The organism is Acidovorax sp. GW823-FHT02H02, assembly GCF_058797075.1.
This window is the reverse complement of record NZ_JBXAJH010000001.1, coordinates 221469-335167: the sequence shown is the minus strand read 5'-3', so window position 1 is coordinate 335167 and position 113699 is coordinate 221469. Positions and strand designations below refer to the sequence as shown.

Annotated in this window: 97 protein-coding genes (2 of these 97 cut by a window edge); 27 read left to right on the top strand and 70 right to left on the bottom strand. The window is 65.9% G+C overall.

From position 1 onward, the window contains the following. The 4 genes from AC1RDS_RS01550 to AC1RDS_RS01535 all read left to right on the top strand — a co-directional run. Positions 1-542, top strand: partial view of an AAA family ATPase gene (locus AC1RDS_RS01550; protein ID WP_092698336.1) — the 3' portion only. 385 nt of this gene lie to the left of the window's left edge; the window shows 542 of its 927 coding nt (coding positions 386-927); the start codon falls outside the window, past its left edge; it ends in the stop codon at positions 540-542. After that, the gene (locus tag AC1RDS_RS01545; RefSeq protein WP_244273672.1) at positions 529-1767 is read left to right on the top strand and encodes a vWA domain-containing protein; all 1239 of its coding nucleotides are present in this window, start codon (positions 529-531) and stop codon (positions 1765-1767) included. Before AC1RDS_RS01550 ends, AC1RDS_RS01545 begins: the two co-directional genes overlap by 14 nt. A gap of 39 nt (positions 1768-1806) precedes the next feature. Next, positions 1807-2430 (top strand): SRPBCC family protein, encoded by a 624-nt coding sequence (locus AC1RDS_RS01540; RefSeq protein ID WP_092698334.1) that lies wholly within the window; start codon positions 1807-1809, stop codon positions 2428-2430. A gap of 168 nt (positions 2431-2598) precedes the next feature. Beyond that, the gene (locus AC1RDS_RS01535; RefSeq protein ID WP_287877478.1) at positions 2599-3681 is read left to right on the top strand and encodes an XdhC family protein; all 1083 of its coding nucleotides are present in this window, start codon (positions 2599-2601) and stop codon (positions 3679-3681) included. Between the two features lie 112 nt (positions 3682-3793). Here AC1RDS_RS01535 and AC1RDS_RS01530 read toward each other — a convergent pair whose 3' ends face one another. The 3 genes from AC1RDS_RS01530 to AC1RDS_RS01520 form a co-directional block, all read right to left on the bottom strand. Continuing rightward, positions 3794-3964: a hypothetical protein gene (locus AC1RDS_RS01530; protein ID WP_167544072.1), complete on the bottom strand. Its 171-nt coding sequence runs from the start codon at positions 3962-3964 to the stop codon at positions 3794-3796. A 123-nt stretch (positions 3965-4087) separates the two neighbouring features. Further along, complete coding sequence (locus AC1RDS_RS01525; RefSeq protein ID WP_287877476.1) at positions 4088-5056, bottom strand: MBL fold metallo-hydrolase; 969 nt, start codon at positions 5054-5056, stop codon at positions 4088-4090. A 150-nt stretch (positions 5057-5206) separates the two neighbouring features. Further along, a complete protein-coding gene (locus AC1RDS_RS01520; RefSeq protein ID WP_092698329.1) occupies positions 5207-5575 on the bottom strand; it encodes a hypothetical protein in 369 nt (122 codons plus the stop codon). A gap of 115 nt (positions 5576-5690) precedes the next feature. On the opposite strand from AC1RDS_RS01520, the gene AC1RDS_RS01515 reads away from it, so the two are divergent. The 7 genes from AC1RDS_RS01515 (at position 5691) to AC1RDS_RS01485 (ending at position 18339) form a co-directional block, all read left to right on the top strand. Continuing rightward, positions 5691-6323 carry an ABC transporter ATP-binding protein gene (locus AC1RDS_RS01515; RefSeq protein ID WP_492226632.1) on the top strand — a complete coding sequence of 211 codons (633 nt, stop codon included), beginning with the start codon at positions 5691-5693 and terminating at the stop codon, positions 6321-6323. Between the two features lie 58 nt (positions 6324-6381). After that, positions 6382-7014, top strand: a complete 633-nt coding sequence (locus AC1RDS_RS01510) for a LysE family translocator (RefSeq protein WP_492226631.1) — start codon at positions 6382-6384, stop codon at positions 7012-7014. A 225-nt stretch (positions 7015-7239) separates the two neighbouring features. After that, positions 7240-8568, top strand: coding sequence for an efflux RND transporter periplasmic adaptor subunit (locus AC1RDS_RS01505; protein WP_492226644.1), 1329 nt, complete (start codon positions 7240-7242; stop codon positions 8566-8568). 33 nt (positions 8569-8601) lie between these two features. Beyond that, positions 8602-11805 (top strand): efflux RND transporter permease subunit, encoded by a 3204-nt coding sequence (locus tag AC1RDS_RS01500; protein WP_287877466.1) that lies wholly within the window; start codon positions 8602-8604, stop codon positions 11803-11805. A gap of 828 nt (positions 11806-12633) precedes the next feature. Next, a complete protein-coding gene (locus tag AC1RDS_RS01495; protein ID WP_287877464.1) occupies positions 12634-15768 on the top strand; it encodes an efflux RND transporter permease subunit in 3135 nt (1044 codons plus the stop codon). 38 nt (positions 15769-15806) lie between these two features. Beyond that, entirely contained in the window at positions 15807-17246 is a 1440-nt protein-coding gene (locus AC1RDS_RS01490; protein WP_492226630.1) for an efflux transporter outer membrane subunit, read from the top strand. Between the two features lie 199 nt (positions 17247-17445). Continuing rightward, positions 17446-18339 (top strand): DMT family transporter, encoded by an 894-nt coding sequence (locus AC1RDS_RS01485; RefSeq protein ID WP_492226629.1) that lies wholly within the window; start codon positions 17446-17448, stop codon positions 18337-18339. Between the two features lie 108 nt (positions 18340-18447). Here the strand turns inward: AC1RDS_RS01485 and garD are convergent, their stop codons facing one another. From garD to kdgD, 7 genes are all read right to left on the bottom strand, one after another. After that, positions 18448-20025, bottom strand: a complete 1578-nt coding sequence (gene garD / locus AC1RDS_RS01480) for a galactarate dehydratase (RefSeq protein ID WP_287877462.1) — start codon at positions 20023-20025, stop codon at positions 18448-18450. Positions 20026-20050: 25 nt separating this feature from the next. Continuing rightward, positions 20051-20995 carry a 2-hydroxyacid dehydrogenase gene (locus AC1RDS_RS01475; RefSeq protein ID WP_287877460.1) on the bottom strand — a complete coding sequence of 315 codons (945 nt, stop codon included), beginning with the start codon at positions 20993-20995 and terminating at the stop codon, positions 20051-20053. Positions 20996-21008: 13 nt separating this feature from the next. Beyond that, complete coding sequence (locus AC1RDS_RS01470) at positions 21009-21989, bottom strand: Bug family tripartite tricarboxylate transporter substrate binding protein (RefSeq protein ID WP_092698312.1); 981 nt, start codon at positions 21987-21989, stop codon at positions 21009-21011. Positions 21990-22043: 54 nt separating this feature from the next. Next, complete coding sequence (locus AC1RDS_RS01465; RefSeq protein WP_287877458.1) at positions 22044-23015, bottom strand: Bug family tripartite tricarboxylate transporter substrate binding protein; 972 nt, start codon at positions 23013-23015, stop codon at positions 22044-22046. Positions 23016-23079: 64 nt separating this feature from the next. Next, the gene (locus tag AC1RDS_RS01460) at positions 23080-24510 is read right to left on the bottom strand and encodes an aldehyde dehydrogenase (NADP(+)) (RefSeq protein ID WP_287877456.1); all 1431 of its coding nucleotides are present in this window, start codon (positions 24508-24510) and stop codon (positions 23080-23082) included. A gap of 107 nt (positions 24511-24617) precedes the next feature. Then, positions 24618-25574 carry a Bug family tripartite tricarboxylate transporter substrate binding protein gene (locus tag AC1RDS_RS01455; protein WP_287877454.1) on the bottom strand — a complete coding sequence of 319 codons (957 nt, stop codon included), beginning with the start codon at positions 25572-25574 and terminating at the stop codon, positions 24618-24620. A 30-nt stretch (positions 25575-25604) separates the two neighbouring features. After that, on the bottom strand, positions 25605-26516 hold the full coding sequence (kdgD, locus tag AC1RDS_RS01450) for a 5-dehydro-4-deoxyglucarate dehydratase (protein WP_092698304.1): 912 nt from the start codon (positions 26514-26516) through the stop codon (positions 25605-25607). Between the two features lie 192 nt (positions 26517-26708). Here kdgD and AC1RDS_RS01445 point away from each other — a divergent pair, with 192 nt between their 5' ends. Both AC1RDS_RS01445 and gudD read left to right on the top strand, forming a co-directional pair. Further along, positions 26709-27437 carry a FadR/GntR family transcriptional regulator gene (locus AC1RDS_RS01445; RefSeq protein ID WP_287877451.1) on the top strand — a complete coding sequence of 243 codons (729 nt, stop codon included), beginning with the start codon at positions 26709-26711 and terminating at the stop codon, positions 27435-27437. Between the two features lie 98 nt (positions 27438-27535). Beyond that, positions 27536-28873 carry a glucarate dehydratase gene (gene gudD, locus AC1RDS_RS01440; protein WP_492226628.1) on the top strand — a complete coding sequence of 446 codons (1338 nt, stop codon included), beginning with the start codon at positions 27536-27538 and terminating at the stop codon, positions 28871-28873. 56 nt (positions 28874-28929) lie between these two features. Here gudD and AC1RDS_RS01435 read toward each other — a convergent pair whose 3' ends face one another. After that, entirely contained in the window at positions 28930-30192 is a 1263-nt protein-coding gene (locus AC1RDS_RS01435; protein ID WP_092698299.1) for a putative Na+/H+ antiporter, read from the bottom strand. Between the two features lie 319 nt (positions 30193-30511). Between AC1RDS_RS01435 and AC1RDS_RS01430 the strand changes: the two genes are divergently transcribed. Together AC1RDS_RS01430 and AC1RDS_RS01425 are read left to right on the top strand one after the other, a co-directional pair. After that, positions 30512-31336: an undecaprenyl-diphosphate phosphatase gene (locus tag AC1RDS_RS01430; RefSeq protein ID WP_092698394.1), complete on the top strand. Its 825-nt coding sequence runs from the start codon at positions 30512-30514 to the stop codon at positions 31334-31336. A 10-nt stretch (positions 31337-31346) separates the two neighbouring features. Continuing rightward, complete coding sequence (locus tag AC1RDS_RS01425; RefSeq protein ID WP_092698297.1) at positions 31347-32207, top strand: MipA/OmpV family protein; 861 nt, start codon at positions 31347-31349, stop codon at positions 32205-32207. Positions 32208-32246: 39 nt separating this feature from the next. Here AC1RDS_RS01425 and AC1RDS_RS01420 read toward each other — a convergent pair whose 3' ends face one another. The 14 genes from AC1RDS_RS01420 to AC1RDS_RS01355 form a co-directional block, all read right to left on the bottom strand. Then, positions 32247-33986 (bottom strand): diguanylate cyclase domain-containing protein, encoded by a 1740-nt coding sequence (locus AC1RDS_RS01420; RefSeq protein ID WP_492226627.1) that lies wholly within the window; start codon positions 33984-33986, stop codon positions 32247-32249. A gap of 208 nt (positions 33987-34194) precedes the next feature. Then, complete coding sequence (locus AC1RDS_RS01415) at positions 34195-35016, bottom strand: alpha/beta fold hydrolase (protein ID WP_092698293.1); 822 nt, start codon at positions 35014-35016, stop codon at positions 34195-34197. Between the two features lie 18 nt (positions 35017-35034). Then, entirely contained in the window at positions 35035-35862 is an 828-nt protein-coding gene (locus tag AC1RDS_RS01410) for a proteasome-type protease (RefSeq protein ID WP_092698291.1), read from the bottom strand. Between the two features lie 190 nt (positions 35863-36052). Then, positions 36053-38638: a DNA mismatch repair protein MutS gene (gene mutS, locus AC1RDS_RS01405; RefSeq protein WP_492226626.1), complete on the bottom strand. Its 2586-nt coding sequence runs from the start codon at positions 38636-38638 to the stop codon at positions 36053-36055. Positions 38639-39447: 809 nt separating this feature from the next. Next, entirely contained in the window at positions 39448-39675 is a 228-nt protein-coding gene (locus tag AC1RDS_RS01400; RefSeq protein ID WP_092698750.1) for a GDCCVxC domain-containing (seleno)protein, read from the bottom strand. Positions 39676-39684: 9 nt separating this feature from the next. Continuing rightward, entirely contained in the window at positions 39685-40098 is a 414-nt protein-coding gene (locus AC1RDS_RS01395; protein ID WP_492226625.1) for a hypothetical protein, read from the bottom strand. After that, positions 40095-40664: an RNA polymerase sigma factor gene (locus AC1RDS_RS01390; protein WP_287876865.1), complete on the bottom strand. Its 570-nt coding sequence runs from the start codon at positions 40662-40664 to the stop codon at positions 40095-40097. Before AC1RDS_RS01390 ends, AC1RDS_RS01395 begins: the two co-directional genes overlap by 4 nt. A gap of 2 nt (positions 40665-40666) precedes the next feature. Further along, positions 40667-40873 (bottom strand): YgaP family membrane protein, encoded by a 207-nt coding sequence (locus tag AC1RDS_RS01385; RefSeq protein WP_287876867.1) that lies wholly within the window; start codon positions 40871-40873, stop codon positions 40667-40669. Positions 40874-41027: 154 nt separating this feature from the next. Next, positions 41028-41588, bottom strand: a complete 561-nt coding sequence (locus AC1RDS_RS01380; RefSeq protein ID WP_492226624.1) for a carboxymuconolactone decarboxylase family protein — start codon at positions 41586-41588, stop codon at positions 41028-41030. 142 nt (positions 41589-41730) lie between these two features. Further along, complete coding sequence (locus AC1RDS_RS01375) at positions 41731-42564, bottom strand: helix-turn-helix transcriptional regulator (protein ID WP_244273681.1); 834 nt, start codon at positions 42562-42564, stop codon at positions 41731-41733. Positions 42565-42616: 52 nt separating this feature from the next. After that, the gene (locus AC1RDS_RS01370) at positions 42617-43132 is read right to left on the bottom strand and encodes a hypothetical protein (RefSeq protein WP_244273682.1); all 516 of its coding nucleotides are present in this window, start codon (positions 43130-43132) and stop codon (positions 42617-42619) included. Positions 43133-43185: 53 nt separating this feature from the next. Continuing rightward, entirely contained in the window at positions 43186-43914 is a 729-nt protein-coding gene (locus tag AC1RDS_RS01365; RefSeq protein WP_492226623.1) for an HAD-IA family hydrolase, read from the bottom strand. A gap of 125 nt (positions 43915-44039) precedes the next feature. Beyond that, positions 44040-44264: a hypothetical protein gene (locus AC1RDS_RS01360; RefSeq protein ID WP_092698764.1), complete on the bottom strand. Its 225-nt coding sequence runs from the start codon at positions 44262-44264 to the stop codon at positions 44040-44042. 17 nt (positions 44265-44281) lie between these two features. Next, positions 44282-44707 (bottom strand): c-type cytochrome, encoded by a 426-nt coding sequence (locus tag AC1RDS_RS01355; RefSeq protein WP_092698766.1) that lies wholly within the window; start codon positions 44705-44707, stop codon positions 44282-44284. 373 nt (positions 44708-45080) lie between these two features. Between AC1RDS_RS01355 and AC1RDS_RS01350 the strand changes: the two genes are divergently transcribed. Continuing rightward, positions 45081-45929, top strand: a complete 849-nt coding sequence (locus AC1RDS_RS01350; protein ID WP_348705201.1) for a DUF6969 family protein — start codon at positions 45081-45083, stop codon at positions 45927-45929. Positions 45930-46166: 237 nt separating this feature from the next. Here AC1RDS_RS01350 and AC1RDS_RS01345 read toward each other — a convergent pair whose 3' ends face one another. Next, positions 46167-47105: an inositol monophosphatase family protein gene (locus tag AC1RDS_RS01345; protein WP_287876880.1), complete on the bottom strand. Its 939-nt coding sequence runs from the start codon at positions 47103-47105 to the stop codon at positions 46167-46169. A 165-nt stretch (positions 47106-47270) separates the two neighbouring features. Further along, positions 47271-48236, bottom strand: a complete 966-nt coding sequence (locus AC1RDS_RS01340) for a DnaJ-like protein C-terminal domain-containing protein (protein ID WP_287876881.1) — start codon at positions 48234-48236, stop codon at positions 47271-47273. A gap of 258 nt (positions 48237-48494) precedes the next feature. Between AC1RDS_RS01340 and AC1RDS_RS01335 the strand changes: the two genes are divergently transcribed. Together AC1RDS_RS01335 and cysE are read left to right on the top strand one after the other, a co-directional pair. Further along, complete coding sequence (locus tag AC1RDS_RS01335) at positions 48495-49286, top strand: RNA methyltransferase (protein WP_287876883.1); 792 nt, start codon at positions 48495-48497, stop codon at positions 49284-49286. A gap of 36 nt (positions 49287-49322) precedes the next feature. Further along, complete coding sequence (gene cysE, locus AC1RDS_RS01330) at positions 49323-50105, top strand: serine O-acetyltransferase (protein ID WP_287876884.1); 783 nt, start codon at positions 49323-49325, stop codon at positions 50103-50105. Positions 50106-50120: 15 nt separating this feature from the next. Here cysE and AC1RDS_RS01325 read toward each other — a convergent pair whose 3' ends face one another. The 3 genes from AC1RDS_RS01325 to yjgA form a co-directional block, all read right to left on the bottom strand. Next, the gene (locus tag AC1RDS_RS01325; protein ID WP_287876885.1) at positions 50121-51134 is read right to left on the bottom strand and encodes a PDDEXK family nuclease; all 1014 of its coding nucleotides are present in this window, start codon (positions 51132-51134) and stop codon (positions 50121-50123) included. A 93-nt stretch (positions 51135-51227) separates the two neighbouring features. Beyond that, complete coding sequence (mog, locus tag AC1RDS_RS01320; protein WP_287876887.1) at positions 51228-51833, bottom strand: molybdopterin adenylyltransferase; 606 nt, start codon at positions 51831-51833, stop codon at positions 51228-51230. Then, positions 51826-52497, bottom strand: a complete 672-nt coding sequence (gene yjgA, locus AC1RDS_RS01315; protein ID WP_287876888.1) for a ribosome biogenesis factor YjgA — start codon at positions 52495-52497, stop codon at positions 51826-51828. Before yjgA ends, mog begins: the two co-directional genes overlap by 8 nt. A 64-nt stretch (positions 52498-52561) precedes the next feature. Here yjgA and pmbA point away from each other — a divergent pair, with 64 nt between their 5' ends. Beyond that, positions 52562-54004, top strand: coding sequence for a metalloprotease PmbA (pmbA, locus tag AC1RDS_RS01310; RefSeq protein ID WP_287876889.1), 1443 nt, complete (start codon positions 52562-52564; stop codon positions 54002-54004). A 114-nt stretch (positions 54005-54118) separates the two neighbouring features. Here pmbA and AC1RDS_RS01305 read toward each other — a convergent pair whose 3' ends face one another. The 7 genes from AC1RDS_RS01305 to AC1RDS_RS01275 form a co-directional block, all read right to left on the bottom strand. Then, positions 54119-54925 (bottom strand): HpcH/HpaI aldolase/citrate lyase family protein, encoded by an 807-nt coding sequence (locus AC1RDS_RS01305; RefSeq protein WP_287876890.1) that lies wholly within the window; start codon positions 54923-54925, stop codon positions 54119-54121. An 88-nt stretch (positions 54926-55013) separates the two neighbouring features. Beyond that, the gene (locus tag AC1RDS_RS01300; RefSeq protein WP_092698788.1) at positions 55014-55973 is read right to left on the bottom strand and encodes an NAD(P)-dependent oxidoreductase; all 960 of its coding nucleotides are present in this window, start codon (positions 55971-55973) and stop codon (positions 55014-55016) included. Between the two features lie 7 nt (positions 55974-55980). Continuing rightward, complete coding sequence (locus tag AC1RDS_RS01295; protein ID WP_287876892.1) at positions 55981-57147, bottom strand: sialidase family protein; 1167 nt, start codon at positions 57145-57147, stop codon at positions 55981-55983. A gap of 84 nt (positions 57148-57231) precedes the next feature. After that, positions 57232-58224, bottom strand: a complete 993-nt coding sequence (locus AC1RDS_RS01290) for a Bug family tripartite tricarboxylate transporter substrate binding protein (protein WP_092698792.1) — start codon at positions 58222-58224, stop codon at positions 57232-57234. Positions 58225-58319: 95 nt separating this feature from the next. Continuing rightward, entirely contained in the window at positions 58320-59795 is a 1476-nt protein-coding gene (locus AC1RDS_RS01285; RefSeq protein WP_287876893.1) for an NAD-dependent succinate-semialdehyde dehydrogenase, read from the bottom strand. A 116-nt stretch (positions 59796-59911) separates the two neighbouring features. Beyond that, on the bottom strand, positions 59912-61441 hold the full coding sequence (locus AC1RDS_RS01280; protein ID WP_287876895.1) for a UxaA family hydrolase: 1530 nt from the start codon (positions 61439-61441) through the stop codon (positions 59912-59914). A gap of 77 nt (positions 61442-61518) precedes the next feature. Then, the gene (locus tag AC1RDS_RS01275; RefSeq protein ID WP_287876896.1) at positions 61519-62508 is read right to left on the bottom strand and encodes a Bug family tripartite tricarboxylate transporter substrate binding protein; all 990 of its coding nucleotides are present in this window, start codon (positions 62506-62508) and stop codon (positions 61519-61521) included. 147 nt (positions 62509-62655) lie between these two features. Between AC1RDS_RS01275 and AC1RDS_RS01270 the strand changes: the two genes are divergently transcribed. After that, on the top strand, positions 62656-63606 hold the full coding sequence (locus tag AC1RDS_RS01270; protein WP_287876897.1) for a LysR substrate-binding domain-containing protein: 951 nt from the start codon (positions 62656-62658) through the stop codon (positions 63604-63606). A 164-nt stretch (positions 63607-63770) separates the two neighbouring features. On the opposite strand, the gene AC1RDS_RS01265 is transcribed toward AC1RDS_RS01270, so the two are convergent. Beyond that, positions 63771-64868, bottom strand: a complete 1098-nt coding sequence (locus tag AC1RDS_RS01265; protein WP_287876899.1) for a tartrate dehydrogenase — start codon at positions 64866-64868, stop codon at positions 63771-63773. 70 nt (positions 64869-64938) lie between these two features. Here AC1RDS_RS01265 and AC1RDS_RS01260 point away from each other — a divergent pair, with 70 nt between their 5' ends. Beyond that, positions 64939-65928 (top strand): LysR substrate-binding domain-containing protein, encoded by a 990-nt coding sequence (locus tag AC1RDS_RS01260; RefSeq protein WP_492226622.1) that lies wholly within the window; start codon positions 64939-64941, stop codon positions 65926-65928. Positions 65929-66008: 80 nt separating this feature from the next. On the opposite strand, the gene AC1RDS_RS01255 is transcribed toward AC1RDS_RS01260, so the two are convergent. Continuing rightward, the gene (locus AC1RDS_RS01255) at positions 66009-66455 is read right to left on the bottom strand and encodes a GatB/YqeY domain-containing protein (RefSeq protein WP_287876903.1); all 447 of its coding nucleotides are present in this window, start codon (positions 66453-66455) and stop codon (positions 66009-66011) included. A 214-nt stretch (positions 66456-66669) separates the two neighbouring features. Beyond that, positions 66670-66882 carry a 30S ribosomal protein S21 gene (gene rpsU / locus AC1RDS_RS01250; protein WP_007833691.1) on the bottom strand — a complete coding sequence of 71 codons (213 nt, stop codon included), beginning with the start codon at positions 66880-66882 and terminating at the stop codon, positions 66670-66672. 312 nt (positions 66883-67194) lie between these two features. Between rpsU and AC1RDS_RS01245 the strand changes: the two genes are divergently transcribed. Continuing rightward, a complete protein-coding gene (locus tag AC1RDS_RS01245) occupies positions 67195-70458 on the top strand; it encodes an EAL domain-containing protein (protein WP_092698806.1) in 3264 nt (1087 codons plus the stop codon). 77 nt (positions 70459-70535) lie between these two features. Here the strand turns inward: AC1RDS_RS01245 and AC1RDS_RS01240 are convergent, their stop codons facing one another. Further along, positions 70536-71777: a BaiN/RdsA family NAD(P)/FAD-dependent oxidoreductase gene (locus AC1RDS_RS01240; RefSeq protein WP_348682738.1), complete on the bottom strand. Its 1242-nt coding sequence runs from the start codon at positions 71775-71777 to the stop codon at positions 70536-70538. Between the two features lie 64 nt (positions 71778-71841). On the opposite strand from AC1RDS_RS01240, the gene AC1RDS_RS01235 reads away from it, so the two are divergent. Next, the gene (locus AC1RDS_RS01235; RefSeq protein ID WP_092698808.1) at positions 71842-72330 is read left to right on the top strand and encodes an acyl-CoA thioesterase; all 489 of its coding nucleotides are present in this window, start codon (positions 71842-71844) and stop codon (positions 72328-72330) included. Positions 72331-72342: 12 nt separating this feature from the next. Here AC1RDS_RS01235 and AC1RDS_RS01230 read toward each other — a convergent pair whose 3' ends face one another. The 14 genes from AC1RDS_RS01230 to AC1RDS_RS01165 all read right to left on the bottom strand — a co-directional run bounded on the left by AC1RDS_RS01230 (position 72343) and on the right by AC1RDS_RS01165 (position 92923). Further along, positions 72343-72477, bottom strand: coding sequence for a hypothetical protein (locus tag AC1RDS_RS01230; protein ID WP_492226621.1), 135 nt, complete (start codon positions 72475-72477; stop codon positions 72343-72345). Positions 72478-72496: 19 nt separating this feature from the next. Further along, the gene (locus tag AC1RDS_RS01225; protein WP_092698810.1) at positions 72497-73171 is read right to left on the bottom strand and encodes a potassium channel family protein; all 675 of its coding nucleotides are present in this window, start codon (positions 73169-73171) and stop codon (positions 72497-72499) included. Further along, positions 73161-74498, bottom strand: coding sequence for a TrkH family potassium uptake protein (locus tag AC1RDS_RS01220; protein ID WP_492226620.1), 1338 nt, complete (start codon positions 74496-74498; stop codon positions 73161-73163). The genes AC1RDS_RS01225 and AC1RDS_RS01220 overlap by 11 nt, the downstream gene beginning before the upstream one ends. A 115-nt stretch (positions 74499-74613) precedes the next feature. Continuing rightward, the gene (gene cobA, locus AC1RDS_RS01215; protein WP_492226619.1) at positions 74614-75447 is read right to left on the bottom strand and encodes a uroporphyrinogen-III C-methyltransferase; all 834 of its coding nucleotides are present in this window, start codon (positions 75445-75447) and stop codon (positions 74614-74616) included. Further along, complete coding sequence (gene ybiB, locus AC1RDS_RS01210; RefSeq protein WP_287876911.1) at positions 75444-76364, bottom strand: DNA-binding protein YbiB; 921 nt, start codon at positions 76362-76364, stop codon at positions 75444-75446. Before ybiB ends, cobA begins: the two co-directional genes overlap by 4 nt. 169 nt (positions 76365-76533) lie before the next feature. Then, entirely contained in the window at positions 76534-79398 is a 2865-nt protein-coding gene (locus tag AC1RDS_RS01205) for a nitrate reductase (protein ID WP_348682742.1), read from the bottom strand. A gap of 399 nt (positions 79399-79797) precedes the next feature. Beyond that, on the bottom strand, positions 79798-81534 hold the full coding sequence (locus AC1RDS_RS01200) for a bifunctional protein-serine/threonine kinase/phosphatase (protein WP_348682743.1): 1737 nt from the start codon (positions 81532-81534) through the stop codon (positions 79798-79800). 79 nt (positions 81535-81613) lie between these two features. Continuing rightward, the gene (locus tag AC1RDS_RS01195; RefSeq protein ID WP_092698820.1) at positions 81614-82426 is read right to left on the bottom strand and encodes a formate/nitrite transporter family protein; all 813 of its coding nucleotides are present in this window, start codon (positions 82424-82426) and stop codon (positions 81614-81616) included. Between the two features lie 106 nt (positions 82427-82532). Beyond that, a complete protein-coding gene (gene nirD, locus AC1RDS_RS01190; RefSeq protein ID WP_092698822.1) occupies positions 82533-82916 on the bottom strand; it encodes a nitrite reductase small subunit NirD in 384 nt (127 codons plus the stop codon). A 68-nt stretch (positions 82917-82984) separates the two neighbouring features. Then, positions 82985-85432 carry a nitrite reductase large subunit NirB gene (gene nirB / locus AC1RDS_RS01185; protein ID WP_092698824.1) on the bottom strand — a complete coding sequence of 816 codons (2448 nt, stop codon included), beginning with the start codon at positions 85430-85432 and terminating at the stop codon, positions 82985-82987. Between the two features lie 369 nt (positions 85433-85801). Continuing rightward, positions 85802-87316: an efflux transporter outer membrane subunit gene (locus tag AC1RDS_RS01180; protein ID WP_492226618.1), complete on the bottom strand. Its 1515-nt coding sequence runs from the start codon at positions 87314-87316 to the stop codon at positions 85802-85804. Next, positions 87313-90471 carry an efflux RND transporter permease subunit gene (locus tag AC1RDS_RS01175; protein WP_348682745.1) on the bottom strand — a complete coding sequence of 1053 codons (3159 nt, stop codon included), beginning with the start codon at positions 90469-90471 and terminating at the stop codon, positions 87313-87315. Before AC1RDS_RS01175 ends, AC1RDS_RS01180 begins: the two co-directional genes overlap by 4 nt. Before the next feature lie 13 nt (positions 90472-90484). Further along, complete coding sequence (locus tag AC1RDS_RS01170) at positions 90485-91765, bottom strand: efflux RND transporter periplasmic adaptor subunit (protein WP_348682746.1); 1281 nt, start codon at positions 91763-91765, stop codon at positions 90485-90487. A gap of 198 nt (positions 91766-91963) precedes the next feature. Further along, positions 91964-92923, bottom strand: coding sequence for a bile acid:sodium symporter family protein (locus tag AC1RDS_RS01165; RefSeq protein WP_348682747.1), 960 nt, complete (start codon positions 92921-92923; stop codon positions 91964-91966). A 360-nt stretch (positions 92924-93283) separates the two neighbouring features. On the opposite strand from AC1RDS_RS01165, the gene AC1RDS_RS01160 reads away from it, so the two are divergent. Next, positions 93284-93904, top strand: a complete 621-nt coding sequence (locus AC1RDS_RS01160) for a DUF937 domain-containing protein (RefSeq protein ID WP_287876927.1) — start codon at positions 93284-93286, stop codon at positions 93902-93904. A 41-nt stretch (positions 93905-93945) separates the two neighbouring features. On the opposite strand, the gene AC1RDS_RS01155 is transcribed toward AC1RDS_RS01160, so the two are convergent. Then, the gene (locus tag AC1RDS_RS01155) at positions 93946-94122 is read right to left on the bottom strand and encodes a hypothetical protein (RefSeq protein WP_287876929.1); all 177 of its coding nucleotides are present in this window, start codon (positions 94120-94122) and stop codon (positions 93946-93948) included. Between AC1RDS_RS01155 and AC1RDS_RS01150 the strand changes: the two genes are divergently transcribed. Next, positions 94121-94561 (top strand): CBS domain-containing protein, encoded by a 441-nt coding sequence (locus AC1RDS_RS01150; protein ID WP_287876931.1) that lies wholly within the window; start codon positions 94121-94123, stop codon positions 94559-94561. The two genes, AC1RDS_RS01155 and AC1RDS_RS01150, sit on opposite strands and share 2 nt — an antisense overlap. Before the next feature lie 53 nt (positions 94562-94614). Here AC1RDS_RS01150 and AC1RDS_RS01145 read toward each other — a convergent pair whose 3' ends face one another. From AC1RDS_RS01145 to msuE, 6 genes are all read right to left on the bottom strand, one after another. Then, positions 94615-95427 carry an ABC transporter ATP-binding protein gene (locus AC1RDS_RS01145; RefSeq protein WP_092698837.1) on the bottom strand — a complete coding sequence of 271 codons (813 nt, stop codon included), beginning with the start codon at positions 95425-95427 and terminating at the stop codon, positions 94615-94617. Continuing rightward, positions 95424-96359 carry a nitrate ABC transporter permease gene (ntrB, locus tag AC1RDS_RS01140; protein WP_092698839.1) on the bottom strand — a complete coding sequence of 312 codons (936 nt, stop codon included), beginning with the start codon at positions 96357-96359 and terminating at the stop codon, positions 95424-95426. The genes AC1RDS_RS01145 and ntrB overlap by 4 nt, the downstream gene beginning before the upstream one ends. Before the next feature lie 26 nt (positions 96360-96385). Continuing rightward, positions 96386-97642: a CmpA/NrtA family ABC transporter substrate-binding protein gene (locus AC1RDS_RS01135; protein ID WP_348682748.1), complete on the bottom strand. Its 1257-nt coding sequence runs from the start codon at positions 97640-97642 to the stop codon at positions 96386-96388. Between the two features lie 674 nt (positions 97643-98316). Further along, positions 98317-99342 carry a methionine synthase gene (locus AC1RDS_RS01130; protein WP_348682749.1) on the bottom strand — a complete coding sequence of 342 codons (1026 nt, stop codon included), beginning with the start codon at positions 99340-99342 and terminating at the stop codon, positions 98317-98319. A gap of 119 nt (positions 99343-99461) precedes the next feature. Further along, the gene (locus tag AC1RDS_RS01125; protein ID WP_287876937.1) at positions 99462-100445 is read right to left on the bottom strand and encodes a DUF1852 domain-containing protein; all 984 of its coding nucleotides are present in this window, start codon (positions 100443-100445) and stop codon (positions 99462-99464) included. A gap of 42 nt (positions 100446-100487) precedes the next feature. Further along, positions 100488-101069 carry an FMN reductase gene (gene msuE, locus AC1RDS_RS01120; RefSeq protein WP_092699810.1) on the bottom strand — a complete coding sequence of 194 codons (582 nt, stop codon included), beginning with the start codon at positions 101067-101069 and terminating at the stop codon, positions 100488-100490. A 233-nt stretch (positions 101070-101302) separates the two neighbouring features. On the opposite strand from msuE, the gene AC1RDS_RS01115 reads away from it, so the two are divergent. After that, the gene (locus AC1RDS_RS01115; RefSeq protein ID WP_092699812.1) at positions 101303-102199 is read left to right on the top strand and encodes a LysR family transcriptional regulator; all 897 of its coding nucleotides are present in this window, start codon (positions 101303-101305) and stop codon (positions 102197-102199) included. Here AC1RDS_RS01115 and AC1RDS_RS01110 read toward each other — a convergent pair. Genes AC1RDS_RS01110 through AC1RDS_RS01090 form a run of 5 tightly spaced genes read right to left on the bottom strand, consistent with a single transcriptional unit; the run spans position 102190 to position 108456 of the window. Further along, positions 102190-103050 carry an isocitrate lyase/PEP mutase family protein gene (locus AC1RDS_RS01110; protein ID WP_092699814.1) on the bottom strand — a complete coding sequence of 287 codons (861 nt, stop codon included), beginning with the start codon at positions 103048-103050 and terminating at the stop codon, positions 102190-102192. The two genes, AC1RDS_RS01115 and AC1RDS_RS01110, sit on opposite strands and share 10 nt — an antisense overlap. 20 nt (positions 103051-103070) lie before the next feature. Then, complete coding sequence (prpF, locus tag AC1RDS_RS01105; protein ID WP_287876970.1) at positions 103071-104252, bottom strand: 2-methylaconitate cis-trans isomerase PrpF; 1182 nt, start codon at positions 104250-104252, stop codon at positions 103071-103073. Then, positions 104252-106879, bottom strand: a complete 2628-nt coding sequence (acnD, locus tag AC1RDS_RS01100; protein ID WP_092699816.1) for a Fe/S-dependent 2-methylisocitrate dehydratase AcnD — start codon at positions 106877-106879, stop codon at positions 104252-104254. Before acnD ends, prpF begins: the two co-directional genes overlap by 1 nt. Positions 106880-106909: 30 nt before the next feature. Continuing rightward, positions 106910-108064 carry a bifunctional 2-methylcitrate synthase/citrate synthase gene (gene prpC / locus AC1RDS_RS01095; RefSeq protein WP_092699818.1) on the bottom strand — a complete coding sequence of 385 codons (1155 nt, stop codon included), beginning with the start codon at positions 108062-108064 and terminating at the stop codon, positions 106910-106912. Next, entirely contained in the window at positions 108061-108456 is a 396-nt protein-coding gene (locus AC1RDS_RS01090) for an acyl-CoA thioesterase (protein WP_092699820.1), read from the bottom strand. The genes prpC and AC1RDS_RS01090 overlap by 4 nt, the downstream gene beginning before the upstream one ends. 114 nt (positions 108457-108570) lie before the next feature. On the opposite strand from AC1RDS_RS01090, the gene AC1RDS_RS01085 reads away from it, so the two are divergent. Continuing rightward, entirely contained in the window at positions 108571-110001 is a 1431-nt protein-coding gene (locus AC1RDS_RS01085; protein WP_092699822.1) for a short-chain fatty acyl-CoA regulator family protein, read from the top strand. A 290-nt stretch (positions 110002-110291) separates the two neighbouring features. Here the strand turns inward: AC1RDS_RS01085 and AC1RDS_RS01080 are convergent, their stop codons facing one another. The 3 genes in view from AC1RDS_RS01080 to AC1RDS_RS01070 are tightly spaced (at most 34 nt apart) and all read right to left on the bottom strand, a layout consistent with a single transcriptional unit that may run on beyond the window. Then, positions 110292-111344 carry a zinc-binding dehydrogenase gene (locus tag AC1RDS_RS01080; RefSeq protein WP_348682750.1) on the bottom strand — a complete coding sequence of 351 codons (1053 nt, stop codon included), beginning with the start codon at positions 111342-111344 and terminating at the stop codon, positions 110292-110294. Positions 111345-111378: 34 nt separating this feature from the next. Beyond that, positions 111379-113376: an acetoacetate--CoA ligase gene (locus AC1RDS_RS01075; RefSeq protein WP_348682751.1), complete on the bottom strand. Its 1998-nt coding sequence runs from the start codon at positions 113374-113376 to the stop codon at positions 111379-111381. Between the two features lie 25 nt (positions 113377-113401). After that, on the bottom strand, positions 113402-113699 hold the 3' portion of the coding sequence (locus AC1RDS_RS01070) for an FAS1-like dehydratase domain-containing protein (RefSeq protein ID WP_348682752.1). 593 nt of this gene lie beyond the right edge of the window; 298 of the gene's 891 nt are visible here — the last part of the coding sequence; the start codon falls outside the window, past its right edge — the gene reads right to left on this strand; it ends in the stop codon at positions 113402-113404.

Genomic DNA, 113699 nt, shown 5'->3' with positions numbered 1-113699 from the left:
CGCTGCAGGCCCCGGCGCCCGGTGCCGTGCTGCTGATCGACGAAGTGGACCGCGCCGACGAGCCCTTCGAGGCCTTTTTGCTCGAATACCTGGGCGAGTACCAGGTGAGCATCCCCGAGATCGGCACCGTGCGCGCCACGGCCACGCCGGTCACCATCTTGACCAGCAACCGCACGCGCGACCTGCACGACGCCGTCAAGCGCCGCTGCCTGTACCACTGGCTGGACTACCCCGAGCGCGAGCGCGAGCTGGCCATCGTGCGTGCGCAGGTGCCTGGCGCCAGCGAAGCGCTGGCCACCCAGGTGGCCGAGTTTGTGGGCCGCCTGCGCAGCCAGCCCTTTGCCAACGCTTTTCAGCGCGCCCCCGGCATTGCCGAGAGCGTGGAATGGGCCAAGGCGCTGGTGGCGCTGGACACCATCGTGGTGGACCCGGAGGTGGTGTCGGACACCGCCGGCATCCTGTTCAAGCAGCGCGAGGACGTGGCGGCGCTCACGCGCGACATGGCGGTGCAGTTGCTGCAGCCCGCCGATGCCGATGCATGAAGGCCGGGCCATGGCGCAGGGCGCAACGATCTCGCAGCTGGGCGATGCCCGCACCGGCAAGCTGGCCGACAACCTGAGTGGCTTTGGCCGCACGCTGCGCCGCGCTGGCGTGCGCGTGGACGCCGCGCGCATGGCCTTGGCCCAGCAGGCGGTGATGCTGGTGGGTCTTCTGCGCGAGGATTTCAGCGCCGCGCTGGAGGCCGTGCTGGTCAGCCGCGAGCAGGACCGCATGGTGTTCCGCGAACTGTTCGACGCGTACTTCCGCAACCCCAATGTGGCGCAAAAGCTGCTCGCGCAGATGCTGCCCAGTGCCGAATCCAGGGCCGAGCCCGCCAAGCGCCGCCCCCGCGTGAGCGAGGCGCTGGCACCCGTGCGCGCCGCCCGCAGCGCGCCACCGCCGCGCGAGGACGACAAGGTGGATTTCGATGCGGCCATGACGGCCAGCGACCTGCAGCGCTTGCGCCAGGCCGATTTCAACCAGCTCTCGGCCAGCGAGTACCTGCTGGTCGAGCGCCTGGCGCGCGACATCCCTTTGCCTTTGCCGCACTACGCTGCCCGCCGCACCCGGCCGGGCCTGCGCGGCAGCCGCCCGCACTGGCCCGGCGCCATGCACCTGGCCGCCCGCAGCGGTGGCGAGGTGCTGCGTGTGCCCTTGCTGCAGCGGCGCCAGCAACCCCTGCCGCTGCTGGTGCTGGTGGATGTGTCCGGCTCCATGGAGCGCTATGCGCGCCTGCTGTTGGCCTTCTTGCACGCCGCCACCGCGCCGCACCACACGGGGGCTGTCGTGCGCCGCGATGTGTTTGCTTTTGGCACGGGCCTGACCGACCTCACGCCCGCCTTTCGCCTGGCCGACACCGATGCCATGCTGCAGGCGGCCAGCCATGCCATCCACGACTTTGCCGGCGGCACCCGCATGGGCGAGAGCCTGGCCCAGCTGCGCGCGCAGCATGCCCGGCGGCTGGTGGGGCGGCGCACGCTGGTGCTGCTCATCAGCGACGGGCTGGACACCGGCGCGCCCGAGGTGCTGGCTCAGGAGCTGGGCTGGCTGCGCCGCCACGCAGGCCGGCTGCTATGGCTCAACCCTTTGCTGCGCTTTGAGGGCTACGCGCCCACGGCGCGGGGTGCGGCCGAGCTGCACCGCCAGGCCCATGGCATGCTGGCCGTGCACAACCTCGGCCGCTTGCAGGACCTGGCGGCCAGCCTGGCCACCTTGCTCCGGCAATGACCGATTTCAGAGAAACGAAAAACACGAGAGGAATCCGCCATGGAAATGCAAGCGACCCGCACCCTTGCCGTCAGCCAGCAACAGGCCTGGGATGCGCTCAACGACCCCGAGGTGCTCAAGCTGTGCATCCCCGGTTGTGACAAGGTCGAGCCCACGGGCGAGCACCAGTACGCCGTGGCCATGGCCGTCAAGATCGGCCCCGTGTCGGCCAGATTCACGGGCAAGATCACGCTGGCCGACATCGTGCCGCCCGAGAGCTACACCATCGCCTTTGATGGTTCGGGCGGCGTGGCCGGCTTTGGCAAGGGCCATGCGCGGGTCTTGCTGGTGCCGTTGCCAGCCGATGGCGCAGGGCAGGAGAGTTGCGAGCTGAACTACACCGTGCAAGCCAGCGTGGGCGGCAAGATTGCCCAGCTGGGCCAGCGCCTGATCGACGGCGCCGCCAAGGGCATGGCCGAAGACTTCTTCAAGCGCTTTGACGACGAGATGCAGCGGCGCTACCCGCGTGACGATGCGGTGGACACGGTGCCGTCGGAATACGATCAATTGCGCGATGTGCCGGATGCAAGGGCGGGTGATGGCCATCCCCACGCTGGCATCCCGGTATGGGTGTGGGTGGCTGGCGCGGTGGCGCTGGTGCTGTTAGCGTGGTGGCTGACTTGAGCTCCTCCTGTGCCGCTTCGCGCCGGTCCCCAGAGGGGACTTCACCTGTGGCCCGGCACAGCCGGTTCCACGGTGGCACTGGCAAGGGGCGCGCCAGTTTCATATGGAGTGAGTGCAGCAGCGCAGGGCGATGTTGAAAACGGTGCAAATAGATGGGGTGATGAAGCCATGGAAAACCTGGATGTGATGGTGCTGCGCACGCTGCAGGGCTGGCGTGCGGCGGGGCGGCGTGCGCTCCTGGCCACGGTGGTGCGCACCTGGGGCTCGTCGCCCCGGCCGGTGGGTTCCATCATGGCGCTGTGCGAGGACGGCGCGGTGGTGGGCTCGGTGTCGGGCGGCTGCATCGAGGACGACCTGATTGACCGGCACACCCGGGCCTATGTGCAGGGCGCGCCGTCAGCCGATGCAACCGCCGGTGCGGACCACCGCATGCCCAGCGGCCCGCCATCCTTCGTCAAATATGGCGTGTCTGCGGACGAGGCGCACCGCTTCGGCCTGCCCTGCGGCGGCACGCTGGAGTTGTTGCTGGAGTACGACCCCGATCCCGCCAGCCTGGGCGCGCTGATCGCGGCGCTCGACGCGGGCCGGCTGATGCGGCGCAGCGTGCGCCTGGCCGATGGCGGCGTCACCCTGTCGTTGGCCGATACCCCCGGCGACCTGGTGGTGGATGCGGTGCAGCTCACCAACACCTTCGGGCCCGAGTACCGCATGCTGCTGATCGGCGCGGGCCAGCTGGCCGAGTACCTGGCGACCATGGCCCTGTTCAACGGCTTTGCGGTGACGGTGTGTGATCCGCGCGAGGAGTACCGGGGCAGCTGGGGTGTGCCCGGCGCCACCGTGCTGAGCGACATGCCCGACGATGTGGTGCTGGCCTTCAAGCCCGATCGCCGCAGCTGCGTGGTGGCACTCACGCATGATCCCAAGCTCGACGACCTGGCGCTACTGGAGGCATTGAACACCGATGCGTTCTACGTGGGCGGCATCGGCTCGCGCCGCAACAACGAGGCGCGCCGGGCCCGCATGATCGAACACTTTGACCAGACGCCGCAGAGCCTTGCGCGCTTGCGTGGCCCCATCGGTATCTACATTGGCAGCAAGACCCCTCCCGAGATCGCCGTGAGCGTGATGGCGGAAATCCTGGCGGTCAAGAACGGCGTGACCCTGCCGCGCGACATGGCGGTGGCCCAGGCCAAGCAGGCCCGCGAGGTGCAGCCCAACGACCCTGGTGCGTTGAGCTGCGGTGTGCGCTAGGCATTGCGGGTGTGCCAGGGGCCATGCGCAGAGCTGCACTGCGTGGCGCCCAGAAAAAAGCCCTCCGAAGAGGGCTTGTTTTCGCAGTGGCCCTGTGGGGCCATTGGGCCGATCAGCCGCCCTTCTTGGAGCGCTTGCCGGGGTTCTTCTTGCTGCGCGTAGCCACGCCACGCTCCAGGCTGACGCGCTGACCACGGCCAGACGTGGGCAGGCTCACGCCGGGCATGGGCTTGGGTTGGGGGGTGTGCTTGCGGTCTGCTTCGGTGACGATCTTGTTGCCCATGGTAGGTCTCTGAGGGAGTGGAAAAAGGGGGATATTAGGCCACAGCCGAAATAGGGGCTCTTCGGCGGACCTGCGTTGGACCACCACAGGAGCAGGGCGATGCCGGGACGGGTGGGCTGCGCGTCAGGCCGCAGGCTGGAAGGCATAGCCATTGCCCGAGGCCGCCATGCGGCCCAACGCCGGGAACGGGAAATGGAAGCCGCCCAGCATGGCATTGCGGTCCGTGATGCGCTGGAACATCTCGCGGCGCACCTTGCGTGCGGCTTCGGCATCCATGTCAAAGGCCACGGCCCAGTCGGGGTTGCGGGCGAACAGGGCCGGCACATTGGTCAGGTCCGCCACATAAAAGAAACTCTGGCCGGCCGAGTTCAGTTCGAACAAGGTGTGTCCGGGCGTGTGGCCATAGGCCGCCACCGATTGGATGCCGGGTGCCACCTCGGCCCCCGCAGCAAACTGCACCAGCGTGTCGGCGGGCATGGTGGCAAAGGTGCGGCGCACGTTCTCGAACGCGCCCTTCAGGCCTGCGGGAGCTGCGGCCATGCGGGCATCGTCCATCCAGAAGGCGTGCTCGGCGGCAGGCACCAGCACCTTGGCCTTGGGAAAGGTCCATGCACCCGCCTTGTTGCGCAGGCCGTTGATGTGGTCGCCATGGAAATGGCTGATCAGCACCGTGTCAATGTCGGCCGCCTGCAGGCCTGCTGCCCGCAGGTTCGCCAGCAGCTTGCCCGTGGTGGGGCCGCCAAACTCGCCCAGGCCGGTGTCGATAAGGATCTTGCGCGCACCCGCTACCACGAGGAAGGGTGTGTAGGGTACGTCGATGTGGTCCGTGGGCAGGCCCTGGGAGGCCAGCAGGGAGCGCACTCCGGCCAGGGGCGCGTTCTTGACAAACTCTTCGCCCAGCGGGCGCCGCGTGACGCCGTCGTTCAGCGCAATCACCTCCACATCGCCCACCTTCATGCGACGAAAGCCGGGGCCGGGCAGGGTGGGCGTGCCGAAATCGGGCGCGTTCTGGGCCCAGACAGGGACAAAAGAGCCCGCTGCGTAAACGGTGGTGGCCAGGCTTGCACCCAGGAAGTGGCGGCGTGACAGCATGAAACTCTCCAGTATTGGGTTGAACCAGTGAGTCGAATGTAGCGCCGCCGGCACGATCGAAGGCGTTCCGTGCGCGAACCTGTTGGCAAGCCGGGGTCTTTGGTCGGCAACAGGGGTTAACCCTGTGTTTCCTGGTGCTTCGTCCGCTGGCTAACCGATTTCGAAGGCTTCACGAAAAGCGGCACAGAAATCGGCATGCCCGCTGATGGTCAGGGTGATAGCGGTTCGCGGTGGTGCCGGGTGGCCCGCCACCGTGCGCAGCTGGCCGCAGGCCACATCAAACTCCAGCACCAGCGGCGTGCTGACCTCCTGTGCACCTTGCAGGTCGTATTGCCATGCACCCCCGTCTTCCGCGGGGCCGCAGGCATCGGGCCAGTGCCGATGCGCCCATGCCAGCACGGCGCTGATCTCGGCCTGCAAAGCGGGCACCTGTGCGGGCAAAACACTGGCCATGGCATCGAAGCTGCCGGTGCCTTCCGCGTCTTCACTGAAATCGAAATCGAGGTAGCGCAGGGGCATGGCGATGAAAGGGCAGGGAACGTTGCCGGATTGTCGTGCACCGCGGCAAGATGCCCGGCATGGCAACTTTCCGATGGCACGCTGGTACCCTGCCGGGATGTCCTCGCCCCTTTCCATGACCCACTCACCGCTTGTCTTGCAGGTCCAGGGCCTGTCTTTTGGCTACCCACACCGCGCCTTGCTGGCCAATGTTCACGCCACCCTGTCCCCAGGGCTCACGCTGGTGCGCGGGGACGAAAGCTGCGGCAAGACCACGCTGCTGCGGCTGCTGGCCGGCGAGCTTGCGCCGCAGGCGGGCCGGCTGGTGCTGGCGGGGCTGGACCGGCAGACCGCCCCTGACGCCTATCGGGCGCAGGTGTTCTGGGCCGATCCGCGCTCGGATGCGCTCAATGAACTGACGGCGCGCGGGTGGTACGCCCGTTTGCTGCAGCAGCATGCGGCCTGGGATGCTGCCGCGCTGGAGGCGCATATCGCCGGTTTTTTGCTGCAACCCCACCTGGACAAACCGTTGTATGCGCTCTCCGCCGGCAGCCGGCGCAAGGTGCTCATGGCGGGGGCGTTCGCTTCGGGCGCGCTGCTCACGCTCATCGACGAGCCCGTCGCCGGTCTGGACAAGCCCTCGGTGGCTTACCTCACGCAGGTGCTGGCCCGGTTGGCTGCACAGACAACCCGCATCGTCGTGGTGGCCCACCACGACGCGCTGGCGGGCGTGCCGTGGGGGCTGGTGGTGGATCTGCCCGCTGCGTGATGTCCTGGCGCGACAGGGATAGACTTGCGCTTTTTCGTCTTCATCTCCCGGATCCGCTATGGACGCTCTTCTCTTTGTGCCGGTGGCCGTGGCCATTTCACTGACGCCCGGGCCCAACAATTTCTGCGGGTTGAACAACGGCATTCGTGCGGGCGTGGGCGCGGCACTGGTCGCCACCCTGGGGCGGGTCGCGGCTTTCGCCATTTTTCTTGCGGTGTCTGCGGTGGGGCTGGGCGCCATGCTGCTGGCCTCCGAGGCCGCCTTCACGGCGGTCAAGTGGGTGGGGGCCTGCTATCTTTTCTGGCTGGGCTGGCGGGCCTGGCACAGCCGCGAGTTCAGCGGACTGGCCGTGGTCGAGGGAGAAGGGGCGGTGGCGTCCGGTGCGCCCGTGAAGGTGCGCAGCCTGATCGCGCAGGAGTTCCTGCTGGGCATCACCAACCCCAAGGCCATCATTTTGTTTGCGGCCATCTTTCCGCAGTTCATCGACCCGGCGCAGCCCGCTGCGCGGCAGTTTTTCGTGTTGGGCTCGATCTACCTGGCCAGCGAGTTTGTCGCGACCACCGTGTATGCGACGGGCGGGCGGCAGATTCGCCGGTTCATTCGCAGCTCGCGCGGGGTGGTGCGCCTGAACAAGGCCACGGGCGGGTTCTTCATGGGGGCGGGCGGCCTGTTGCTGGCCACCAACCGCTAACCTGGCGCGCCAGCGCCTGGTGGCCTGGCCAGCGACGGCCGGTAATACCAAGGTAAAGCCACCGTAAATTTCCGGGCAGAGAGGGCAGGGCGTGGCGGGGCGTGGCTACCATAGCCCGACTTCACTCTGCGCCGTCCCATGCTGCCCCACCGTTCCCACTGCCTTCCCCTGCGGTCTCCCCTGCACCAGAGAGGCCGCGCACTGTGGTGGGGACTGCTGTTGATCGTGATCGCCCTGGCTGCGGGCGGGGGCTGGTGGTGGAAGCAGCGCAACACGGCCGCCGATGGGGCCTCGGCTGCGGCGGGAGCGCCTGCTGCGCGTGCGCCGGGGCGCTTCAGCGCCGGCGGGCAGGTGCAGCCGGTGTCGGTGGGCGTGGTGCGGCGCCAGGATGTGCGCGTGATGGTCCAGGCCATCGGCACCATGAGCGCGCGCGCCACGGCGGTGGTGCGGGCCAAGGTCGGTGGCGAACTGATGGCGTTGCACTTCAGGGAAGGCCAGCAGGTCAAGGCGGGCCAGTTGCTGGCCGAGATCGACCCGCGCAGCTACCAGGCCGCGCTGGGCCAGGTGCAAGGCAGCCTGCAGCGCGACCAGGCCCTGCTGCGCAACGCGCTGCTCGATCTGCAGCGCTACCAGGACCTGCTGGCCCAGGATTCGATTGCCACCCAGCAGGTGGACACGCAGGCGGCCCTGGTGCGCCAGCTCGAAGGCACCGTCGCCGCAGGCCAGGCGCAGGTGGATGCCGCGCGCCTGCAGCTGGGCTACACGCGCATTACCGCGCCCATTGCCGGGCGCCTGGGCCTGCGCCAGGCCGACCGGGGCAACGTGGTCGGCCCGTCGGATGCCAATGGCATCGTCACCATCAACCTCGTGCAGCCCATCGATGCGGCCTTTGCGGTGCCCGAGGCGCACCTGGCGTCCATCACCCGGCGCCTGGCCGAAGGTGCCGATCTGCCCGTGGAGCTGTGGGACCGCGAACAAAAGCGGCGCCTGGCACGCGGGCGCATGAGCGCGCTCGACAACGCCATCGACCCCACCACCGGCACCATCAAGGTGAAGGCGTCTTTCGCCAACGAGGACGGCGGGCTGTTCCCCAACCAGTTCGTCAATGTACGCCTGCAGCTTGATGTGCTGCCGAACGCGCTCACCGTGCCCGGCACGGCGGTGCAGAACAACTACGTCTATCTGGTGCAGCCAGACGGCACGGTGACGCAGCGGCGCATCCGCGTGGGCGTGGCCGATGGTGACCGGGTCAGCGTCGAGGGCGAGCTGAACGACGGCGACCAGGTCGTGACCGATGGCATCGATCGCCTGCGCGAAGGCGCCAAGGTGGCCGTGATCGATGCCGGTGTGGCCGCCCGCGCCGACGAGGCCGCGCAGGACGCTGGCGCGCGCCGTGCAGCGCTGTTGCGCAGCCTCACGCAGGCCGAGCGCGACAAGCTGGCCACCATGTCGCCCGACGAGCGCCGCGCCTTCCTGCGTGCCCGCCGCCAGCAGGCTGGCGGGGCTGCGCCGCCGGCAGCCGCTGCTTCGGCTGCATCAGCCACCGTGCGTTGAGTTCATGGATCGCGCCTTGCGGGCACTGCTGCCATGAATCTCTCGCGCATCTTCATCCTGCGCCCCATCGCCACCTCGCTGCTGATGGTGGCGCTGCTGATCGCCGGCCTGCTGGCTTACCGGCAGTTGCCCATCTCGGCCCTGCCCGAGGTGGACTACCCCACCATCCAGGTCACCACGCTGTACCCTGGCGCCAGCCCCGATGTGATGACATCGAATGTCACGGCGCCGCTGGAGCGCCAGCTGGGCCAGATGCCGGGTTTGGCCCAGATGTCGTCCACCAGCTCGGGCGGGGCCTCGGTCATCACGCTGCGCTTTGCGCTCGACGTGTCCATGGATGTGGCCGAGCAGCAGGTGCAGGCCGCCATCAACGCAGGCAGCAACCTGTTGCCGAATGACCTGCCCATGCCGCCGCTTTACAGCAAGGTCAATCCGGCCGATGCGCCCGTGCTCACGCTGGCCATCACCTCGCCATCGCTGCCCGTCATCCGCCTCAATGACCTGGTGGAAAACCGCCTGGCGCCCAAGCTCTCGCAGGTCAAGGGCGTGGGGCTGGTGGCGATTGCGGGCGGTCGCCGGCCGGCCGTGCGCATCCAGGCCAACCCCACGGCGCTGGCCGGCCTGGGTCTCACGCTGGAAGACGTGCGCGCCGTGATTGCGGCGGCCAACGTCAAGCAGGCCAAGGGCGGCTTTGATGGCCCGGCGCGGGCCTCGACCATTGACGCCAACGACCAGCTGCAGTCGGCGCAGGAGTACCGCGACCTGATCCTGGCCTTCAAGAACGGCAACCCCATCCGCCTGCGCGATGTGGCGCAGACGGTGGACGATGCCGAAAACACCCGCCTGGCCGCCTGGGCGGGCACGCCCGCCACCGGATCGCGCGCGGGCGTGATCCTCAACATCCGCCGCCAGCCCGGCGCCAACGTCATCGAGACGGTGGACCGCCTCAAGGCGCTGCTGCCGCAACTGCAGGGCACGCTGCCGGCATCGCTGGATGTGCAGGTGCTGACCGACCGCACCACCACCATCCGCGCTTCGGTGAAAGACATGCAGGCCGAGCTGGCCCTGGCCATCGGCCTGGTGGTTGCGGTGATCTTTGTCTTCTTGCGCAGCGCCTCGGCCACGCTCATCCCCAGCCTGGCGGTGCCGCTGTCGCTGGTAGGCACGTTTGGCGTGATGTACCTGGCGGGCTTTTCCATCAACAACCTCACGCTGATGGCGCTGACGATCTCCACCGGCTTCGTGGTGGACGACGCCATCGTGATGATCGAAAACATTGCCCGGCATCTGGAGATGCCGGGCAATGTTTCGGCGCAGGCTCATGGGGCCGAAGGCTCCGTGAAGGACGCGGTAGCGTCCGGCCGAAGCCAGAACACCCCTGCGCCCCGCATCACCCCCTTGGAGGCCGCACTCCAGGGCGCCAGGCAGATCGGCTTCACCATCATCTCGCTCACCATCTCGCTGATTGCGGTGCTGATTCCGCTCTTGTTCATGGGCGACGTGGTGGGACGGCTGTTCCATGAATTCGCCATCACCATGGCCGTGGCCATCCTGCTGTCGGCCGTGGTGTCGCTCACCCTCACGCCCATGCTGTGCGCGCGCCTGCTGCGGCACACGCCCGAAGAAAGCCATGGCCGCATTTACCAGGCCACGGGCCGGTTCTTTGACCGCACCATTGCCCTGTATGGCCGTGCGCTCCAGTGGGTGCTGAACCACCGCGGGCTGACCTGGCTGGTGTTTGCGGCCACGCTCGCTCTCACCGTGGCGCTGTATGTGCTGGTGCCCAAGGGCTTCTTTCCAGTGCAGGACACCGGCACCCTGCAGGCCACCACCGAGGCCGACCAGTCCGTCTCGTTCGCCGCCATGGCCGAGCGCCAGCAGCAACTGGCCGGGCGCATCCTTCAAGACCCGGCCGTGAGAAGCGTGTCGTCCTTCATCGGCGTGGATGGCACCAACGCCACGCTGAACACGGGCCGCCTGCTCATCGACCTGAAACCCCACGCCGAGCGCGACCGCGCCCCCGTGGTGCTGCGCCGCCTGGCCGATGCCACGCGCGACCTGCCCGGCATCCGCCTGTATGCCCAGCCCGTGCAGGACCTCACCATCGAAGACCGCGTGGCGCGCACGCAATACCAGTTGCTGGTCTCGTCGCCCGACCGGGCGCAGCTGCAGACCAGCACCGCCGACCTGGTGCAGCGCCTGCGCGCGCTGCCGCAACTGGCCGATGTGGCCAGCGACCTGCAAAACCAGGGCCTGCAGGCCTTTGTGCAGATCGACCGCGCCCAGGCCAGCCGCCTGGGGGTGACGGTGGCGGGCATCGACACGGCGCTCTACAACGCCTTTGGCCAGCGCCTCATTTCCACCATCTTCACGCAGTCCAACCAGTACCGCGTGGTGCTGGAGGTGGCGCCGCAGTTCAAGCTGGGGCCCGAGGCGCTGGACAGCATCTATGTCACATCGAGCGCCGGCAAGCCGGTGGCGTTGTCGTCGGTGGCGCGCGTCGAAGAGCGCCCCATGCCACTGGCCGTGAACCATGTGGGGCAGCTGCCTGCGGCCACCCTCTCGTTCAACACTGCGCCCGGCGTTGCGCTGGGCGATGCCGTCAAGGCCATCCAGGCCGAGCAGGCGGCGGCGCGCGCTGCGGGCTTGCTGCCGCTGTCGGTGGAAACGGCCTTCCAGGGCGCGGCGCTGGCGTTCCAGGCGTCGCTCTCGAACACGCTGCTGCTGATCCTGGCGGCGGTGGTGACGATGTACATCGTGCTGGGCGTGCTGTACGAGAGCACCATCCACCCGGTCACCATTTTGTCCACCCTGCCGTCGGCCGGGGTGGGGGCGCTGCTGGCGCTGTGGATGGCAGGGCTGGATGTGGACATCGTGGCGGTGATCGGCATCGTGCTGCTGATCGGCATCGTCAAGAAGAACGCCATCATGATGATCGACTTTGCACTGGAGGCGCAGCGCGAGCAGGGGCTGCCTGCGCGCGAGGCGATCTACCAGGCCTGCCTGCTGCGGTTCCGGCCGATTTTGATGACGACGCTGGCGGCGTTGCTGGGGGCTTTGCCGTTGATGCTGGGCGGCGGGGTGGGCAGCGAGTTGCGGCATCCGCTGGGGGTGACGATGGTGGGGGGGCTGGTCGTGAGCCAGTTGCTCACTTTGTTTACTACGCCGGTGATTTATTTGACGTTTGAGGGGTGGGCGGGGCGGTGGCGTAATCGGGTTGGGGTGAAAAGTGCCTGAAGCGTTTGTTTTATCTGCGCTGGCAGTTATTACTTTGGAAGCGGGTTGTGTGCTTGTGCTGAGGGAGGGGGCCGGGGTGTGCGCCCGGCGGCGCAGTAACTTTCTTTTGCTTCGCCAAAAGAAAGTCACCAAAGAAAAGGCGACCCTGCTGTGCGTGACCCCTTCGCTTTGCTGCGGGGCAACCTGTGGTGCTCGGTCATGGGGCGTGCCGCAGAACTCACTGCGCGCCTGCGGCGCTCCGTTCAAACAACTGCGGCAAGTCAGTTCACGAAGGCGTGTGTCCTGCGGCACACGCCCGCCCCACGCCCTGCGCTCCTCGGCACGCACAGAAGGGAACCCGGGGGGCGGACATCCATACGGGCCATCGCTGCGCTCGGCGCCATCTCGCGGGCGCAAGCGCCTCGCGCTGCGCAGACTGGGCCGAGCGCAGCGATGGCCCGTGTGGCTGTTGGGATGTTCTTTCCCCACCCCCATCTGGCTGCGCCTGCGGCGGGGCGGTTGCGGGGTGGCGGGTGTCCCGCAGGACACACCCGCTTCGTTAACTGACTCGTCGTGGTTGTTCGAGCGGCGCGCCGCAGGCGCAAAGCGAGTTCCACGGCGCACCCCGCAACCGCCCCGCCGCAGGTTTGCCCCGAAGGGGTCGCAGACTGTGGGTCGCCTTTCTTTTGGGTACGTTTCTTTGGCGAAGCAAAGAAAAGTACCTCGCCCGCCGGGGCGAAACCCGGCCTCCGCCCCATGCAGAAGCACGCTTAATGCTTCCAAAAAAATAGCTGCCAGCGCAATCACAGCAAGCGTCAGAGCCAAAAAACACACCAAGAGAGGCACAACATGAGCCTCTCCACCACCTTCATCCACCGCCCCATCGCCACCACGCTCCTCACCCTGGGCCTGGCCCTGGTGGGCGCGGTGTCCTACTTCCTGCTGCCCGTCGCCCCGCTGCCGCAGGTGGACTACCCCACCATCTCGGTCAGCGCCAGCCTGCCCGGCGCGAGCCCCGACACCATGGCCGCCACGGTGGCCACGCCGCTGGAGCGCTCGCTGGGCGCCATCGCGGGGGTCAACGAGATCACCTCGCGCTCCATCCTGGGCAGCACCAGCATCACGCTGCAGTTCGACCTGAGCCGCGACGTGGACAGCGCCGCGCGCGACGTGCAGGCCGCCATCAACGCCGCGCGCACGCTGCTGCCCACGGGCATGCCCAGCAACCCCAGCTACCGCAAGGTGAACCCGGCCGATGCGCCCATCATGATCCTGGCGCTCACGTCCAGCGCGCACACGCGCGGGCAGATGTACGACGCGGCCTCCACCGTGCTGGCGCAAAAGCTCTCGCAGGTCGAGGGCGTGGGCCAGGCCACCGTGAGCGGCGGGGCGCTGCCCGCCGTGCGCGTGTCGCTCGATCCGGTGCGGCTGGCGGCCAATGGCGTGTCGCTGGAGCAGGTGCGTGGCGCCATCAGCAGCACCAACGCCAACCGCCCGCTGGGTGCGGTGGAGCGCGAAGACCATTACTGGCAGATCGCCGCCAACGACCAGGCCCGCGTGGCCGCCGACTATGCGCCGCTGGTGCTGCGCTGGCAGAACGGCAATGCGATCCGCCTGGCCGACGTGGCCGAGGTGACCGACTCGGTGCAGGACGTGCGCAACTTCGGCGTGGCCAACGGCAAGCCGGCGGTGCTGCTGCAGGTGTACAAGCAGCCGGGCGCCAACATCCTGGAGGCGGTGGACCGCGTGCGTGCGCTGCTGCCGCAGCTCAAGGCGTCGATCCCGGCCGCGATTGACGTGCAGATCGTTTCCGACCGCACGCCCACGCTGCGTGCCTCGGTCAAGGAAGTGGAGCGCGCCCTGCTGATTGCCGTGGCGCTGGTGGTCCTGGTGGTGTTCCTGTTCCTGCGCAACGGGCGCGCCACGCTCATCCCCGCCGTGGCCGTGCCGGTGTCGCTGGCGGGCACGTTCGGCGTGATGTACCTGGCGGGCTACACGCTCGACAACCTCTCGCTCATGGCGCTGACCATTGCCACCGGCTTCGTGGTGGACGACGCCATCGTGGTGCTGGAAAACATCATGCGCCACATGGAGCGCGGCAAGACGGCGCTGCAGGCCGCGCTCGACGGCGCGCGCGAGATCGGTTTCACCGTGGTGTCCATGAGCCTGTCGCTGATCGCCGTGTTCGTGCCCATCGTGTTCATGGGCGGCATCGTGGGGCGGTTTTTCCGCGAGTTTTCCATTGTCATGGCGGCGGCCATCCTGGTGTCGCTGCTGGTGTCGCTCACCACCACGCCCATGATGTGCGCGGCGCTGCTCAGGCCGCACAGCGCGGTGGCTCGCACACCCGTTGCGTCCCGTTGGGCGCGGTTCTCGCGCTGGCTGGACGGCCTGCAGGCCCGGGGCCTGCGCGGCTACCGGCGCAGCCTGGCCTGGTGCCTGCGCCACCAGCCGCTGGTGCTGCTGGTGCTGGCGGGGGTGGTGGGGCTCAACGTGACTCTCTACACCGCCATCGACAAGGGCTTCATGCCCGAGCAGGACACGGGCCGCATCTCGGGCTTCATCCGGGCCGACCAGGCCACTTCGTACCAGGCCATGGAGCAGCGGCTGCAGCGCTTTCTGGCCATCGTGCAGGCCGACCCGGCGGTGGAGCATGTCACCGGCTTCACCGGTGGCTGGCAGCGCAATGCCGCGCAGATGTTCATGACGCTCCGGCGCGGGCCGGGGCAGGAAACCTCCGAGGCTGTCATCACCCGCCTGCGCGCCCAGCTCAAGGACGAGCCCGGCGCGCGCCTGTTCATGGTGCCGCAGCGCGACATCCGCATCGGCGGGCGGCAAAGCAGCGCCTCGTACGACTACACCCTGCAGGCCGACGACATTGCCGAGCTGCGCACCTGGGAGCCACGCATCCGCCAGGCCCTGTCGCAGCTGCCCGAGCTGGAAGACGTGAACAGCGATGTCTCCGACTACGGCCTGCAGACCACGCTGGTGATTGACCGCGACGCCGCCACGCGCGCGGGGCTGACCATGGCGCAGATCGACGCTACCCTGAACGACGCTTTTGGCCAGCGCCAGGTGGGCGTGATCTACAACCCGCTCAACCAGTACCGCGTGGTGATGGAAGCGGCGCCCCGGTATCTGCAAAGCCCCGAAACGCTGCGTGGCTTCTTCTTGGTGAACAGTGCGGGCCAGCAGGTGCCTTTGAGCGCGTTTGCGCGCATCACCACCACCAACACGCCGCTGTCGGTCAGCCACGAGCGCGGCACGCCGGCCAGCACCGTGAGCTTCAGCCTGGCGCCGGGCGTGTCGCTGTCGCAGGCCACCGATGCGGTGCACAACGCGGTGGCCGAGCTGGGCGTGCCGGTAGGAATACGCGGCACCTTTGGCGGCACGGCGGGGGCGTTCCAGGACGCGCTGGCGGGCCAGCCGCTGCTGATCCTGGCGGCCATCATCACCATCTACCTGGTGCTGGGCATGCTGTATGAAGACCTGGTGCACCCGCTCACCATCCTTTCCACGCTGCCCTCGGCCGGGGTGGGGGCGCTGCTGGCGCTGATGCTGTTCAAGACCGAGTTCTCGCTGATCGCGCTGATCGGCGTGATCCTGCTGATCGGCATCGTCAAGAAGAACGCCATCATGATGATCGACTTCGCCCTGGTGCGGCAGCGCACCGGACACCGCACGGCCGCGCAGTCCATCTACCGCGCTTGCAGCCTGCGCCTGCGCCCCATCCTCATGACCACGCTGGCCGCCATTTTTGGCGCACTGCCGCTGGCATTGAACCGTGCCGATGGCGCCGAACTGCGCCAGCCCCTGGGCATTGCCGTGGTGGGCGGGCTGCTGCTGAGCCAGCTGCTCACGCTGTACACCACGCCCGTGGTCTATGTGGCGCTGGACCGGCTGCGCGGCCGCGTGCAGCGCGGGGCGCGATGGCGCCGCCACCCGGCCGCCGGTCCGGCGCCCGCGCTGCAAGGAGATTCCTGATGTCCCCTGATAACTACTGTTTTGATAGCTGCTTGCGCATGTCCAGAAAGCGCTGGAAGGCATTGTTGCTGGTAAGCGCTGCACTGCTCACGGCCTGCAGCATCCAGCCGCCCTACGAACGCCCCACGCTGCCGGTGCCCGCCGCCTACAAGCAGGCCGCCAGCGCCAGTGATGGCGGTGTCTGGCAGCCCGCGCAGCCCGGTGGCGCCGTGCCCGATGCGTGGTGGACGCTGTATGGCGACAGCACCCTCAATGCCTTGCAGCAACAGGCCGCCGCCGGCAACCAGAACATTGCCTTGTCCGTGGCCCGCCTGCGCGCCGCCCAGGCCGCACTGGCCGGCAGCAGCGCCGGCCAGTGGCCCACGCTGGGCGCCAGTGCCAGCAGCGGGCGCGCCCGCAGCGGCGGCACTGCGGCAGACGGCAGCAGCAGCGCCCGCGTCAGCACCAGCCATGCACTGGGCCTGAACGCCAGCTGGGAGCTGGACCTGTGGGGCCGCGTGGCTGCCAGCGTGGATGCTGCGCGCGCCAGCGCCCAGGCCAGTGCCGACGACCTGGCCGCCATGCGCCTGTCGGTGCAGGCCACCGTGGCGCAGACCTACTTCGCGCTGCGCGCCGCCGAGCTGCAGACGCAACTGCTGGGCGAAACACTGGCCGCCTACCAGCGCAGCTGGGCGCTGACGCGCAACCGCCAGAAGGCCGGCGTGGCCTCGACCGCCGATGTGGCCCAGGCCGAGGCGCAATACAAATCCACCCAGGTGCAGCGGCTCGAAGCAGAAACCAGCCGCGCCCAGCTGGAGCACGCCCTGGCCGCGCTGGTGGGGCAGGCGCCGGCGGCATTCAACCTGCCCGTCACGGCCACGTTGCCGGCGCCCCCGGTGGTACCCGCACAGCTGCCGTCACAGCTGTTGGAACGCCGCCCCGACATTGCCGCGGCCGAGCGCCGCGTGGCCGCAGCCAATGCGCAGATCGGCGTGGCGCGCGCGGCGTTCTTTCCGGCGCTCACGCTGTCGGGCACGGCGGGCTACCGCGGCGCGGAGCTGTCCGGCCTGCTCAGCGCCCCCAGCCTGTTCTGGTCGCTCGGTCCGGCCCTGGCCGTTTCACTGTTCGACGGCGGCGCCCGCAGCGCGGCGGTGGAGGCGGCCCGTGCCGCCAACGAGCAGGCCGCTGCCAGCTACCGCCAGACCGTGCTCACGGCCCTGCAGGAGGTGGAAGACAACCTGGCCGCGGCGGCGGCGCTGGCGCAGGAACAGCAATGGCAGACCGAGGCCGTGGCGGCGGCCCAGCGCGCGCTCGATGTGGTGGGCAACCAGTACCGCACGGGCACCGTGGGCTATCTGAACGTGCTGAGCGCCCAGACCACCGTGCTGGCGGCCCAGCGCAGCCTGATCGATGTGCGCAACCGGCGGCTCGCAGCGGTGAACGCGCTGCTCAAGAATGTGGCGGGGGACTGGGGGCTGGCAGGAACGGGTGCGGGCTGAATGGGGCAATGTGTGAAAAAACCTAGAAATGGCAGTGACCCGCCGCGTCCTCACGCCCTGCACACCGATCACCGCACTGGCAAGCGCGTTCAACGGCCGTTGCCAGGTTGAAGGCGTTACGCGCGCTGCACCATGGCTGAGTAAAGTTGCCAGCCCCGCCCATGGGACTGCAGCCCTGAGCCCCTGAAAATCCCACTTTATGAACACCACGTCCTCTGCCACCACCGCCCGTTGGTTCACCCCGCTGTATCCCCTGTTTTTTGTCGTGCTGTGGAGCACGGGCTTCATCGGTGCCAAATTTGGCTTGCCCGATGCCGAGCCGCTCACCTTTCTCTCCCTGCGCTATGGGGCGGTGCTGGTGCTCATGGGGGCCCTGGCCCTGCTGACCCGTGCCCCCTGGCCCCGCTCTCCCCGCCAATGGCTGCACATTGGCATGTCGGGCCTGCTGGTCCACGCGGTGTATCTGGGGGGCGTTTTTATCGCCATCGGCCACGGCTTGCCTGCAGGGGTCACGGCGCTGGTGGTAGGTTTGCAGCCAGTGCTGACCGCTTTGGGCGCCGGGGCATTTTTGGGCGAGCGGGTGCGCACGACCCAGTGGGCTGGTCTGGCAACCGGGTTTGCGGGCGTGGGGCTCGTGGTGGCACACAAGGTCATTTCGGTCACCACCGGCGGTGCGCTGTGGGCCATGCTGGTGCCCGCCGTATTGGCGCTGCTGGGCATCACGGCGGGCACGCTGTACCAGAAGCGGTTCTGTCCAACGTTTGACTTGCGCACCGGCTCGGTCATTCAGTTCGTGCCCAGCCTGGCAGCCACCTGGCTGCTGGCCAGCCAGACCGAAACCATGCAGGTGCACTGGACGGGTGCCTTTGTCTTTGCGCTGGCCTGGCTGGTGCTGGTGCTGTCGCTGGGGGCCGTCAGTTTGCTGAATGTGCTGATTCGGCAAGGTAGCGCGGTGAACGTGGCCAGCCTGTTCTACCTCACGCCCCCCACCACGGCGCTGATTGCCTGGGCGTTGTTTGGTGAGACGCTCACGGGCCTGGCGCTGGTGGGCATGGGACTGGCGGTGTTTGGGGTGTGGCTGGCGCGCAAGTAGGGTAGCGGCAGGCCTGTCCAACGGTTTTTTTCCGGAATTGCCGGGGATCAGTTCGTGGCGAACATGCTGCCTTATCGGGGAATGCGCCGGGAGGCGCCAATTCGATGGTCAGGTGACCGGGGCCGGGTTGAACAGCACCAGCGCGTTCTGCAGCTTCCAGTGCTCGGCCCAGGTGCGGCGGCCGCTGGCCACGTCGAGCAGCAGGTGCAGCAGCTCCCAGCCGGCTTCCTCGATGGTGATTTCGCCGTCGGCGATGCGCCCTGCGTTCAGGTCCATCAGGTCGTGCCAGCGGCGCGCCAGATCGGTGCGCGTGGCCACCTTCACCACCGGGCAGGCCGCCAGGCCATACGGCGTGCCGCGCCCCGTGGTGAACACATGCAGGTTCATGCCCGCGGCCAGCTGCAGCGTGCCGCAGATGAAGTCACTGGCGGGTGTGGCCGCGAAGACCAGGCCCTTCTGGTCCGGCCGCAGCTTGTCGCCGGGCGCCAGCACGCTGGCAATGGCCGCGGTGCCGCTCTTGATGATCGAGCCCATGGCCTTCTCGGCGATGTTGGACAAGCCCCCGGCCTTGTTGCCCGGCGTGGTGTTGGCGATGCGATCCACGCGGCCGCGGTCGAGGTAGGCGTCGTACCAGGCCAGTTCGCGCACGATGTCCTCGGCCACCTGGGGTGAGGCCGCCCGGGCGGTGAGCTGCTCGACGGCATCGCGCACCTCGGTGTTCTCGGAGAACATCACCGTGGCGCCCGCGCGCACCAGCAGGTCTGCCATGTGGCCCACCGCCGGATTGGCCGTGACGCCCGAGAACGCATCGCTGCCGCCGCACTGCACGCCCACCACCAGCGCGCTGGCGGGCACGGTCTGGCGCTTGCGGGCATTCAGGCGTTCCAGGTGGGGGCGGGCGCGGGCCACGATGTCGTCGATCATCGACATGAAGCCCACATGCGCATCGTGCTGCAGGCAGACCACATCGGGGCCGGCCTCGCGTCCGTCGCGCACGGGGATGCTGCCCGGCGGCAGCAGGCGCTCGGGCTGCAGCTTCTCGCAGCCCAGGCTCACCACCAGCACCTCGCCTCCGAAATTGGGGTTCAGGCTGATGTGGCGCAGCGTGCGGATCGGGATCTCGGCGCCGGGCGCGTCGATGGCCACGCCGCAGCCATAGGTGTGCTCCAGCGCCACCACGCCATCGACGTTGGGGTAAAGCGGCAGCAATTCGTCGCGGATGCGCTGGGTGGCCACGCCCACCACGCCGGCCACGCACTGCACCGTGGTGGTGATGGCCAGCAGGTTGCGCGTGCCCACCGAGCCATCGGCATTCACATAGCCCTCGAAGGTGAGGTTCGCGAGCGGCTCCCATGCCGGGGCCGGCAGGGTGGCCATGGGCAGGCCTTGCAGCGCGCGGGCTTCGGGAATATCGAGCAGCCGCTCGTGCACCCAGCTGCCGGCGGGGATGGCCTGCCGGGCGTAGCCGACGGGCACGTTGTAGCGGACCACCGCCTCGCCTGCGGCCAGATCACGCAGTGCGACCTTGTGGCCCTGGGGAACCTTGTCGCGCAGTACCAGGCCTTCGGGCAAGGCGGTGCCGGCAGGCAGGCCGCCGTCGGTGGCGACGATGGCCACGTTGTCCGCCGCGTGCATGCGGATCAGCACCGGCTGGGGTGCCGATGGATGGGAGTTTGGTGTGTTCATGGGGTGGTGGGAAAGGGTGCCTTGCTCAGGCCGCTGCCGAGATCAGCTGCCCCGTGGCATAAAAGCGGGCCAGGTTGTCCAGCACGCGCCGGGCCATCGCCTGGCGGGTCTCTTCGGTGGCGCTGGCGATGTGCGGCAGCAGCACCACGTTGTCCAGCGCCAGCAGCGCGGCCGGCACCTGCGGTTCGTGCTCGAAGACGTCCAGGCCAGCACCCGCGATGCGCCGCTCGGCCAGGGCGCGCACCAGCGCCGCCTCGTCGATCACCGAGCCGCGCGCCACGTTGATGAGGTAGCCGCGCGGCCCCAGCGCGTCGAGCACGGCCGCATCGATCAGGTGCCGGGTCTCGGGGCCACCGGCGGTGATGACGACCAGGTAGTCAGCCCAGCGTGCCAGTTCCACCAGTGCCGGCTCGTGCGCCCAGGGCACGCCGGCCACCGCGCGGCGGCTGTGGTAGCGCACGTCCATGTCGAACCCGCTGGCGCGGCGCGCGATGGTCTGGCCGATGCGCCCCAGGCCGACGATGCCCAGGCGCGCTCCGCTGACCTTGCGGCCCAGGCCGAAGGTGGCGCCGGCGGCCCAGCGTCCGGCGCGCACGAAGCGGTCCGCCTCGGCGGTGCGGCGCGCCACGTCGAGCATCAGCGCGAAAGCGGTGTCGGCCACGCAGTCGTTGAGCACGTCGGGTGTGTAGCCGACGGCGATGGCGCGCGCACGCGCCGCCGCCAGATCGATCTTGTCCAGGCCGACGCCGAAGCTGGAGATCACGCGCAGCTGCGGCAGCGCGGCGATCAGCGCGGTCGGGGCGCCGGCGCCGCCGGCCGAGGTCACCAGGCCGGTGAATTCGGCGCCGTGGCGCGCCAGGAAGGCGTCGGGATCGGCCTCGTCGGCGAGGCGGTGCAGGTCATGGTCGGCGGCCAGCTGCGCTTCGAGCGCTGGCAGCAGACGTCCGGCCTGGAGGATGCGGTGTTTCATGGAGCAGGGTCTGTCAGTCGGTAGTGATGCCACGTTCACGGATGATGCGGGCGTAGCGTTGGCGATCGTTTTCGATCAGGCTGGTGAACTGCGCCGGCGTGCTGCCGGCGGGCACGCCACCGAGTTCGCTGATGCGCGTCTTCACGTCCGGCTGCGCGAGCACCTCGCGCACGTCGGTCGATATCTTGTCGATCAGGGGCGCTGGTGTGCCGGCCGGCGCGAGCACGCCAATCCAGCTAATCGAGTTGAAACCGGGCACCGCACTTTCCGCCAGCGTCGGAACGTCGGAAAGAGCATCCACGCGCCGCTCGCTGGTCACGGCCAGGGCGCGCAGCTTGCCGGCCTTGATCTGGCCGCTGGCCTCCATCACGGTCATGAAGGACAGCTGCACATGGCCGGCCAGCAGGTCGGCGATGGCTGGCCCGCCACCACGGTAGGGTACGTGCAGCAGGTAGGTGCCGGTGGCCTGCTTGAACATCTCGGCCGCCAGGTGTGGACCGCCGCCAGCGCCCGAACTGCTGTAGCTGAGCTTGCCGGGCTGGCTGCGCGCCAGCTCGATGAAGGCCTTGGCCGTCTGTGCCGGCACCGACGGGTTGACCATCATCGCCAGCGGCAGTTCGGCCACCAGCGAGATGGGCGCGAAGGCCTTGTCCGGGTCGTAGGGCAGCTTCCGGTAGAGCACCGGGTTGATCGCCTGGGTGCCGATGTTGCCCATCAGCAGGGTGTAGCCGTCTGGGCGGGCCTTGGCCACGGCCTCGGCGCCGATCTGGCCGGCGGCGCCGCCCTTGTTGTCCACGATGACCTGCTGGCCCCATTTGACAGACAGCTTCTGCGCCAACAGGCGCGCGCCGGTGTCGGTGCCGCCGCCGGGCGGGAACGGCACGACCAGGGTCACCGGCTTGGTGGGGTACGGTACCTGGGCCAGGGCCGGCGCCGGCGCCAGCGCACCCCCCAGCAGGAGGATGGCGCCCAGTGCTACACAGCGTTTTTTCATGGTTTGTCTCCTTTTTTTAGATGGATCATGGGATCCCGGCTCCCCCGGAGCCTCTCACTCCAGCGTCACCTTGCCGTCCTTGACCACCTTGGCCATGGATTTGACCTCGGACCCCAGCCAGGTCTTGAACCGGGAAGGCGGCATGTCGTAGGGATCGGCGCCCAGCACTTGCAGACGGCCCCGGACCTCGGGAATGGCCAGGATGCGCTGGACCTCTTGATGGAGCCTGTCCACCACGGGCTGCGGCGTTCCGGCGGGCGCCAGAAGGCCTTGCCAGCTGCCCGTGAGGAAGCCCGGCAGCGTTTCACCGACGGTGGGCACTTCGCCCAGTACCGTGTTGCGCTTGGCGCTCGATACGGCGATCAGCTTGATCTTGCCGGACTTCACATGCGGATAGGTGGCCACCATGCCGTTGAAGGTCACGTCCACCTGTCCGCCGATCAGGTCGGTCATGGCCTGGGCGCCGCCCTTGTAGGGCACATAGCCCCAGTCCAGGCCGGCACGCTGCGCAAACACAACGCCGGCCAGGTGCGTGGCCGAGCCCATGCCCGCCGCCGCGGCAAAGTTCACCTTGCCCTTCTGGGACTTGGCCCATTCGATGAGCTCCTTGGTGGTGTTGGCAGGCACCTGGCTGCTGGTCACCAGCAGGTGGGGGGAGTAGGCGACCATGGTCACCGGCGCGAAGTCGGTTTCGAGATTGAACGGCAGCTTGTACAGCGATGGGGCGATGGAGAGGTTGCCTACGTCCGTCAGCAGCAGGGTGTAGCCATCGGGGGCCGCCTTGGCCACCGCGTCGGCGCCCAGGTTGCCGCTCGATCCGGGCTTGTTGTCCACCACCACGGGCTGCCCCAGGGATTCCGACAGCTTCAGCCCGATCAGGCGGGCCAGCACGTCCGAGGTGCCGCCGGCGGGAAACGGCACCACGATCTTGAGGGGCTTGGCTGGCCAGGTCTGGGCCTGGGTGAATGTGGCCGTGGCGGCCAGCGCAAGGACGCACAGGGTGCGCAGCGGGTGCTTGTTGAACATTGTTGTCTCCTGAGGGGTCTCAAAAAAAGGACGGCGCGCTCCCAGACCGCGCCGTGGCGCCAGGTCAGCAGGGCTGGCCCTGCCGCGCGGCCAGCCAGCCCGGCGCATCCTGCAGCGCCACCGGGCGCAGGAAACGGTCCATCGCGGCCCAGCCCACCGATGTGCTGCCCGGCTGGGTGGAGGAGGGGAAGGGGCCGCCATGCTGCTGGCCGGCCGAGACGGCCACGCCCGTGGGGTAGCCCGAGAACAGAACCCGCCCGGCCACCTGCGAGGCGGCACGTACCAGTGCAAGCACTTCGTCGGAGGGTTCGTCGGCACCCCAGACCGTCACCGTGAGCGAGCCGCCAATGGCCTGCAGCACCTCGATCGCCTGCGCCGTGCCGGCCACGCGCACGACCAGGGCAGCAGGGCCAAACACTTCTTCATGCAAGGCCGGGTTGGCGAGGAAACCGGAGGCGTCGATCTGCGCCAGGAAGGGGCGCGGCGGCAGGCCTTCGGCGGCCGTCTCGCCCAGTACGATGGCCAGACCGGGCTGCGCGGCCCAGGCGGCGCGGCCGGCGTCGAAACCCGCGCGCATCTGCGCCGTGAGCATGTGGTGCGGGGTGCTGGTTTTCAGTGCAGCGGCCAGCTGCGCGACGAAGGCATCGCCTTGCGCGCCCTGCGGCACGACGATGACGCCGGGGCTGGTGCAAAACTGGCCGCAGCCCATGGTGATGGAACCGGCCAGGCCCTGGGCCAGTTCGGTACCCTTGGCGGCCAGGGCCGACGGCAGGGCAATGAGCGGGTTGACCGAGCCCAGCTCGCCGAAGAACGGAATGGGCCGCGGACGCGACTGCGCCGCTTTCTCCAGCGCCAGGCCACCGCGCACCGAGCCGGTGAAGGCGGCGGCCGCGATCAGCGGATGCTGCACGAGCGCTACGCCGATTTCCGCGCCGCGGCCGTCCACCATGTCCAGCACACCGGATGGCAGGCCCTGCGCCGCGACCACGCCGCGCGCCAGGTCGGCCACGGCATGCGACAGGGCGCGATGCCCGCGGTGTGCCTTGACCACGACCGGGCAACCGGCCGCCAGTGCCGCAGCGGTATCACCGCCCAGCACCGAAAAGGCAAAGGGGAAGTTGCTCGCGCTGAACATGGCCACCGGACCCAGCGGCACGCGCACGCGCATCAGGTGCGGGTGGCCCACCGGCGGCGCACCCGCCACGGCCGGATCATCGGTAAAGGCAAATGCCGCCCCTTGTTGGACCTGGGTAGCGAAGCCGCGCAGCTGGAATGCCGTGCGATCGAGCTCGCCATTGAGCCGGGCCGTGCCGAGGTGGGTCTCCTGGTCGGCCAGTGCCACCAGCGTTTCGCGCTGGGATTCCAGTGCGTCGGCCAGGCCGCGCAGCAAGGTGGCGCGGGTGGCTGCCGGCGAGGCGCCGAACGTGGCGAACGCATGGCTGGCAGCGCTGACGATGGCGTCCAGCTGGCTGGCGGAGGTGTCCTGGAAGGTCATGGGGTCGAATGAGTGAGGGTGAAAATTCTGTGCGGACAAGCCGCTGGCGGACCGCCGAACCGCTGGCACCCAGGCGATGGGTACCGCGATCCGGGCGGTCGAGGTCGTCAGTCCGCAGTGATCTTGCGGGCCACGATGAGCTTTGCCCAGCGGGCGTATTCCGCCGCCTGGAAGCTGGCGAACTGCTCGGGCGTGTTCAGCACCATCTCGAAGCCCAGTTCCAGCAGCCTGGCCTTGGTTTGCGGTTCGTTCAGGATCGAGGCGATGGCGGTGTTGAGCTTCGTCTTGACGTCGGCAGGCAGGCCTTTGGGGCCGGCGATGGCCTGCCATGAATACACGTTCGCGTCCTTGATGCCGCTTTCTTCCAGCGTGGGCACGTTGGGCAGCAAGGTGGACCGCTTGGCGCTGGTGATGGCCAGTGCCTTGAGCTTGCCCGCCTGGATCTGCGGCATGGCGGTATTGATGTTCATGAACGAAGCATCCACCTGGTTGCCCAGCAGATCGGTCATCACGGGACCGCCGCCGCGGTAGGGCACATGGATGCCGCTGGTGCCGGTCTGCTGCCAGAACAGTTCGGCCGTCAGGTGGTCGCTGCTGCCATTGCCCGAGGACGCAAAGGTCATCTTGCCCGGATTGGCCTTGATGAAGGCAATCACATCGCTCAGCGTGTTGTGCCTGGATGCTGCCGGCACCACCAGCACATTCGGGGCCTGCACCGCCACGGTGATGGGGTCCAGGTCCTTCAGTGCGTCATAGGGCACCTTGATCAGGTGCGGTGCAATCACGAAGGGGCCGAGCGATGCCACCAGCAAGGTGTGGCCGTCGGCCGGGCTGCGTGCCACCTGCGCTGCGCCGATGGTTCCGGTGGCCCCGGGCTTGTTCTCGACGATCACCGTGCCGCCCAGTTTGTCGGGCAGCTTGCTCGACAGGGTGCGGGCGATCATGTCGGTGGAGCCTCCCGGCGGGAAGGGCACCAGCAGCGTGATCGGCTTGGTCGGCCATGCGAGGGCGCTCGTGGATGCGAGCGCGCCCAATGCGAACGTGCAAAGAATTTTCCTGATCATCGTGTGTCTCCTCTGGATGGAAAGGGTGCTTTACTGGGAGCCCAGCTTGGCGATGAGTGCCGCGAGTTCTTCACACTCGGATGGCGTCAGTTCCGACAGCGGCGCGCGCACCGGCCCGGCATCGTGGCCGACGATGCGGGCGCCTGCCTTGATCATCGAGACGGCGTAGCCCTGCTTGCGGTTGCGGATATTGAGCAGCGGATGGAAGAATTCGCGCAGCAGGTGGTGCTGGGTGGCCATGTCGTCGGTGCGCACTGCTTCGTAGAACTGCATGGCGGTGCGGGGGATGAAGTTGAAGACCGCCGACGAGTACACCGGCGTGCCCAGCGCCTTGTAGGCAGCGGCATACACCTCCGCCGTCGGCAATCCGCCCAGGTACGAGAAGCGGTTGCCCATCTTCATGAAGATGGAGCTCATCAGTTCGATGTTGCCCACGCCATCCTTGAAACCGACCAGATTGGGGCAGCGGTCGGCCAGAATGGCCAGGGACTCGGGGGTCAGCTTGCTGACGCTGCGGTTGTAGACAATCACGCCGAACTTCACGCTCTTGCAGACCTGCTCGACATGGTTGATCAGGCCTTCCTGGCTGGCTTCGGTCAGGTAGTGGGGCAGCAGCAGGATGCCATGCGCGCCCTGGCGCTCGGCTTCCTGCGCGCACGCAATCGCAAAGCGCGTGGGGCCGCCCGCGCCTGCAATGATGGGCACCTTGCCACGGCAGGTCTGTACCGCGGTCTTGATGATTTCTGCATATTCGCTGCCCGTCAGGGAAAAGAATTCGCCCGTGCCGCCCGCGGCAAAGAGGGCGGATGCGCCATAGGGTGCCAGCCATTCAAGCCGTGCGGCATAGCCCTTGGGGTTGAAGTCGCCGTTGGCGTCGAAGTCCGTCAGCGGGAACGACAGCAGGCCGCTGGACATGATTTGCTTGAGGTCTTGGGGATTCATCGGGGCGGTTCCTGTGGAAGGGGCTCAATAACGGGGGAAAGCGGCTTGGGTGGGCGGTCTGTTGCAGGAGTGCCATTTCGATGGGCCTGCGTGTTACAGTCAAACCTGACGTTGATATACGTTATCAGTTGTCGTACAAGTTGGATTGAATTATTACGTGATCACGGCATCCATGAAGCTAGGGAATACCCTATGAATCTTCCCCTCCTGCCCCGCCGCAAGCCGCGCAGTCTCGCCATCGAAGTGGTGGAAAAGCTCACCCAGGACATTCGGGGCGGGCTGCTGCCTGCAGGCAGCAAGCTCCCTACCGAGGCTTCCTTCATGGAAGCCTTCGGTGTGAGCCGCACCGTGGTGCGCGAGGCCATCTCGCGCCTGCAGGCGGCCGGGCTGGTCGAAACCCGCCACGGCATTGGCACTTTCGTGCTGGCCCAGGACAGCGGGCCGTCATTTCGTGTCAGCCCCGATCAGCTGGGAACCTTGCGCGACGTCATTGCCCTGCTGGAATTTCGCATCAGCGTCGAGACCGAAGCCGCGGCCCTGGCCGCCATACGGCGCAGCGACGACAACCTGCGCGAGATGCGCGGTGCGCTCTCGGCTTTCACGGCGGCCATGGAAGAGGGCCGCGATGCGGCCAGCGCCGACCTGCAGTTCCACCAGGAAATCGCTCGCGCCACCCAGAACCACCATTTTCTGGACCTGATGAAGTCCCTCGGGCTGGGTGTGATACCGCGCACCCGACTGGAAGCGCCCGCCATGGCGCCGCCTGAGCGCGTGGCTTATCTGCGCGGCGTCAACCAGGAGCATGAGAGCATTTACAACGCGATTGCAGCGCAGGATTTTGAGGCAGCACGCGCAGCGATGCGCACCCATCTGTCCAACAGCCGGGATCGGCACCGGCGCAGCGAGGCCGGGAGCCGCTGAACGGGTCTTGAAGGAATTCCAAGGGTTTTCCCTTGGGGTGTATTTCGAATCTAGTTGTACGATGTCTGTTGACATTTGGCTCTGTTTTGTTTTATCCCATGCCCACACCCCACCCAACCCCCATCGTGACCCGCATGCAGGTGGTCCCTGTCGCGGGCCGCGACAGCATGCTGCTCAACCTCAGCGGCGCCCATGGCCCCTTCTTCACGCGCAACCTGGTGATCCTGACGGACTCCAGTGGCCACACCGGCGTGGGGGAGGTGCCCGGTGGCGAAAAGATCCGGCAAACCCTGGAAGATGCCCGCGCCCTGATCGAAGGGCAGCCCGTCGGTGACTACAACCGGCTGCTCAACGCCATGCGCAAGCGCTTTGCCGACCGCGACAGCGGCGGGCGTGGCCTGCAGACCTTTGACCTGCGGATCACCATCCACGCGGTCACGGCCGTCGAGAGTGCCTTGCTGGACCTGCTGGGCCAGCACCTGAATGTGCCAGTGGCGGCGCTCCTGGGCGAAGGACAGCAGCGCGAGCGCGTGCAGATGCTGGGCTACCTGTTTTACATCGGCGACCGCCGCAAGACCGGTCTGGACTATCGCAGCGAGCCCGACGCCGCTGACGACTGGCTGCGCCTGCGCCACGAAGAGGCCATGACGCCGGAGGCCGTGGTGCGGCTGGCCGAGGCGGCCCAGGCGCGCTACGGGTTCCAGGATTTCAAGCTCAAGGGCGGCGTGCTGCGCGGCGAAGACGAGATCGAGGCCGTCACGGCCCTGCACGAGCGGTTTCCGCAGGCCCGCATCACCCTCGACCCCAATGGTGGCTGGCTGCTCAAGGATGCGGTGCGCCTGATGCGCAACATGCACAACGTGGTCGCCTATGCCGAAGACCCCTGCGGCGGCGAGGGTGTGTTTTCAGGCCGTGAGGTGATGGCCGAGTTTCGCCGTGCCACCGGCCTGCCCACCGCCACCAACATGGTCGCTACCGACTGGCGCGAGATGGCCCACAGCATCCAGCTGCAGTCGGTCGACATTCCGCTGGCCGACCCGCATTTCTGGACGCTGCAGGGCTCGGTGCGCGTGGCGCAGCTGTGCCAGATGTATGACTTGACCTGGGGCTCGCACTCCAACAACCATTTCGACGTGTCGCTGGCGATGTTCACCCATTGCGCCGCCGCCGCGCCGGGCAAGGTCACCGCCATCGATACCCACTGGATCTGGCAGGACGGCCAGTTCCTGACCAAGGAGCCACTGCAGATCCGGGACGGCTATGTGGACGTGCCCGCCAAACCTGGCCTGGGCATCGCGCTGGACATGGATGCCGTGCAGCAGGCCCACCAACTGTACCTGCAGCACGGCCTGGGTGCCCGGGACGACGCCGCAGCCATGCAGCACCTGATCCCGGGCTGGAAGTTCAATAACAAAATGCCTTGCATGGTGCGTTGAACCACGCGCGCAGAGGGCCCGCCACGTCTCCTGAGCGGGGCGGCCCCCTGGCAAGCTCAGAGCACCAGAAAGGCCAGCGCCGCCACGGCCGTGGGCCCCAGCGCTCCCAGCAGCAGTCCGCCCGCGCCAATGGTTTCATCGGCAAAGCCGCGCTTGAGCAGGGCGATGCCGGCCGGATTGGGTGCGTTGGCAATCACCGTCAGGCCGCCACCGGCCACGGCCCCCGCCACCAGCATGTATTTGGCGGGGTCGGAAATGCCCTCGATCAGCGAGCCCAGGTAGGTCAGCGCTGCGTTGTCGGTGATGGCTGTCAGGCCGAGGGCGCCTGCGAACAGGGCCAGCGGCTGCAGGCTGGAGACGATGGGTTGCAGCCACCACTGCTGCATGCCGCCCAGCACCACCAGACCCGCCAGGAAGAAGCCCACCAGCAGTGCTTCTTTCAGGATGAGCGGGCTCTGGTGGCGTTCATAGGCCTGCGTGAAGGCCAGGAACAGCAGAAAAAGCGCCAGAAAAACCACCGGGTGGTGCGCGAACAGCACCACGCCGGCCAGCAATGCCAGGTGCACGGCCGCCACCGTGGCGGAAACGGGTGCGCGGGCCTGCTGGCCGGCTGCCAGAGTACTGGGGTGGGGCAGGTGCTTGCGCAGCAAGAAGGTGCAGACCGTGGCGTTGACCAGCACCGCCAGCGCTGCCTTCCAGCCGAAGGTGGCCAGCATGAAGGCGCTGTCCCATTGCCAGGTGGCGGCCACCATCAGCACCGGCGGTGCGGCATACGAGGTGAGCGTGCCGCCGATGGACACATTCACGAACAGCACCCCCAGCGCCAGGTATTTGCGGCCTTCGGGCACCGAGTTGCGAAAAATCTGCGGCGCCAGCATGAGGGCGGCAATGGTCATGGCGGCCGGTTCAGTGATGAGCGAGCCCAGCAGCGGCACGGCGGAGAGCCCCAGCCAGGCGGTGGCCATGGGGGTGGGCAGGGGCATGACGCGGGCCATGGCATCCACCAGGGCCACCACGGTGCGCAGCACCGGGCGCGAGGCGGCAATCACCATCACCACGAAGACGAACAGGGGTTCGGTGTAGTTGCGCGACTCGGCATATTGCAGCGCCTGCCCGCCACCATCCACCAGCGCCATGGCGACGATCAGCACCATGGCCCAGAAGCCGAACACCACCTCCACCTCGCCCAGCAGATGGAACAGGCCTGCGTGGCGCGGAAAGCGGTGCGATAGCCGTTCGAAATGCTTGACGCTAAAGGTGTGGAGCAGGGCAATGCCGAACAGGGCGGCGGCAATCCATTGAAGGATGGTGGGTGTCATGTGTTTGCGGGCGCAAAAAAACCGCGTGGCGGCCCGACCAGCGCATGAACCTGTCGCGCCTGCTGGCGCGTACACCCGCCACCATCTTACCAGCGGCGCCTGGGGCCAACGGGTGTCAAGCGGGATGCCATGATTGCTTCAAAAAAATAGCTATCAGCATATTTGGAAAAAGCGCTGCAGGCCATTCTGGCAAGTTCATTCTGGAAGTTCGCAGGCAGCGCTGTGGGACGAGGAAACTCCTCTGCGGTGCACGGAATGCCGCTTCACCCGGAGGATAATTCGCTCTTTTGCCAGCCCCAAGGGCTTGAAGGACGCACGCGTGGACATTGTTTTGCTGGTCAAGGCCGCCATCATGGGCGTGGTCGAAGGACTGACCGAGTTTCTTCCCATCTCCTCCACCGGCCACCTGATTCTTGCGGGGTCGCTGCTGGGCTTTGACGACGCCAAGGCCAAGGTGTTCGACATTGCCATCCAGACGGGCGCCATCTTCGCGGTCATCCTGGTGTACTGGCAAAAGATCCGCGCCACGCTGGCGGCTCTGCCCACGCAGCGGCAGGCGCAACGGTTTGCGCTCAATGTGCTGATTGCCTTTGTGCCGGCGGTGGTGCTGGGGCTGCTGTTCGGCAAGGCCATCAAGGCCCATCTGTTCACCCCTGTGGTGGTGGCCAGCGCCTTCATCATTGGCGGCTTCATCATCCTGTGGGCCGAACGCCGCCCCGCCGCGGCCACCCGCATCCACGAGGTGGAGGACATGACGGCGTGGGACGCCGTGAAAGTGGGCCTGGTGCAGTGCCTGGCCATGGTGCCTGGCACCAGCCGCAGCGGCGCCACCATCATCGGCGGCATGCTGCTGGGACTGTCGCGCAAGGCCGCCACGGATTTCTCGTTTTTTCTGGCCATTCCCACGCTGATCGGCGCGGGGGCGTACAGCCTGTACAAGGAACGCGCCCTGCTGTCGGTGGCCGACGTTCCGATGTTTGCCGTGGGCCTGGTGTTTTCCTTCTTCAGCGCCTGGCTGTGCGTGCGCTGGCTGCTGCGCTACATCAGCACCCACAGTTTTGTGCCGTTTGCGTATTACCGCATCGCGTTTGGCGTGGTGGTGCTGATTTCGGCATGGACTGGCTTAGTGCAGTGGGCCGGCTGATAATGGCGCCATGACTTACCTGCCGCGCATTCTTCGGGGCTTTTGGGGCTGCACTGTGTTGTGGGGCCTGGGCGCCGGTCTGCCCGCCCTTGCCGAGGAAGCGCCACCCTCCGTCAATGCGGATGGATCCCCCAAGCTCAACTACGTGCTGGGCGCCATCGTGAGCAACAGCCCGGACTATGCCGGCAGCAGTGATCGCTCCACCCATCTGCGCCCGGCCTGGGCGCTGGAATACGGGCGGTTTCGCCTGAGCACCTCGCGCGGCAGCACGCTCATGGGCCATGGGCTGGAGCAGCGCGAATCGGGTGCCACCGCCGTCCTGGCCGAAAGCGACCGGTTCAACCTGAGCGCATCGCTGCGCTATGACAGTGGTCGCAAGGGCAGCAATTCGCCGCTGCTGGACGGCTTGCCCGAGGTGCGCTCCACCGTGCGCGCCCGTCTCAGCGCAGGCTATGCCATCACACCCCGGTGGTCGGTGGGAGCCGGGTTGTCGCAAGACATCCTGGGGCGCTCCGGCGGGGCGCAACTGAACACCAGCGTCTCCTACACCCTGCCCGTCACGCAACAGACCCGGGTGGTTTTTGGTGCTGGCGCCAGTTTTGGCGACCGCACCTACCTGCGCTCCCGGTTTGGTGTGCCTGCCGTGGCGGGTGGCGCCGGGGCCGCCCGGCTGCCCGCGTATGAGCCCGGCGGCGGCCTCTACGGCGTGGATCTGGGCGTGGATGTCATGACGGCGCTCAATCGCCATTGGGTGCTGTGGGGTGGCGTGGGTGTCTCGCAAGTGCAGTCCGACGCCCGCCGCAGCCCCCTCACCGTGCGGCCCACCGGCTACAGCGCTTCGGTGGGGCTGGCCTACCGCTGCTGCCGCTGATCGAAGCCTGGCGGCGCGGGAGGCACGCTGGTTCTTGCCTTAGGCGCAAGCCGGCGCGAGATCATCCCTGTTGCGCCGCAGACAGAACTTGCCCGCCTGCTTTCCTCTGTACATGGCGGCGTCGGCCCGCTTGAGCAGGGTGCTGGCGTCCTGGGCGTCGAGAGGCGCGATGGCATAGCCGATCGTCAGGCCCACGCTCAGCTGGAGGTCGCCCAGCGCAAACGGGGTGCGAAACGCCTTCAGCAGCTCAAGACCCAGGTCCTGGGCCTGCCCTGGCGTGGCCAGGCCACTGGTCATCACCACGAACTCATCGCCCCCCACGCGCGCCACCACATCGTTGTGCCGCACCTGGGCCAGCAGGCGGCGCGTAGCGGCCACCAGCAAGGCATCTCCCACGTCGTGGCCATGCTGGTCATTGACGGGCTTGAATCCATCCAGGTCCATCACATACACCGCCAGCAAGGACTGCGGATCGCAGCGCGCAAGGGCCGATGACAGCGCCGCGTGCAACCCCCGGCGGTTGACCAGGCCGGTGAGCGGATCGGTATGCGCCAGCGAGCGCATGGCATCGCGCTCCTGGCTGGCAACCTGCGCCGCCTTGCGCAGCCGGCGCGCCTGCTCGCCCAGCACCCGCATGAACAGCAGCATGTCGATGGTGGCCCCGAACTGGAACGAGTGCAGCGTCCAGAAGTTCACCGGCAGCCAGCCGCGTATCACCCCGACGACCACGGCCGTGGCCCCAAAGTACACCAGCCAGGCCAGCAAGAAGGTGGTGCCGATGCTGTCGCCACTGCGCGCGCGCTGCACAGCACCGGGAATCCCCATCAGGGCGGGCACCAGCCCCAGAATGCTGACAATGCGTGCGATGGTGTGCGTGGAGACCCCATCGAGCGCGTAAACCAGCGCCAGCACCACGCACAGCACCGCACCGGAGCGCATCGCCCACAGCAGACGGCTGCGCGGCAAATGGCCGACCAGGGACTGGCTGATGAACAGGAACGAGCCACAGGTGGCCATGAGCGCGGCCAGCGAGGCGCCATGCACTTCAAACCAGGGGTTGTCGGTCCACAGGTACTGCTGGCCCACCCCGAAGAAGTGCAGCGAAAACAGCAGGCTGCCCGTCAGCAGCAGCGCATATTGCACAAACAGCGGGTCCCGCAGGCTGGCCCATTGCGCCAGGCTGTACACCAGCAGGCACAGCGCCAGCCCGGTCAGCACGCCCTGCAGCATCTGCTCATGCACGGCGCGGCTCAGTTGTGCGGCCGGCTTGTTGAGGGTGATGGGCAAGACCATGGCCCCGGTGGTTTCCACGCGCAGCCACAGTTCATACGGTTGCCCCGGCACCAGGTTCATCGCCACGGTGTGCGAGCGCGTGCGCAAGGGGCGCTGGGAGTAAGGCTGCAGATTGCCCAGGGTGGCGTGCTGCACGACTTGCCCGCCCAGGGTAAGGAACATGTCAATGCGGTTCAGTGGCGGGTAGTCGATGTCCAGCGCCCAGCGGCCATCGGACAGATGCTCGGCCATCAGTTCCATGCGCAGCCACATGGCTTCGGGCCGTACACCGAGCGTGCCGCCAGCGCCGGCTGGGGCTTCGAAGCGCGACACCTGCGCCTGCATGTCCGCCAGCGTGTGCTGCCGGGTGGCATCGGCCAGCACCGTCACGGCGGGCCAGGCCTGCACCGTGGCGGCCGCTTCCCGCAGCACGAGCACGGCGGGCGCGGGCGCGGCGTTCGCCCAGGTGCCAACACACAGCCACAACAGGAACAGGGCCCAGCGCAAGATGGACCCTGGTGGTTGGGGGGCGGGGCAGGGCGGCATGGCGAACAAGGCTGGGGCAAGATAGCCATTGTTTTGTATCGCAGTGTAACTTGCTCGCCCCGGAGCTGCTGGTAAAAAGCTGCCTGCGCCTGCATTGGCGGCGCGCAGATTGTTCCCGCGTTACGCCTGGCCCGCATTCATGGCTCTTGGCCCGCCGGGCGCAAGGCTCTCAGCGCCCTGCAGCCGGCAGCGCCGCCAGGTTCAGCAAGGCCGCCTCCATGGCGGCGGCGGTGGCCAGCGGCTGCTCCATCGGAAACAGGTGGCTGCCGTCCAGCATCATGATGCGCCCGTGCGTCACGCGCTGCGTCAGCGCCATGCCCACCTGGCGCATCTCCACCGATGCGCGCCCGCCGATGAAGGCGGCCGGGCAGCCCAGCGGGTGGCGGCGCAGCAGGCGATCCAGGTTGTGCGGCAAGGTGTTGTAGATGGCGGTTTCCACTGCGCGGTCAAAGCCTAGCACCCGGCGTCCGTCTTCGTCGTGCAGGCCGTGGGTGACATAGTCTTGCAGCACCTGCGGGTTCCACTGCGCAAACACCTTTTTCTTGCGAAAGTGCTCCAGCGCCTCTTCGGTGCTGGCCCAGCTCATGCGGCGCTGTCGGCTCACGCGGCCGGGCGACACGGCGCCCACGACCTGGGTGCGCTTGGCCACGCCCACGGTGGTGGCACGCCAGCCGCTGATCAGCGGGGAGTCGAGCATCAGCACGCCGCGCGCCAATGCGGGGTGCTGCGCCGCCGCCATCACGCTCAGGATGCCGCCCAGCGAATGCCCCACCAGATACACCGGCTCGCCCGCGGCCCCCACCTGCTGCGCGGCAAAGTCGGCCAGCTGCTGCACCAGGTGTGGCCAGTTGCTGGTGACCGGGTATTTCTCATCGTGGCCGAAGCGGTCGATGGCGGCCACCTCGAAACCGCGCTGGCGCAGGTGTTCGAAAAGTACGTTGTAGGTGCCCGCCGGAAAACTGTTGCCGTGCGAAAAAACGATCTTGGTCATCGATGAATCTGCAGGGGTTCAGATCAGCTTTTCGCGGAAGTTGGTGATCTTCTTGAGCGGCCTGCTGCGCGCCGGGTTCACCAGAATGGGCGTATCGGTCGAGCGGCCGTCCCAGGCCGGGTCCTCGATGCTGTCGAACACCGCGCGCAGCTTCTGCCCCCAGCTGTCATGCAGCATGCGAAAGTAGGGGTTGTGCTCGTCAATGCACACGATCTTGTCGGTGGTGAGCCGGTCGGCCTCGTACACCACCAGGTCCATGGGCAGGCCCACCGAAAGGTTGGACTTGAGCGTGCTGTCCATCGACACCAGCGCGCACTTGGCGGCCTCATCCAGCGGCGTTTCGGGTGTCAGCACACGGTCGAGCACCGGCTTGCCGTATTTCGACTCGCCCACCTGGAAATACGGCGTCTCGGCGGTCGATTCAATGAAATTGCCCGCCGAATACACCTGGAACAGGCGCATGCCCTCACCCTGGATCTGGCCGCCAAACACCATCGACACGTTGAAATCCACCCCCGAGCGCTTGAGCGCCGCGCCATCGCGCTCATGCACATGGCGCACGGCGGCGCCCAGCACGCGGGCGGCGTCGAACATGCTCTTGGCGTTCCAGATGGTAACGGGCTCGCCGTCTGCCTCATCCTTGATCTGCGTGGTCTGCAAGATCTCGCGCACCGACTGCGAAATGCTCAGGTTGCCCGCCGACAGCAGCACCATGAAGCGCTCCCCCGCCTTTTCATAGACCATCATCTTGCGAAAAGAGCTGATCTGGTCCAGCCCGGCGTTGGTGCGCGAATCGGACAGGAACACCAGCCCGGCATTGAGTTTGATGGCGACGCAATACGTCATGGGAGTGCGAAAAAGAGGAAAGGCACCGAGTGTAGTGCCGCACGGCAATGCGCCCGAACCACTGCTGCCGCCCAAGGAAAGAGGACGAACGAATACTATTGAATATGTAGCTAATGGTGTATATGACGTAATAGCTGCACGGTGATTTTGATCCGTCTTTGCAGGCGACTCCGATCGCTTGCGCCCAGCATCACGACCCCGCCAGCTTTTTAAGCTGGTACAGCGCATCCAGTGCCTCGCGCGGGCTGAGCTGGTCGGGATGGATGGCGGCCAAGGCGGCTTCTACCGGGCTGGCGCCAGCGCTCTCGGGCACTTCGGGCGTGGCGAACAGGTCCACCTGCAATTCATCTTCGCCCGCGCGCTCTTCCAGCGCGGCCAGGGCGTGGCGCGCATGGTGCAGCACGGGGGCGGGCACCCCGGCCAGTTTGGCCACCTGGATGCCGTAGCTGCGGCTGGCGGGGCCGGGTTGCAGTTCGTGCAGAAACACGATGTCGGTGCTGGCCTCGGCGGCGGCCACATGCATGTTGACGGCGTGGCGCGCCTTGGCGGGCAGCTCGGTCAGCTCGAAGTAGTGCGTGGCGAACAGCGTGAAGGCGCGGGTCTTGTCGTGCAGGTGCGTGGCAATGCCGCTGGCCAGGGCCAGGCCGTCAAACGTGCTGGTCCCGCGGCCGATCTCGTCCATCAGCACCAGGCTGTGGGGCGTGGCGGCGTGCAGTATCTGCGCGGCCTCGGTCATCTCCAGCATGAAGGTGGACTGCGCGTTGGCCAGGTCGTCCGCCGCGCCAATGCGCGTGTGGATGGCGTCAATCGGCCCCAGGCGGCAGCTCGCGGCGGGCACATGGCTGCCCATGCTGGCCAGCAGCACGATGAGCGCCACCTGGCGCATGTAGGTCGATTTGCCGCCCATGTTGGGGCCGGTGATGACCTGCATGCGCGTATTGGCATTCAGGCGTGTGTGGTTGGCGATGAAGGCGCCGCTCGATGTCTCGGCCAGGCGTGCCTCGACCACGGGGTGGCGGCCGGCCTCGATCTCGATGCAGGGCTCGGGTACGAACTGCGGGGCGCACCAGTTCAGCGTGAGCGAGCGCTCGGCCAGCGCACACAGCACATCGAGCGTGGCCAGCGCATGCGCCAGGCGGGTGAGCTGCGGGATGTGGGGCTGGAGCTGGTCCAGCACCTGTTCGTACAGCCATTTTTCGCGCGCCAGCGCGCGCTCGTTGGCCGACAGGGCCTTGTCTTCAAACGCCTTGAGCTCGGGCGTGATGAAGCGCTCGGCGTTCTTCAGCGTCTGGCGGCGGCGGTAGTCGTCGGGCACCTTGTCGAGGTGGCTGCCCGTCACCTCAATATAGAAGCCGTGCACCTTGTTGAACTGCACGCGCAAATTGGGAATGCCGGTGCGCGCCTTCTCGCGCGTTTCCAGGTCGAGCAGGAAGGTGTCGCAGTTGCTCTGAATGGCGCGCAGTTCGTCCAGCTCGGCATCGAAGCCGCTGGCGATCACGCCGCCGTCGCGCACCAGCGCGGCGGGTTCCTCGTCGATGGCGCGGTGCAGCAGCTCCGTGCAGCCTGGTGGCGGTTGCAGGTGGCTGAAAATTTGAACCAGATACGGCTCAGGTGCCCGCCCATTCTGCGCCAGAAGCTCTGCTTTCTGTAGCGTTTTGCCCAGACCCACCAGTTCGCGCGGACGTACCTGGCGCAGGGCGGTGCGGGCGGTGATGCGTTCCACGTCGCTCACGCCCTTGAGCTGTTCGCGCAGGGCCTGCCAGGGTGCCTGGGTGGCGCTGCCGTTGCCGCGCAGCGCGGTGGTGGCGGCCAGGCGCTGGCGGGCCTCGGCGCGGTCGCGCTGCGGCTCCAGCAGCCAGGTCTTGAGCAGGCGGCTGCCCATGCCGGTCATGCAGGTGTCGAGCAGCGAGAACAGCGTGGGCGCGTCCTCACCGCGCAGGGTCTTGACGAGTTCGAGGTTGCGGCGCGTGCTGGCGGGCAGGTCGATCAGGTCGTCGCCGCGCTGCACCTGAACGCTGTGCACATGCGTGAGCGCGCGGCCCTGGGTGTGCTCGGCGTATTGCAGCAGCGCGGCGGCGGCGGCATGCGCCTGGGCCAGGTCCTGCGCGCTCCAGGCCTGCAGGCTGGCGGCGCCCAGGTGTTCGAGCAGCTTGCGCTCACCCAAAGCGCTGTCAAACTGCCAGTCGGGCCGGGGGCTCATGGGGCAGGTGAAGGCGCCACCCTGGCGCAGCACCTGCAGTTGCTGTTCAAACCGCTCGGTCACGCCGGCGCTGTAGATCAGTTCGCTGGGCGCAATGCGGGCCAGCCAGGCGCCCAGTTCGTCGTGCGCGCATTCGGCCAGGAAGACGCGGCCCTGCGTCACGCTCAGCCACGCCAGGCCACAGCGCGCGCGCGGCGCCTGTTGCACGGCCAGCAGCAGCGATTCGGATTTGTCGGACAGCAGCTCGGTGTCGGTCAGCGTGCCGGGGGTGACCACGCGCACCACCTTGCGCTCCACCGGCCCCTTGGCCGCGCCCACCTCACCCACCTGCTCGGCAATGGCCACCGACTCGCCCATCTTGATCAGGCGCGCCAGGTAGTTCTCCAGTGCATGGAAGGGCACACCAGCCATCACCACCGGCTGGCCGCCCGACTGGCCGCGCTGCGTGAGCGTGATGTCGAGCAGGCGCGCGGCCTTCTCGGCGTCTTGCCAGAAGACCTCGTAGAAATCGCCCATGCGGTAAAACAGCAGCGTGTCGGGGTACCCGGCCTTGAGGGACAGGTACTGGGCCATCATGGGGGTGTGACCGCTCAGATCGCTCGCAAGCTTGGGCCTTTCCCTCTGGGAAACTGCCTTGTCTTCTATGTTTTCAGAGGGGAATTCCATCTTTTTCTATCAAGCCATGTTGTCCTGCGTTGCGCCTCTCACAAGCCACGTTGATCTGTCAAGCTTGCCGCCAAGCTGCCTGAAAGGGATGGCATGAAGCTTGATCTGACCGAAGACCTTGCTCAGAAGGTGTCTCTGATGAAGATGCCCAAGGCTGGGTTGAAATTCGAACAGTGGCAGCCGACCGGTAGCCCTAATTATCTCGTCTATGACACCAGCCGAAAGGCTCCGTCCGGATTCGCTGTCCGGGTGGGGCCAGGGCATCGGTACATGTGGTCAAAAAGATGGTCCGAGGCAAGAAGCCCAAGATCGATGTGGGGCTAGCCTGGGGCCAACGGGGACCCGAAATACCCCTGCCGCTTGTCAAGGCGAGGGACAAGGCTCGCGAGAAGGTCGCATTGACCGTCAAGCATGGGACCAACCCCAGCCCCAACCCCACCTTCTGACGAATATGCGAATAGTGTCCAGAGGGCACAGCTTTCGAACGGACGAGCGGTTCGAGACGCCCGGCAGGGACCGACGTGGAAAAGGGCAGACGGTTTCCTGGCGCGCAAGCCCCAGTGGAGTCCGCCCGAGGGCCTTGGGTGGAGCGCTCCTGGGCGCGACGGCTGAGGGTGCAATGCCGGGCCGACCGGCCAAGAAGTCAGCTCAAGCGGGTCAGACGCCGCAGCCTGGTCGCCTGCCCGGAGGAGTCGAGCGGCGCTTCGCGCTGCGGGAGCTCAACCGCAGCAGCCGCCAGCCCCCGCGGGCCCGCCTGTCTCTGGGTGTTGCATCGACGGGCACTTGACCGATCCGTAGCTGCAAAAGACGCAGCAATCGCCAGGGAGGGGCCGAAGGACAGAGTGGCACTCGCCGCATTCATGGAAGAACTGGCAAGCGTCGAGGGGCATTTCCAGCTCGGCTTGGTGGCCGCACAGAGGGCACGTGAGGACGGAGCGAGTTTGCATGTTGTCGCCTTATGCTACGCCGGCTACGCCGGCTACGCCGCTGGGCAGCCGCGAAAATTTTCGTTCGGTCTGGTCCCGAGCAGAACCGTCCCGGACGGTGTCTCCCCCAATCAAAACGAAGCTGGATGTTCCGGCGACTGCGAATTTCCTGGCCAGATCGATGCGCTGCGCAATGTCGGCGGGCATCGGGTTGCGATGGGTCTCGCGCAGCTTTTCGACCATCGGCCTCGTCGCCCGGCAAGGCCCGCGGCTCGTCGAGAAGAAGTAATGCAGCCGCCCCGAATCCCCCGAGGCTGGGCCGTCGATGGCAGAGGTGTCGGGTGCGGGCCGGCCGCCGCTTCGCTTTGCGCAAAACCACATCAGCGCTTGCATGGAAGCGAGTAGGGCAACGACGGCGAGGATTGCGATGGGAGCCCAACTCATGACTTGCCTCCGGCCTTGATTTTCGGTTGCGCGGCGGGTTCGCCGCCTCCCCCCAGAAGATACTCCCGCACCAATTCCCGCGCGCGATGCAGCCGGCTCTTGATCGCGGGGGCGTTCTCGTCGAGGCGCTCGGCGATCTCGGCGATGGTGAGCTCCTCGAAGTCGCGCAGCAGGATCACTTCGAGGTAGTGCGCTGGCAGGGACTCCAGGGCGTGCGCCAGGTCGATGCGAAGCGCGTCGTCCGAGCGGCAGGCGAGCTGCTGCTCTGCGATTTCCTCTTCGAGCGGCTCATGCCTGAACATCATGCGCTCGAGACGCCGGCACTCCCGTTTGATGACGACGAAGAGCCAGGAGGAGAAAGCGGCTGCGGCCTTCAGGCCCTTGACCTTGCGGGAGATCGTCAGCAGCGACTCTTGGACGGCGTCGTCGACGTCGCTCGCGTGGCAGTGTCTGCGGGCGTAGCGCCGGGCGTCGGCCTGGCACACTGCCAAAAGGCGGCCGATGGCGGCCGGGTCGCCCGTTTGAGCGGCCAGGATGAGAGGAGTGTGGTCAGCCGCCGTTGTCATGCTCAATGCCCCTTGTCGAGTTTGCGGCCGACCATGGCGCACATCGGGCAGAAGCCCACCAGGCCGGTCATGGCGAGGACCGCGCCCATGGCCCCCGCGGCCATGGCCAGGGGCGAGCCCCAGCCCATGGCGGCGAAAGCCAGGGCCATCGCACCCATGACGAGGCGAAGGATGCGTTCCCACGAGGGGACATTTTTGACGTAGAACATGGCGAGCTCCTTGGATAGTTTGTTTGAGGACGGTCCTCAGTGACTAAGAGGAGGTGCCGCGCTGAAACGGTTCGCGCGCCCGGCATTTATTTCACCGGCAGGCCATTTTCACAAGTCGGTACTTGGGGCCGGCCAAGCCATCCTGGGGATGCGCTCAGGCGAGCTTGTAAGCGGCGAAGCGCTCGTCAACCTGCGTGCCGAAGGCGTGATTGGAGTAGTTGCTCAGGACTTTCACGGCGACGGCCAGGACGATGTAGAGGACCTGGCTTTCGGAAAAGCCCGCTTGCAGAAATGCATCGAGCTTGCCGCGTGACGGCTTGCCATTCGTGCGGACCAGGTCCTGTGTCAGCTCGTAGAGGGCGGCGAGCCTGGCGTCGGGGATCGGCCGGCCTTGGCGGATCGCCTCCAGGACCGGGCCGGGGACGCCGGAGACCTTGTCGGCAATCATGCTGTGGGCGGCGGCGCAGTAGGTGCAGCCGTTGACCAGGCTCACGGCGAGGAACACGACCTCCTGCTCGGCAGGCGTGAAGCCCGACTCGCCCCTGAACTTGCCGTAGCCGCTCAGGTAGGTGTCCAGGATGGCCGGGGCATTTGCCATGTTGGCATACATGTTGGGGATGAAGCCGACCTGCTTGAGGGCGGTGTCGAGGATCTCCTTTTGGGGTCCTTGCGCTTGGGCATGGACGACGGAAGTCAGCGTCTTGAGATAGGCCATGGGTTTTCTCCTGGGGATGGTGGGGCCATCGCAGAGGGGTTTGCGATGGACTCGGCTTCATCGTAGGAGTGGAAGGGTCAACGAAGTTGACCGAGCGTCTCAATCGGATGTCCGGGCGTTCCGCCGTGCCACCTCAGCCGAATCAGTCCGCCATTGCACGCTGTTTGAGCCACTCCGAGGGCGATTGGCCGAACTTGCGCAGGAAGGCGCGATGCAAGGCGCTGGAGCTCCCGTAGCCCACGTCCAGGGCGGCGGTTTTGGCGGGAACGCCTTTGGACAGCAAGCGCTGCGCGAGCATCAGCCGCCACGACGAGAGGTAATCGGCGGGCGTGGCGCCGGTGACGCGCCGGAAGTGCTCGGCGAACCGCGCCCGCGACATGCCGGCTTGCGCCGCCAGCGAGCTCAAATCCCAAGAGCCCGAAGGACTCTGATGGATCGCGTCCAGTGCCTTGGCAAGCCTGGGGTCGGCCATGCCCGCGAGCGCGCCGCCCGAGACTTGCCCGCGCTCGATGCAATGCCTCAGCATGCGGATTGTCAGGACCTCGCAGAGCCGGTCGAGCACGGCTTGGCGACCGCTGCCCGCGCCGAACGCTTCAGAGAACATCAGCTCCAGGATCGGCTCTAGGCCTGGGCAGCCGTCGATCTCGATCAGCACCAGGTCGGGAAGGGAGTCGGAGATGGGGTTGCGCCCGCCCGCGCCCGTCAGCACCGTGGCGCAGACCACGTCGGCACCTTCGCGCTCGTTGGCCACCAGGCGGTGGCGCTCGGGGCGCGGCAGGTAGATCAGCGAGGGCCGCTCGATGAATACGTCGGGCTTTCCTGCGTTTACCAGGTTGACCGGGCCCCGCCTGACCACATGCAGGTGGCCCCGCTGCTCGTCGCGCTTGAAATCGTGCAGGCCGCAGATGTTGCCCGTGTAGAAAACGCCCGCGCGGAGGGCGAATTGAGAGAGGAGCCGGTCCAGGGGATCGCCCACAAGAGCGGCCTCCTCAGGCGGGTTGCGTCGCATGCTCGCCCTGCCTTGAAATTCAATTCGCCTGGGGAACCATCTGGCCGTCCAGGATGAAGATGCGGTCGGTGGGGTTGGCTGCCTTGATGTGGAGGGTGCCGGCGCCTTTGAGGCCCTTGAACGCGCCCGTGCCGGAGACGACTTCCCAGAACCCGTTGTCGTTGATCTGGGGCTTGCCGTCCTTGGCAGGAAGGAAGACGGCCCGCACGGTCCACTTGATGTAGGCGACGTTGCCTTCGCCCTTGGTGGCCACCAGGTAGCCGCTGGGGTCTCCAGCCACGCCCGGGATGATGTCGTGGCGGCCAAATTCGACGATCTGGGCGCCGTCGAGCAGGCCTGAGCCAGCGGCCGTGCCTTCGCGGCGAACCATCAGCACGAAGTGGCCCGAGCCATCCTTGAAGTCGAGCTGAATCTGCTCTTTGGGGACCATGGTGGCTTGCACGCTGAGCGGATCGGCCATGGCAGCCGAGCCGACAAGCATGCTCGCCGCGAGAAGACTGGCACTGGCGATTGCGCGAGGGAGAGAGACTGTCATTGGATTTCCTTTGGATGTGTTAGGGGTCAGCAAACCTGTATTCAGGCAATGTTTCAAGACGGAGCGGGTTTTGCTTTTGGGGGAGCGATGGCCCGCACAGTCTCGGCAAGCTCGTCAAATGTGTCGAAGACGTAATCGCAATCGGGATGCGGAGTCGGGTCCGGCGGGGGCTCGCAACCCCACTCCTCGGGTCTGCGGACGAAGGCGGTCTTGAAGCCGCATGCGCGCGCCGCGTTGAGGTCGAAGTTGTGACAAGCGACCATGAGGATGTCGGAAGGATCCATCGCGAGCCATCTGGCCGCTTGCCGGTAGGCCCTGGGGTCGGGCTTGTAGTAGCCGATGGCTTCGCAGGAGATGACGGCGTCCCATGCGATGCCGTTGAGCCGCGACACATCCACCACCAGCGACAGCGGGAGCATGGTGAAGGAGATCGCGGGGATGATGCTGCGGATCTCGCGCAAGGGCGCGGCGAAATCGGGCCAGGTCGAAAGCCTGTGCCAGGTGTTCGCGATCCACGCCCGATCGGCTGGCGAAAACACGGACAGGCCGTTGGCGTTCAGGAGCTCTTCCAGCGCGTGGACGTGGACGTCGTCCATGTTGAATGCGGGTTGGACTTGGCCGACGATCCTCTTCATCGCGAGACGCCGATACTGGTTGGTCAACACGCCCCAGTCCCGCTCCTCACCATGCGCGCGACCCACCACGGCCAGCGCGTCGCGGATGCCGGTGTGCCAATCCAGCACGGTTCCGCCGGTATCGAAGGTTGCTGCTTTGATGGCCATAAAGATCCCAGGAAATCAGGGTTAGAAACGAGTGGTCCATTGCGTGAGCCAGGCCGGTGCATGATCCACCAGCCAGGTTTCGATGGGCTTGTCCGCCCCGGACAGGATCATCGCGGCCAAGGCAATCATGATGCCTCCCATGATCGTCTTGCCAGCCTTGCCGGCCTGCATGAGCGTTCCGCGCATCGCGCCATCGCGCCGCGCCCTACGTAGGCCAGCGCCACCGCGGGCAGCGCGGCACCGATGAGCTTGTCGAACTCGGCTTGGGTGTAGTGCTTGATCTCGCCGGCCGCGGCGATCAATGCGACGGCGGAGAGGGCGAGGATGGCGGCGGCCTGGGCGAGCTTCATGGGAAGCTTCTTGGCGCTTACTTGGATGGTTTGAAGGTTTTTTGCAGCGACGCGGTGTAGGCCGTCAAGGCCGCCAGCTCCTTGGAGTCCCAAGGCAGCGGCTTGGCGGCCATCGGCATGACCATGCAGCCCTGGACCATTTCGTCGAGATGGACGGTCTTGCGGCCGAACTGGTCCCGGGCCATGGCGACCGTGTGGGGATAGGGCTTGGCAAAGCTCACCTGGAACGCGCCATGGTTGGCGTGGCAGCTCGCGCAACTCATGCCGTTGGTGGAGAGCTTGGTGTCGTTGAAGAGCTTTTCTCCCAGCGCCACGTCGCCCGCCTTGGGCTGGTAGCCGGGCGGGCGAGTGATTTGAGCTCCCGGGTCGCCGGCCGCGAGGGCGGTCGAGGCGGCGAGGGCGCCCAGCAGCGAGCAGAGCAGGATGGAAGCGAGCTTTTTCATGGTGGTTCCTTGGAGTGTGTTTGGCTCTAAGAGGGGCCAGGGCGGCAAAAGGGTTCGCGGCCGGAGAAATATTTCTTTTGAACCGCCCCGTCGACTGGATCGGCGGCTCGAGGATCGCTCTGAGCGCGCTGCCGCTGCGGCTGTTTCCGTGGCCTGCCAACTATTTTTGAGTTCCCGCGAATCCGATCGCGGCCGGGACCCCTCTTAGCCTCCGAGGATCGTCCTCGCCACCGAAACCAACCCAAGGACTGGATATGAAGACAAGCTTGAAATTGACCCTGGCGGCGCTGACCGCCGCGACCCTGGCGCTGCCCGCCGCGGCCCAAGACAGGAAGGAAGGCGCCAAGTGCGCGCCCCAGGCCGGCCTGTCCAAGTGCGCTCCGAAGTGCGGCGCGAAAAAGTGCGCGCCCAAGAAGAACGCCGCGAAATGCGGCGCCAAGAAGTGCGCTCCGAAATGCGGCGCGAAGTGCGCGCCCAAGAGCTGAGCGAGATGTCCGCGGGCCGGCGCTCCAACGGGCGCTTGTCAAATGATCCCGGCGCTGGCCCACGCCTGCTTGCGGTCTATGGAGCCTTGGCAGAGCGGGGGGAGCATCTGTTGGGCGGCTTGCTTGGAGGCGCGCTCCCGAAGCAATGGAGCCACTACCCTGAGGACGACGCGATCGACGCGGGCCGCGGCTACCAGTGGTTCTACCACTCGCACAGCCCCGAGGACCGCCCCGGCGCCATCGAGCATGGGCACATCCATCTCTTTGCCAGGCGTCCGCTGTGGGGGCGGAGGCTGCAATCGCGCTCCGAAAAGGCGTTTGCGCGGCTCTGCGGGCAGCCGGCCTCGGACGCGCACACGCGACACCTGCTAGCCATCGGCTTCGACGCCAAGGGCCTGCCCATATCGCTATTCACGGTCAACAGTTGGGTGACGGGGGATCTGATGCTGGGATCCGACCTCACGGTCGAGCTGCTGGCGTCGATGCAGCTTGAAACGGGCCACCCGGAGATAGACGCGGTGATCGAATCGACTGTCCGCATGTGCCTGCCTGAGATCGCCCATCTGGTGTCGGCGCGGGATGAAGCTTTGGTGCTTCACGCAGGTCCGGACAAGCTCAACGCCCGGTCCTTGGAGTTGCTCTCGGAGCTGGCCGTCGACCTCGACGCGAAGCTGCGCATCGCTGTTTGCTCCAGGAAAACCATGGTGCATGCGGGTTTTCGAGGCATGCGCTCTTGATGCGCCATCATGGGGGTGGTGGCGTAGTCCAGGCGCAATGTTTCAGACGACAACTGTTTTTCTGAGAAACGCCATGGCATGGGTTTACAGGCAGCGTAGCTTCGAGACCAAAATGCCGAAAGCCGCCGTGTTGCGAGCATCGGCGGCTTTCTTGCCAGGGTCCTGTGCGAAGGAGCTATGGCTCCCCGCGATTGAGCACGGCTCGTCGCGAGCGTGGCTTCTCGGTGCGAAGGCGGGTCAGAACGGCGCGTCTTCGCCCTTGGCTGTGTCGGCCTGTGGGGTGGCAGATTCTGCCGTGTCCGCAGCGCCATCTGCTTCCTGGGTGTCGGCGGCAGCCGCCTGGCGCACGGCGGCCTTGTCACCCGCGCTCGCAAACTTACTGTATTTGCCCAGGATGGGCACCAGCTGGCCGTAGATGCGCGGGTTGCCGGCCAGGCATTCGCGCTGCTCCAGAAAGTCGGCCTCACCTGTGAAATTGCCCACCAGGCCGCCGGCTTCCGTCACCAGCAGCGAGCCCGCCGCCACATCCCAGATCGACAGGCCGGTTTCAAAGAATCCATCGGTGAAACCCGCGGCAACGTAGGCCAGGTCCAGCGCGGCAGCGCCGGGACGGCGCAGGCCCGCGGTGCGCTGCATCACGTCGCTCATCATGGCCAGGTAGCTCTTGAAGTTGTCGCCCGGGCGGAAAGGAAAGCCGGTGGAGATCAGGCAGTCCTTGAGCTGGGTGCGCTTGCTCACGCGGATGCGGCGCTCGTTCAGGTAGGCGCCGCGGCCCTTGGTGGCCGTGAACAGGTCATTGCGCGAGGGGTCGTAAATCACGGCCTGCTCGATCTTGCCCTTCACGGCCAGCGCAATGCTGACGCAATAGACGGGAAAGCCATGGATGAAGTTGGTGGTGCCGTCCAGCGGGTCGATGATCCAGACGAACTCGGAATCCTTGGCGCCGTATTCGGTGCCCGATTCTTCGGCCAGGATGCCGTGGCCGGGGTAGGCCGTGAGCAGCGTCTCGATGATGATCTTTTCGGACGCGTGGTCCACTTCGGTCACGAAGTCGTTGATCTGCTTTTGCGAGATCCGCACCGATTCCACGTCCAGGGCCGCGCGGTTGATGATGGCGCCGGCGGCGCGTGCGGCCTTGATGGCCACGTTGAGCATGGGGTGCAGGGTGGACGACATAAATTGTGGGTGAAGGACAGGGGCCTTGGGACAAGGCGTGGACCGGCGATGCGGCGGCAAGGGGAAGGATTCTACCCGCTGCGCCCAAAAACCGCTGGGCGCGGGGCGGGTACCAGGCTGCGGGGGGCTCATCCATCTCCGCCATCCCGCAGATTCAGCGGCGCTTCAGGGCAGCTGCAGCCACTGGCCTTCGCGTGCGGTGGTTTGCTGCACCGACCCCTGGCCCAGGCTGAACTCCACCATCAGGCTCTTGCGCTCACCGGGGGCGGGGTCTGCGCCGGCGAGCTGGTTGTCCACCGCCACTTCCAGCCGGCCGTCACGCACCAAGCTGCGCAGGCGCGCGGTGATGTCCACCTGGCGGTAACCGTTGCCGTAGAGGGCGCGCTCGATGTTGACGTAGCCGTGGTCTGCATCGTAGCGCCCGCCGCGCTGCTCCCACAGTTGGGCGCGGGCCTGCGCGATCCGCGATCCGTCGATCCAGCTGCCTTCGCCGTATTCGAGAATCTCGGGCTGGCTGCCAAATCCACCCAGCACGATCTGCAGGGTTTTGCGCTGGCCCGGCGCCGGGTCGCCATTGAAGAGTTGGTTGTTCAGCTGGAAACGCTGCCCGCCCCGCAGCAGCTGGCGGATCTGTGGCGTCACATCGAAGCGCGATTGCGGCGTGCCATAGGTGGCCTGCCGGATGTCGAGAGGGTCCCGGTCAGCGTAGCCATACCTGCCCTGGTCCTCGCCATTCCAGCCTTGCCGGTCATCGTTGTCGTAGCCCCGGCCCCAGCGGCCGCTGCGCCAGCCCGTGAACTGCGCGCCATCCACCCAGCTGTATTCGCTGAAGTCGAAGTTGCGGGGCTGGCCGTCGGGTCCCCGGGCATGGATGCGCAGCATCTTGCGCAGGCCGGGGGCCGGGTCGGCGCCGAACAGGTCATTGGTGAGCCGAAAGCGCTGGTCGCGGCGGGCCAGTTGCCGCAGACGGTCGGTGACGTCGATGCTGTACTGGTCGGTGCCATAGACCGCCTGCAGGATCTGGTAGGGGCCTTCGTCGCGCTGCGCCCAGGCCGTGGACGACAGCAGCAGGGCAAACGCCAGCAGCAGCCAGCTGCCCAGGGTTCTGGCGATGGAGGAGGGAGCGTGCATGGAGGGATGGTTGAAAGTGGGAAAGCGGTGGAGTGAGGTGCGAGGTGCCAAAGCGACCTTCAACAGGCCCTTAACGTCCGGGTCGCCACACCAGTGCACAACGCCCATGCCACGCACAGAGTTTTACACCCACGCAGGGTGCGCGGCCCTGCAGGCGGCGCCCGGCCGCTGGGGCTGGCACCTCCGCCCGGCCCGGCCCGGGCCAGCGGCGACAATGGCGCATGCCCCGGTGGCCCCTTGTTTCTTTCTGATTTCTCCATGCGTACCCGATTCATCCTCATTCAAACCAGCCACGCCGGCAATGTGGGCGCCGCCGCCCGCGCCATGAAAACCATGGGTTTTGACGACCTGGTGCTGGTGGCGCCGCGCTGGTCCAATGTGCTGCGGCGCGAGGAAACCATCCAGCGCGCCAGCGGCGCTCTCGATGTGCTGGAGAACGCACGCATCGTCGCCACGCTGGACGAAGCGCTCGATGGCGTCAGCCACCTGTGCGCCACCGCCATGACGCCACGCGACTTTGGCCCGCCCACGGCCAGCCCCCGCGCGCACTTTGAAAAGCTCTTGAAAAGAGCGCTTTCAGCGATGGATGGGCAAGCGCTGGAGGTCGAAAATGCTGTAAAGCCAGACGGTGCGGCGGCCGAGTCGGGCGTGGCCTTTCTGTTTGGCTCCGAACGCTTCGGCATGGCCAACGAGGATGTGTACCGCTGCCATGTGGCGCTGTCGATTCCCACCAACCCGGGTTTTGGCTCGCTCAACCTGGGCGCGGCCATCCAGGTGATCGCCTACGAATGGCGCCAGGCGCTGGGCGGGTTTGCGGTGCAGGAGGCCACGCCCGCCCGCGTGCAGGCCGATGCCGCCCAGGTGGCCGGGATGCTGGCCCACTGGGAGCAGGCGCTCACCGGTATCGGTTTTCTCGACCCGGCCGCGCCCAAGAAGCTCATGCCTCGCCTTAACCAGCTTTTCAACCGCGCGCAGCTCAGCCCCGAGGAAATCCACATCTTGAGAGGTGTCGCCAAGGCCATGATCGAGACCGCGCAGGCGAAACGATAGACTGTGCAGCCCATTTACAAATAACCATAACAACCAATGCTCGCCCGCCTGCGTTCCGATATCCAGTGCATCCTCGACCGCGATCCTGCCGCGCGCAGCACGTGGGAGGTGATCACCTGTTATCCGGGCCTGCACGCGATCTGGCTGCACCGCCCGGCGCACTGGTGCTGGCACCATGGCCTCAAGTGGCTGGGCCGCTTCATCTCGCACTTCGCGCGCTGGTTCACCGGCATCGAGATCCACCCCGGCGCCAAGATCGGCGAGCGCGTGTTCTTCGATCACGCCATGGGCGTGGTGGTGGGCGAGACCGCCGAGATCGGCGACGGCTGCACCATCTACCAGGGTGTGACCCTGGGCGGCACCTCGCTGTACAAGGGCACCAAGCGCCACCCCACCCTGGGCAAGGACGTGGTGGTGAGCGCGGGCGCCAAGGTGCTGGGCGGGTTTGAGGTGGGCGACGGCGCCAAGATCGGCTCCAACGCCGTGGTCATCAAGCCGGTGCCTGCAGGCGCCACGGCGGTGGGCATACCGGCGCGCATCATCCCGTCCAAAGAGGGCCAGAGTGCCGACGTGACCGAATCGCAGCCGACACGCAAGTTCACCGCCTATGGCATCACGCAGGAGGACGACCCGCTCTCCCAGGCCATGCGCGGGTTGATCGACAACGCCTCATCGCAAGAGCACCAGATTGCGCTCTTGTGGCAGGCCATCGAAAAACTCTCGGCCTCCAACCAGCAGGCCAAGGACTGCGTGCCGTGTGATGCGGCGATCAAGGAGCAGTTCGAGGCGGGTAAGCTCAACGAGCTGGTGGGCAAGTAGCGCCAGCCGGGGAGCTTAAACCAGGGTTTCCAGATGTGGCTTGAGAGAGCTGAGATTGACGAAGGTCAGCTCATACATCTTCGTGAGACCCGCTGCCTGTTCGTCCGTGAGATCTGTTGCACAGACGATGAAACGGCTGCGGTCTATCCCCAGACGTTTGCGCAGGCGCAGGTATTTGTCGATGTCTCGGCGGAACTCGCCAGACTTGCATTCGATGCAAATGGGCGATTGACCGTCCGGTAACGCGATGACGTCCAGTTCGTGCAGGTCTTCATTCGGGAAGACCACTTTGACACTTCGCGCACAGGATGCTCCCCGCCCGTGCATGCGCAGTTGTGTCAGCAGTTCCATGAATGCGTACCACTCCAGCCATCCGCCGTCAAAGAACTGCCGAATGGCAGGCGCCGTCTGCAGCGTCAGGCGAACGATCTTTTCCGGCTTCTGGTAGTGGTAGCGCGCGAAGAAGGTATGGCTATAGAGCTGACGGCACAGCGTGTTGATGGCCTGGGCGTCCTTTTGAGACAGCTTGCCCAGTTCGAGGTTGATCCAGCCATGACTTTTCCGGTAAGCAAAGCGCACACGGTCGATCAACTCGGCGTATAGCCCAAAGCCTTCGCCCAGCATGCGGGCGGCATCATCGAAGAAGCCGCTGGTGTCTACCAAGGCGTAATCGAACCGTGCCTCGATCTGGCGGGCGGCAAACCATGCCAGCAACGGAGCGTGCTGTTCTGCGGTTGCCAGCAGCGTTGTGTTGTTGGGGTCAATGCTAGTGAGCGCCGCAGCAGAAGAAGATGAGTCTTCTGCTGCTGTTTGCGCGGTGCCCGCATCGGCGGCGGGTTTGTCTGCTTGCTGCAGCGCTGCAACTTCGCGCAGCGCAGAAAAATAACGCTCAACAAGTTTCTCGACGTAGAACACGGTGCCGTACACCATGCAGGGGGTGCCGCAGCGCCCACAGGCCACGCGCGTGCCTATGGTGGTCACTGCGTCTTCCGAGACAAAACTACATTCATTGCAGCGGTAGATTGGCATGGGACTGAGAGCTCGATTCGAATTGCGTGCCCCATTCTTTGGGGGCATTCTGGACAGTTCCTTGGGAAAGGACTGTTCATTGACATCGGGAGGCTAAGGAGTTTCTCGCGGTGGCCGCACTGCGCTCTTGGGCCGGAACCCCTTGCACACCTCGTCGCGCGTTTCCAGGTAAGGCCCGCCGATCAAGTCCACGCAGTACGGCACGGCCGCAAAGATGCCCGGCACGATCTGCTTGCCGTCGGCGTCCTTGAGCCCCTCCAGCGTTTCTGCAATCGCCTTGGGCTGGCCGGGCAGATTGATGATGAGGCTGTTTCCCCGGATCACCGCCACCTGGCGCGAGAGGATGGCGGTCGGCACGAACTTCAGGCTGATCTGGCGCATCTGCTCGCCAAAGCCCGGCATCTCCTTGTGCGCCACGGCCAGCGTGGCCTCGGGCGTCACGTCGCGCAGCGCGGGGCCGGTGCCGCCGGTGGTCAGCACCAAGCTGCAGCCAGCGTCCACCAGCTCGATCAGCGTGGCGCTGATGCCGGACTGTTCATCGGGGATCAGACGCGGCTCGAAGGTGATGGGGTTGTGCAGCGCACGCGTGAGCCAGTCCTGCAGTGCGGGCAGGCCCTTGTCTTCATAAACGCCAGTGCTGGCGCGGTCGCTGATGGAGACGATGCCGATCTTGACGGCGTCGTGGACGGCTTCACTCATCGTCGTTCTCCTCGTCGGTGTCGCCGGCATCTGCCGTGCCGGTGCCGCCCAGGTGCTCGCGCACCAGCTGGAACAGCTCGCGGTACGCACGGCCCTTGCGGGGCGCCAGTCCTTGCGAGACCTGGACATTGGCCTCTTTGCCTGCGGGCTGTGCGTCCTTGCGCGCCTGGCGGATCAGGGCGCGCAGCTGCTGGGTGTCGGTGGTGGGGTGCTCGGCCATCCAGGCGGCCAGCGTGTCGTCGTCGGCAATCAGGCGGTCGCGCCATTGTTCGGCCAGGTGCAGTTGCAGCTTTTCGGTGGCAGAGCCCTTGTGCTGCTCTTCCAGGGCCTGGCGGGCGGCCTGCACCAGCTCGGGTTCGAGCTTGCGCATGAGCTTGCCCACGTACTGCATCTGGCGGCGCTTGCCTTCAAAGTTGGTGATGCGCTTGGCCTCGGCCAGCGCCTCCACCAGCTTGTCGGGCAGGCCCACGGCGTCGAACAGGTCGGCGCGCAGGGTCAGCAACTCCTTGCCCAGGTCCTGCAGTTCATCGCTCTCGCGTTTGAGATCGGTGCGGCTGGCATCGGGCGTGCCTTTGAGTTCGGCCTTGAGCTGGATGTCCAGCTCGCTGCCTTCGGCAACGAACTGGCCTCGCACAAAGTAGCCTTTTTTGGGTTTGCGTGACATGGGTGGGGGCAAAGAGAGAGGTGGCGCAGCGCGCACCACAGCGGCAAGTATCATAGCCGCCGCTATGAACAAACCCACCCAACGCGCCTCCCGCGCCACTGGCGCTGCGGCCTCCGCCCCAGCCGCCGCGATTTCGCCCGCTCCGGAGCGCGGCTTCAGCTACAGCCGTCCGTTCTTTGAAGACCTGGTGGACCGTGCCTTGGCGCATGCCAAGAAACTGGGTGCCACCGACGCAGGCGCCGAGGCCTCCGAGGGTTGTGGCCTGTCGGTCAGTGTGCGCAAGGGCGAGCTGGAGAACGTGGAGCGCAACCGCGACAAGTCGCTGGGCGTGACGGTGTACATCGGCCACCGCCGTGGCAATGCCAGCACGTCGGACTTTTCGGACAAGGCCGTCGAGCAGACCGTGCAGGCCGCCTACGACATCGCCCGCTTCACCGCCGAAGACCCCATGGCCGGCCTGCCCGACGAGGCCGACATTGCACCGGCCGATACGCATCGCGACCTGGACCTGTTCCATCCCTGGGCCATCACCAGCGAAGAGGCCGCGCAACTGGCCATGGCGTGCGAGGCCGCCGCCCTCAAGACCCACCGCCGCATCACCAACAGCGAAGGTGCCGGCGTGTCGGCACAGCAAAGCCATTTCTTCAGCGCGCACACGCGGGGCTTTCGGGGTGGCTATGCCAGCTCGCGCCACAGCTTTTCGGTGTCCCCCATCGCCTCGCTGCCCGGCCGCAATGCCGAGATGCAGCGCGATGCCTGGTACAGCTCCATGCGCAACGCGGCCGAACTGGCCTCGCCCGAGGCCGTGGGCCGCTATGCCGCCCAGCGCGCGCTTGCCCGCCTCGGGTCACGCAAGATTCCCACCACGCAATGCCCGGTACTGTTTGAATCGTCCCTGGCTGCCGGCCTGCTGGGCGGTTTTGTGCAGGCCGTGAGTGGCGGCTCGCTCTACCGCAAGAGCAGCTTCTTGCTCGATTCGCTGGGCAAGATGGTGTTTCCCAAGCACATCGACATTCTGGAAGACCCGTTTGTGCTGCGTGGCAAGGGCAGCTCGCCCTTTGACGAAGAAGGCGTGCGCGTGGCCCCGCGCAAGGTGGTGCAGGGCGGGCGGGTGCAGGGCTATTTCCTGTCCAGCTACTCGGCGCGCAAGCTGGGCATGAAGACCACGGGCAATGCCGGTGGATCGCACAACCTGGTGATGACCTCGCGCCTCACGCAGGCCGGCGACAACCTCGATGCCATGCTGCAGAAGCTGGGCACGGGCCTTTTTGTGGTGGAACTGATGGGCCAGGGCGTGAACTACGTGACGGGCGACTACTCGCGCGGCGCCAGCGGCTTCTGGGTGGAGAACGGCAAGATCGCCTTCCCCGTGCACGAGATCACCATCGCGGGCAACCTCAAGGACATGCTCAAGGGCATCGAGGCCGTGGGCGCCGACACCTACAACTACGGTGCCAAGACCGTGGGCTCCATCCTGGTCAACCGCATGAAGGTGGCGGGCAGCTGATAACTGGCTGGCGACAAGGCCTCACGCAAAAAGGCTCCTGGGTTCCCGGAGCCTTTTTGTTGGGTGTGGTGCTTGCGGAGCGCCGGCGAGGTTTCGCAGCACCCTGCATGCCGCTTAATACGCCGCGCTGGCCCTGGCCGGTGCTGCCGCAGCGGTGGCACCGGCAAACTGCCCGCGCAGCTTGCGCGCTGCATTGGCAAACATCAGCACATCCACCCCCACGGCCACAAAGGTGCAGCCCAAGTCCAGGTAGCGCTGGGCCAGCACAGGGTCCGAGGTGAGGGTACCCGCCGCCTTGCCGCTGGCGATGATGGTCTTCATGGCGCCCTCGATGGCGGCCTGCACCTCGGGGTGCCCAGGGTTGCCCCGGTGGCCCATCGATGCGGCCAGATCGGCGGGGCCGATGAACACGCCGTGCACGCCATCCACCGCGCAAATGGCCTCCAGGTGGGTGAGGGCCGTCACTGTTTCGGCCTGCACCAGCAGGCAGACTTCGTCGTCGGCCACCGAGAGGTAGTCGCTGCGGCTGCTCCACATCGACGAGCGCCCCACGGCACTGCCCACGCCGCGAATGCCCAGGGGCGGGTACTGCGTGGCCGCCACAATGCTGCGCGCCTGTTCGGCCGTGTCCACCATGGGCACCAGCAGCGTTTTGGCGCCGATGTCCAGCATCTGCTTGATGAGGGCGGTGCTGCCTTCCACCAGGCGCACGATGGGGTGCGACGGGTGCGCTGCCACCGCCTGCAGCGCGCCCATGGTGCTGCGCAGGTCGTTGGGGGCGTGCTCGCCGTCGATCAGCAGCCAGTCGTAGCCGGTGGCGGCAGCGGCTTCGGCCAGGTACGGGTCGGCCATCGACAGCCACAGGCCGATTTGCGGGCGGCGCTCGGCCAGGGCGGTTTTGAAGGGGTTGTGGGCTGGCATGGTTCTGTGGGGGCAATAAGAGGCTCGGCAGCGTGCTGAAGACAGTGCAGGCGTTTCGGGCGGTGCTTTGGTTTCGGTGGGTGGATTCTCAGGCCATGCGGTGCTGGGCAGGTGCACCTGGGCCGGTGAGGTGGTCCACGATGTTGCGTGCCGTGATGGTGGACACCTGCAGCGACGCCCCCCTGGTCACGCCCGCCACATGCGGCGTGAGCAAGGCATTGGGCAGCTGGGCCAGGGGGTGGGTGGCGGGCAGGGGTTCGGTGTCAAAGGTGTCCAGGCCCGCGCCTTCGAGATGGCCGCTGCGCAGGGCTTCCACCAGGGCCGCTTCGTCCACTACCGGGCCGCGCGCGGTGTTGATGAGGAGGCTGCCCTGGGGCAGCAGCGCCAGCTCCCGTGCACCGATGAGGCCCCGGGTGCGCTCGGTCAGCGGGCAGTGCAGGCTCAGGATGTTCACCTGGGGCAGCAGCTGGTGCAGATCGGGTTCGGTGGCAAAGCCATCGGCCTGGCCATGGGGGCGCAGCACCAGCACGCGCGCGCCCAGCGCGGCGGTCAGTTGCGCCGTGCCCCGGCCAATGGCGCCGTAGCCAATGATGCCCACCGTGGCATCGCGAAAATCGCGGCCCTGCCAGGCGCTGGGGGCCCACTGGCCAGCGCGCACCATGCGGTCCAGCAGGGGCAGCTGGCGCGCCAGGGCCAGCATCAGGGCCGCGGCATGCTCGGCCACGGCGCGGGCGTTGGCTCCTGGGGCCACGGCCACCGCCACACCGCGCGCGCGGGCGGCTTCCAGGTCAATGCCGTCCACCCCTGCGCCGTTTTTGGCCACCAGGCGCAGCGCAGGTGCGGCTTGCAGTACCCGCTGGCTCACAGGCTTGATGCCGCGCACCAGCAGCACTTGGGCACCGGTCTCCAGCAGCCGGGCGATCAGGTGGTCTTCGGTGATGGGCTCGGCCATGAAGTGGATCTGGCCGCCTGCGGCTTGTACCAGCGCCTGGGCTTCAGGGGCCCAGTGCGCGGCGGTGACGAGTACGTGGAAAGTGGCTTGGCTCATGCTTGGTTCAGGGTTGTTGTGTGGCCCAGTCTGGCTGCAGGCGGACGTGGCGGATGTGCTGGCGGAATACGGTGTAGGCCAGGTGCAGGGTGCCGTCGGCATCCTGGCGCAGCGAGGGGTAGGAGTATTCGCGGTTGCGGCCGCGCTCGGAGTCGTTGCTCATGCACCAGCCGTCGCCCACTTCCAGGTGGCGCTGCCAGGGCCAGGTCAGGCCATCGTCGGCCGACAGGGCCAGCGTCATGGGCGCGCGCGGTGCGCCCCAGAAGGCCTTGCGTGCGGGCGGGGCGGCCACGGTGGCACCCTGGGCGCCTTTGCAGGTGTCTTCCAGCTCGTCGTACAGCGACTCGCGCCGCTCGGTGGCGTTGGCGGCGCTGCTGGCGTTGAAGATCATGGCCAGGCGCCCATCGGCCAGGCGCAGGGCCTGCACCGACGAGTTGTTGTTGGGGAGCTGGGTGGGCTGGGGTGTTTGCCAGGTCAGGCCGCCATCGTCGCTTTGGGTGCGGTAGATGTGGTCGGCCCAGCGGCTGCGGAAGAAGGCCAGCAGGCTTTGGCCGTTGGCCGCCGGCACGATGTTCATGTGCACACAGCCCAGGCTGCCGGGCACGCTGATGCGCTGCCAGGTGCGGCCCTGGTCGGTGGAGCGCAGCACGCCGCTGTCGTCGTGGCTGCCGTCCCAGGGCTGGCCGGCTTCGGCCCGGCAGTAAAACACGGGCAGCAGCCAGCTGCCGTCGTGGTGCACATGGATGGGCTGGCGCACAAAGGTGCCGGCGGGGGCGTCGGCCAGGGTCTCTGTGGGCGACCAGGTCTGGCCGTGATCGGTCGAGCGGCGCACGCGCACCACGGCGGTGTTCTGGTGGCCCGACTGCTGGGCCGTGTGCAGCAGCCACAGGGTGCCATCGGGGGCCGGGAAGAGCACGGGGTTTTGCTCTGACCGCTCAGCGTCGTGCGACAGCTGCACGGGCTCGGACCACTGCCGGGTCCCGGGAGCCAGGCGGGACATGAAGACCGAGATGTCCGAGCGCCCCTCCATCGAGCCGCCAAACCACACGCAGGCCAGGGCGCCATCGCCCAGCACCATCAGGTTGGCGGCGTGGGCCTGAACGCGGGGGGAGGGCAGGTCGGCCACCTGGCGGGTGGCGTCATCGGGGTGCTGTTGCAGCAGGCCGTCGGGCATGGGTGTCTCCAAAGGGTGTGTAGTGATGTCTGGCGTTGCCGCAGGCTGCCCCTCCTGGCACCACGCGCCAGGAGAGTGTCGTCGTCAGTCGGCCTTGATCTTGGCGGTCTTGATCAGGTTGCCCACGCGCTGGTATTCGGGGGCCAGGAAGGTGCGCAGCTCGCTCGCGTTGCCGCTGCCCACCGTCACGCCCAGGTCGCCCAGCTTGCTGGCCACTTCGGGCAGCTTGAGCGTCTTGGCCAGGGCGGCAGAGAGCTTGGCGCTCACATCGGCCGGGGTCTTGGCCGGAGCAAACAGCGCGTACCAGGCAGAGAACTCGAACTGCGGGTAGCCCAGCTCTGCCAGGGTGGGCACATCGGGCAGGTCGTGCAGGCGGGTGGCGCTGCCCACGGCCAGCGCCCGCACCTTGCCGCCGCGCAGCAGGGGCATGGAGTTGGTGGCGGTGTCAAAAATCACGGGCACGCGGCCGCCGATCAAATCGATGATGTGGGCGTTGCCGCCCTTGTAGGGCACGTGGGTCATGTTGACCTTGGCAATCGACAGGAAAAGCTCGCCCGCCAGATGAAGGGGTGAACCATTGCCCGACGAGCCGTACATGATGGCCTGCGGGTCTTTGCGGGCGGCATCCACCACCTCTTTGAGCGTCTTGTAGGGCGAGTCGGTAGCGGTGATGACGACGATGGGCGCGCGGCCGATCATGCCGATGGGCTCGAAGTCCTTCAGTGGGTCGTAGTCGGCCTTGAGCAGGTTGGGGCTGGCCGCGTGGGTGGCCAGGCCGCCCACCAGCAGGGTGTAGCCGTCGGCTGGAGCGCGCGCCACAATGCCCGCGCCCAGCAGGGCCCCGGCGCCGGGCTTGTTATCGACCACGGCGGGTGTGCCCAGCGCCTCGCCCATCTTCTGCCCGATCAGGCGCCCCAGCATGTCGTTGGCGCCACCGGCGGGGTAGGGCACCACCATGGTGATGGGTTTGCTCGGGAAGGGGGCTTGCGCATGCGCCAGGGGCAGGGCGCACGCCAGTGCCATGCCGGCGATGGCGCCCAGAATGGGCCGGCGTGAGAGGGCTTTGGTAATGCTCATGGGCTTGTCTCCTTGGTTGAATGGTTTGGGTGACCTGTTGCGTGGCCCGTCGTGGCGGACCTCTGTCGCGTCTTGTGCTGCGGGGCGTGGCTACCTCAATCCAGCTGCCCCTGGCAGACATACTTGGTGTGCAGGTAGTCGTCGAGCCCGTGCGTCGATCCCTCGCGCCCGTAGCCCGATTCCTTCACTCCGCCAAAGGGAGCGGCCTCGGCCGCCAGTGCCCCTTCGTTGATGCCGACGATGCCCGTCTCCAGCGCATCGGCCACGCGCCAGATGCGGCGCACGTTCTGGCTGTAGAAGTACCCCGCCAGCCCGAACGGGGTGTCGTTGGCCTGTGCAATCACCTCGGCCTCGTCGTCAAACACCGTCAGCGGCGCCACGGGGCCAAAGGTTTCCTCGCAGGCGCAGGCCATGCGGGCATCCGCCCCGCCGAGCACGGTGGGCGCGTAGTAGTTGGGGCCGAGGTGGGTCAGGCGCTGGCCGCCCGTGAGCACCTTGGCGCCCTTGGCCACGGCATCCTGCACATGGCGCTCGATCTTCTCCACCGCCCGGTCATTGATCATGGGGCCGATCTGCGAGGCCGGGTCGCTGGCCGGGCCCACCTTGAGCGCTGCCACCTTGCCCGCCAGCTTGGCGGCAAAGGCATCGAACACGCTGCGGTGCACAAACACCCGGTTGGGGCACACGCAGGTCTGGCCGCCGTTTCTGAACTTGGCGGCCATCAGGCCGTCCACCGCCGCATCCAGGTCGGCATCGTCAAACACGATGAAGGGTGCATTGCCCCCCAGCTCCAGCGAGAGCTTCTTGAGCGTGTCTGCACTGCGACGTGCCAGGTGCTTGCCCACCGGGGTGGAGCCGGTGAAGGTGATCTTGCGCACGCGGCCATCGTCCAGCCACACATCCACCACGGCCGGTGTGTTCTGGCGCGAGGCGGTGACGATGTTCAGCACCCCGGCAGGCACCCCGGCTTCATGGGCCAGCTGCACCAAAGCCAGGGAGGTCAGTGGCGTGTCTTCGGCCGGCTTGCAGACCACGGTGCAGCCTGCGGCCAGGGCCGGGGCGATCTTGCGGGCGATCATGGCGGCCGGGAAGTTCCAGGGCGTGATGGCGGCCACCACACCGACGGGCTCCTTCAGGGCCAACATGCGGCGGCCGGAGACCGGGGCGGGAATGACTTCGCCATTCATGCGCGTGGCCTCTTCGCCAAACCATTCGATGTAGCTGGCCGCATAGGTCACCTCGCCCTTGCCTTCGGCCAGGGGCTTGCCCTGCTCCATGGAGATCAGGGCGCCCAGATCGTCCTGGTGGGCCAGCACGAGGTCGTTCCAGCGCTTGATGATGGCTGCGCGTTGCTTGGCGGGGACTTTGCGCCAGGTGGCAAAAGCGGCGTGGGCTGCGTCCAGGGCGGCGCGCGCCTCCACCGCACCCGAGTCGGGCACGGAGGTGATGACGGCGCCGGTGGCGGGGTTGGTCACATCCAGGCGGGCGGAGGTGCCTTCGCTCCACTGGCCGGCGATGAAGTTGGCGCTGCGGATGAGGTCGGCTCGGGTGAGGGTCAGGGATGCGGACATGGGTTTGAATGGAATGTGGCTCTGGCGTTCATCGGATAAGCGCTAGCAGCTATTTTTTAGGAGCGTTTGGTTTCCCTTGTTCTTTCGCTGTGCCAGTGCAGGCGACTCAGGGGGGATCAACTGACTATCCCCATGTGCCATGGCACAAATTCGTGGTCACCCAGACCCAGCAGCTCGCTCTTGGTTTCCTCGCCGCTGGCATGGCGCAGGATCTGCGCAAAGATGCGCTGGCCCAGTTCGGGAACGGTGCACTCGCCGTCGATCACCACACCGCAGTTGATGTCCATGTCTTCCTCCAGCCGGGTGAACATGGGCGTGTTGCTGGCCAGCTTGATGGTGGGCGCGGGCTTGCTGCCGAACATGGAGCCACGGCCGGTGGTAAAGCAGATGAGCTGCGCGCCGCTGGCGATCTGGCCGGTGGAGGCCACGGGGTCGTAACCCGGCGAGTCCATGAACACAAAGCCGCTTTCGGTAATGGGTTCGGCGTATTCGTACACCGCGCGCAGCGGGGTGGTGCCGCCCTTCATGGCGCTGCCCAGCGATTTTTCAAAGATATTGGCCAGCCCGCCCGCCTGGTTGCCATGGCCCACCACGCCGTTGAACTGCGCGTTCTGGCCGGCGGTGTAGCGCTCCCACCAGGCCAGGCGGTCCAGCAGCTTCTGGCCCACCTCGGGGGTGATGGCGCGGCGCGTGAGCATGAACTCCACGCCGTGGATCTCGGGTGTTTCGCTCAGGATGGCGGTGCCGCCGTGGCGCACCAGAATGTCCATGGCCGCGCCCAGGCCGGGGTTGGCGGTGATGCCCGAGAAGCCATCCGAGCCGCCGCACTCCAGGCCAATCTTCAGGTGGCTGGCGCTCACGGTGGTGCGCCGTGCCTCGTTGGCGATCGGCAGCATTGCCTCGATGGCGCGGATGCCCGCCTCGATGGTCACGCGGGTGCCGCCCACGTCCTGCATCACCAGTGTGCGCATGAGCTTGCCTTCTTTGAGCCCCTGCGAATCGACCAGCGAATCCACCTGGTTGCGTTCACACCCCAGGCCCACGATGAGCACGCCTGCCAGGTTGGGGTGGCGTGCGTAGCCTGCCAGCGTGCGGCGCAGCACATCAAAGTGCTCGCTGGGCGAGGACATGCCGCAGCCGCTGGTCTGCGCAAAGGCGGCCACGCCATCCACGTGGGGGTAGGCGGCCAGCCGCTCGGGCGTGAAGTGCGCGGCAATGCGCTTGATGACGGTGGCCGAGCAGTTCACCGACGACAGGATGCCGATGAAATTGCGCGTGCCCACGCCGCCCCCGGGCCGCACAAAGCCCTGGAAGGTGGCGCGCTCGGCCTCGGGCACGTATTGCACCGGCTGCACATCGGCGCCAAAGGCCGGGTCGCGGTAGTAGTCCACCAGCTGCAGGTTGTGGCTGTGCACGTAGTCACCGGGCTCCAGGTCGCGCGTGGCCACGCCGATCACCGTGTCGTACTTCTTGACCTGCTCGCCCGCTGCAATGCGGCGCGCGGCAATCTTGTGCCCGGCTGGCACCTGGGCGCGCGTGCGCAGGCCCAGTTCCGGAATGTCCTGGCCCAGTGCCAGCGCGGTCTTGGCGACCAGCACGTTGTCGTTGGGGTGCAGGTGCAGCAGGGTGCTATCGGTGCGGGGCATGGAGGCTTTCATCAATGGGGGCCTGAACGTGGCAGCGCCCGGCACAGGGCGCTTGTGCTTCGTGCGTCACCCTGCGCTCAGCTCTTCATCAGCTCGCGCAGCTTCAGTTTGTCGATCAGCACGGTCTCCTTCTGGTAGACGGTGTTCACGTACTTTTCGTAGTCGGGGCCGTCCAGGTACAGCAGCGGTGCGTCCAGCTTGTCGATCACGGCCTTGAACTCGGGGCTGGCCACGGCTTGCTTGAAGGCGTCGCGCAGCTTGGCCACGATGGCAGGGTCCACACCCTTGGGGGCGCCAATGCCGTTGGGGGCGTCCACCACCACGTCGTAACCCAGCTCGCGCAGGGTGGGCACGTCCTTGAAGCGGACCGTGCGCAAATCGCCCCAGGTGGCCAGCAGGCGCAGCTTGCCGGCTTCGACATGCGGCGCCCACGAGCTGGAATCGGCCAGCGCATCCACATGGCCGCCCAGCACGCCCTGCAGCGCTTCGGCGCCGCCCTTGTAGGGCACGTGGTTGAGCTGGATGCCCGCCACGCTGGCGAACTCTTCCATGCCCACATGCGTGGCGCCGCCCACGCCCGCATGGGCGTAGCTCACCTTGCCGGGGTTGGCCTTGGCGTAGGTCACAAAGTCCTTGAGTGTCTTGAACGGCGAGCTGGCAGGCACCGCAATGCCAAAGGTCTGGCCCGAAGTGCGCGCGATGTAGGTGAAGTCCTTGCGCGGGTCGGCCTGCAGCGTGCCCAGCTGCGAGAAGCGCGTGACCGAGATGGGGATCTGCCCGATGGTGTAGCCATCGGCCTTGGCCGATGCCAGTGCCTTGGAGCCGATCATGCCGGAGGCTCCCGCCTTGTTCTCCACCGCAATGCTCTGGCCCAGGATGCGCCCGGCCACGGTGCACAGCGCGCGCATGGACTGGTCGGCCGTGCCGCCCGCGGGCCAGGGGCAGATGAAGGTGATGGGGCGCTCGGGCCATGCCTGTGCGAACAGGCGGCTGGACGTGGTGGCAAGGGTGGCGGCACCGAGGGCACCGAGGACGAACTGGCGCCGTCCATTGCGTGGAGTCTGCATGTTGGTCTCCTGTGGTTTCTTGAATCGAGAGCTGCGATTGTTCAAAACCGTTGCATAACAATCCAATGAAAATATGGACTGTCTTCATTGCATTTTGGTTATGTATCGTGCACAGCAACAGAAAACACGAACTCACAAGGACTCACCATGGCACAAATTGACCGTGTTCTGCGCAGCAACCTCAAGCTGAGGCACTTGCAGATGCTGGTGGCGCTGGACCAGTTTCGGCACCTGGGGCGTGCGGCGGAGTTCCTGTCGGTCACGCAGCCCGCCGTTTCCAAGACCCTGGCGGAAATCGAGAGCATGTTCGGCCTGCCGCTGTTCGAGCGCTCCACGCGCGGCACCGAGCCTACGCCAGCCGGCGCCAGCGTGGTGCGTTTTGCGCGCTCGGTGTTGGCAGGCTATGAGCGCACGCGCGATGAGATCGCAGCCGAGGCCAGTGGTGCGGTGGGCCGCACCAGCGTGGGCGCGATGGTGGTGGCCACGCCTGTGCTGCTGGCGCAGGCGGTGGAGCGGCTCAAGGCCCGCTCCAGCCACACCACCGTGCTCATCGAAGAGGGCGACCTCACGCGCCTGCTGCCCAAGCTGCGCCTGGGCGAGCTGGACCTGTTCGTGGGCCGGCTGGAGCCCGGCTACGCTTCACCCGACCTGGAGACCGAGGCGCTCTACCAAGACCCCATGGTGGCGGTGGTGCACCCCGGCCACCCGCTGGCCGGCAGGCGCAAGGTGCAGTGGGCGGACATTGCCAGCCAGCCCTGTGTGCTGCCCCCGCCATGGGCGTCTCTGCGGGTGAAGCTGGAGCAGCAGTTCTTTGCCCACAGCCTGCATCCGCCGGCTGACATCGTCGAGTCTGCCTCGTTCCTGTCGCAGATCTCCTTCCTGCGGCAGCGCGGTGCGGTGGCTTTCATGGCACGCACGGTGGCGCAGCATTTCGCGGGGCAGGGGATGGTGGCGGTGCTGAAGCTGCCGGTGGCGGTGGAGTTGCCGCCGGTGGGGCTCATCACGCTGCGCGGGCAGCGGATGACGCCGGTGACGGCCTTGCTGGTCGGCTGCCTGAAGGAGGTGGCCGGGCCTGGAGACTCTCTGCAGGGAACTTGACTACCGTGCAGGCGCCGCCAGTGCGCATCCTGCTTGTCCATGCCTGCCCTCTCTTGTCGGACCAGTGCCGTCTGCACGCTGGGGGCGTCGTGAGGCCACTTTGGCGTGTGGTCGCCCTGCGGGCGACTCCAAGTCCGGTTGCAACGGGCGCGCAGTGAACGGGCTCAGCCCTTGGCAACATGCGCCGCAATGGCCTCACCCACCTGCGTGGTGTTGGCCGTGCCCCCCAGGTCCGGTGTGCGCGGCCCGCTCTTGATGGTTTCCTCGATGGCCGCCACGATGGCATCGTGGGCCGCGCGGCCCGCGCCCTGGCCTTGCGTGAGGAAGTCCAGCATCAGCGCGCCGGACCAGATCATTGCAATCGGGTTGGCAATGTTCTGGCCGTAGATATCGGGTGCAGAGCCGTGCACGGGCTCGAACAGGCTGGGAAATTTGCGCTCGGGGTTGAGGTTGGCCGAGGGCGCCAGGCCGATGGTGCCCGTGGTGGCGGGGCCCAGGTCGGAGAGGATGTCGCCAAACAGGTTGGTGGCCGCCACCACATCGAAGCGGCCCGGCTGCAGCACGAAGCGCGCGGTCAGGATGTCGATGTGCTGCTTGTCCAGCGTGACCGCGGGATAGGCCTGGGCCACATCCTCGGCGCGCTGGTCCCACCAGGGCATGCTGATGGCGATGCCGTTGCTCTTGGTGGCCAGGGTCACATGCTTCTTGGGGCGGCTCTGGGCGAGGTCGAAAGCGAACTTGAGCAGGCGGTGGGCGCCGTGGCGGGAGTAGACCGATTCCTGGATCACGATCTCGCGGTCGGTGCCTTCGTACATCACGCCGCCCAGCGAGGTGTACTCGCCCTCGGTGTTTTCTCGCACCACGTAGTAGTCGATGTCGCCGGGTTGGCGGCCGGCCAGCGGGCAGGGCACGCCTTCGAACAGGCGCACGGGGCGCAGGTTGATGTACTGGTCGAATTCGCGGCGGAACTTGAGCAGTGAACCCCACAGCGAGACATGGTCGGGCACGGTGGCGGGCCAGCCCACGGCGCCGAAGAAGATGGCGTCCATGCCCGAGAGCTGGGCTTTCCAGTCGTCGGGCATCATTTTGCCGTGTTGGGCGTAGTAGTCGCAGCTGGCCCAGTCGATGGTGGTGGTTTCGAGCGGGATGCCGAAACGCTGCGCGGCGGCCTGCACCACCCGAAGGCCTTCGGGCATGACTTCCTTGCCAATGCCGTCGCCGGCGATCAGTGCGATGCGGTAGGTTTTCTCATGCTGGGTCATTGCTCGTTTCCTTGGTGGGGGGAGGTGCGCGACGATGGGTCGCCCGGTAGCGCAATTGTTCCAAACGCCCATGAAAACTACAATCCGCCAATCGTTGTCTTATTCTTCACATATCGTGCATAAAAATCCCGCTGCCGAAGACCTGCGCGTGTTCACGGCGGTGGTGCGCAAATCCAGCTTTGGCGCTGCCGCTACCGAGCTGGGCACCTCCCCGGCTTACGTCAGCAAGCGCATCCGCCTGCTGGAGCAGGACCTTCAGGTGAGGCTCTTGCACCGCACCACCCGCCGCGTGGCGGTGACGGAGGAGGGCGAGCGCGTCTTCCACTGGGCACAGCGCATCCTGGACGACATGGAACAGCTACTGCAGGAGGTGGCCGTCACCCGTAGCGAGCCGCGTGGGTTGTTGCGGGTGAGCAGCAGCTTCGGGTTTGGGCGGCAGATCGTGGCGCCGGCGCTGTCGCGGCTGGTGGAGCAGCACCCTGGGCTGCAGGTGCGACTGGAGGTGTTCGACCGGCTGGTGGACGTGGCGGGCGAAGGGTTTGACCTGGATGTGCGCGTGGGCGATGAGATTGCCCCGCACCTCATCGCCCGCCGCCTGGCGGACAACCACCGGGTGCTCTGCGCGGCGCCCGCCTACCTGCAGCGCAAGGGCACGCCGCGCACGGTGGCCGACCTGGCCGCGCACGACTGCCTGGTCATCAAGGAGCGCGACCATCCATTCGGCGTGTGGCGCCTGCGCGGCGGGGCGCAGGAGGAGTCGGTGAAGGTGCGCGGCCCGCTGTCGGCCAACAACGGCGAGATGGCGGTGCAATGGGCGGTGGACGGGCGCGGCGTGGTGCTGCGCTCGCTGTGGGATGTGGGCGCGCACCTGCAGGCCGGGCGCCTGGTGCAGGTACTGCCACAGTGGCGGCAGGAGGCCAATGTGTGGGCCGTGTACCCCACGCGGCTGGAGCGCTCGGCCAAGGTGCGGGTGTGCGTGGAGTTTCTGCAGGCGCATTTCCGCTCCGGGTGGGCGGTGCGGGGCGCAGAGACCGGAGCGGGCGCAAACGCCCCGGTTTGAAGCAAAAATAGCTGCTACCGACCGTCTGGCAGGCGGTAGCAGCTATCAAAAAGATACTGACTGGGTTGTGATGGGGGCGATCAGCCCGCCAGCGCCGCCTTCACGGCAGCCGACACCTGGCCCATGTCGGCCTTGCCCGCCAGGCGGGTCTTGACCACGCCCATGACCTTGCCCATGTCGCCGGGACCCGAGGCACCCAGTTCGGCCACGATGGCCTTCACGGCGGCCAGTGTTTCCTCGGCCGACATGCGCTCGGGCAGGTAGGCCTGCAGCACGGCCATTTCGGATTTTTCCTTGTCGGCCAGGTCCTGGCGGCCCGCACCTTCAAAGGCGGTGATGCTGTCCTTGCGTTGCTTGATGAGTTTGTCCACGATGGCGACGATGGCCGCATCGTCCAGCACCACGCGCTCGTCCACTTCCTTTTGCTTCATGGCGGCCTGCAGCAGGCGGATGGTGCCCAGGCGCTCGCTGTCCTTGGCGCGCATGGCGGTTTTCATGTCTTCGGTGATCTGGTCCTTGAGGCTCATGGCGGCTTCCTTGGTTGGTTTTTAGACAAGAACAGGGGTTTGCCAAAAGGCTTTCTGGCTAGGCGTCAACGCCGCAGGCAGTAGTGTGGCTACGACAAGGCGTTGCAACGACGCCAGAAAGCCTTTTGGCAAACCCCAAAAACAAAAACCCGCGCTTGGCGTCCCTAGCGCGGGTTTGGCGGCTGTCCGATGAGGGACGGTGCCGAAGCGGTACTTAGTACAGCTTCTTGGGCAGTTGCATGCTGCGCACGCGCTTGTAGTGGCGCTTCACGGCAGCAGCCTTCTTGCGCTTACGCTCGGCGGTGGGCTTTTCGTAGAACTCACGGGCGCGCAGGTCGGTCAGCAGGCCGAGCTTTTCAATGGTGCGCTTGAAGCGGCGCAGGGCAACGTCAAAGGGTTCGTTTTCTTTTACGCGGATCGTAGTCATTAGCTAATGTTTTCCAAATGGTGCCTGCAGAGGGGCTTGGGGAGATCGGGCCTCAAGTCCGTACAAAGCGGTTTCCCCGTCTGTAACTAGTATTTGGCCGACGGGGCATTGCCAGCAAAGCCGGAGATTATAGCCTTTATGCGCGCCCGTGGTGCAAGGGTTGCCCGTCTGTTCGCTGTCACCGCGCCAGGACGATGGTCTCCCGAGGGCGGGCTGCGCTGCAATGGCGCGGAAATTGCTTCATGTTGTAACACTCCTATTCATCGGTGGGGAGCCCTGGCCATCCGGCCGGGCGGCACCGCCGCAGACACCATGGCATTCATGCACCAAGTATCGGGTTGGCTGGGCCGGCTCAGTGTGGGCCGCAAGCTCATGCTCATCTATCTGCTGGACCTGACGGCGGTGATCTACGTCTCCAGCATCCTGATCCACGAGAAATACCTGGCCATTGACTTCACGCGCAAGGAGGTGGTGGGCACGACCTACGCGGAGGTGGTGCGCGACGGCCTGATGGGGCAGTTCCTGGAAGCATCGCAGCAGCCTCCGCTGGTGGCCGATGTGCTGACCCGCCTGGAGGTCGTGCGTGCGGCCCACGACGAGCCATTGAGCACGGCCGATGTGGCCCAGCGGTTTGGCGTGGCGCTGCAGCAGCTGGCTGGCCAGGCCCAGGGGGGCTCGCCCGCCGCTGATTCGCAGTCGCTCATCCACCTGCGCAGCCAGCTGCTGCGCGAGGGGCGCGAGCTGCTGACCACGGTGGGCAACCAGTCCAACCTCATCCTGGACCCTGACCTGGACAGCTACTACGTGATGTCGCTCGTGGTGCTGCGTTTTCCCGAGCTGCTGCAGGCGGTGCACGACACGGTGAGTTTCCTGAATGCCATGCCGTCGCGGCGTGGGCCGCAGTGGTCGTCGGAGCTGCTCACGCTGGCGGGGCGGCTGGACGCGGTAGCGCTGGGCATCGAGTCGGACTACAACCAGGCCTTCATTGCCGGCTCGCCCGAGATGCGCGCTGCGCTGGCCGGCCAGCGTGAGGCGCTCAAGAGCGCGCTGGCGGGGTTCCAGTCGCTGCTGCAAGGGGTGGCGGCGGGCGAGTCGGGCCTGGCGGTGGCACGGGTGGGCGTGCAGGAGGCCCTGGTGCTGGGCGCGCTGCGCGATGCCTGGTCGGTGGGCATCGGGGACCTGGAGCGTTTGCTGAACCTGCGCGCCGACAGCCTGTTCGCCCGCATGTGGCTGCACCTGGGCACGGCGGTGGTGCTGCTGGGCTGCATCCTGAGCCTGGTCACGCTGGTGGCCCGGCAGATCGCCAAGCCGCTGCAGCAGCTGGCCCGCGTGGCCGACGAGGTGCGCAGGAGCGGCGACCACCGGCTGCGCGCGCATTGGGTCAGCCGTGACGAAATCGGCCGCCTGGTCACGGCCTTCAACGAAATGCTGTCGCAGCTCGACCGCGACCGCCTGCTGCAGCAGGAGCTGGCCGCCCGCGCCCGCGCGGCCGAGGCGCAGCGCGAGCTGGTGGAGGCTTTCCCCATCCCCATGGTCGTCACGTCGATTCCCGATCATGAGGTGCTGCACTACAACGTGCCCGCCGTCCACTGGCTGGGCGGCCGCAAGACCGACCCCTGGGCCGTGGGGCTGGAGCCGGGCGTGCGCGCGCGTTTCTTTCAGCGCCTGGCGGACCAGGACTCGGTCGATGAATTCGATGTGCGCTGGAAGGGAAGCCACGAGCCCTCGTGGGCCATGCTGTCGGCGCGGCGCCTGCAGTTCCAGGGGCGCGATTCGGTGCTCACGACCTTCACGCCCATCAACGTGCGCAAGGCGATGGAGCGGCGCCTGGGGCTGTGGGCCAATGTGTTCGAGGCCTTGTCCGAGGGCCTCATCATCATGAATGTCGAGCAGCAGATCATCCGTGTGAACCAGGCGTTCTGCCGCAGCACGCACTACGACTTCTACGAGGTCGTCGGCGAGGACCTGGGCTTTTTGCTGGAAGAGACGGAGGCCGAGTTGCTGTCAGCGCAGATCCAGCGCGCCATGCTCGACAAGGAGTACTGGCAGGGCGAGGTGCGGTTTCGCCGCCGCTCGGGCGAAACCTACCCGGCCTGGCTCATGGTGTCGGCCTTGCGCGAGGGCAAGAGCAAGGGCGGCGCAGTGGCCAACCACATCGGCATTGCCATCGACATCACCGACCGTAAGCGCAGCGAGGAGCGCATCCAGTTCCTGGCCCACCACGACGTGCTCACCGAGCTGCCCAACCGCTCGCTGTGCGAGCAGCGCCTGCAGATGGCGCTGGAAGAGGCATCCATCACGGGCGAAAAGGTGGCGGTGTTGTTCATCGACCTGGACCGCTTCAAGGCCATCAACGACACGCTGGGCCACCACATTGGCGACGGCCTGCTGCGCTCGGTGGCCGCGCGCCTCACCCAGGCCGTGCGCAGCCGCGACACCGTGAGCCGCCTGGGGGGCGACGAGTTTGTGGTGGTGATGCGCGACGTGGCCGGGTGCGAGGATGTGCAGCAGCTGGTGGAGCGGCGGCTGATCCCGCTCATCCGCCAGAGCCATCCGGTGGACGGGCACGAGCTGAATGTGTCGTGCAGCGTGGGCATTGCCGTGCACCCCGACGACGGCAGCGACATCGACGAGCTGATGCGCCGCGCCGACGCCGCCATGTACGAGGCCAAGACCACCGGCCGCGATAGGGCGCTGTTCTATTCGATGGAGACCAACCAGCGCGCCGTGGCACGCCAGACCATGGAGCTGCAGCTGCGCCGTGCGCTGGAGCGCAACGAACTGAGCCTGCACTACCAGCCCCGCCTGAGCGCCCAGGGCGCCCAGCTGCTGGGCGTGGAGGCCCTGCTGCGCTGGACCAGCCCGGTGCTGGGGTCCATACCGCCCGGCGAATTCATCCCCATCGCCGAAGAGACCGGCATGATCCGTGCCATTGGCAGCTGGGTGCTGCAGCAGGCCTGCGAGCAGTGGGTTCGCTGGCAACAGCTGGCGCTGGATACGGGTCCGGGCGACGCCGTGGTGCCGCACCCGCTGGCCCGGGCGTCGATCTCGGTCAACCTGTCGGCCGCGCAGATGGCAGCCCCGTCGCTGGTGACCGACATCGAGGCGCTGCTGGCCCGCACCGGCATGCCTGCCCATCGCCTGGAGCTGGAGATCACAGAATCGCAGTTGATGGAAAACGCCCATGCCGCCGAGCAGCAGCTGGCGGCCCTCAAGGCGCTGGGCGTGCAACTGTCCATCGACGACTTCGGCACCGGGTATTCCAGCCTGGCCTACCTCAAGCGCTTTGACATCGACCGGCTCAAGGTGGACAAGTCCTTTGTGCGCGACATGCTGGCTAACCCCGCCGACATGGCTATCACGAGCGCCATCATCGCCCTGGGCCACACGCTGGGCCTCAAGATAGTGGCCGAGGGCGTGGAAGACCTGGCCACGGCCAAGGTGCTGAGCGCGCTGGACTGCGAGGAGTTGCAGGGCTACCACTTCAGCCGCCCGCTGCCAGCGCCAGCGCTGGAGGTCTGGGCGCTACAGCACGCACCGCAGGCGATGCAGGGGCGGGAGGTGGCGGCTGCGTAGCGGTCAAACGGGCGTTGCACAGGCTTGGCCGGTCACGGGCTGCCGCTTCTGGTGGCTGCACGGGGGGGCGCAGGGCCTCACGGGGGTGTCGCTCCCAGCGCCTGCGCACACGCATGGGCGCTGGCCCAGGCCCACTGGAAGTTGTAGCCGCCCAGCCAGCCCGTCACATCGACCACCTCGCCAATGAAATACAGGCCCGGCTGCGTCTTGCATTCCATGGTCTGCTGCGACAGCGCGCGCGTGTCCACGCCGCCCAGCGTGACCTCGGCTTTCTTGTAGCCCTCGGTGCCGGTGGGGGTGAGCTCCCAGCGCGCCAGCTGCTCGGCCAGCCGGGCCAGGGCCTTGTCCGAGGCTTCGTTGATGGGGCGCTGCCAGTCCGCCTCGCGGCTGGCCCAGGCATCGGCCAGGCGGCTCGGGACCAGGGTGGCCAGTTCGTTGGCAATCAGTTTCTTCGAACGCGCTTTGCCCTGCGCCAGCGCTGCGGGCAAGTCCACCGTGGGCGCGAGGTCGATGGCCAGGGGCTGGCCCTCTTGCCAGTAGCTGGAGATCTGCAGCACTGCCGGGCCCGAGAGCCCGCGGTGGGTGAACAGCAGGTCTTCGTCAAAGGCCATGCGATTTTTCTTGGCACCGGTGCTGATCTGTACGGGCAAGGCCAATCCCGACAGCTGCGCATAGGGCGCCCAGCCCGCGCCGTCAAACGTCAGCGGCACCAGGCCCGGGCGGCGCTCGATGAGCGGGATGCTGAACTGCTGCGCCAGCCGGTAGCCGAAGTCGGTGGCGCCGATCTTGGGGATCGACAGGCCGCCGGTGGCGACCACCAGCGAACGCGCTTGCACGGGGCCTCTATCGGTATTGATTTGATAGCTGCCAGCGCTGGATGGATCTGCGCCAGAGGCCGAAAATATGATGTTTCTGACGGCACAAGGCTGCCAGTGCGTCACCCCACCGGCGGCGCATTCGGCCAGCAGCATGGCAATGATGTCTTCGGCCGAACGGTCGGCAAACAGCTGGCCCTTGTGCTTTTCATGGAAGGGGATGCCGTGCTTCTGCACCAGGGTGATGAAGTCTGACGGGGTGTAGCGCGACAGCGCCGAACGGCAGAACTGCGGGTTCTGTCCCACGAAGTGCTTGTGCGGCGCGGCAGGGTCGAGGTCGCGGTTGGTGAAGTTGCAGCGCCCGCCGCCCGAGATGCGGATCTTTTCGGCCGCCTTGTCGGCGTGGTCGATGAGCAGCACCTGGAGGCCACGCTGGCCCGCCTGGCCGGCACAAAAAAGGCCGGCAGCACCGGCACCCACGATCACCACATCAAACATCTGCATGGCCTGCAGTGTAGGTGCTGCGCAGACCTCCGATTTTGGCCGGCGGTAGGCGACAATGGGCGGCATGAACATCCCCTCCCACCAGCTCAGCATGACCGTGCTGATGTCCCCCGATATGGCCAATTTTTCGGGCAACGTGCATGGCGGGGCCATCCTGAAGCTGCTCGACCAGGTGGCGTATTCCTGCGCCAGCCGCTTTTCGGCCTGCTACGTGGTCACGCTGAGCGTGGACCAGGTGATGTTTCTGCAGCCCATCCATGTGGGCGAGTTGGTGACGTTTCTGGCCAGCGTCAACTACACGGGCAGTTCGTCGATGGAAGTGGGCATCAAGGTGGTGGCCGAAGACATCCGCGCGAAGGTGGTGCGGCATGTGAACAGCTGCTTTTTCACCATGGTGGCGGTGGACGAGGCGCGCAAGCCCGTGGCGGTGCCGCCCCTCATACCCTCGACCACCGATGAGCGGCGCCGCTGGGAGGCGGCGCTGCTGCGCAAGTCGCTGCGCAAGGAGCTGGCCGAGCGCTTCCGGCAGGTGCGGGAGACGACAGAGGGCTGATCGGCTCCGCCCTCACCGGCTCTCAAGCCGCGTTGCAGCCGCGCGCCCCAGCGACACGGCCTGCCGCGAGAGCCCTGCCATCTCGCTGGTGATGGCCGACAGCACATTGGTCACCGGTTGCGCGAAGGCGTCGATGGCGGCACCCACGCCGGCCGGCCCGCGCCGCTCAGTACAGCGACGCGAAGCGTTCCACCATGCGCGTGGGGCCCGCCACGATCAGGTGGTCGCCGGGCTTGATCTCGGTCTCGGCCTTGGCATAGATGAAGTCGACGTGGCGCCGCTTGATGCCCACCACGGTGATCCCATGGCGCTTGCGCACGTTGGACTGCGACAGGGGCTTGTTGTGCGTTTCCATGGGCGCTCGGGTCTTGGCGATGGCGAAGCCGTCGTCGAACTCGATGAAGTCGATCATCTTGCCGGTAACCAGGTGGGCCACGCGCTCGCCCATGTCGGCCTCGGGGTACACCACGTGGTGCGCACCCACCCGCTCTGCGATGCGGCCGTGCTGCGGGTCGATGGCCTTGGCCCAGATGTCCTTGAGGCCCAGCTGGCTCAGGTTGAGGATGGTGAGTACGCTGGCTTCCAGGTCGCCACCAATGCTCACCACCGCGTGTGCGAAGTCAGGCACGGCCAGCTGGCGCAGGGTTTCCAGGTCGGTGGCGTCGCCCTGCACCACATGGGGCAGCACCAACGACAGCGACTGCACCGTATCGGCATCGTGCTCGATGGCCAGCACATCGTGGCCCAGCTCCACCAGAGATTTGGCCACGCCCGTTCCAAAGCGGCCCAGGCCGATGACGACCACGCTGCCGGACAGGTGTTTGACGGATTTATCCAACAATCGGTTTCTCCTCGGGGTATCGGTAGTTGCGGCGGATCTGGTTCGTGGCCAGGGCCACGGCCAGCGTGACCACGCCCACGCGGCCAACGAACATCAGCGCAATGATGATGGACTGGGCGCCGGGCGGCAGCTCGGCCGTGATGCCGGTGGACAGGCCCACGGTGCCAAAGGCGGAGACCACCTCGAACAGCACTTTTTCCAGGGGCAGCGTCGTCAGCGGCAGGATCAGCAACAGGGCCAGCGAGACGACGGCCGCGCTGAGCACCATGATGGTGATGGCCTGGCGCTGCACCGAGTCGGCGATGCGACGGCCGCGGAACTCCACGTCGCGGTGGCCGCGGATCTCGTTCCACACCACCAGCACCAGCACGAAGAAGGTGGTCACCTTTACGCCGCCGGCGGTGCCCGCGCTGCCGCCGCCAATGAACATCAGCACATAGTGCAGCGCCAGCGATTCGGTGGTGAGCGCGCCGATGTCGATGGCATTGAAGCCCGCCGTGCGTGCCGAGATGGAGGTGAACAGCGCCGCCAGCGTCTTGTGCGACCAGCCCATGGGCCCCAGCGTGCCGGGGTTGTCGAACTCCGTCAGCAGGACGACCCCGGTGCCCAGCGCCACCAGCGCCAGCGAGCCCCACACGGTGATGGCCGTGTGCATGGACCAGATGGGCCGCTTGCGCCCGCGCTCGGCCAGCAGCTCGTGCAGCACCGGAAACCCGAGGCCGCCGATCACGATGGCCAGCATCAGTGGCACCAGCACCAGGGCATCGCCCGAGTACGCCATCACGCTGTCGCCCCAGGTGGAAAAGCCCGCGTTGTTGAACGCCGAGATGGAATGGAACAGCCCGTGCCATGCCGCATCGCCCCAGGGCATGCCATAGCCCAGTGCAAACCGCAGCCACAGCGCGAGGGCCATGGCCAGTTCCACGGCCACCGTCACCTTGAGCACGAGCTTGGCCACGCTTTTCACGTCGCCCAGCGCCAGCGAGTGGGTTTCGGCCTGCAGCAGCAGCCGCGTGCGGATGCGCATCTGCCCGCTGATCAGCAGGCCCATCAGCGTGGCCGAGGTCATCATGCCGAAGCCGCCGATCTGGAACAGGCCCATGATGACGGCCTGGCCCGTGCCGCTCCAGTAGGTGCCCGTGTCCACCACCACCAGCCCGGTCACGCAGACCGCCGATGTCGCGGTGAACAGCGCGGTGAGAAAGGGCGCGCTTTCACCCGCCTGCGCGCGCGCGAAAGGCAGCATCAGCAACAGGGTGCCCAGCGCAATCACGCTGAGAAAGGACAGGGCCAGCACCACAGCCGGGTGCGCAAGGCGGGAAGTCAAAGGCAGAACTTTCTGCGCGGTGATCGGCAACCCGTGCACCACGCGGCCGCGATGCTAGCACTGCGCGCGACCTTGCGGCCCCGTGGCACCGGTTTTCCTGGGGAGGATAAAAGCCTCAGCCTGACACCCGGCGCTTCGCGGCGGCCGGGGCGGGGGCCGTGTCCGCGGCGCTTGCCGCTGCCGCCACGCCGTGCACCACATCGCCGACCACAATGACGGAAGGGCTGGCCAGCCCCTCGCGTGTGATGGTGGCCTGCAGCGTGCCCAGCGTGGCCACGGCATGCCGCTGGTGCGGCAGGCTAGCGTGCTGGATGATGGCCACGGGCGTGCTGGCGGGCAGGCCGGTGAGCAGCTCGTGCTCGATATGCGCGGCGCCGCTCACGCCCATGTAGATCACCAGCGTGAGCTTGGCATCGCGCGCCGTCGCAGCCAGCTGGCGCCAGTCGGTGCCCGCGTCGCCCGGCTTGGCGTGGCCGGTGACGAACACCACGCCGTGCGCATGTGCGCGGTGGGTGAGCGGTGCGCCCAGTGAGGTCAGGCCTGCCAGGCCCGCAGTGATGCCGTTGATGACGGTGACCTGCACGCCCGCTGCACGCAGGTGCTCCACCTCTTCGCCGCCCCGGCCAAAGATGAAGGGGTCGCCGCCCTTGAGGCGCACCACGTTCTCGCCTTCGTTCACGGCCATCAGCATCAGCTTTTCGATGAAGGCCTGCGGCGTGCTCTTGCAGCCGCCGCGCTTGCCCACATAGACGATGCGGGCCGTGGGCGATGCGTGCGCCACGATGGCGTCGCTCACCAGGTCGTCCACCAGCAGCACGGTGGCCGCCTGGATGGCCTTGAGGGCCTTGAGGGTGAGCAGCTCGGGGTCGCCCGGGCCCGCGCCCACCAGCGTGCAGGTTCCCTGGAAGGTGGCTGGCGGCGGGCTGGCGGGGGGTGGGGTGGTTTTCATGGTGTCGGCAGTGTGGTTTGCGCAGCCAGATGCAAGATGTGTTCCACCTGCTGCGCCAGCGCCGCCGGCACGGGCAGGCGGCCGTCCAGTACGTCTCGGGTGTAGCGCGCCGTGGTGTCGATGTCAATCGCGGTGGGCAGGCCGGGCACCTCGGCTGCGGTGCCGGGTTGCTGTTCTTGCAGCAGCTGGTGCACACCGGCCACAAAGGCGTCGTAGCGGGGCGTGCGGCGCGGGTCTGCCGCCACTTCGCCTTCGAGGCCGCGCGAGAGCAGGGCGGTCATGTGCAGCGCGCCAAAGGTGGCCTGCAGCATCTCGTAATACTCGGGATGGGTGTAGCTGGTCACCACCACGGCGGCGCCTGCGCAGGGGTTCATCAGCTTCACGGCGCTGTGCCCCGCGTTGCGCAGCCCCACCACCTCGCGCACCTTCAGCAGGCGCGCCAGGCCGGCGTGCAGGTGCTGGGTCTCGATGTGGGCCACGCGGCCATTGGCGATTTTTTCAGGAGCCGTAAGCGCAGGAACACCCAGCGCCAGCAGCACATCCGATGCCAGGGTGCGGCGCGCCTCGGTGCGCATGCCATGCAACAGCACGGGCAGGCCCTCGCGTGCCAGCAGCAGCGCCAGCAGGGGTGTGAGCACGGGCAGCTTGCGCGCACCGTTGTAGCTGGGCAGCACGATCAGGGGGCGGTCGCTGGCGGGCAGCAATGCCATGCGGCTGTGCGTGGCGTCGAGAAAGCCGCACATTTCCTCGGGCGTTTCGCCCTTGATGCGCATGGCCAGGCAGAAGGCGCCGATCTCCAGGTCGGAGGCCGTGCCATCGAGCACCTGGCCGAAAAGATCGGCCGCCTGCTCGCGCGTCAGGGGCTTGGAACCGCGCGGGCCGCGGCCGATTTCCTTGATGTACTGGCTGATACCCATGGTTTTTGGTGGCGGGACTTGTGACACAGGGCTCTGGCGTCGTTATTTCGGCTGGCCGTACGCTTGTACTGTCTGCGCCGAAAGGCCTGGCCGGAGCCCTGTTGCACAAGTCCTGGTGTGGTCGTGGTGGGGTGGACGGCTATTTTCCTGCAATCCAGCGAACTTCTGGTTATATGGTGGCCTGTGCGGGAGCGGGATTGGCGGCCAGCGGCCCCGTGCTGCGCACCATGCGCTTGAGCTCGGGCAGGCACGAGCCGCAGCGGGTGCCGCAGCGCAGCTGGCCCTGCAACTGGGCCAGGCGGTCGTTGTCGGTGCCGTGGCAATGCGCCAGCGCGCCGGTGATGGCGGCATCGGTCACGTTGAAGCAGGTGCACACCGGCTTGCCGCGCGACTGCACTGCTGCCGGGGCCTTGGCGCCGGGCACCAGCAGCAGGCGGCCATAGGTTTGCGCGGGCAGTTCCTCTTGCAGCAGGGTCTTGAGCCAGCCCTCGGCGCTGGTGTCGCCGGCCAGCACCATGCCTTCGAGCGTGGTGGCTTCACCCTGGCGCGCCAGGCGCGCGGCGCGGCGCTGGCCGCGCTTCTTGTCGGCGTAGCGCAGCGTGTCGGCGCCCGCCAGGCCCAGCAGGGCTTCGATCTGCGTGACCAGTGCTTCGGGCGGTGCCTCGTGCGCGGCTGCGCGCAGTAGCACGCCGGTGCGCTCGCGGCCCGGATCATCCAGCGGGGTGGCGTTGCCGAAGGGCACGCAACTGGCAAATGGAAACTGCGCCATCAGCGCGGACAAGGCTTCGCGCGTTGCTTGTGCTTTGTCAACCGGCAGCCAGGCCATGGCCAGCAGCATCCAGGGCAGCTCGGCCTTGAGCACCTTGACGGCGGCATGTTTCAGCTCGGGCTGTTTGGACGTGGGGCAGAACACCGAGGTGGTGAGCGCGTTCACGCCCGCCAGCCGCTCGCCGGTGGAGGAGCTGCCGCTCAGGAATTCGCTGCCCCAGTGCATGGCCATGAAGGCCTGCGACAGGCCCAGCGTGGCATCGGCCTGCACGGGCACCACGATGGAGCCGCGTTTGCTGGTGACATGCACCAGGTCGCCGTTGTGCAGGCCGCGCCGCTCCATGTCCTGCGGGTGCAGCTGCACGCTGGGCTCGGCCACATGGCCGAACAGGCGTCCCAGAGTGCCCGTGCGGGTCATGCCGTGCCACTGGTCGCGCAGGCGGCCGGTGGTCAGGCTGAAGGGGTAGCGTGACTCGCGGGGCTCGGCGGTGGGCTGCCACGCATGGGCTGCAAAACGCGCGCGACCATCCGTGGTGGGGAAGATGCCGTCTTCGTACAGGCGGGCCTTGCCCGTGGCGGCGTCCGCAGCGAACGGCCACTGCTGCGGGCCTTGGGATTCAAGCGTTTCCCACGACAAGCCGGTGATGTCGAGGTCGCGCCCGCGCGTGCTTGCACGGTGCTCGTTCCACACGGCCTCGGCACCTGCGTCGGCGTGGTCGGTCGCATAGGGGAAGAGGGTGGGCTGGCCGGGGCGCAGGCGTGCCTCCAGCTGGTGCGCAAACTGCACCGCAATGGCCCAGTCGTGGCGCGCCTGGCCAGGTGCGGGCACGGCAGAGCGCACGCGCGAGATGCGGCGCTCGCTGTTGGTCACGGTGCCGGTCTTCTCGCCCCAGGTGGTGGCGGGCAGCAGCAGGTCGGCGTACGCGCAGGTTTCGGCCGTGGCAAAGGCTTCCTGCACCACCACGAACTCGGCGCGCTGCAGGGCTCGGCGCACGGTGGCCTGGTCGGGCATGCTTTGCGCGGGGTTGGTGCAGGCAATCCACAGCGCCTTGATCTCGCCGTCGGCGGCGGCCTGGAACATTTCCACGGCTGTCTTGCCGGGTTGGCTGGGCACATCGGCCACGCCCCACAGCGCGGCCACCTCGGCGCGGTGTGCCGGGTTGGCCAGATCGCGGTGCGCGCTGAGCAAGTTGGCCAGGCCGCCCACCTCGCGCCCGCCCATGGCGTTGGGCTGGCCCGTCAGGCTGAACGGGCCCGCGCCGGGCTTGCCGATCTGGCCCGTGGCCAGGTGCAGGTTGATGAGTGCGGCGTTCTTGGCCGTGCCGCTGCTGCTCTGGTTCAGGCCCTGGCAGTACAGGCTGAGCGTGGCCTTGCGACGTTGCGGATCGCCTGTGGCTCCCGTGGCAAACCATTGGGCGGCGGTGGTCAGATCGGCCACCGAGATGCCGCACACCTGGGCCACGCGCTCGGGCGTGGCGTCGCGCACCAGGGCCTTGAGCGCGTCAAAGCCCGTGGTGTGCGCGGCGATGTAGCTGGCATCGACCCAGCCCTCCCACAGCATCAGGTGCAGCATGCCGTTGAACAGCATCACGTCGCTGCCGGGCTGAATGGGCAGGAACAGGTCGGCCATGCCGGCCGTATCGGTGCGGCGCGGGTCGGCCACGATGACCTTCATGCCGGGGTTGGCGGCGCGCGCGTCCTCGATGCGGCGAAACAGCACGGGGTGTGCCCAGGCCGCGTTGCTGCCCACGATGAACAGGCACTGTGCGTGGTGCACGTCGTCGTAGCAGGCGGGCGGGGCGTCGGCGCCCAGGGTCTGCTTGTAGCCCGCCACGGCGCTGCTCATGCACAGGCGCGAGTTGGTGTCGATGTTGTTGGTGGCGATCAGGCCCTTGGCCAGTTTGTTGAAGACGTAGTAGTCCTCGGTGAGCAGCTGGCCGCTGACGTAGAAGCCCACGGCGTCGGGGCCGTGCTGCGTGACGGTGCTGGCGAACCGGTCTGCCGCCATGGCCAGTGCGGCATCCCATGGCAGCGGCTGCGGTTTGTCGCCGCGTTGCGCGCGGTGCTGCGGTTGCAGCAGGCGGGTCTGCAGGGTGATGGTGCTGGTGGCGGTGAGGTGCAGGGTGGAGCCCTTGGTGCACAGGCGGCCGAAGTTGGCGGGGTGGTTCGGGTCGCCACGCACGCCGGTGATCTGGCTACCGGTGCTTTCGATGATCACACCGCAGCCTACGCCGCAGTACGGGCAGGTGGATGGGGTTTCTTGCATGGAACGCACGACAAGGGGTTCTGTCCCGCACTCCAGAGGCAAGTCCGCTGGGCTCCCCGCCGTTTGTCTGAAATTTTTCATCGCAGTCCCCAAGGAAAATCGCAAAAAAAAAGCGCCCACACCCCGTGGCTTCGAGGTTTCGAAACCGCAGGTGCAGACGCCTTCGTCCGTGTGCCCCCTGGCTGCGCCATTGCACCCCGGGTTCACTGGCCCCTGCCGGGGCCTTCGCACAGGTAACGCAATACATGTGCCAGCCCCCACGCCACCGGGCACCGGCCTGGCGCCGATCCGGGTGGGTCACGGGCAGATGGCTGGCACCAGCCTGGTGCATCGGGGCGCTCCAGGACGGGGGGGTGCGTGAGCGGGCGCGAAGCCGTGCCTTGCCGGGGGGCGGCCGTGTCAGCGCAGGTGTTGAAGCACCGCCAGCAAAACCACCACGACGGCCCCCAGCACGAGCGCCATGGCGCGCCAGAACACCATCGGGTTGCGCTCATACAGTGGCGGGCGGGCGCGGCCGAGGTAGGCTGCACTCGGCTGCCGCAGATCGTGCGCGAACTCGGACAAGGCTTCCTGCCTTTGGTGCGGGTTGGGGTGGACGGCGCGCCGCAGCACGGCGTCCATCCATGCCGGAATGGCGCGGTGTTCATCGAGCGCGCTGGCGTAGTGCAGCTGCATGAGTGCCGCCCGGGTGCGGATCCCCGCCACCTGCGTGCCATAGGGCTGCCGCCCGGTGAGCATCTGGTAGGTGATCACGCCGAGCGAGAACAGGTCCGATTGCGGCGTGCCGGGCTCGCCCAGAAAGTACTCGGGGGCCGTGTATTGCAAGGTGCCCGGAACGGTATCGCCGGCACCGGGCGCCGCGCTCTCGGCCAGGCCAGCGACGTGGACCGCGCCAAAGTCGATGATCTTCACGGTGCCCGAGGTGTCGATCATGATGTTCTCGGGCCGCAGGTCCTGGTGCAGCATCTCCATGCGGTGAAAGGCCTGCAGGCCGCGTGCGATCTGGTCCACGATGTCGCGCACCACCGAGAGTTCGGGCCTGGGGTGGTCAATCATCCACTGGGCCAGGGTTTGCCCCTGCACGTATTCCATCGCCACATAAAGGTACCCGCGCTTGCGTTCCGAGGGGGCGGGCCGCAGCACATGGGGGCTGTGAATGCGCCGCGCAATCCATTCTTCCATCAGAAAGCGGTCCAGGCTGGCGGCGTTGTCCTGCAGGTCGATGGAGGGTGTCTTGAGCACCGTCTTCTGCCCGCTGTCGGTGTCGATGGCCAGGTAGATGTGGCTGCGGTGGCTGCCGTGCAGCTCGCGCACGATCTGGTAGCCGTCCAGCAGGGTGCGGGGCTCCAGGATGGGCGGCAACCGCAGCGCGGCCCGCTGGCGCTGCAGTTCGCTGGCGTCCTGGTGGGGCAGCGCATCGATGCGCACGATCTGCAGGGTCAGGTTGTCGTCGCTGCCGCAGCGCAGGGCTTCTTCCACGATGGTGCGGGCGGCCTGGTCCAGATCGTCTGCGTGGGTTTCAATGGCCTGCGTGATGAAGCTGGCGCTGACATGTTCATGCACCCCATCGGTGGTCAGCACGAAGGTGTCTGCGGGCTCTACCGGCAGGGCCTGGTAGTCCACCTCCAGCTGCGGCTGAATCCCGAGCGCACGGCCCAGGTAGATCTGCCCGTCCGGGAGGCGTACCCGGTGGTCTTCGGTCAACTGCTCCAGTGCCTTGCCCTGCACGCGGTAGATGCGCGTGTCGCCCACATGAAACAGGTGTGCGGTGGTGGATTTGATGATCAGCGCGCTGAGGGTGCAGACGTAGCCCCGGTCTTTGTCGAAGCGGTAGGGGCTGCGCTGGGTTTGTGCGTGCAGCCACGAGTTGGTGGCCGCCAGCACGCACTGTGCCGAGCGCTTGACGCTCCAGGCGTCGCAGGTGCAGTAGTAGTCCTGGAGCAACCCGTGCACCGCCGCGGCGCTGGCGATCTGGCTGACATCGCTGCTGCTGATGCCATCGGCCAGGGCCACCACCACCCCCTTGGCGGCCAACACCTGCCCCTGGGGCACGCAGGCGCCGTGGAAATCCTGGTTGACCTCCTTGCAGCCCTTGTCCGAGTGCTGGCCAAGGCTCACTTTCAGGGTGTCGCTCATTGGTGCGCCATTCGTTCAGGGTGCCGGATTCGGGACAGCAGGAGCATTGCCGCGTTGGCACCCGGCGGATGCGGGGGGCTCAGACGAGCTTGCGCTTGGGGCCGGTCTTGATGTGGGTGGCGTACAGCGTGAGCCCGGTAAAGGCCAGGCCACCGACCAGATTGCCCAGCACCACGGGGATCTCGTTCCAGATGAAGTAGTCGAGGATCGAGAAGTTGCCGCCCATCATCAGGCCCGAGGGGAACAGGAACATGTTCACCACCGAGTGCTCGAAGGTCATGGCGAAGAACAGCATGATGGGCATCCACATCGCAATCACCTTGCCGCTGACGGTGGTGGAGATCATGGCGCCCACCACCCCGGTGGACACCATCCAGTTGCACAGCATGGCGCGAATGAAGATGGTGAGCCAGCCCATCAGGCCGTATTGGGCATAACCCAGGGTGCGCGCCTCGCCGATATGGCCGATCTTTGTGCCGATTTCATTCGGCGCCACCGAAAAACCATAGGTGAAGATGAAGGACATCATGAAGGCGACGGTCAGCGCGCCCAGGAAGTTGCCGGTGAACACCAGGCCCCAGTTCTTCAGAATGGCCTGGATCGTGACCCCCGGGCGCTTGTCCAGCCAGGCCAGCGGCGTCAGCACGAACACGCCGGTCAACAGGTCAAAGCCCAGCAGGTAAAGCATGCAAAAACCCACCGGGAACAGGATGGCGCCCACCAGTGCCGAGCCCGACATGACGGTGGCCGTGACGGCGAACACCGCCGCCAGTGCCAGGATGGCGCCCGCCATGTAGGCGCGGATCAGGGCGTCGCGGGTGGACATGTAGATCTTGGATTCGCCGGCGTCCACCATTTTGGTGACGAATTCGGAGGGGACGAGATAGGCCATGGGTTTCTTTCTGCGGTCTGTCTGGGAGCGGTGCCAGGGTTGCCAAGGGTGCGGTGGATGCCGGCCTGCACGCTAAGCGTGGCAAGCCAGCCGGGCTGGCGTGGGATCACGCCGCCGGGGTGCGCCGTTGCGGCCCTGCGATGGGGCGCGTTTCGCTCACGGCGTGGTGGGCCAGTTCGTGGGTGTTGAGCAGCACGGTGCCGTCCTCCACCCGCACCTGAAATGGGGGCGTGCAGCCCTCGTCGGGGGCGGCGGCCTGGCCGTCGCACAGGCCAATGGTCCAGTTGTGCATGGGGCAGGCCACGCTGGTGCCGAAAACAATGCCCTGGCTCAGGGGCCCGCCCTTGTGCGGGCAGCGGTCGAGCAAGGCAAAGATCTCGTTGGACGCGCTGCGGAACACCGCCACGTCCAGGCCTTTTTCGCGGGCCACGCGGCGCGAGCCCAGCACGGGGATATCGTCCACGCGGCAGATGGATGTCCATTCGGTCATTGCTATTCCTTTTGTGGCTTCTTGCGCCTGTCGGTAAAACGCTGAGGGCACTTTTGAGATGAAAACTTTCAGACCGCGGCGATCGGGATGAACTGCCGCTGGTCCACCGCTGCCTTGTCCAGCTCGAACCACGGATCGGGCTCGCCATCGAGCGCGAACTGCAGCTGCTCCCACAGCGCCTGGCGGCCGGCGTGGTCTTCGAGGATGCGTTTTTTCACGTAGTCGAGGCCCACGCGGTTCACGTAGTGCACGGTGCGCTCCAGGTACCAGCCCTCCTGGCGGTACAGCTCGCAGAACGCGCCGGTGTACTCCAGCACTTCCTCGGCGGTCTTGAGCTTGGTGAAGAAGTGCGCCACCTCGGTCTTGATGCCGCCGTTGCCGGCCACGTACATCTCCCAGCCGCTGTCCACGCCGATGATGCCCACGTCCTTGATGCCGGCCTCGGCGCAATTGCGCGGGCAGCCGCTCACGGCAAACTTGACCTTGTGCGGTGCGTACATGCGCCACATGGCGCGCTCCAGGTCCTTGCCCATCTGCGTGCTGTCCTGCGTACCCATGCGGCACCATTCGCTGCCCACGCAGGTCTTCACGGTGCGCAGGGCCTTGGCGTAGGCGTGGCCGCTGGGCATGCCGATGTCCTTCCACACCGCCTGCAGGTCTTCCTTCTTCACGCCCAAGAGGTCAATGCGCTGGCCGCCTGTCACCTTCACGGTGGGAATCTTGTATTTGTCCACCGCATTGGCAATGCGGCGCAGCTCGTCGGCCGTGGTCTCGCCGCCCCACATGCGCGGGATGACGCTGTAGGTGCCGTCTTTCTGGATGTTGGCGTGGCTGCGTTCGTTGATGGCGCGGCTTTGCGGGTCGTCCTTGGCGTCCTTGGGCCAGGTGCTGATGAGGTAGTAGTTGACGGCGGGGCGGCAGGTGGCGCAGCCATTGGGCGTCTTCCATTCCATGAAATGAAAGACATCGGCAATGGACAGCAGCTTGTTGGTGCGGATCGCCTCGCGCACCGCCTGGTGGCCGTGGTCGGTGCAACCGCAGATCGCCTTGGTCCTGGGCGTGGCGCTGTAGTCACCGCCCGCCGTGAACATGATGATCTGCTCGACCAGGCCGGTGCACGAGCCGCACGATGCGCTGGCCTTGGTGTGCTTGCGCACTTCATCGAGCGTGAACAGGCCCTTGTCCTTGATGGCCTTGCAGATGGCGCCCTTGGTCACGCCGTTGCAGCCGCAGACCTCGTCGCTGTCGGCCATGGCGGCGGCCTTGTTCTGGCCCTGGTGGCCTGCGTCGCCGATGTTGCTTTCGCCAAACATCAGCTTGTCGCGGATGTCGTTCACCGTGCGGCCGTCGCGCAGCAGCTTGAAGTACCAGCTGCCGTCCACCGTGTCGCCGTACAGGCAGGCGCCCACGAGCTTGTCGTCCTTGAGCACCAGCTTCTTGTACACGCCGCCAAAGGGGTCGCTCATCACGATCTCTTCGGTGTTCTCGCCGCCCTGGAAGTCGCCTGCTGAAAAAAGGTCGATGCCCGTGACCTTGAGCTTGGTGGATGTGAGCGAACCTTGGTAGCGGCCAATGCCGAACTCGGCCAGGTGGTTGGCCAGCACCTTGCCCTGCTCGAACAGCGGGGCCACCAGGCCATAGGCAATGCCCCGGTGCGCGGCGCATTCGCCCACGGCGTAGATGCGCGCGTCGGTGGTGGTCTGCAGCGTGTCGCTCACCACGATGCCGCGGTTCACATGCAGGCGCATCTTTTCGGCCAGAGCCGTGTTGGGTCGGATGCCCACGGCCATCACCACCAGGTCGGCGGGCACCTCGGTGCCGTCCTTGAACCTGACGCTGGCCACGCGACCTTCGGCGTTGCCCACCAGCTCCTGCGTCTGCGCCTTCATCAGAAACTGCATGCCGCGCTCGGCCAGCGACTTCTGCAGCATCTTGCCGGCCACATCGTCGAGCTGGCGCTCCATCAGCCAGTCGCCCACATGCACCACCGTCACCTGCATGCCGCGCTTCATGAGGCCGTTGGCGGCCTCCAGCCCCAGCAGGCCGCCGCCGATGACGACGGCGTGCTGGTAGGTGGCTGCGGCATCGATCATGGCCTGCGTGTCGGCAATGTCACGGTAGGCCAGCACACCCTTTAAATCTTTGCCGGGGATGGGCAGGATGAACGGGTTGGAGCCCGTGGCCATGATCAGGCGGTCGTATTCGGCGGTGATGGTTTCGCCCACGGCGTTGGTGGCGCGCACGGTGCGGTGCACGCGGTCCACGTCGGTCACGGTAAAGCCGGTGTGCAGCGTGATCTGGTTGTCCTGGTACCAGGCCCAGTCGTTGAGGATGATCTCGTCGATGGTCTGCTCGCCCGCCAGCACGGGAGACAGCAGGATGCGGTTGTAGTTGGGGTGCGGTTCGGCACCGAACACCGTGATGTCGTAGAGGTCGGGCGCAATCTTCAGCAGCTCTTCGAGCGAGCGGACGCCGGCCATGCCATTTCCCACCATCACCAGCCTGGATTTTTTCATCGTGACCCCCGTAGGCGTTTCGGCAAAACAAAAAGGCGTCCGCGCGGTGCACCGGCTTCGCAGCCAGCACTCCCGCAGGGACGCCATCGTCTTCGTCAGCCCGATCCGCCATTGCACCGGGCTCAACAGGTGGCCTACCTTGGCCACGCCCAGGGTTATGCAAGGCCTGTGCCAGCGATGCTTAAAATGGGTGGTTAAAGTGAAGCCCTGCTGCAGCGCTTGTTTGGCAAGCGTTTGCAGCTATCAAGTTAAAAGCAAGATCAGAGCCGATGTCGATATCGGTGCAGGGTCTGCGTGGCGGCCGTGCCAGCTTGGTGCATGGGCACCCCAGGGGGGATTCCCCGTCGGGTGGGCGCGAAAGCACCCCCTTCAGGAGCCGGGCGTTGCCATGCCGCCCGTGGTGTCGTCGCTCCAGCTGCCCCCCAGCACTTTGTACAGCGTGATCCGGTTGGCCTGCTCGGCCAGTGCCAGCGCGATCAGTGTCTGCTGCGCGCCGTAGAGCGAGCGCTGGGCGTCCAGTACGGGCAGGAAGCTGTCTGCGCCCAGGCGGTAGCGGGCTTCGGACAGCTGCAGTGCCTTCAGCGTGGCAGCCTGCAGCGATTGCTGGGCCTGCAGGCGCTCGGCCAGCGTGGCGCGGTCGGCCAGGGCATCGGCCACTTCGCGGAACGCGGTCTGCACGGCCTTTTCGTACTGGGCAACGGCGGTGTCGCGCGCGGTTTCGGCGATCTGCAGGTTGGCGCGGTTGCGGCCCGAATCAAAGATGGGCAGACGGATCTGCGGCGCAAAGCTCCAGGTGCCGTTGCCGCCGTCGAACAGGCCCGAGAGCGCGTTGCTGGCGGTGCCCGCCGACGCCGTGAGCGTGATGCTGGGGAAGAACGCGGCCCGCGCAGCGCCAATGCTGGCGTAGGCGCCGCGCAGCGTGTATTCGGCCGCGCGCACGTCGGGGCGGTTGAGCAGCACCGACGAGGGCAGGCCGGCCGGCACGGCCAGCAGCGCGGCGGCGGGTGGGGCGAGGGTGGGCGTGGGCTCTGTGGATGCCGATGCCGATGCGGCCGTGTTCACCCCCTCGGGCAGCAGCGCGGCGGGCACGGGCGCGCCCACCAGCAGGGCCAGCGCATTGCGGTCGCGCGCCACCTGGCTGGTGAAGGCGGCCACGTCGGTGCGGGCCGCGTCCACGGTGGTCTGGGCTTGTGCCAGCGTGAGGCCCGAGGCCGCGCCCAGCGCGTGGCTGCGCTCGGTCAGCTCAAACGACTTCTGGCGGCTGCGCAGCGTGTCTTGCGCCAGTCGCAGGCGCCGGCCATCGGCATCCAGCGTGAGCCAGGCGTTGGCCACCTCGGCCACCAGGCTCAGCTGCACGCTGCGGCGGCTTTCGGTGGTGCGCAAGAATTCCTGCAGCGCGGCCTCGTTGAGGTTTTTCACGCGGCCAAACAGGTCGATCTCGTAGCTGCTGAACCCGAGCTGCGCGCTGTACTGGCTGCTGATGGGCGAGCGGCCGCTGGTGGTCAGGTCCTGGGCGGTGCGTGTGCGCGTGCCGGCGCCAGTGGCCCCCACGGCGGGGAAGCGGTTGGATTGCTCCACGCCGTATTGTGCGCGGGCTTTTTCGATGGCCAGCACGGCCACGCGCAGGTCACGGTTGTTCTGCAGCGCCAGCGCTACCAGCTCGCGCAGGCGCGGCTCGTGCAGGAAGTCCTGCCAGCCCATGGGGCCGGAGTCGGGCACAGGGGTGCCGGGCTGCGCCTCAGTGCCCGGCAGCGTGGCCGGCACGGGCAGGGCGGGGCGCGCATAGTCGGGCGCCAGGCTGGTGCAGCCCGCCAGTGTCAGCAGTGCCAGCAGCGCCAGGGCGCCCACGGTGTGGTGGGGAGCGATCAGGGGGTGGCGGCTCATGCGGCGGCTCCAGTTTCACTGGCCAATGGTCTGGCTGCGCGGTCGGCAAAGTAACCGCGAATCAGCACAAAGAACACCGGCACAAAAAAGATGCCCAGCACGGTGGCCGACACCATGCCGCCCAGCACGGCCGTGCCAATGGCCTGCCGGCCGCCGGCGCCGGCGCCCGTGCCCAGGGCCAGCGGCAGCACGCCAAAACCAAAGGCCAGCGAGGTCATCAAGATGGGCCGCAGCCGCAGGCGCACGGCCTCCAGCGTGGCGTCCACCACGCTGCGGCCGCGCTCTTGCAGCTGGGTGGCAAATTCCACGATCAGGATGGCGTTCTTGGACGACAGCCCCACGGTGGTGAGCAGGCCCACCTGAAAGTACACGTCGTTCGACAGCCCGCGAAAACCGATGCCCAGCAAGGCCCCGACAATGCCCAGCGGCACCACCAGGATCACCGAGAACGGCACCGACCAGCTTTCATACAGCGCGGCCAGGCACAGGAACACGAACAGGATGGACACCGCATACAGCAGCGGCGCCTGCGAGCCCGACAGCCGCTCCTGGAACGAGGCGCCGGTCCATTCGTAGCCAATGCCCGAGGGCATTTCCTTCATGATGTCTTCGACCGCCGCCATGGCCACGCCCGAGCTCACGCCCGCGGCCGCATTGCCCACGAACTCATAGCTGGGGGCGCCGTTGTAGCGCTGCAGCTGCGGCGAGCCATAGGTCCAGCGGGTGCTCGAAAACGCCGAGAACGGCACCATCTGCCCCTGGTTGTTGCGCACCGTCCAGGGGGCCACGTCCTGCGGCAGCATGCGGAACGGCGCATCGCCCTGCATGTACACGCGCTTGACGCGCCCCTTGTTCAGAAAGTCGTTCACATAGGTGCCGCCCAGCGCGCTCGACAGGGTGTTGTTCACATCCACCGTGGCCAGGCCCAGGGCGCCGGCCTTGCTGTCGTCGATGTCCACGCCCAGCTGCGCGGTGTCATCGAGGTTGGTGCTGCGCGTGTTGCTCAGCTCGGGGCGCTTGGCGGCCAGGTCCAGCACCTTGTCGCGTGCAGCCACCAGCGCGTCGTGGCCCAGGCCGTTCAGGTCCTTGAGCTGGAAGTTGAACCCCGCATTGGCCCCCAGCCCGCGCACGGCGGGCGGCAGCAGCACGAAGATGCGCGCATCGCGGATGGCAGCCAGGTCCTTGGTGGCCTTGCGCGCAATGGCGTCGGCGCTCTGGTCTGGGCGCTTGCGCTGGCTCCAGTTGGTCAGCCGCACAAAGCCGCGCGCCGAGCTCTGGTCGCCGCCCGAGCCGGTGATGGAGTTGAAGCTGATCACATCGGGCTGGGCAGCAAAGTATTTTTGCACCTGCGCCATCACGGCCTGCAGCCGCGCGTTGGAAGAGCCCGGCGGCAACGTGATCTGCACCGATATCGCGCCCTGGTCCTCATTGGGCAAGAACGACGTGGGCAGGCGCAAGAACAGCACCGCCATGCCCGCGCAGATCAGCAGGTACACCAGCATCATGCGTTTGCCCCGGCGCACCACGCCGCCCACGCCGCGCTGGTAGCTGTCGGCCGTGCGGTCGAAGCGGCGGTTGAAGCCGACAAAAAAGCGGTCGATCCAGCCCGCAAGGCCCTTGCGCGGTGCGCCAAAGGGACTGTGCTGCCCCTTGGCAATGGGCTTGAGCAAGGTGGCGCACAGCGCGGGCGTGAGCGTCAGGGCCACCAGCACCGACAGCACCATGGCCGACACGATGGTGATGGAAAACTGCCGGTAGATCACGCCGGTGGAGCCGCCAAAGAACGCCATGGGGATGAACACCGCCGACAGCGTGAGCGCAATGCCCACGAGGGCGGGCGTGATCTCGGCCATCGATTTGCGCGTGGCCTCCTTAGGGGGTAAGCCTTCCTCGCTCATCACGCGCTCGACGTTTTCCACCACCACGATGGCGTCGTCCACCAGCAGGCCGATGGCCAGCACCAGGCCGAACATCGTGAGCGTGTTGATCGAGAAACCCGCTGCCGACAGCACCCCGAAGGTGCCCAGCAGCACCACGGGCACGGCAATGGCCGGAATCAGCGTGGCGCGGAAGTTCTGCAGGAACACGTACATCACCAGCACCACCAGCGCCATGGCTTCGAGCAGGGCCTTGACCACTTCTTCGATCGAGGCGCTGACGAATGGCGTGGTGTCGTAGCTGGTGAAGGGCTTGAGCTGGTAGGGAAAAAACGGCTGCAGTTCGGCGATCTTGGCGTTGACGGCAGTGGCCACGGCCATGGCGTTGGCGCTGTCGGCCAGCACCACGCCCATGCCGGCGCCGGGCCGGCCGTTCAGGCGCGAGGTGATGGTGAGGTTTTCCGCCCCCAGCTCGATGCGTGCCACGTCCTTGAGGCGCACGGCGGCGCCGTCGGTGGTGGATTTGAGCACGATCTGTTCGAACTCTTCTTTCGTCTGCAGCTTGCTGCGCGCCGTGATGGTGGCATTGAGCTGCTGCTCGCCCACGGCGGGCAGGGCCCCCAGCTGGCCCGCCGACACCTGCGCGTTCTGCGCATTGATGGCGCTGCCGATATCGGACGGCATGAGCGCATATTTTTCGAGCTTGCCCGGATCGAGCCACACGCGCATGGCATAGCCGGTACCCAGTGTGAGCACGTCGCCCACGCCGTCGATGCGGCTGATCACGTCCACCAGGTTGCTGGTGATGTAGTCGCCAATGTCCACCTGCGACACGCTGGGGTCGGGCGAGGTGAAGGTGATGATCATCAGGTAGTCGTTGCCGCCCTTGGTGACGGTGACCCCCCGGCTTTGCACGGCCGGCGGCAGGCGCGACATGGCTTGCTGCAGCTTGTTTTGCACCTGCACCTGCGCCACGTCGATGTTGGTGCCGGCATTGAAGGTGAGCGTGGTGCGCGAACTGCCCGAGGCGTCGCTGGTCGAGCCCATGTAGATCAGGTTGTCCAGGCCCTTGAGCTGCTGCTCGATCACCTGCGTGACCGATTCCTCGACCGTCTTGGCCGACGCCCCGGTGTACAGGGCGCTGATCGATACGCGCGGCGGCGCGATGTCGGGGTATTGCTCCAGCGGCAATGTCTTGATCGACATGGCGCCGGCCAGCATGATGATGATGGCGATGACCCACGCAAAGATGGGCCGGTTGATGAAGAACTGTGCCATGGCGGGCCGGCCCTCAGCGAGCGGCCGATGCGGCCGAAGCTGCGGGGGCCGCAGGCGTTGCGGCCGCAGAAGCCGGCGCTGCCATCGGCTTGGGTGCCACCTCGGTCGGCTTCACGGTATCGCCGGGCTTGATGCGCTGAAAGCCATCCACCACCACGCGGTCGCCGGCCGCCAGCCCGCTGCCCACCAGCCAGCGGTTCCCCACGGCCGTTTCGACGGTGATCTTGCGCCGCTCGATCTTGTCGTCCGCGGTGACCAGCAGCACGCTGGCGTTGCCGGCCGTGTCGCGGTTGACGCCCTGCTGGGGCACCAGCAGCGCCTGCGCGTTGATGCCGGTTTCCAGCACCGCACGCACATACATGCCGGGCATGAGCAGGCCGTCGGGATTGGGCACCACGGCGCGCAGCGTCACGGCGCCGGTGCCCGGGTTCACGCTCACGCCCGCAAACTGCAGCTTGCCGGTGTGGGGGTAGCGGCTGCCGTCTTCCAGCTGCAGGGTGATGGGCGCCTCGGCCTGGCCGTTTTTCTGGATGCGCCCGCGCGCCAGGTCGCTTTTGAGGCGCAGCACCTCGGTGCTGGACTGGGTGACATCCACATACAGCGGATCGAGCTGCGAAATGGTGGTGAGCGCGGCGGCCTGATTGGCGGTGACCAGCGCGCCAGGGGTGACGGTGGACGTGGTGGTGCGGCCCGCAATCGGCGCCTTGATGCGGGTGTAGCCCAGGTTGATGCGGGCGTTGTCCAGCGCGGCGCGGGCGACGGCCAGGTCGGAGCGGGTCTGCACCAGGGCCGCCTGGCTGTCGTCATGCACCTGCCGGCTCACCGCATCGATCTTCACCAGCTCGGCATTGCGCCGGGCGTTGACCTCGGCCGTGCCCACGTTGGCCTGCGCCTTGGCCAGCGAGGCCTCGGCGCTGGCCAGCGCCACCTGGTAGCTGGAGGCGTCGAGCTGGTACAGCGGCTGGCCGGCCTTGACCTGTGCGCCTTCGGTGAACAGGCGCTGCTGCACGATGCCGCCCACCTGCGGGCGGATTTCGGCGCTGAGGTAGGCGCTGGTGCGGCCGGGCAGTTCGGTGGTGACGGTCTGGCGCTCGGGCCGGAGGGTGACCACGCCCACTTCCGCCGGTCCCTTCGGCGCCACCGGTGGCGCCTTGTCGGAGCAGGCGCCCAGCAGCAGGGCGAGCCCCACCAGCGTGGCTGAAGCCAGGTGGCGGGGCGAGCGGGAGGGCTCAGGGGGTGAATGGAGGGCGGACGGCGTGGGGGCAGGCAGGTGGTCGGGGAAAAGAGGTGTCATGGGCGCGCGCAGTCCTGTTTGGCAAAACATTTTGACGCAAAAAGCGCGAGGGCATGGAAGCCCCGGGCGCCCAAGGGGATGGCGTGCTGTGACCAGCGTGGCGGCGCCCCCGGCGGGCCGACGACCACCCGGCATCGCCGGCCGTGCCGTGGGGGCCCGTTCAGCGCTTGCGCGGCTTGGCCCATGGGGGCCTGCCAATCAGGCAGGCTTGGAGGGCGCTGTGGCGTTGTCTTCGTCGCGAAAGCGCTGGAACAGCGTGGCCACCAACGGGCCCGAGATGTTGTGCCACACGCTGAAGATGGCGCTGGGCACGGCGGCCAAGGGTGAAAAATGCGCCGTGGCCAGCGCCACGCCCAGGCCCGAGTTCTGCATGCCCACCTCGATCGCCAGCGCCTTGCGCTTGGAAACATCCATGCCCGTGAGTTTGCCCAGCCAGTAGCCCAGCAGCAGGCCCAGGCCGTTGTGCAGCACCACCACGGCAAAGATCATCAGGCCGCTGGTGGCAATGCGGGCCTGGTTGCCGGCCACCACCGCCGCCACGATGGCCACGATGGCGGCCACCGACACCAGCGGCAGCACCGACACGGCCGCCTTCACCTTGTCACGCAGCAGCGATTGCGCCAGCACGCCAAAGGCGATCGGCAGCACCACCACCTGCACGATGGACCAGAACATGGCCGAGGCGCTCACTTCCAGCCACTGGCTGGCCAGCAGGTAGATGAGGGCGGGCGTCACCATCGGTGCCAGCAGCGTGGTCACCGAGGTGATGGCCACCGACAGCGCCACGTCGCCGCGCGCCAGGAAGGTCATCACGTTCGACGCCGTGCCCCCGGGGCAGCAGCCCACCAGGATCACGCCCACGGCCACATCGGGTGGCAGGTTCAGCGCCTTGGAAAGCGCCCAGGCCAGGCCCGGCATGATGATGAACTGGCCGAGCACGCCGATGGCCACGTCCAGCGGGCGCTTGGCGACTTCCTTGAAATCGTCCTTGGACAGCGTCAGGCCCATGCCGAACATGATGATGCCCAGCAGCGGCACGATGTAGGGGCCGATCCACTTGAATTGGGCGGGGGCATAGAACGCCAGCACGGCGAACAGAAGTACCCAGATGGCAAAAGTCTTGCCCACGAACTGGCTCAGACGGGCGATGGCCTGCATGGTGCATATCCTTGAAAGGCGCAGCGATCGCGGCGGCGCGGTGCTGGCGTGCAGCACGCGGGGCAGCGCAACGGCTGCGGAAAAGTCGAATGGGGGAGGAGGGCCCGTGGATGCCACGCGGTACGTGGCGATGGGCGTGCACAGCGCGCAGGTGGGCGCGCACAGCGTGCAATGGTCTGCAACGGCCGGGTGGGCTGCAACAGATCAAGGGTTAACCCTGATTGTAATAAGGGGTAAATCCCTTGTTCCTGACCCGGTTGTTGGTCCGGCAAGGGGTCACCGTGCACCTGGATGTCACCCATTGGGCCTACCATGTCTGCCGGGCCCGGTGGCCCATGCATTGTTGAAAGGATGCCTGTCATGAACTCCCCTGCCTCCCTTGTTGACGAACTGATGGCCCAGCTTCAGGGTGCGCCGTTGCAGCAGATGGCCCAGCAACTCGGCACCAGCCCGGCGCAGGCCGAGAGCGCCGTGGGCGCGGCCCTGCCGCTGCTGCTGGGCGCGCTGGGGCGCAATGCGGCCCAGCCCCAGGGCGCGATGGACCTTTTTGGTGCCTTGCAGCGCGACCACAGCGGCGGCCCCGACCTGGGCGGCCTGCTCGGTTCGCTGCTGGGCGGTGGTGCAGGCAGTGGCGGCGGCCAGCCCGATGGCGCGGCCATCCTGGGCCACATCTTCGGTGGCAACCAGCAGCGTGCCGAGGCCGGCCTGGGCCAGGCCACGGGGCTGGGGGCGAACGCCGGGCAGTTGCTGCAGATGCTGGCGCCCATCGTGATGTCGTTCCTGGCGCAGCGCATGAGCGCGGGTGGCATGGACGCTGGCGGCCTGGGTCAGGCGCTGGGCCAGGAGCCGGCGCGCGTGCAGCAGCAGGGCGGCCTGGGTGGCGGCCTGCTGGGCAGCCTGCTCGACCAGGACGGTGACGGCCAGGTAGGGCTGGGCGACCTGCTCAAGATGGGCAGTGGCCTGCTGGGCGGGCGGCGCTAGGGCGCCACCCATCTGCTCTGCTTTTGAGCACTATTGGCGCTTTATGGGCAAGCAATTTTGCCCAATATGGCTTCAAAATAATGGGCAACGCCAAGCCGGTCCGCGGCGTTGCCAGATGCCGCCAGGCAGGGCACTTGACGCTGCCGGTGTTGCGCACAAGGCAGGATGCGTTGAAACTCTTTCACGTCCGCCATCATTTTTGCAGGGAGGCCCTTCATGACAGCCGTTGCTGAAATTCTCAAATCCAAGAGCGACCACACCGTTTACGCCATCGCACCGCAAGACTCGGTGTTCGATGCGCTCCAGCGCATGGCCGACAAGCGCATCGGGGCGCTGCTGGTGATGGAGGGCGACACCATCGTCGGCATCGTCACCGAGCGCGATTACGCCCGCAAGATCGCCCTGCTGGGGCGCAAGTCCACCGCCACGCTGGTGCGTGATGTCATGACGACGGCGGTGATGTATGTGGGCCCCACCCAGACCAGCCAGGAGTGCATGGCGCTCATGACCGAAAACCGCCTGCGCCACCTGCCTGTGGTCGATGGCGACAAGCTGGTGGGGCTGATCTCCATTGGCGATCTGGTCAAGGACATCATTTCCGAGCAGAAATTCATCATCGAGCAGCTCGAGCACTACATCACCGGCGGCGGCCGCTGAACGCCAAATGCCCCGGCTGTGAGGCCGGGGCATTTGGCGTGCGCAGGGTGGGGTCAGGCCGCTTTCTCCACATGCCCCTGGCGGGTGTACAGAAAGTCGATCACGGCCTTGCGGCAGTGCACATAGCGCGGGTCTTCTGCCAGTTCCACGCGCTTGCGCGGGCGCGGCAGGTCCACATGCAGCACCTCGCCAATGGTGGCGGCCGGGCCGTTGGTCATCATCACGATCTTGTCGGACAGCAGCACCGCCTCGTCCACGTCGTGCGTCACCATCACCACGGTGCTGTGCGTGCGCGCCACGATCTCCAGCAGCTCGTCCTGCAGCTTGGCGCGGGTGAGGGCGTCGAGCGCGCCAAAGGGCTCGTCCATCAGCAGCACCTGGGGTTCCATGCACAGCGCCCGTGCAATGCCCACGCGCTGCTTCATGCCGCCCGAGATCTCGCCGGGGCGCTTTTGCGCCGCGTGCGTGAGGCCCACCAGTGCCAGCGCCGCATCGGTGCGGGCCAGCAGCTGGGCCTTGCTTTCGGTTTTGCCAAACACGCGCTCCACCGCCAGGTGCACGTTGTCAAAGCAGGTCAGCCAGGGCAGCAGCGAGTGGTTCTGGAACACCACGGCGCGCTCGGGCCCGGGGCCGCTGATTTCCTTGTTGGCGCACAGCAGCGCGCCGTGGGTGGGCGTGGTCAGGCCGGCGATCAGGTTGAGCAGCGTGGATTTGCCGCAGCCCGAATGCCCGATGAGCGCCACGAACTCGCCCTTGGCAATCGTCAGGTGGATATCGCGCAGCGCCGGAAACAGGCCCTTGGCGGTCTTGAAGGTCTGCGCTACGCCCTGGATCTCGATGAACTTGGTGGTCAGCGATGCGTTCATGATTTCACCTCTTCGAACGTGAAGGCCGTGGCCAGCTTGATGAGCGCCATCTCCAGCAGCAGCCCGACGATGCCGATCACGAAGATGGCAATGATGATGTTCTTGACGTTGAGGTTGTTCCACTCGTCCCACACCCAGAAACCGATGCCCACGCCGCCCGTCAGCATCTCGGCGGCCACGATCACCAGCCACGCAGTGCCCACGGCCAGGCGCACGCCCGTCAGCATGTAGGGCAGCACGGCGGGGAACAGGATCTTGGTGGCGATCTTCCACTCGCTCAGGTTGAGCACGCGGGCCACGTTCATGTAGTCCTGCGGCACGCGCTGCACGCCCACGGCGGTGTTGATGACCATGGGCCAGATCGAGCAGATGAAGATGGTCCAGATGGCGGCCGGGTTGGCCCCCTTGAACACCAGCAGACCGATCGGCAGCCAGGCCAGCGGCGACACCGGCCGCAGCAGGCTGATCAGCGGGTTGAACATGCGCGACAGGAAGGCAAAACGCCCGATGACAAAGCCCGCCGGAATGCCCACCAGCGCCGCCAGCCCGAAGCCCACCGCTACGCGCTGCAGCGAGGCCAGCACGTTCCAGCCCACGCCCTGGTCGTTGGGGCCGTTGCGGTAGAACGGGTTGCTGAACACTTCCAGCGCCTGCAGCCAGGTTTCGTGCGGCGTGGGGATGCTGCGGCCCGTGCTGGCCGACACCAGCGCCCACAGCCCCACCAGCAGCCCCAGGCCCAGCACGGGCGGCAGCACCGTCAGCCAGAAGCTGCGCGAGAGGGCGGCCCAGTCGCGCGCGGGCTTGGGCGTTGGCGGGTTGGTGGGCTGAGAGGTTTTGGGGGTTTTGGCGCCCGTAGATAAAACGCTATTTGCTATTGTTTTGGTAGCTTCTGGCGCGGACTCCCGCGGGGCATGAAAAACGGCACTGACCATGGTGATCTCCGGTTGTTCAGGCCTGCTCAGGCCTTGATCTTGAAGCCGTCGGCATACCTGGCGGGGTCTTTGCCGTCCCACACCACGCCGTCGATCAGCTTGCTCGTGCGCAACACGTCCTTGGGCACATTGACCTTCATGGCGCTGGCGACCGATCTGTACAGGTCCACCTGGTTCACCTGCTTGGCCACGGCCAGGTAATCGGGGTGGCTCTTGAGCAGGCCCCAGCGCTTGTGCTGCGTGAGGAACCACATGCCGTCCGACAGGTAGGGGAAGTTCACCGCGCCGTCGTTGAAGAACTTCATGTGGTTCGGGTCGTCCCAGGTCTTGCCCTGGCCGCCACCCACGCCGTTGCTGTAGCGGCCCAGGATGCGCTGGTTGATCGCGTCCACGCTGGTGTTCACGTAAGCCTTGCCGGCAATGGTTTCGGCCATCTTCATCTTGTTCGACAGGCTTGCATCGATCCACCGGCTGGCTTCCAGCACCGCCATCATCACGGCGCGCGTGGTGTTGGGGTACTTCTTCACAAACTCTGCCGTGGTGCCCAGCACCTTCTCGGGGTGGTCGCGCCAGATGTCCTGCGTGGTGTTGGCCGTGATGCCGATGCCGTCCATGATGGCGCGGTGGTTCCAGGGCTCGCCCACGCAAAAGCCGTCCATGTTGCCCACGCGCATGTTGGCCACCATCTGCGGCGGCGGCACGGTGATGAGCTTGGCACCCGACACCGGGTTGATGCCTGCCGCCGCCAGCCAGTAGTGCATCCACATGGCGTGTGTGCCCGTGGGGAAGGTGCCGGCAAAGGTGTACTCGCGCTTCTCCCGGGCCATCAGCGCTGAGAGCGAGGGGCCGTCCACCGCGCCCTTGTCGGCCAAGGCCCTGGACAGCGTGATCGCCTGGCCGTTGTGGTTGAGGGACATGAGCACCGCCATGTCCTTCTTGGGGCCCGCCGTGCCCAGGTGCACGCCGTATACCAGGCCATAGAGCACATGGGCAAAGTCCAGCTCGCCGTTCACCAGCTTGTCGCGCACACCGGCCCAGCTCGCCTCCTTGGTGGGGATGATGGTCACGCCGTACTTCTTGTCGAAGCCCAGCACCGAGGCCATCACCACGCTGGCGCAGTCGGTCAGCGGAATGAAGCCGATCTTGACCTCTTTCTTCTCGGGTGCATCCGAGCCTTGGGCGTGGACCAGGGCGCGCAGCGCGGGGCTCACCCCCACGGCGCCCACGGTGGCGGCCTGCAGCACGGTGCGGCGGTTGAGGCGGGTTTTGAGCAGATCGGTCATGGTGCTTCCCTTGTGACGTGACAAACAAAAAAGGCGTCCTCACGCCGCGCCTGGCTGCGTCATGCAGCTGTGCGCGGGTGGGGACGCCTTTGTCCGGTTTCTGGCCGCATCCGCCCGCCGTTGGGCAGAGCCGCCATTGCAGACCTGTGAAGGTCTTGCATGATGCATTGCAAGCCCTGTGCCAGCTAGTAGAAGTGATTTTTGCTATTGAATGATGAGCGTACTACGAAGTATTTACGGGTGCTACAGGTTTTGTTGCTGAAAGAGACCGGGGGCGGCAGTGCACCGGTGTTGTGCGGCGCACCATCAGGGCGCGGGGAGCTGAGGGCTGAAAACGGTCACGATCTGCCGTTCGTGACTGATCGGTTTCTGACGCAGCTCTATGCACTCAATCCACAGTCCCAGTTCGCGGCGTGAACGTAGGCCAGCGGTTGTAGCCGACTTCAGGATCGTTGGCCCGCAGCGTCTGGACGAAGTGAACCTCCATGCTATTGATCTCCGCCCTTGTCGCAGTCTTCGACTCCCACAAGATGTCTCGGGTGACCGTGAAGCTCTTCCGCAGTACTGGGGAGTGAATCGTCAAGGCGCAGCCTTTCACGCACATGAGAACGACTTTTCGGCTCTGTCAAAGACTGCCCTTTGCGGAGCAGAAAGGCAGCTTAGCTGACAGAGAATTAGCTCGCAGTAATCCGTTCCCTGGCGAGCCGGGTGCCTGCAGCAAGCGCCTGCAGCTTTCGCCAGGCCACGTCCCGATCCATCGGAGCCAAGCCACAGTTCGTACACGGGAAAAGTCTCTCCTTGGGCACGAACTGCAGGGCTCGGCCGATAGTGTCAGCCACTTCTTCGGGTGTTTCTACTTCATCGCTCGCCACATCGATCACACCGACCAGTACGTCCTTACCTGGTAGCAGTGCCATGAGGTCGGGAGGTACATGAGAGTGGATACATTCCAAGCTCACCTGATCAATGCTGCTGCGGGCGAGCGCAGGAAACACCGTCTCATACTGGCGCCATTTCTCGCCCAGTGTGCTCTTCCAGTCAGTGTTGGCCTTGATGCCGTAGCCGTAGCAGATGTGTACCGCCGTTGTACACGTCAGCCCCTGCGCCGCTCTTTCAAGCGCCTTCACGCCCCAGTCGGCTGCATCCTTCATGTAAACGTTGAAGGCAGGTTCATCGAATTGGATGATGTCTACTCCGTCGGCTTGCAGCGCGAGAGCTTCTTGGTTGAGCAACTCGGCAAATGCAAAAGCCAACTTCACTTTGTCACCATAGAAACGGTCGGCGACCGTGTCTACGATGGTCATCGGACCAGGTAGCGTGAATTTCAGCTTCTTTTTGGTATGAGCACGCGCGAGTTGAGCTTCGAAGGCATGCACACGGCCCTTCAATCGCAGGGCAGCCACCACCTGCGGCACCATAGCGTCGTACCGGTTATCGCGTATGCCCATCTTCACTTTGTTGTCGAAGTCGATGCCTTCGACTTGTTCGAGGAAGCCGTGCACGAAATGCTGGCGCGATTGCTCACCGTCGCACACGATATCCAGACCCGCGTCCTCCTGGGCTTTGATCCAAAGCAGGGTCGCATCGGCTTTGGCTTGGAGCAACGCATTGCCTTCGGCCCTCCACTGAGGCCAAAGTTTGTGGGTTTCTGCGAGCCAGGCCGGTTTCGGCAAACTACCGGCGATCGAAGTTTCAAACATCAAAAATTCCTTCTGACAAAAAAATGGACAGACATAGGTGAGTCAACCGGTTTAGCGAGAACAGCCAATCCATGGTTTTTCTTGGGAAACAAAGCATGAAGAATCAACCGAAAGAGCGGTCAGCTCGCAGAGCTGGCAGTCCATCGATGCAGGACAGAACCGTACGGCTTGATGAAGTGCTCCTCAGCAAACTTGCCTTGCTGGACCGCAAGTTGACTGCGCTCTTCACGGTCGTAGACGATTTGCGTCGACGAGTAGTCCTGGTTGGTGAGGCTCGGCTGATAGAAGTTACCGGCGGCAGAGTTGGCGTTGTAGATCTCGGGCCGATAAATCTTCTGAAAGGTTTCCATGGTGCTGATGGTGCCGATCAGCTCAAGATTCGTGTAGTCGTCCAGAAGATCGCCGTAAAAGTAGAACGCTAACGGCGCGACGCTGTTTGGAGGCATGAAGAAGCGAACTTGCATACCCATTTTTTCAAAGTACCGGTCGGTCGCTGAAAGTTCGCTCTGTTGATACTCAACGCCCAGTACCGGGTGCTGATTTCCATTCCGCTGGTAACGTTTGCTGGTCGATACACTGATGCAGATGACAGGTGGCTTGCCTAAGTGCGCTTTGTAAGTGACCGAACTGACAAACTGTTTGAACAGCTTTCCATGCAATTCACCAAAACCTTCAGGAACACCGAATTGCGCCCGATCAGCGTTGTAGCCGGGAAGCAGGATGCTGAAGTCGTAATCGCGGACGTAGGAAGAAAAGTTGTTCCCAACGATCCCATCGATGCGTTTTCCCGTCTTCTTGTCGAGAATGCTGGTTTTCAGCACTTCAATCAACGGAAATGAAGCATTGCTAATGCTGGAAGCCATGCTCATCTCTACGGAGATGATCTCCAGTTCGACAGAGTAGCGATCTCCTGTCGCATTGTCCCAATGCGCTAGCTCATTAAAACGGTTGTTGATCATCCTCAGCGTGTTGCGCAAATTCTGCTGGCGACTCTTTCCCCGTGCCAGGTTGGCAAAGTTGGTGGTGATGCGCGTGCTGTCTGATGGGATGTAGTTTTCATCGAAAAGGATGCTCTTGAGTTCAAAGCGGAGTTCTTCGTTCATGGCGATTGCGTCTGGAAGTTGTTAGGTTGGCCAAGTCGTGAATCAGGCCACGTGCGCTTCAATGGTCAGGCGGGGCAAGGCGTGGCGCGCCAATGTCACCAACGGCATTGCCCGCTCGACCGCGAGCCTGGCCCGTTCGAGCAAGGCCCCGTTGCGTAGGCGGCCTTCCGCAAAGTCCTTGTCGGTTGCGTAAACACCTAGCGGCATCGTGCGCGTCTGGAAAAAGCTGAACAACGGGCGCAATTGATGGTCGATCACCAGGGCATGGCGCTCACTACCACCGGTGGCTGCTAGTAGCACTGGTTTGTCGATCAATGCATCCTGATCGATGAAGTCGAAGAAGTGCTTGAACAATCCCGAGTAGGCGCCGCGGTAGACCGGGGTGACTACGACGACCACGTCTGCTTGCTCGACTTCTACAAGCGCACGCTCTGCCGTACAAGGCAGTTGGGAGCGCAGGACCGCGCCGGCTAGTTGGGGAGCGATCAGACTCATCTCGATAAGGTGCTTTTCACACGGCATTTCATGTGCGATCAACTCCAGCAGGTGTTCTGCCAAGGTTGCTGCCTTAGAGGGACGTTGAAGCCCTCCGGAGACGGCGACTATGCGCGTGGTGTGTTTCATTCTGTCTTTCGTATCGACTGATTTCTGGTGCCTAGAGGCTTGATGGAGTGCGCAAGGTCAAGTCGCTTTGCCATCGTGCTGCGCCTGCAAGTTCGGTCCGCTGAATGCGGTGAGTTGTTTGACGGCCATGGGCTTCCTTTGAACTGCCAACGAACAATGGAAGCGAATGCTAGACATCAGTGATCATGAAGTAAAATGGTTTTATCTCACGATTTCATGAATATTTCTCATATATGTTGGAGCGCGCACATTTAGCCATCGTGGCCGAGGTCGAGAAACAGGGCTCCTTGACTGCGGCGGCTAACGTGTTGTGCCTCACGCAGTCGGCGCTGAGCCACAGCATGAAAAAGCTTGAGCAGCAGCTGGGCACTGACATCTGGCTGCGTGAAGGCCGTAGCCTGCGTTTAACCCAGGCTGGCCAGTACCTGCTTGCGGTGGCGAACCGGGTGCTGCCGCAGTTGAACTTGGCCGAAGAGCGCCTGCGCCAGTTTGCGCAAGGCGAGCGCGGCACGCTGCGTATCGGTATGGAATGCCACCCTTGCTACGAGTGGCTGCTCAAAGTGGTGTCGCCGTACTTGGCGGCCTGGCCCGACGTCGACGTGGACGTGAAGCAGAAGTTTCAGTTTGGCGGCCTGGGGGCGCTTTACGGCTATGAGATTGACATGCTGGTCACGCCTGACCCCTTGTTCAAGCCCGGATTGCACTTCGAGCCCGTGTTCGACTACGAACAAGTGCTTGTGGTGGCCTGCGACCATGCTTTGGCCAGCGCACCGCATATCACCCCCCGTGATCTGCTAAGTGAGGTTTTAATTACCTACCCGGTCTCGCCGGATCGGCTGGATGTTTACACCCAGTTTCTATCGCCTGCTGGTGTGAGTCCACGCCGGCATAAGACCATCGAGACCACCGACATCATGTTGCAGATGGTAGCCAGCGGGCGCGGCGTCGCCGCGCTTCCACGCTGGCTTGTCGAAGAGTACGCGTGCAAGATGCCCGTGAAGCCTGTGCGTCTAGGACCACAAGGGATTGCCAAGCAGATCTACCTTGGCGTACGCGAGTTGGACATGAACACCGATTACGTACAAGCCTTCGTGCTCCTGGCAAGAACGCTATCTCATTCTCAGGTGTAGCGTTTCTCTAGCTCGTCCCAGTCTGGCTTACCGACTAGGCGTTGACGCTCAGTGAACGATGTGACCAAGCCGCTGCTTTCAAGTACTTGCTTGTCGTCTCTTAGGGTGGTGAGCGTCTTATGCATGCCATGCACTGCGCCCTGTAACGCAGCGTTGGCGTAAAGCACGATACCGTAGCCCAGTCGGCCAAGCTCCTCGGCGCCGAACATAGGGGTCTTGCCGCCTATGACCATGTTCATCAGCTGCGGCTTGGCCAAGCGCTGGGGCAGTGCACGTACCTCCTCGGCCTTGGTTACGGCCTCTACAAAAAGGATATCCGCGCCTGCCTCTGCAAATTTTTGCGCTCGCTCTACGGCAGCCTCAAAGCCGTGCGTAGCTGCCGCGTCGGTACGCGCCATTACGAGGAAATCCGGATCGCGTCGTGCATCCACAGCGGCCTTGATCTTGCTCACCGCCTCTTCCGTCGAGATAACTTCCTTGCCCGAGAAATGACCGCAGCGCTTGGGTGAAACCTGGTCTTCCAACTGAATGCAGTCGGCACCGGCTCTTTCCAGCGTGCGTACGGTGTGGTACACGTTGAGCGCGTTCCCGAAGCCAGTGTCGGCATCTACTATGAGTGGCAGGCTCACCGCATCACGTATGCGGGCTGTGTGGTTGGCGATCTCTGAAAGACCCATGAAGCCCTGATCGGGCATACCGAACCACATGTTGGTAACTCCGGCACCGGTAACGTAGAGGGCCTCGAAGCCCAGGTCTTCCACGACCTTCGCAGACAGTGCGTTGAACGCGCCGGGTACCAGTACGCCGCGGCGCGCCTCGACAAGGGATTTGAGTTGCTTACGGGTGGACATCAAGTTATCACAATCTAAATTCAGAAACTGTCATTGGGCACGCGCACCCAGCCTTCCATGAGGATGCGCGCACTGCGGCTCATGACGGCTTTGGTAACGGTCCATTGACCGTCAACCAGGTTCGCCTCGGCGCCGACGCGCAGCTGGCCCGAAGGGTGGCCAAAGCGCACGCTGTGGCGCGCGCCACCGCCAGCCGCAAGATTCACCAGCGTGCCCGGCACAGCGGCCGCAGTGGCAATGGCGACCGATACCGTGCCCATCATGGCGTGGTGCAACTTACCCATGGAGAGTGCGCGAACCAGAATGTCCACATCCTCAGTTCGCACACGCTTGCCACTCGACGCGGTATAGCCGGCCGGAGGAGCCACGAAGGCGATTTTGGGTGTGTGCTGCCGAGTCGTGGCCTCCTCGGCCGTGTGGATAAGACCCATGCGCAATGCGCCTGCCACGCGGATGGACTCGAGGCGCGCCAACGCAGTGGTATCGCCGTTGATGGACTCGCGCAGCTCGGTACCGGTGTAGCCAATGTCAGCGGCATTGACGAAGATTGTGGGAATGCCCGAGTTGATCAACGTAGCCTGGAGCATTTCGATGCCCGGCACCTCCAATGCGTCCACTACCTGCCCCGTTGGGAACATGCCACCGTCACCATCGGCATCGTCTGCTGGTTCCATGAACTCGAGCACGATCTCTGCTGCTGGGAAGGTCACGCCGTCGAGTTCAAAGTCCCCTGTCTCCTGGACTTGCCCGTTGAGAACCGGAACATGAGCAACTATGGTTTTGCCGATGTTGGCCTGCCAGATACGCACAGTGCAGATGCCATCGCGCGGCATCGCTTCGACATAGCCTGCATGGATTGCGAACGCGCCGGCCGCTGTCGACAGGTTGCCGCAGTTGCCGCTCCAATCAACAATGTTTTTATCAATGGCAACTTGACCATAGAGGTAGTCCACGTCGTGCCCAGGGCGTCTGCTTTTCGAAAGAATCACACACTTACTGGTGCTAGACGTGGCGCTGCCCATGCCGTCGATTTGTGCAGCATAGGGGTCCGGACTGCCGATGACGCGCTGGAACAAGCGGTCTCGTGCTGAGCCCGCTTGTTGCGTTGCGGGTGGCAGGTCCTCAAGACGAAAAAATACACCCTTGCTGGTCCCTCCACGCATGTAGGTGGCTGGAATTCTGATTTGTGGTGAAGCGACCATCATGCAGCCCTTTTCTGCGCAAGGAAGTCCTGCGCGAAACGTTGCAAAACACCCCCAGCCTCGTAGACAGAGACCTCTTCGGCAGTATCGAGCCGGCAGTTCACTGGCACCTGCAGCGTCTCGCCGCTCTTGCGATGAATTACCAGCGTTAGTTCCGAATGCGGTGTGCGCGTCCCTTTGACGTCAAAGGTTTCCGTACCGTTAAGTCCAAGCGTCATCCGGGTGGTGCCGGATTGAAACTCCAGCGGCAGCACCCCCATGCCGAACAGGTTGGTGCGGTGGATGCGCTCGAAGCTCTCGGCAACCACCACCTCGACGCCCGCCAGGCGAACACCTTTGGCCGCCCAGTCTCGGCTAGAGCCTTGACCATAGTCAGCGCCGGCAATGATGATCAACGGCTGACGGCGGTTCAGGTAGGTCTCAATGGCTTCCCACATACGTACCACCTGTCCATCGGGCTCCACACGGGCAAGGGAGCCTTTCTGCACCTTGCCATCGACCACGGCCATCTCGTTGATGAGCTGCGGGTTGGCGAAGGTGGCACGCATGGCCGTCAGGTGGTCACCACGGTGCGTGGCGTAGGAGTTGAAGTCCTCCTCGGGCAGACCCATTTTGTGCAGGTACTCACCAGCCGCGCTGTCCATAAGAATAGCGTTGGAGGGGGAAAGGTGGTCCGTGGTGATGTTGTCGGGCAGGATTGCCAGAGGGCGCATACCTTTGAGCGTGCGGGGAAAGGCAGCCAGGGCGCCGACGCCTTCCGTATCCCAGTACGGAGGACGGCGGATGTAGGTGGACATCGGACGCCAGTCGTATTGGGGAGCCACACGTTCACCATCGTCCACCCGCAGGGAGAACATCGGCTCATACACGGAGCGGTATTGCGCGGGTTTGACTGCGGCCTGGACCACGGTGTCGATCTCTTCATCGCTGGGCCAGATGTCTTTCAGGCGGATTTCCTTGCCGTCCACAATCGTCAGGACATCGTTCTCGATGTCGAAGCGCACTGTGCCAGCGATGGCATAGGCCACCACCAGCGGCGGCGAGGCCAGAAATGCCTGCTTGGCATAGGGGTGGATGCGCCCGTCGAAGTTACGGTTGCCCGAGAGCACGGCGGTGGTGTATAGATCACGGTCGATGATTTCCTGCTGAATCTTGGAATCGAGCGCGCCGCTCATTCCGTTGCAGGTGGTGCAAGCGAAGGCGACGATGCCAAATCCCAATGCCTCCAGATCGCCTAAAAGCCCTGCTTCCTTCAAGTACAGTTCCACCGCCTTGGAGCCGGGCGCAAGCGATGTCTTGACCCAGGGCTTGCGCGTGAGGCCCAGCCGGTTCGCATTGCGCGCCAGCAGCGCGGCGGCGATTACGTTGCGCGGATTGCTGGTGTTGGTGCAGCTGGTGATGGCGGCGATGATCACGGCGCCATCGGGCATCCGGCCCTCGGCCTCATCGGCGCGGGCCATTTCGAGCTTGATGGCACCGGCAATGCCTCGATCCACCAACGCCGAGAGCGGCAGGCGACGGTGCGGATTCGATGGCCCAGCCATGTTGCGCACGACGGTCGAGAGGTCGAACTTCAGTACGCGCTCGTACTGCACATTGCGCAGGCTGTCGACCCAGAAGCCGGCTGTCTTGGCATAGGTTTCCACTAACTGCACCTGTTTCTCCTTGCGGCCTGTCAGACGCAGGTATTCCAAAGTCTGTTCGTCGATAGAGAACAGTGCAGCGGTGGCACCGTATTCAGGGCACATGTTCGAAATGGTGGCCCGGTCGCCAATGGACAGGCTCTCGGCTCCCTCGCCATAGAACTCGACATACGCGCCCACTACCTTTTCCTTGCGCAGGAATTCGGTCAGGGCTAGCACGATGTCGGTCGCGGTGATGCCAGGCTGCCGGCGGCCCTTGAGCTCTACGCCTACGATGCTGGGCAGGCGCATCCAGGAGGCGCGGCCTAGCATCACGTTTTCGGCCTCCAGGCCACCCACGCCGATGGCGATCACGCCCAGCGCATCTACGTGTGGGGTGTGGCTGTCGGTCCCCACGCAGGTGTCGGGAAATGCCACGCCATCTTGCACGTAGACCACGGGTGACATCTTCTCCAGGTTGATCTGGTGCATGATGCCGTTGCCTGCGGGGATCACGTCCACGTTGGCGAAGGCCTTCTTCGTCCATTCAATGAAGTGGAAGCGGTCCTCATTACGGCGATCCTCGATAGCGCGGTTTTTAGCGAAAGCATTGGGGTCGAAGCCGCCGCACTCCATGGCCAGGGAGTGATCCACGATCAATTGAACAGGTACCACAGGGTTCACCTGAGCTGGGTCGCCGCCTTCGTTGGCGATAGCATCGCGCAGGCCAGCTAGGTCCACCAGCGCCGTCTGCCCAAGAATGTCGTGACAGACCACACGCACGGGATACCATGGGAAGTCGATCTCACGCTTGCGTTCAATCAGTTGCAGAAGATAGTTGTCCAGTCGTGCCGGATCTGCCCGCCGCACAAGGTTTTCGGCATGTACGCGTGCGGTATAGGGCAGCCCTGCCCAGGCACCAGTTCGTAATGTCTCAACCGCCTCGCGCGCATCCATGTAGTCCCATTGCGTTCCCGGCAGCTTTTTGCGGTATTTAGTATTCATGAGATTGGGTGTTGATGACTCTTCCAGTGATTACTTGCGGCTCTCGATAGGAACGAAGTCGAGATCCTCTGGGCCGGTGTAGTTCGCACTGGGTCTGATGATCTTGTTGTCAACTCGCTGCTCCACAACGTGAGCGGCCCAGCCACTGGTGCGTGCGATCACGAACAGCGGCGTGAACATAGCGGTCGGAACTCCCATCATGTGATAGCTCACGGCACTGAACCAGTCGAGATTAGGGAACATCTTCTTGACTTCCAACATCACCGACTCCAACCGCTCCGCAATGTCATACATCTTGGTGGAGCCAGCTCCATCTGACAGTCGTTTCGCCACACGCTTGATAACCACGTTGCGTGGATCGCTCACGGTGTAAACCGGATGGCCGAACCCGATGACGACTTCTTTGCGCTCAACGCGGGCACGAATATCAGCTTCGGCTTCGTCCGGGTTGTCATAGCGCTTCTGGATTTCGAACGCAACTTCGTTAGCGCCGCCATGCTTAGGGCCGCGCAGGGCGCCGATAGCACCCGCGATGCACGAGTACATGTCACTACCCGTTCCAGCGATGACGCGCGCCGTGAAAGTAGACGCGTTGAATTCATGCTCAGCGTAAAGGTTCAGTGAAGTATGCATTGCACGCACCCAGCTCTCCGGAGGCGTCTCGCCATGCAGCAGATGTAGAAAGTGACCGCCAATTGATTCGTCATCGGTTTCTACGTCGATGCGTTTACCTTGCGTACTGAAGTGATACCAGTAAAGCAGCATTGAACCCAGAGAAGCCATGAGCCGGTCAGCAATATCACGCGCGCCGGGAAGATTGTGATCATCTTTCTCGGGCAGCACACAGCCCAGGGTCGACACACCAGTACGCATCACGTCCATGGGGTGAGCACCGGCCGGCAGTTTCTCGAGTGCGTCCTTCACACTGGCCGGTAGGCCGCGAAGGGCTTTGAGACGCGCCTTGTAAGCCTTGAGCTCTGCTCGTGTGGGCAGCTTCCCGTGAACTAAAAGGTGCGCGACCTCTTCGAACTCGCAAACCTCGGCGATGTCGAGAATGTCGTAGCCCCGATAGTGCAAGTCATTGCCGGTACGGCCGACCGTGCACAGTGCAGTGTTGCCTGCAGTAACGCCCGACAGCGCAACAGACTTCTTTGGTTTGAAACCCGTAGTTTCGGTGGTGCTCATGGTGTCTCCTGATGATGCGAAAGTGGATCAATGGGGTGGGGGTGACCGGCAGCGTCAACGGCGACCATTTCAAACACGGCCTGCAGGGTTTCGTCAGTCGGCGCACCAGGCGCTTGACTCAGACCACGGACGTACACGGTCATAGAAGTGCGGCCTACACGACTCACATGGGCGCGCAGCATGAGGCTGTGACCCACGGGCACCGGCACGCGGAAGTCGACACCGCTCACTGCAGCCACCACCACTTCACGTTGTGCTCGGTTGCGGGCGGCGAGGAAAGCCGCCTGGGCCAACCAACGCAATGCCTGACCCGCAAACAAAGTGTGATGGTGGTTGGCATGGGATGGCAGAACCATTGCATGCATCTCGGCGCTTCCGTTGAGGCTTGTCATAATTCGCAATTTACGCAAAATATGGATCCCGCTCCAGTCCTAAAAGGGCGAATTCATGCCAATGAAAAATTTAATAATTGCGAATTTTGCGAATTTGTTAATTGAAAATACGCTATGAAAAAAACCTTCATGGGAGTCCGCCTGCGTTCGATGCGCGCTGAACGCGGCCTATCGCAGATCGCTATGGCCCACGCTCTTGGGCTGTCACCGAGCTACCTCAACCAACTTGAGCAGAACCAGCGACCACTCACGGTATCTGTACTGTTGAAGATCCATCGCACGCTTGGAGTCGACGTTCAACAGTTCTCTGAGGACGAGGAGTCGCGGCTCGTGGCAGGCATGCAAGAGGCGTTGGCTGATGCCCCAGAGCCTGTGGCGTTGACCGAAGTCCGCGAGGTCGCGGCGCAGATGCCCAAGTTGGGAAGGGCTTTGTTGGCGCTCTACAGAAGGGGGGTGGAAGCCTCGGAGCAGCTTGACGCTATGGCTGCAACGTTTGGCGATGATCGCTCAGGCAATGTGCCACGACGTACGATGCCATTCGAGGCAGTACGCGACTTCTTCTTTGCACACAAGAACTATTTCGATCCCGTAGACCGCGCGGCTGAGACACTGGCGACCCAGATGCAGCAAAGTGGCATGGCACTTATTGACTGGCTCATTCAGCGACTGGTACATACACACGGTGTACGTGTACTGACTGTAGACGACGATGCGACTAGCAAGCGTCGATACGACAGCGAAATGCGAATACTCCGCCTCGCGAGCGTACTCGAGCGAAGTCAGCAAGCATTTCAGATGGCCACCCAGTTGGCGCTTTTAGAGCATGGGCCGCTTTTCGAAAAACTCACGACAGACGCCACTCTGGAGGGCGATCCTGCGGCACGCCAGCTCGCGCAGATTGGGTTGGCCAATTACTTTGCAGGCGCGCTGGTGTTGCCGTATGGCCGCTTTCTGCACGCAGCGGAGACCTTACGCTACGACATCGAATTGCTGGGCCAAAAGTTTGGCGTAGGTTTTGAGACCGTCTGCCATCGCCTCAGCACACTTCAGCGTGCCGAGGCTCCTGGCATTCCATTTTTTTTCGTGCGCATTGACCGGGCCGGCAATATTTCCAAGCGCCAGTCAGCCACGAATTTCCACTTCAGTCGCACAGGCGGCACCTGTCCGCTCTGGAATGTATACGAGGCCTTTGCGCAGCCCGAGCGAATCCTTCCGCAAATCGCACGCATGCCCGATGGGCGTAGTTACCTGTGGATAGCCCGCACAGTCTCGCGCGGTGGAGTAGGTTATGGCACGCCTCGACAGACCTTCTCGATTGGACTGGGGTGTGACGTGCATCACGCCACCCGCTTGGTTTACAGCAAGGGTTTAGACCTGAGCGATCCTGATGCCGCAACGCCCATCGGCATGGGCTGTAAGGTATGCGAGCGCGAGCAGTGTCAGCAGCGCGCATTTCCGTTCATTGGTCGACCACTGGAGGTGGACGTCAACCACAGTCGAGTGATGCCATACGGCGCCAAACCTCGTGCGGCGAGTGGAGGCTAGTGTTATGAGCAGTTTCTCTTTTACTCATTCCAAACCAGTCACTGCAAATACGAGGGGCTAAGGGCAGGGCAGCCTGGGCTCAACCTCGGAGGGGAGCGCATTTCCAATGCTGCTCTCTCTCTTGAAAGATGCGCCCTCGGGTACCCGGGAATACCCGGCAAGGGGAAGTCGCCCAGAGACGCCAGTATGGCAAAGGTTTTGCTGGCCGCACGCCTGCGCGCTGGCGCGGCAACGAAATGCTCAAACATCGCCGCAAGGCTGGCAAGGCCGCCGCCCGCGTCCATGCGTTCTTACTCGTGATGTGCATCATGGCCTTCGATGCGCAGGGCCACTTTGCCGAATTGCGCACCAGACTCCAGCTGGTTGAGTGCAGCGTGGATATCGCCCAGAGCATAAGTGCTGTCGATCAGCGGGCGCAGGCTGGTGCGATCCACGAAGCCGAGCATGTCGTGGAACTCCCCATAGCTTCCCAGGCTGGAGCCGAAGATCTGTAACTGGCGCACGAAGAGACGGCGCAGGTCGGCACCGGGTTGGTCCCCTGTGGTGGCGCCGCAGATGACGAGTCGGCCGCCGCGCACCAGCGACTTCATTGCCGATGGCCAGGTGGCAGCACCCGTGTTCTCGAACACCACGTCCACTCCCCGACCGCCAGTAAGGGCCATGGCCTGTTTCGCCACATCCTGGGTCTGGCTGTTGATTCCGTGATCGGCCCCGATCGCAAGGGCGCGTTCGAGCTTGGCGTCGTCGCGCGAGGTCACGAACACACGCGCGCCGATGGCCCTGGCCAGCTGCAGGGCGGCCAACGAGACGCCGCCGCCGATACCGAAGACCAGCACCGTTTCCCAGGGCTGCAGGCGCGCCTTGGAAAACAGCATGCGCCAGGCCGTGAGGTGGTTGACACCGAGGGCGGCCGCCTCGGCAAAAGTCAGGTGGGCGGGCTTGGGAAACACCTGTGTCGCCGGCACCTGAATCCATTGGGCGAACGTGCCATCGCGGTGCTCGCCCAGGAACTGGATGCGCGTGCACAGGGCGCTGTCGCCGTGCAGGCAGAACTCGCAACGGCCGCAGGCCACGCCGGGGTGAATGACCACCTCCTGGCCCGGGCGCAGCAGCGGATCGCTGGCGTCGCAGGCGTCCACCACACCGGCCGCGTCGAGGCCCAGGATCTGCGGCAGGCGGTGCGTGATGCCGGCGCCACTGTTGCGCATGTACAGATCTACCTGGTTGAGGGTGGCGGCCTGCACGCGCACGCGCACCTCGCCGGGTGCGCGCTCTGGGAGGTGGTGTTCACGCACCTCGACCACTTCGTTGCCGCCATGGCCGGAAATGAATGCTGCTTTCATGGTCTGGTTTGTCCTCGTGAAGTACCGTTCAAGATCAAAGCGCCGTCCCGCCCGGGCCGCCAAGGTCCAGCGCTTTGGCGTACGTGGCGAAGAAGTCCAGGCTGTGGGGGTTCTGCATGGCGTCCGGGCTGGCCACCTGGGACAGGCGGGCGCCCAGCAGCAGTTTGCGCACCGGCACTTCCATCTTCTTGCCGCTCAGCGTGCGCGGAATCTCGCCCACCTGGACCACCGCATCGGGCACATGGCGGCCCGATGCCTTGGTGCGGATCTGTTGCCGGATGCGCTCGGTCAGGGAGGCGTCCAAGGCCACGCCCGGCTGCAACACGACGAACAAGGGCATGAAGGAGGGGCGCCCCAGGTACTCCAGGTCCACGACCAGGCTGTCAAGCACCTCGGGGAGTTCCTCCACCACCCGGTAGATTTCCGCCGTGCCGATGCGGATGCCGTAGCGGTTGATGGTGCTGTCGGAGCGGCCATAGATCACCGAGCTGCCATAGGGCGTGAAACGAATCCAGTCGCCGTGGCGCCATACCCCGGGGTATATCTCGAAGTAGCTCTCGCGGTAGCGCCGTCCGTCGGGATCGTTCCAGAAGTACAGCGGCATCGACGGCATCGGCTGGGTGATCACCAGTTCGCCCACCTCGTCGATCACCGCCTGACCCTGTTCGTTGAAGGCGTAGGCGGCCACCCCCAGCTCCGCGCACTGGATCTCTCCGGCATGCACCGGCAGGGTGGGCGCGCAGGCGACAAAGCAGGCGGCGATGTCCGTGCCGCCGCTGACCGACGCCAGCCAGACGTCGGGCTTGACGTCGCGGTACACCCATTCAAACGCATCCACGGGCAGGGGTGAGCCCGTGGAGAGGATGGTGCGCAGCTTCTTCAGCGGCGCGTAATCCCGGGGGCGCAGCCCGTCCTTCCTGTGCGCGATGAGGACGGCCGCCCCCGTGCCGAACACGGCGACTTCCTGCTCGTCGATGAACCGCCAGAGGGTGTCGCCACAGGGCCAGGAGGGATGGCCGTCGTACAGCACGATGGAGGCGCCTGTGACCAGGGCGCCCACCAGCAGGTTCCACACGGCCCAGCCCGTGCTGCCCAGGAACAGCAGTCGGTCGCCGGGCCGCAGGTCGTTATGCAGCGCCATTTCCTTCAGGTGCGTGAGCAGGATGCCGCCATGGCCGTGCACCATCGCCTTGGGCAGCCCCGTGGTGCCCGAGGAATAGAGGATCCACAGCGGGTGGCCGAAAGGCAGGCGCTCGTAGCGGGGTGAGGCATCCCGGGCCACGGTCGCGTGCCAGCCCGTGCGTTGGCGCCAATCGACCGCGCGCTCCTGCGCCAGCGGCCCATCCACCTGCACGACATGCTCGACACTGGGCAACTCGGCCAGCAATTGCGCGACTTCCCGGGCCCGGTCGTGCGGCTTGCCGTTGTAGCGGTAGCTGTCCACGGCGAACAGTACCTTGGGCTCGATCTGGCGCAGGCGGTCCAGCACGACAGGCGCCCCCATGTCGGGTGCGCAGCTGGACCATACGGCGCCGATGCTGGCGCAGGCCAGAAATGCGATCACCGTTTCGGGGCGGTTGGGCATGTAGCTCGCCACGCGGTCGCCCGGCCCCACGCCCCAGCCGCGCAACGTGGCCGCCAGCGCTGCGGTGGCGCGCTCCAGCTCGGCCCAGGCAATGTGCTGCAGCGGCACATCCTCGCTGCGTGCGATCACGGCCGGTTGCTGGGACGTGGCATGGCGGAACACATGCTCGGCAAAATTCACCCGGGCCTTGGGAAACCACTCGGCGCCTGGCATGCTGCGCTGGCCCAGCGCGGGCTCGCGTTCGCCATCGGCCTGGATGTCGAAATAGCTCCAGATCGACTGCCAGAAGTCATCCAGGTGCTCGATCGACCAGCGCCACAGCCCGGCGTAATCGTGGGTGGTAACGCCTTGTTCCCGCGCCAGCCAGTCCTGGTATTGCACCAGGCGGCTGGACTGCAGTTGCTCGGGGCCGGGAGTCCAGAGGATGTCGGAGGTAGAGGGGGTCATGGTACTGGGCAGGGCAAGCTGAAAATCAGGGGGCGCTCAGCGCTGCGGCGGCGACCACCGCGGTGCCGGTGAGTTTGGTCTCGCCCGCCTGGTTGCGTGCGGTCAATGCCAGAGTCAGGCAGGGTTCACCGTGCTCGATGCAGTGGCCGGTTGCGCGGGCCTGGCAATGCACCTCGTCACCGATGTGGGTGATGGCTTCAAAACGTACGCTGAAGCGCCGCAGCGCCGCAGGCTCCGCCCAGCGGGTGAGCACACGCGCCAGGTATGCGGCCGACAGCATGCCGTGCGCGAAGACATCGGGCATGCCGGCCTGGCGGGCATAG

Coding starts and splice junctions, on each gene's coding strand:
- AC1RDS_RS01150 (WP_287876931.1), top strand. CDS start 94,121: ATGACAGCCGTTGCTGAAATTCTCAAATCCAAGAGCGACCACACCGTT.
- prpC (WP_092699818.1), bottom strand. CDS start 108,064: ATGAGCACCACCGAAACTACGGGTTTCAAACCAAAGAAGTCTGTTGCG.
- AC1RDS_RS01170 (WP_348682746.1), bottom strand. CDS start 91,765: ATGACACCTCTTTTCCCCGACCACCTGCCTGCCCCCACGCCGTCCGCC.
- AC1RDS_RS01125 (WP_287876937.1), bottom strand. CDS start 100,445: ATGAACGAAGAACTCCGCTTTGAACTCAAGAGCATCCTTTTCGATGAA.
- AC1RDS_RS01415 (WP_092698293.1), bottom strand. CDS start 35,016: ATGACCAAGATCGTTTTTTCGCACGGCAACAGTTTTCCGGCGGGCACC.
- AC1RDS_RS01160 (WP_287876927.1), top strand. CDS start 93,284: ATGAACTCCCCTGCCTCCCTTGTTGACGAACTGATGGCCCAGCTTCAG.
- AC1RDS_RS01285 (WP_287876893.1), bottom strand. CDS start 59,795: ATGTCCGCATCCCTGACCCTCACCCGAGCCGACCTCATCCGCAGCGCC.
- mutS (WP_492226626.1), bottom strand. CDS start 38,638: ATGATGGCCCAGTACCTGTCCCTCAAGGCCGGGTACCCCGACACGCTG.
- AC1RDS_RS01300 (WP_092698788.1), bottom strand. CDS start 55,973: ATGAGCCAAGCCACTTTCCACGTACTCGTCACCGCCGCGCACTGGGCC.
- AC1RDS_RS01490 (WP_492226630.1), top strand. CDS start 15,807: ATGTCCAGAAAGCGCTGGAAGGCATTGTTGCTGGTAAGCGCTGCACTG.
- AC1RDS_RS01340 (WP_287876881.1), bottom strand. CDS start 48,236: ATGCACGCTCCCTCCTCCATCGCCAGAACCCTGGGCAGCTGGCTGCTG.
- AC1RDS_RS01395 (WP_492226625.1), bottom strand. CDS start 40,098: ATGAGTTGGGCTCCCATCGCAATCCTCGCCGTCGTTGCCCTACTCGCT.
- AC1RDS_RS01475 (WP_287877460.1), bottom strand. CDS start 20,995: ATGAAACACCGCATCCTCCAGGCCGGACGTCTGCTGCCAGCGCTCGAA.
- AC1RDS_RS01545 (WP_244273672.1), top strand. CDS start 529: ATGCCGATGCATGAAGGCCGGGCCATGGCGCAGGGCGCAACGATCTCG.
- AC1RDS_RS01390 (WP_287876865.1), bottom strand. CDS start 40,664: ATGACAACGGCGGCTGACCACACTCCTCTCATCCTGGCCGCTCAAACG.
- AC1RDS_RS01445 (WP_287877451.1), top strand. CDS start 26,709: ATGAATCTTCCCCTCCTGCCCCGCCGCAAGCCGCGCAGTCTCGCCATC.
- AC1RDS_RS01110 (WP_092699814.1), bottom strand. CDS start 103,050: ATGTCCACCCGTAAGCAACTCAAATCCCTTGTCGAGGCGCGCCGCGGC.
- AC1RDS_RS01535 (WP_287877478.1), top strand. CDS start 2,599: ATGGAAAACCTGGATGTGATGGTGCTGCGCACGCTGCAGGGCTGGCGT.
- garD (WP_287877462.1), bottom strand. CDS start 20,025: ATGAACACACCAAACTCCCATCCATCGGCACCCCAGCCGGTGCTGATC.
- AC1RDS_RS01255 (WP_287876903.1), bottom strand. CDS start 66,455: ATGAGCCTCAAGGACCAGATCACCGAAGACATGAAAACCGCCATGCGC.
- AC1RDS_RS01175 (WP_348682745.1), bottom strand. CDS start 90,471: ATGGCACAGTTCTTCATCAACCGGCCCATCTTTGCGTGGGTCATCGCC.
- AC1RDS_RS01370 (WP_244273682.1), bottom strand. CDS start 43,132: ATGACAGTCTCTCTCCCTCGCGCAATCGCCAGTGCCAGTCTTCTCGCG.
- AC1RDS_RS01270 (WP_287876897.1), top strand. CDS start 62,656: ATGGCACAAATTGACCGTGTTCTGCGCAGCAACCTCAAGCTGAGGCAC.
- AC1RDS_RS01205 (WP_348682742.1), bottom strand. CDS start 79,398: ATGCAAGAAACCCCATCCACCTGCCCGTACTGCGGCGTAGGCTGCGGT.
- AC1RDS_RS01400 (WP_092698750.1), bottom strand. CDS start 39,675: ATGCAAACTCGCTCCGTCCTCACGTGCCCTCTGTGCGGCCACCAAGCC.
- AC1RDS_RS01085 (WP_092699822.1), top strand. CDS start 108,571: ATGAAAAAAACCTTCATGGGAGTCCGCCTGCGTTCGATGCGCGCTGAA.
- AC1RDS_RS01145 (WP_092698837.1), bottom strand. CDS start 95,427: ATGAACGCATCGCTGACCACCAAGTTCATCGAGATCCAGGGCGTAGCG.
- AC1RDS_RS01470 (WP_092698312.1), bottom strand. CDS start 21,989: ATGAAAAAACGCTGTGTAGCACTGGGCGCCATCCTCCTGCTGGGGGGT.
- AC1RDS_RS01090 (WP_092699820.1), bottom strand. CDS start 108,456: ATGACAAGCCTCAACGGAAGCGCCGAGATGCATGCAATGGTTCTGCCA.
- AC1RDS_RS01325 (WP_287876885.1), bottom strand. CDS start 51,134: ATGCCAATCTACCGCTGCAATGAATGTAGTTTTGTCTCGGAAGACGCA.
- AC1RDS_RS01200 (WP_348682743.1), bottom strand. CDS start 81,534: ATGAGCGACACCCTGAAAGTGAGCCTTGGCCAGCACTCGGACAAGGGC.
- nirD (WP_092698822.1), bottom strand. CDS start 82,916: ATGACCGAATGGACATCCATCTGCCGCGTGGACGATATCCCCGTGCTG.
- nirB (WP_092698824.1), bottom strand. CDS start 85,432: ATGAAAAAATCCAGGCTGGTGATGGTGGGAAATGGCATGGCCGGCGTC.
- AC1RDS_RS01465 (WP_287877458.1), bottom strand. CDS start 23,015: ATGTTCAACAAGCACCCGCTGCGCACCCTGTGCGTCCTTGCGCTGGCC.
- AC1RDS_RS01360 (WP_092698764.1), bottom strand. CDS start 44,264: ATGAAGCTCGCCCAGGCCGCCGCCATCCTCGCCCTCTCCGCCGTCGCA.
- AC1RDS_RS01460 (WP_287877456.1), bottom strand. CDS start 24,510: ATGACCTTCCAGGACACCTCCGCCAGCCAGCTGGACGCCATCGTCAGC.
- AC1RDS_RS01115 (WP_092699812.1), top strand. CDS start 101,303: ATGTTGGAGCGCGCACATTTAGCCATCGTGGCCGAGGTCGAGAAACAG.
- AC1RDS_RS01275 (WP_287876896.1), bottom strand. CDS start 62,508: ATGCAGACTCCACGCAATGGACGGCGCCAGTTCGTCCTCGGTGCCCTC.
- AC1RDS_RS01355 (WP_092698766.1), bottom strand. CDS start 44,707: ATGAAAAAGCTCGCTTCCATCCTGCTCTGCTCGCTGCTGGGCGCCCTC.
- AC1RDS_RS01385 (WP_287876867.1), bottom strand. CDS start 40,873: ATGTTCTACGTCAAAAATGTCCCCTCGTGGGAACGCATCCTTCGCCTC.
- AC1RDS_RS01380 (WP_492226624.1), bottom strand. CDS start 41,588: ATGGCCTATCTCAAGACGCTGACTTCCGTCGTCCATGCCCAAGCGCAA.
- ntrB (WP_092698839.1), bottom strand. CDS start 96,359: ATGGTCAGTGCCGTTTTTCATGCCCCGCGGGAGTCCGCGCCAGAAGCT.
- cysE (WP_287876884.1), top strand. CDS start 49,323: ATGCTCGCCCGCCTGCGTTCCGATATCCAGTGCATCCTCGACCGCGAT.
- AC1RDS_RS01435 (WP_092698299.1), bottom strand. CDS start 30,192: ATGACACCCACCATCCTTCAATGGATTGCCGCCGCCCTGTTCGGCATT.
- AC1RDS_RS01195 (WP_092698820.1), bottom strand. CDS start 82,426: ATGGCCTATCTCGTCCCCTCCGAATTCGTCACCAAAATGGTGGACGCC.
- AC1RDS_RS01540 (WP_092698334.1), top strand. CDS start 1,807: ATGGAAATGCAAGCGACCCGCACCCTTGCCGTCAGCCAGCAACAGGCC.
- AC1RDS_RS01335 (WP_287876883.1), top strand. CDS start 48,495: ATGCGTACCCGATTCATCCTCATTCAAACCAGCCACGCCGGCAATGTG.
- pmbA (WP_287876889.1), top strand. CDS start 52,562: ATGAACAAACCCACCCAACGCGCCTCCCGCGCCACTGGCGCTGCGGCC.
- AC1RDS_RS01235 (WP_092698808.1), top strand. CDS start 71,842: ATGAACATCCCCTCCCACCAGCTCAGCATGACCGTGCTGATGTCCCCC.
- rpsU (WP_007833691.1), bottom strand. CDS start 66,882: ATGACTACGATCCGCGTAAAAGAAAACGAACCCTTTGACGTTGCCCTG.
- AC1RDS_RS01305 (WP_287876890.1), bottom strand. CDS start 54,925: ATGCCAGCCCACAACCCCTTCAAAACCGCCCTGGCCGAGCGCCGCCCG.
- AC1RDS_RS01280 (WP_287876895.1), bottom strand. CDS start 61,441: ATGCCCCGCACCGATAGCACCCTGCTGCACCTGCACCCCAACGACAAC.
- AC1RDS_RS01525 (WP_287877476.1), bottom strand. CDS start 5,056: ATGCTGTCACGCCGCCACTTCCTGGGTGCAAGCCTGGCCACCACCGTT.
- AC1RDS_RS01260 (WP_492226622.1), top strand. CDS start 64,939: ATGAAAACTACAATCCGCCAATCGTTGTCTTATTCTTCACATATCGTG.
- gudD (WP_492226628.1), top strand. CDS start 27,536: ATGCCCACACCCCACCCAACCCCCATCGTGACCCGCATGCAGGTGGTC.
- AC1RDS_RS01265 (WP_287876899.1), bottom strand. CDS start 64,868: ATGACCCAGCATGAGAAAACCTACCGCATCGCACTGATCGCCGGCGAC.
- cobA (WP_492226619.1), bottom strand. CDS start 75,447: ATGAAAACCACCCCACCCCCCGCCAGCCCGCCGCCAGCCACCTTCCAG.
- AC1RDS_RS01345 (WP_287876880.1), bottom strand. CDS start 47,105: ATGTCGTCCACCCTGCACCCCATGCTCAACGTGGCCATCAAGGCCGCA.
- prpF (WP_287876970.1), bottom strand. CDS start 104,252: ATGGTCGCTTCACCACAAATCAGAATTCCAGCCACCTACATGCGTGGA.
- AC1RDS_RS01240 (WP_348682738.1), bottom strand. CDS start 71,777: ATGCAGATGTTTGATGTGGTGATCGTGGGTGCCGGTGCTGCCGGCCTT.
- AC1RDS_RS01245 (WP_092698806.1), top strand. CDS start 67,195: ATGGCATTCATGCACCAAGTATCGGGTTGGCTGGGCCGGCTCAGTGTG.
- AC1RDS_RS01510 (WP_492226631.1), top strand. CDS start 6,382: ATGGACGCTCTTCTCTTTGTGCCGGTGGCCGTGGCCATTTCACTGACG.
- acnD (WP_092699816.1), bottom strand. CDS start 106,879: ATGAATACTAAATACCGCAAAAAGCTGCCGGGAACGCAATGGGACTAC.
- AC1RDS_RS01485 (WP_492226629.1), top strand. CDS start 17,446: ATGAACACCACGTCCTCTGCCACCACCGCCCGTTGGTTCACCCCGCTG.
- AC1RDS_RS01495 (WP_287877464.1), top strand. CDS start 12,634: ATGAGCCTCTCCACCACCTTCATCCACCGCCCCATCGCCACCACGCTC.
- AC1RDS_RS01155 (WP_287876929.1), bottom strand. CDS start 94,122: ATGAAGGGCCTCCCTGCAAAAATGATGGCGGACGTGAAAGAGTTTCAA.
- yjgA (WP_287876888.1), bottom strand. CDS start 52,497: ATGTCACGCAAACCCAAAAAAGGCTACTTTGTGCGAGGCCAGTTCGTT.
- AC1RDS_RS01365 (WP_492226623.1), bottom strand. CDS start 43,914: ATGGCCATCAAAGCAGCAACCTTCGATACCGGCGGAACCGTGCTGGAT.
- AC1RDS_RS01410 (WP_092698291.1), bottom strand. CDS start 35,862: ATGACGTATTGCGTCGCCATCAAACTCAATGCCGGGCTGGTGTTCCTG.
- AC1RDS_RS01130 (WP_348682749.1), bottom strand. CDS start 99,342: ATGTTTGAAACTTCGATCGCCGGTAGTTTGCCGAAACCGGCCTGGCTC.
- AC1RDS_RS01520 (WP_092698329.1), bottom strand. CDS start 5,575: ATGCCCCTGCGCTACCTCGATTTCGATTTCAGTGAAGACGCGGAAGGC.
- AC1RDS_RS01135 (WP_348682748.1), bottom strand. CDS start 97,642: ATGACCGATCTGCTCAAAACCCGCCTCAACCGCCGCACCGTGCTGCAG.
- msuE (WP_092699810.1), bottom strand. CDS start 101,069: ATGAAACACACCACGCGCATAGTCGCCGTCTCCGGAGGGCTTCAACGT.
- kdgD (WP_092698304.1), bottom strand. CDS start 26,516: ATGAATCCCCAAGACCTCAAGCAAATCATGTCCAGCGGCCTGCTGTCG.
- AC1RDS_RS01180 (WP_492226618.1), bottom strand. CDS start 87,316: ATGAGCCGCCACCCCCTGATCGCTCCCCACCACACCGTGGGCGCCCTG.
- AC1RDS_RS01290 (WP_092698792.1), bottom strand. CDS start 58,224: ATGAGCATTACCAAAGCCCTCTCACGCCGGCCCATTCTGGGCGCCATC.
- mog (WP_287876887.1), bottom strand. CDS start 51,833: ATGAGTGAAGCCGTCCACGACGCCGTCAAGATCGGCATCGTCTCCATC.
- ybiB (WP_287876911.1), bottom strand. CDS start 76,364: ATGGGTATCAGCCAGTACATCAAGGAAATCGGCCGCGGCCCGCGCGGT.
- AC1RDS_RS01515 (WP_492226632.1), top strand. CDS start 5,691: ATGACCCACTCACCGCTTGTCTTGCAGGTCCAGGGCCTGTCTTTTGGC.
- AC1RDS_RS01530 (WP_167544072.1), bottom strand. CDS start 3,964: ATGGGCAACAAGATCGTCACCGAAGCAGACCGCAAGCACACCCCCCAA.
- AC1RDS_RS01165 (WP_348682747.1), bottom strand. CDS start 92,923: ATGCAGGCCATCGCCCGTCTGAGCCAGTTCGTGGGCAAGACTTTTGCC.
- AC1RDS_RS01295 (WP_287876892.1), bottom strand. CDS start 57,147: ATGCCCGACGGCCTGCTGCAACAGCACCCCGATGACGCCACCCGCCAG.
- AC1RDS_RS01075 (WP_348682751.1), bottom strand. CDS start 113,376: ATGACCCCCTCTACCTCCGACATCCTCTGGACTCCCGGCCCCGAGCAA.
- AC1RDS_RS01455 (WP_287877454.1), bottom strand. CDS start 25,574: ATGATCAGGAAAATTCTTTGCACGTTCGCATTGGGCGCGCTCGCATCC.
- AC1RDS_RS01080 (WP_348682750.1), bottom strand. CDS start 111,344: ATGAAAGCAGCATTCATTTCCGGCCATGGCGGCAACGAAGTGGTCGAG.
- AC1RDS_RS01425 (WP_092698297.1), top strand. CDS start 31,347: ATGACTTACCTGCCGCGCATTCTTCGGGGCTTTTGGGGCTGCACTGTG.
- AC1RDS_RS01500 (WP_287877466.1), top strand. CDS start 8,602: ATGAATCTCTCGCGCATCTTCATCCTGCGCCCCATCGCCACCTCGCTG.